Origin of the sequence: Hyphomicrobium sp. ghe19, assembly GCF_902712875.1 — a bacterium.
In the GTDB taxonomy this organism is placed as follows: domain Bacteria; phylum Pseudomonadota; class Alphaproteobacteria; order Rhizobiales; family Hyphomicrobiaceae; genus Hyphomicrobium_B.
This window is the reverse complement of record NZ_LR743509.1, coordinates 631,237-746,579: the sequence shown is the minus strand read 5'-3', so window position 1 is coordinate 746,579 and position 115,343 is coordinate 631,237. Positions and strand designations below refer to the sequence as shown.

Annotated in this window: 100 protein-coding genes, 2 tRNA genes and 1 pseudogene (2 of these 103 only partly in view); 64 read left to right on the top strand and 39 right to left on the bottom strand. The window is 58.1% G+C overall.

Translation table 11 applies throughout. From position 1 onward, the window contains the following. Positions 1 to 1,322 carry the 3' portion of a methanol/ethanol family PQQ-dependent dehydrogenase gene (locus tag AACL53_RS03470; protein WP_339082522.1) on the top strand. Its footprint begins 505 nt before the window's first position, so 1,322 of the gene's 1,827 nt are visible here — the last part of the coding sequence; its start codon lies off the left edge, out of view; it ends in the stop codon at positions 1,320 to 1,322. A gap of 121 nt (positions 1,323 to 1,443) precedes the next feature. On the opposite strand, the gene AACL53_RS03465 is transcribed toward AACL53_RS03470, so the two are convergent. Continuing rightward, entirely contained in the window at positions 1,444 to 2,799 is a 1,356-nt protein-coding gene (locus tag AACL53_RS03465) for a HAMP domain-containing protein (RefSeq protein ID WP_339082520.1), read from the bottom strand. 112 nt (positions 2,800 to 2,911) lie between these two features. On the opposite strand from AACL53_RS03465, the gene AACL53_RS03460 reads away from it, so the two are divergent. Further along, a complete protein-coding gene (locus AACL53_RS03460) occupies positions 2,912 to 3,529 on the top strand; it encodes a response regulator transcription factor (RefSeq protein ID WP_339082518.1) in 618 nt (205 codons plus the stop codon). Positions 3,530 to 3,556: 27 nt separating this feature from the next. Here the strand turns inward: AACL53_RS03460 and AACL53_RS03455 are convergent, their stop codons facing one another. Both AACL53_RS03455 and AACL53_RS03450 read right to left on the bottom strand, forming a co-directional pair. After that, complete coding sequence (locus AACL53_RS03455; protein WP_339082516.1) at positions 3,557 to 4,501, bottom strand: formylglycine-generating enzyme family protein; 945 nt, start codon at positions 4,499 to 4,501, stop codon at positions 3,557 to 3,559. Between the two features lie 19 nt (positions 4,502 to 4,520). After that, positions 4,521 to 5,039 (bottom strand): DUF3617 family protein, encoded by a 519-nt coding sequence (locus tag AACL53_RS03450; RefSeq protein WP_339082514.1) that lies wholly within the window; start codon positions 5,037 to 5,039, stop codon positions 4,521 to 4,523. A 205-nt stretch (positions 5,040 to 5,244) separates the two neighbouring features. Between AACL53_RS03450 and AACL53_RS03445 the strand changes: the two genes are divergently transcribed. Both AACL53_RS03445 and AACL53_RS03440 read left to right on the top strand, forming a co-directional pair. After that, the gene (locus AACL53_RS03445) at positions 5,245 to 6,351 is read left to right on the top strand and encodes a WD40 repeat domain-containing protein (RefSeq protein ID WP_339082511.1); all 1,107 of its coding nucleotides are present in this window, start codon (positions 5,245 to 5,247) and stop codon (positions 6,349 to 6,351) included. Between the two features lie 155 nt (positions 6,352 to 6,506). Continuing rightward, positions 6,507 to 7,136: a vWA domain-containing protein gene (locus tag AACL53_RS03440; RefSeq protein WP_339082509.1), complete on the top strand. Its 630-nt coding sequence runs from the start codon at positions 6,507 to 6,509 to the stop codon at positions 7,134 to 7,136. Here the strand turns inward: AACL53_RS03440 and AACL53_RS03435 are convergent. Then, positions 7,102 to 7,929, bottom strand: coding sequence for a quinoprotein dehydrogenase-associated SoxYZ-like carrier (locus tag AACL53_RS03435; RefSeq protein ID WP_339082507.1), 828 nt, complete (start codon positions 7,927 to 7,929; stop codon positions 7,102 to 7,104). The two genes, AACL53_RS03440 and AACL53_RS03435, sit on opposite strands and share 35 nt — an antisense overlap. 178 nt (positions 7,930 to 8,107) lie before the next feature. Here AACL53_RS03435 and AACL53_RS03430 point away from each other — a divergent pair, with 178 nt between their 5' ends. From AACL53_RS03430 to AACL53_RS03375, 12 genes are all read left to right on the top strand, one after another. Next, the gene (locus AACL53_RS03430) at positions 8,108 to 9,241 is read left to right on the top strand and encodes a serine hydrolase (RefSeq protein WP_339082505.1); all 1,134 of its coding nucleotides are present in this window, start codon (positions 8,108 to 8,110) and stop codon (positions 9,239 to 9,241) included. 547 nt (positions 9,242 to 9,788) lie between these two features. Beyond that, positions 9,789 to 11,672 (top strand): PQQ-dependent dehydrogenase, methanol/ethanol family, encoded by a 1,884-nt coding sequence (locus AACL53_RS03425; protein ID WP_339082503.1) that lies wholly within the window; start codon positions 9,789 to 9,791, stop codon positions 11,670 to 11,672. 113 nt (positions 11,673 to 11,785) lie between these two features. After that, positions 11,786 to 13,627, top strand: coding sequence for a quinoprotein dehydrogenase-associated putative ABC transporter substrate-binding protein (locus AACL53_RS03420; protein WP_339082501.1), 1,842 nt, complete (start codon positions 11,786 to 11,788; stop codon positions 13,625 to 13,627). 135 nt (positions 13,628 to 13,762) lie between these two features. Next, positions 13,763 to 14,332, top strand: coding sequence for a cytochrome c (locus AACL53_RS03415; RefSeq protein WP_339082499.1), 570 nt, complete (start codon positions 13,763 to 13,765; stop codon positions 14,330 to 14,332). After that, positions 14,329 to 15,603: an ABC transporter substrate-binding protein gene (locus tag AACL53_RS03410; RefSeq protein WP_339082497.1), complete on the top strand. Its 1,275-nt coding sequence runs from the start codon at positions 14,329 to 14,331 to the stop codon at positions 15,601 to 15,603. Before AACL53_RS03415 ends, AACL53_RS03410 begins: the two co-directional genes overlap by 4 nt. A 13-nt stretch (positions 15,604 to 15,616) precedes the next feature. Continuing rightward, complete coding sequence (locus AACL53_RS03405) at positions 15,617 to 16,597, top strand: PQQ-dependent catabolism-associated beta-propeller protein (protein WP_339082495.1); 981 nt, start codon at positions 15,617 to 15,619, stop codon at positions 16,595 to 16,597. Between the two features lie 16 nt (positions 16,598 to 16,613). Then, complete coding sequence (locus AACL53_RS03400) at positions 16,614 to 17,987, top strand: histidine kinase (RefSeq protein ID WP_339082493.1); 1,374 nt, start codon at positions 16,614 to 16,616, stop codon at positions 17,985 to 17,987. Then, the gene (locus AACL53_RS03395) at positions 17,968 to 18,588 is read left to right on the top strand and encodes a response regulator transcription factor (protein WP_339082491.1); all 621 of its coding nucleotides are present in this window, start codon (positions 17,968 to 17,970) and stop codon (positions 18,586 to 18,588) included. Before AACL53_RS03400 ends, AACL53_RS03395 begins: the two co-directional genes overlap by 20 nt. A 347-nt stretch (positions 18,589 to 18,935) precedes the next feature. Continuing rightward, positions 18,936 to 20,831: a PQQ-dependent dehydrogenase, methanol/ethanol family gene (locus AACL53_RS03390; RefSeq protein ID WP_339082489.1), complete on the top strand. Its 1,896-nt coding sequence runs from the start codon at positions 18,936 to 18,938 to the stop codon at positions 20,829 to 20,831. Positions 20,832 to 20,947: 116 nt separating this feature from the next. Continuing rightward, complete coding sequence (locus tag AACL53_RS03385; RefSeq protein ID WP_339082487.1) at positions 20,948 to 22,756, top strand: quinoprotein dehydrogenase-associated putative ABC transporter substrate-binding protein; 1,809 nt, start codon at positions 20,948 to 20,950, stop codon at positions 22,754 to 22,756. A gap of 11 nt (positions 22,757 to 22,767) precedes the next feature. Next, the gene (locus AACL53_RS03380) at positions 22,768 to 23,967 is read left to right on the top strand and encodes an ABC transporter substrate-binding protein (protein ID WP_339082485.1); all 1,200 of its coding nucleotides are present in this window, start codon (positions 22,768 to 22,770) and stop codon (positions 23,965 to 23,967) included. A gap of 28 nt (positions 23,968 to 23,995) precedes the next feature. Continuing rightward, the gene (locus AACL53_RS03375) at positions 23,996 to 24,979 is read left to right on the top strand and encodes a PQQ-dependent catabolism-associated beta-propeller protein (RefSeq protein ID WP_339082483.1); all 984 of its coding nucleotides are present in this window, start codon (positions 23,996 to 23,998) and stop codon (positions 24,977 to 24,979) included. 168 nt (positions 24,980 to 25,147) lie between these two features. Here the strand turns inward: AACL53_RS03375 and AACL53_RS03370 are convergent, their stop codons facing one another. Next, on the bottom strand, positions 25,148 to 27,550 hold the full coding sequence (locus tag AACL53_RS03370) for a TonB-dependent receptor (protein ID WP_339082481.1): 2,403 nt from the start codon (positions 27,548 to 27,550) through the stop codon (positions 25,148 to 25,150). Positions 27,551 to 28,338: 788 nt separating this feature from the next. On the opposite strand from AACL53_RS03370, the gene AACL53_RS03365 reads away from it, so the two are divergent. After that, positions 28,339 to 28,746 (top strand): EF-hand domain-containing protein, encoded by a 408-nt coding sequence (locus AACL53_RS03365; protein ID WP_339082479.1) that lies wholly within the window; start codon positions 28,339 to 28,341, stop codon positions 28,744 to 28,746. Between the two features lie 92 nt (positions 28,747 to 28,838). On the opposite strand, the gene AACL53_RS03360 is transcribed toward AACL53_RS03365, so the two are convergent. The 6 genes from AACL53_RS03360 to AACL53_RS03335 form a co-directional block, all read right to left on the bottom strand. After that, the gene (locus tag AACL53_RS03360) at positions 28,839 to 29,534 is read right to left on the bottom strand and encodes a TonB family protein (protein ID WP_339082477.1); all 696 of its coding nucleotides are present in this window, start codon (positions 29,532 to 29,534) and stop codon (positions 28,839 to 28,841) included. A 446-nt stretch (positions 29,535 to 29,980) separates the two neighbouring features. Further along, positions 29,981 to 30,409, bottom strand: coding sequence for a DUF3617 family protein (locus tag AACL53_RS03355; protein ID WP_339082475.1), 429 nt, complete (start codon positions 30,407 to 30,409; stop codon positions 29,981 to 29,983). Further along, positions 30,409 to 31,113 (bottom strand): hypothetical protein, encoded by a 705-nt coding sequence (locus tag AACL53_RS03350; RefSeq protein WP_339082473.1) that lies wholly within the window; start codon positions 31,111 to 31,113, stop codon positions 30,409 to 30,411. The genes AACL53_RS03355 and AACL53_RS03350 overlap by 1 nt, the downstream gene beginning before the upstream one ends. A gap of 16 nt (positions 31,114 to 31,129) precedes the next feature. Next, entirely contained in the window at positions 31,130 to 31,819 is a 690-nt protein-coding gene (locus AACL53_RS03345) for a response regulator transcription factor (protein WP_339082471.1), read from the bottom strand. Then, positions 31,816 to 33,273, bottom strand: a complete 1,458-nt coding sequence (locus AACL53_RS03340) for a histidine kinase (protein ID WP_339082469.1) — start codon at positions 33,271 to 33,273, stop codon at positions 31,816 to 31,818. The genes AACL53_RS03345 and AACL53_RS03340 overlap by 4 nt, the downstream gene beginning before the upstream one ends. Before the next feature lie 31 nt (positions 33,274 to 33,304). Then, positions 33,305 to 33,808, bottom strand: coding sequence for a hypothetical protein (locus AACL53_RS03335; protein WP_339082467.1), 504 nt, complete (start codon positions 33,806 to 33,808; stop codon positions 33,305 to 33,307). Between the two features lie 396 nt (positions 33,809 to 34,204). Between AACL53_RS03335 and AACL53_RS03330 the strand changes: the two genes are divergently transcribed. The 14 genes from AACL53_RS03330 (at position 34,205) to AACL53_RS03265 (ending at position 46,764) form a co-directional block, all read left to right on the top strand. After that, a complete protein-coding gene (locus tag AACL53_RS03330; protein WP_339086868.1) occupies positions 34,205 to 36,064 on the top strand; it encodes a methanol/ethanol family PQQ-dependent dehydrogenase in 1,860 nt (619 codons plus the stop codon). A gap of 260 nt (positions 36,065 to 36,324) precedes the next feature. After that, positions 36,325 to 37,194, top strand: coding sequence for a methanol oxidation system protein MoxJ (moxJ, locus tag AACL53_RS03325; RefSeq protein WP_339082465.1), 870 nt, complete (start codon positions 36,325 to 36,327; stop codon positions 37,192 to 37,194). A gap of 56 nt (positions 37,195 to 37,250) precedes the next feature. Further along, on the top strand, positions 37,251 to 37,832 hold the full coding sequence (gene moxG / locus AACL53_RS03320; RefSeq protein ID WP_339082462.1) for a cytochrome c(L), periplasmic: 582 nt from the start codon (positions 37,251 to 37,253) through the stop codon (positions 37,830 to 37,832). Positions 37,833 to 37,936: 104 nt separating this feature from the next. Then, complete coding sequence (locus AACL53_RS03315; protein ID WP_339082460.1) at positions 37,937 to 38,242, top strand: methanol dehydrogenase; 306 nt, start codon at positions 37,937 to 37,939, stop codon at positions 38,240 to 38,242. Between the two features lie 164 nt (positions 38,243 to 38,406). Beyond that, positions 38,407 to 39,465, top strand: a complete 1,059-nt coding sequence (locus AACL53_RS03310) for a MoxR family ATPase (protein WP_339082458.1) — start codon at positions 38,407 to 38,409, stop codon at positions 39,463 to 39,465. Then, positions 39,462 to 40,319 (top strand): DUF58 domain-containing protein, encoded by an 858-nt coding sequence (locus AACL53_RS03305; protein ID WP_339082455.1) that lies wholly within the window; start codon positions 39,462 to 39,464, stop codon positions 40,317 to 40,319. Before AACL53_RS03310 ends, AACL53_RS03305 begins: the two co-directional genes overlap by 4 nt. Continuing rightward, positions 40,319 to 41,299, top strand: coding sequence for a nonribosomal peptide synthetase MxaA (locus tag AACL53_RS03300; protein ID WP_339082453.1), 981 nt, complete (start codon positions 40,319 to 40,321; stop codon positions 41,297 to 41,299). Before AACL53_RS03305 ends, AACL53_RS03300 begins: the two co-directional genes overlap by 1 nt. Then, entirely contained in the window at positions 41,296 to 42,300 is a 1,005-nt protein-coding gene (locus AACL53_RS03295) for a vWA domain-containing protein (RefSeq protein ID WP_339082451.1), read from the top strand. Before AACL53_RS03300 ends, AACL53_RS03295 begins: the two co-directional genes overlap by 4 nt. After that, positions 42,290 to 42,871 carry a hypothetical protein gene (locus AACL53_RS03290; protein WP_339082449.1) on the top strand — a complete coding sequence of 194 codons (582 nt, stop codon included), beginning with the start codon at positions 42,290 to 42,292 and terminating at the stop codon, positions 42,869 to 42,871. Before AACL53_RS03295 ends, AACL53_RS03290 begins: the two co-directional genes overlap by 11 nt. Beyond that, positions 42,868 to 43,893, top strand: a complete 1,026-nt coding sequence (locus AACL53_RS03285; RefSeq protein ID WP_339082447.1) for a vWA domain-containing protein — start codon at positions 42,868 to 42,870, stop codon at positions 43,891 to 43,893. Before AACL53_RS03290 ends, AACL53_RS03285 begins: the two co-directional genes overlap by 4 nt. Beyond that, positions 43,883 to 44,425: an SRPBCC family protein gene (locus tag AACL53_RS03280; RefSeq protein WP_339082445.1), complete on the top strand. Its 543-nt coding sequence runs from the start codon at positions 43,883 to 43,885 to the stop codon at positions 44,423 to 44,425. Before AACL53_RS03285 ends, AACL53_RS03280 begins: the two co-directional genes overlap by 11 nt. Then, entirely contained in the window at positions 44,422 to 45,390 is a 969-nt protein-coding gene (locus tag AACL53_RS03275; RefSeq protein WP_339082443.1) for a YncE family protein, read from the top strand. The genes AACL53_RS03280 and AACL53_RS03275 overlap by 4 nt, the downstream gene beginning before the upstream one ends. A 25-nt stretch (positions 45,391 to 45,415) precedes the next feature. Further along, positions 45,416 to 46,402: a TraB/GumN family protein gene (locus AACL53_RS03270; protein WP_339082441.1), complete on the top strand. Its 987-nt coding sequence runs from the start codon at positions 45,416 to 45,418 to the stop codon at positions 46,400 to 46,402. 26 nt (positions 46,403 to 46,428) lie between these two features. Next, positions 46,429 to 46,764, top strand: a complete 336-nt coding sequence (locus AACL53_RS03265) for a hypothetical protein (protein ID WP_339082438.1) — start codon at positions 46,429 to 46,431, stop codon at positions 46,762 to 46,764. A gap of 211 nt (positions 46,765 to 46,975) precedes the next feature. Here the strand turns inward: AACL53_RS03265 and AACL53_RS03260 are convergent, their stop codons facing one another. Together AACL53_RS03260 and AACL53_RS03255 are read right to left on the bottom strand one after the other, a co-directional pair. After that, entirely contained in the window at positions 46,976 to 47,281 is a 306-nt protein-coding gene (locus AACL53_RS03260) for a hypothetical protein (protein WP_339082436.1), read from the bottom strand. Between the two features lie 798 nt (positions 47,282 to 48,079). Continuing rightward, a tRNA-Ser gene (locus tag AACL53_RS03255) sits at positions 48,080 to 48,169 on the bottom strand. A gap of 129 nt (positions 48,170 to 48,298) precedes the next feature. On the opposite strand from AACL53_RS03255, the gene AACL53_RS03250 reads away from it, so the two are divergent. Both AACL53_RS03250 and msrA read left to right on the top strand, forming a co-directional pair. Then, positions 48,299 to 48,796, top strand: coding sequence for a hypothetical protein (locus AACL53_RS03250; protein ID WP_339082434.1), 498 nt, complete (start codon positions 48,299 to 48,301; stop codon positions 48,794 to 48,796). A 101-nt stretch (positions 48,797 to 48,897) separates the two neighbouring features. Next, positions 48,898 to 49,572, top strand: coding sequence for a peptide-methionine (S)-S-oxide reductase MsrA (gene msrA, locus AACL53_RS03245; RefSeq protein WP_339082431.1), 675 nt, complete (start codon positions 48,898 to 48,900; stop codon positions 49,570 to 49,572). 72 nt (positions 49,573 to 49,644) lie between these two features. On the opposite strand, the gene mepA is transcribed toward msrA, so the two are convergent. Then, positions 49,645 to 51,138, bottom strand: a complete 1,494-nt coding sequence (mepA, locus tag AACL53_RS03240; protein WP_339082429.1) for a penicillin-insensitive murein endopeptidase — start codon at positions 51,136 to 51,138, stop codon at positions 49,645 to 49,647. Positions 51,139 to 51,281: 143 nt separating this feature from the next. Here mepA and AACL53_RS03235 point away from each other — a divergent pair, with 143 nt between their 5' ends. Both AACL53_RS03235 and AACL53_RS03230 read left to right on the top strand, forming a co-directional pair. Beyond that, positions 51,282 to 51,992, top strand: a complete 711-nt coding sequence (locus tag AACL53_RS03235; RefSeq protein ID WP_339082427.1) for an alpha/beta family hydrolase — start codon at positions 51,282 to 51,284, stop codon at positions 51,990 to 51,992. A gap of 88 nt (positions 51,993 to 52,080) precedes the next feature. Beyond that, complete coding sequence (locus AACL53_RS03230; RefSeq protein ID WP_339082425.1) at positions 52,081 to 53,733, top strand: lysine--tRNA ligase; 1,653 nt, start codon at positions 52,081 to 52,083, stop codon at positions 53,731 to 53,733. A 27-nt stretch (positions 53,734 to 53,760) separates the two neighbouring features. On the opposite strand, the gene AACL53_RS03225 is transcribed toward AACL53_RS03230, so the two are convergent. Then, a complete protein-coding gene (locus AACL53_RS03225) occupies positions 53,761 to 55,527 on the bottom strand; it encodes a DUF262 domain-containing HNH endonuclease family protein (RefSeq protein ID WP_339082422.1) in 1,767 nt (588 codons plus the stop codon). 195 nt (positions 55,528 to 55,722) lie between these two features. On the opposite strand from AACL53_RS03225, the gene AACL53_RS03220 reads away from it, so the two are divergent. The 4 genes from AACL53_RS03220 to pdeM all read left to right on the top strand — a co-directional run bounded on the left by AACL53_RS03220 (position 55,723) and on the right by pdeM (position 60,628). Then, complete coding sequence (locus tag AACL53_RS03220; protein WP_339082420.1) at positions 55,723 to 56,076, top strand: DUF952 domain-containing protein; 354 nt, start codon at positions 55,723 to 55,725, stop codon at positions 56,074 to 56,076. Further along, on the top strand, positions 56,061 to 57,158 hold the full coding sequence (locus AACL53_RS03215) for a quinone-dependent dihydroorotate dehydrogenase (RefSeq protein WP_339082418.1): 1,098 nt from the start codon (positions 56,061 to 56,063) through the stop codon (positions 57,156 to 57,158). The genes AACL53_RS03220 and AACL53_RS03215 overlap by 16 nt, the downstream gene beginning before the upstream one ends. Before the next feature lie 198 nt (positions 57,159 to 57,356). Further along, entirely contained in the window at positions 57,357 to 59,909 is a 2,553-nt protein-coding gene (locus tag AACL53_RS03210) for a ligase-associated DNA damage response DEXH box helicase (protein WP_339082416.1), read from the top strand. After that, a complete protein-coding gene (gene pdeM / locus AACL53_RS03205) occupies positions 59,906 to 60,628 on the top strand; it encodes a ligase-associated DNA damage response endonuclease PdeM (protein WP_339082414.1) in 723 nt (240 codons plus the stop codon). The genes AACL53_RS03210 and pdeM overlap by 4 nt, the downstream gene beginning before the upstream one ends. 2 nt (positions 60,629 to 60,630) lie before the next feature. On the opposite strand, the gene AACL53_RS03200 is transcribed toward pdeM, so the two are convergent. From AACL53_RS03200 to AACL53_RS03190, 3 genes are all read right to left on the bottom strand, one after another. Beyond that, entirely contained in the window at positions 60,631 to 61,419 is a 789-nt protein-coding gene (locus AACL53_RS03200) for a TIGR02186 family protein (RefSeq protein ID WP_339082412.1), read from the bottom strand. Between the two features lie 11 nt (positions 61,420 to 61,430). Next, complete coding sequence (locus AACL53_RS03195) at positions 61,431 to 62,357, bottom strand: sulfite exporter TauE/SafE family protein (protein ID WP_339082410.1); 927 nt, start codon at positions 62,355 to 62,357, stop codon at positions 61,431 to 61,433. A gap of 196 nt (positions 62,358 to 62,553) precedes the next feature. After that, positions 62,554 to 65,445 (bottom strand): sel1 repeat family protein, encoded by a 2,892-nt coding sequence (locus AACL53_RS03190; RefSeq protein WP_339082408.1) that lies wholly within the window; start codon positions 65,443 to 65,445, stop codon positions 62,554 to 62,556. Positions 65,446 to 65,807: 362 nt separating this feature from the next. Here AACL53_RS03190 and AACL53_RS03185 point away from each other — a divergent pair, with 362 nt between their 5' ends. Continuing rightward, complete coding sequence (locus AACL53_RS03185) at positions 65,808 to 66,443, top strand: hypothetical protein (RefSeq protein WP_339082406.1); 636 nt, start codon at positions 65,808 to 65,810, stop codon at positions 66,441 to 66,443. A 48-nt stretch (positions 66,444 to 66,491) separates the two neighbouring features. On the opposite strand, the gene pip is transcribed toward AACL53_RS03185, so the two are convergent. From pip to AACL53_RS03170, 3 genes are all read right to left on the bottom strand, one after another. Next, positions 66,492 to 67,472: a prolyl aminopeptidase gene (gene pip / locus AACL53_RS03180; RefSeq protein WP_339082404.1), complete on the bottom strand. Its 981-nt coding sequence runs from the start codon at positions 67,470 to 67,472 to the stop codon at positions 66,492 to 66,494. Between the two features lie 69 nt (positions 67,473 to 67,541). Continuing rightward, positions 67,542 to 69,380 carry a cation acetate symporter gene (locus tag AACL53_RS03175; RefSeq protein WP_339082402.1) on the bottom strand — a complete coding sequence of 613 codons (1,839 nt, stop codon included), beginning with the start codon at positions 69,378 to 69,380 and terminating at the stop codon, positions 67,542 to 67,544. 8 nt (positions 69,381 to 69,388) lie between these two features. After that, complete coding sequence (locus tag AACL53_RS03170) at positions 69,389 to 69,649, bottom strand: DUF4212 domain-containing protein (RefSeq protein ID WP_290991841.1); 261 nt, start codon at positions 69,647 to 69,649, stop codon at positions 69,389 to 69,391. 294 nt (positions 69,650 to 69,943) lie between these two features. Here AACL53_RS03170 and mscL point away from each other — a divergent pair, with 294 nt between their 5' ends. Then, the gene (gene mscL, locus AACL53_RS03165; RefSeq protein WP_339086866.1) at positions 69,944 to 70,327 is read left to right on the top strand and encodes a large-conductance mechanosensitive channel protein MscL; all 384 of its coding nucleotides are present in this window, start codon (positions 69,944 to 69,946) and stop codon (positions 70,325 to 70,327) included. Between the two features lie 76 nt (positions 70,328 to 70,403). On the opposite strand, the gene AACL53_RS03160 is transcribed toward mscL, so the two are convergent. The 3 genes from AACL53_RS03160 to AACL53_RS03150 form a co-directional block, all read right to left on the bottom strand. After that, a complete protein-coding gene (locus AACL53_RS03160; RefSeq protein WP_339082397.1) occupies positions 70,404 to 70,721 on the bottom strand; it encodes a hypothetical protein in 318 nt (105 codons plus the stop codon). A gap of 561 nt (positions 70,722 to 71,282) precedes the next feature. Further along, entirely contained in the window at positions 71,283 to 72,059 is a 777-nt protein-coding gene (locus AACL53_RS03155) for an isochorismatase family protein (protein WP_339082395.1), read from the bottom strand. Between the two features lie 116 nt (positions 72,060 to 72,175). Then, positions 72,176 to 73,621 (bottom strand): LLM class flavin-dependent oxidoreductase, encoded by a 1,446-nt coding sequence (locus AACL53_RS03150; RefSeq protein ID WP_339082393.1) that lies wholly within the window; start codon positions 73,619 to 73,621, stop codon positions 72,176 to 72,178. Positions 73,622 to 73,939: 318 nt separating this feature from the next. Between AACL53_RS03150 and AACL53_RS03145 the strand changes: the two genes are divergently transcribed. The 10 genes from AACL53_RS03145 (at position 73,940) to AACL53_RS03100 (ending at position 83,702) form a co-directional block, all read left to right on the top strand. Continuing rightward, positions 73,940 to 74,515: a TetR/AcrR family transcriptional regulator gene (locus tag AACL53_RS03145; protein ID WP_339082391.1), complete on the top strand. Its 576-nt coding sequence runs from the start codon at positions 73,940 to 73,942 to the stop codon at positions 74,513 to 74,515. Positions 74,516 to 74,804: 289 nt separating this feature from the next. Then, on the top strand, positions 74,805 to 76,076 hold the full coding sequence (locus AACL53_RS03140; protein ID WP_339082389.1) for a porin: 1,272 nt from the start codon (positions 74,805 to 74,807) through the stop codon (positions 76,074 to 76,076). A 273-nt stretch (positions 76,077 to 76,349) separates the two neighbouring features. Further along, on the top strand, positions 76,350 to 76,907 hold the full coding sequence (locus AACL53_RS03135; protein ID WP_339082387.1) for an NAD(P)H-dependent oxidoreductase: 558 nt from the start codon (positions 76,350 to 76,352) through the stop codon (positions 76,905 to 76,907). A gap of 44 nt (positions 76,908 to 76,951) precedes the next feature. After that, positions 76,952 to 78,070, top strand: a complete 1,119-nt coding sequence (gene sfnG, locus AACL53_RS03130; RefSeq protein ID WP_339082385.1) for a dimethylsulfone monooxygenase SfnG — start codon at positions 76,952 to 76,954, stop codon at positions 78,068 to 78,070. Between the two features lie 109 nt (positions 78,071 to 78,179). Then, positions 78,180 to 79,301 (top strand): 3,4-dihydroxy-2-butanone-4-phosphate synthase, encoded by a 1,122-nt coding sequence (gene ribB / locus AACL53_RS03125; protein WP_339082383.1) that lies wholly within the window; start codon positions 78,180 to 78,182, stop codon positions 79,299 to 79,301. A gap of 72 nt (positions 79,302 to 79,373) precedes the next feature. Continuing rightward, complete coding sequence (locus tag AACL53_RS03120; protein ID WP_339082381.1) at positions 79,374 to 79,910, top strand: flavin reductase family protein; 537 nt, start codon at positions 79,374 to 79,376, stop codon at positions 79,908 to 79,910. Positions 79,911 to 79,963: 53 nt separating this feature from the next. Then, positions 79,964 to 81,001, top strand: a complete 1,038-nt coding sequence (locus AACL53_RS03115) for a bifunctional riboflavin kinase/FAD synthetase (RefSeq protein ID WP_339082379.1) — start codon at positions 79,964 to 79,966, stop codon at positions 80,999 to 81,001. 193 nt (positions 81,002 to 81,194) lie between these two features. Next, complete coding sequence (gene soxC / locus AACL53_RS03110) at positions 81,195 to 82,463, top strand: sulfite dehydrogenase (protein ID WP_339082377.1); 1,269 nt, start codon at positions 81,195 to 81,197, stop codon at positions 82,461 to 82,463. After that, complete coding sequence (locus tag AACL53_RS03105; RefSeq protein ID WP_339082375.1) at positions 82,450 to 83,028, top strand: c-type cytochrome; 579 nt, start codon at positions 82,450 to 82,452, stop codon at positions 83,026 to 83,028. The genes soxC and AACL53_RS03105 overlap by 14 nt, the downstream gene beginning before the upstream one ends. After that, a complete protein-coding gene (locus AACL53_RS03100) occupies positions 83,025 to 83,702 on the top strand; it encodes a GTP cyclohydrolase II (protein WP_339082373.1) in 678 nt (225 codons plus the stop codon). Before AACL53_RS03105 ends, AACL53_RS03100 begins: the two co-directional genes overlap by 4 nt. 28 nt (positions 83,703 to 83,730) lie before the next feature. Here AACL53_RS03100 and AACL53_RS03095 read toward each other — a convergent pair whose 3' ends face one another. Continuing rightward, positions 83,731 to 84,324, bottom strand: a complete 594-nt coding sequence (locus AACL53_RS03095; protein ID WP_339082371.1) for a TetR/AcrR family transcriptional regulator — start codon at positions 84,322 to 84,324, stop codon at positions 83,731 to 83,733. A 452-nt stretch (positions 84,325 to 84,776) separates the two neighbouring features. Between AACL53_RS03095 and AACL53_RS03090 the strand changes: the two genes are divergently transcribed. Both AACL53_RS03090 and AACL53_RS03085 read left to right on the top strand, forming a co-directional pair. Beyond that, positions 84,777 to 85,253, top strand: a complete 477-nt coding sequence (locus tag AACL53_RS03090; protein ID WP_339082369.1) for a MaoC family dehydratase — start codon at positions 84,777 to 84,779, stop codon at positions 85,251 to 85,253. A gap of 13 nt (positions 85,254 to 85,266) precedes the next feature. Beyond that, positions 85,267 to 86,505 carry a nitrate/nitrite transporter gene (locus AACL53_RS03085; protein ID WP_339082367.1) on the top strand — a complete coding sequence of 413 codons (1,239 nt, stop codon included), beginning with the start codon at positions 85,267 to 85,269 and terminating at the stop codon, positions 86,503 to 86,505. On the opposite strand, the gene AACL53_RS03080 is transcribed toward AACL53_RS03085, so the two are convergent. Next, the gene (locus AACL53_RS03080; protein WP_339082365.1) at positions 86,480 to 87,553 is read right to left on the bottom strand and encodes a DMT family transporter; all 1,074 of its coding nucleotides are present in this window, start codon (positions 87,551 to 87,553) and stop codon (positions 86,480 to 86,482) included. The genes AACL53_RS03085 and AACL53_RS03080 overlap by 26 nt on opposite strands. 330 nt (positions 87,554 to 87,883) lie before the next feature. Here AACL53_RS03080 and AACL53_RS03075 point away from each other — a divergent pair, with 330 nt between their 5' ends. The 5 genes and pseudogenes from AACL53_RS03075 (at position 87,884) to AACL53_RS03055 (ending at position 92,109) form a co-directional block, all read left to right on the top strand. After that, positions 87,884 to 88,951, top strand: coding sequence for a hypothetical protein (locus AACL53_RS03075; RefSeq protein WP_339082363.1), 1,068 nt, complete (start codon positions 87,884 to 87,886; stop codon positions 88,949 to 88,951). A 101-nt stretch (positions 88,952 to 89,052) separates the two neighbouring features. Further along, entirely contained in the window at positions 89,053 to 89,361 is a 309-nt protein-coding gene (locus tag AACL53_RS03070; RefSeq protein WP_339082361.1) for a putative quinol monooxygenase, read from the top strand. Positions 89,362 to 89,730: 369 nt separating this feature from the next. Continuing rightward, positions 89,731 to 90,015: pseudogene (locus tag AACL53_RS03065) on the top strand (formaldehyde-activating enzyme); the annotation flags it as partial. Positions 90,016 to 90,451: 436 nt separating this feature from the next. After that, positions 90,452 to 91,195 (top strand): MBL fold metallo-hydrolase, encoded by a 744-nt coding sequence (locus AACL53_RS03060; protein ID WP_339082359.1) that lies wholly within the window; start codon positions 90,452 to 90,454, stop codon positions 91,193 to 91,195. A gap of 35 nt (positions 91,196 to 91,230) precedes the next feature. Continuing rightward, complete coding sequence (locus AACL53_RS03055) at positions 91,231 to 92,109, top strand: DMT family transporter (protein ID WP_339082357.1); 879 nt, start codon at positions 91,231 to 91,233, stop codon at positions 92,107 to 92,109. 484 nt (positions 92,110 to 92,593) lie between these two features. On the opposite strand, the gene AACL53_RS03050 is transcribed toward AACL53_RS03055, so the two are convergent. Continuing rightward, on the bottom strand, positions 92,594 to 93,958 hold the full coding sequence (locus AACL53_RS03050; protein WP_339082355.1) for an NAD(P)-binding domain-containing protein: 1,365 nt from the start codon (positions 93,956 to 93,958) through the stop codon (positions 92,594 to 92,596). Positions 93,959 to 94,082: 124 nt separating this feature from the next. Further along, the gene (locus AACL53_RS03045; protein WP_339082353.1) at positions 94,083 to 94,937 is read right to left on the bottom strand and encodes a DMT family transporter; all 855 of its coding nucleotides are present in this window, start codon (positions 94,935 to 94,937) and stop codon (positions 94,083 to 94,085) included. Positions 94,938 to 95,303: 366 nt separating this feature from the next. On the opposite strand from AACL53_RS03045, the gene AACL53_RS03040 reads away from it, so the two are divergent. The 3 genes from AACL53_RS03040 (at position 95,304) to AACL53_RS03030 (ending at position 99,555) form a co-directional block, all read left to right on the top strand. Further along, complete coding sequence (locus AACL53_RS03040) at positions 95,304 to 96,278, top strand: ABC transporter substrate-binding protein (RefSeq protein ID WP_339082351.1); 975 nt, start codon at positions 95,304 to 95,306, stop codon at positions 96,276 to 96,278. 245 nt (positions 96,279 to 96,523) lie between these two features. Then, positions 96,524 to 97,462, top strand: a complete 939-nt coding sequence (locus AACL53_RS03035) for a betaine/proline/choline family ABC transporter ATP-binding protein (RefSeq protein ID WP_339086865.1) — start codon at positions 96,524 to 96,526, stop codon at positions 97,460 to 97,462. Continuing rightward, a complete protein-coding gene (locus tag AACL53_RS03030) occupies positions 97,459 to 99,555 on the top strand; it encodes a proline/glycine betaine ABC transporter permease (RefSeq protein WP_339082349.1) in 2,097 nt (698 codons plus the stop codon). Before AACL53_RS03035 ends, AACL53_RS03030 begins: the two co-directional genes overlap by 4 nt. A gap of 307 nt (positions 99,556 to 99,862) precedes the next feature. On the opposite strand, the gene AACL53_RS03025 is transcribed toward AACL53_RS03030, so the two are convergent. From AACL53_RS03025 to AACL53_RS02980, 10 genes are all read right to left on the bottom strand, one after another. Continuing rightward, the gene (locus tag AACL53_RS03025) at positions 99,863 to 100,876 is read right to left on the bottom strand and encodes a 2Fe-2S iron-sulfur cluster-binding protein (protein WP_339082347.1); all 1,014 of its coding nucleotides are present in this window, start codon (positions 100,874 to 100,876) and stop codon (positions 99,863 to 99,865) included. 73 nt (positions 100,877 to 100,949) lie between these two features. Next, positions 100,950 to 102,137, bottom strand: coding sequence for an aromatic ring-hydroxylating dioxygenase subunit alpha (locus AACL53_RS03020; RefSeq protein ID WP_339082345.1), 1,188 nt, complete (start codon positions 102,135 to 102,137; stop codon positions 100,950 to 100,952). Between the two features lie 228 nt (positions 102,138 to 102,365). After that, positions 102,366 to 103,421 carry a helix-turn-helix transcriptional regulator gene (locus AACL53_RS03015; RefSeq protein ID WP_339082343.1) on the bottom strand — a complete coding sequence of 352 codons (1,056 nt, stop codon included), beginning with the start codon at positions 103,419 to 103,421 and terminating at the stop codon, positions 102,366 to 102,368. A 268-nt stretch (positions 103,422 to 103,689) separates the two neighbouring features. Then, positions 103,690 to 104,229 (bottom strand): formaldehyde-activating enzyme, encoded by a 540-nt coding sequence (gene fae, locus AACL53_RS03010; RefSeq protein ID WP_339082340.1) that lies wholly within the window; start codon positions 104,227 to 104,229, stop codon positions 103,690 to 103,692. A gap of 597 nt (positions 104,230 to 104,826) precedes the next feature. Continuing rightward, the gene (locus AACL53_RS03005; RefSeq protein WP_339082338.1) at positions 104,827 to 105,786 is read right to left on the bottom strand and encodes an Lrp/AsnC family transcriptional regulator; all 960 of its coding nucleotides are present in this window, start codon (positions 105,784 to 105,786) and stop codon (positions 104,827 to 104,829) included. Between the two features lie 34 nt (positions 105,787 to 105,820). Next, positions 105,821 to 106,954 carry an NAD(P)/FAD-dependent oxidoreductase gene (locus AACL53_RS03000; RefSeq protein ID WP_339082336.1) on the bottom strand — a complete coding sequence of 378 codons (1,134 nt, stop codon included), beginning with the start codon at positions 106,952 to 106,954 and terminating at the stop codon, positions 105,821 to 105,823. Between the two features lie 114 nt (positions 106,955 to 107,068). Then, positions 107,069 to 108,097 (bottom strand): ABC transporter permease, encoded by a 1,029-nt coding sequence (locus AACL53_RS02995; protein ID WP_339082334.1) that lies wholly within the window; start codon positions 108,095 to 108,097, stop codon positions 107,069 to 107,071. Continuing rightward, complete coding sequence (locus AACL53_RS02990) at positions 108,097 to 109,638, bottom strand: sugar ABC transporter ATP-binding protein (RefSeq protein ID WP_339082332.1); 1,542 nt, start codon at positions 109,636 to 109,638, stop codon at positions 108,097 to 108,099. Before AACL53_RS02990 ends, AACL53_RS02995 begins: the two co-directional genes overlap by 1 nt. Further along, positions 109,638 to 110,705 (bottom strand): TMAO reductase system periplasmic protein TorT, encoded by a 1,068-nt coding sequence (gene torT, locus AACL53_RS02985; RefSeq protein ID WP_339082329.1) that lies wholly within the window; start codon positions 110,703 to 110,705, stop codon positions 109,638 to 109,640. Before torT ends, AACL53_RS02990 begins: the two co-directional genes overlap by 1 nt. 26 nt (positions 110,706 to 110,731) lie before the next feature. Then, positions 110,732 to 112,384 carry an amidohydrolase gene (locus AACL53_RS02980; protein WP_339082327.1) on the bottom strand — a complete coding sequence of 551 codons (1,653 nt, stop codon included), beginning with the start codon at positions 112,382 to 112,384 and terminating at the stop codon, positions 110,732 to 110,734. A 121-nt stretch (positions 112,385 to 112,505) separates the two neighbouring features. Between AACL53_RS02980 and AACL53_RS02975 the strand changes: the two genes are divergently transcribed. The 3 genes from AACL53_RS02975 to AACL53_RS02965 all read left to right on the top strand — a co-directional run bounded on the left by AACL53_RS02975 (position 112,506) and on the right by AACL53_RS02965 (position 114,441). Beyond that, positions 112,506 to 113,339, top strand: a complete 834-nt coding sequence (locus tag AACL53_RS02975; RefSeq protein WP_339082325.1) for an IclR family transcriptional regulator — start codon at positions 112,506 to 112,508, stop codon at positions 113,337 to 113,339. Positions 113,340 to 113,839: 500 nt separating this feature from the next. Further along, positions 113,840 to 114,088, top strand: a complete 249-nt coding sequence (locus tag AACL53_RS02970) for a tyrosine-type recombinase/integrase (RefSeq protein ID WP_339082323.1) — start codon at positions 113,840 to 113,842, stop codon at positions 114,086 to 114,088. A gap of 279 nt (positions 114,089 to 114,367) precedes the next feature. Continuing rightward, positions 114,368 to 114,441 (top strand) — tRNA-Gly (locus AACL53_RS02965). 155 nt (positions 114,442 to 114,596) lie between these two features. On the opposite strand, the gene AACL53_RS02960 is transcribed toward AACL53_RS02965, so the two are convergent. Beyond that, a protein-coding gene (locus AACL53_RS02960) for an NAD(P)/FAD-dependent oxidoreductase (protein ID WP_339082321.1) crosses the window boundary here: on the bottom strand, positions 114,597 to 115,343 show its 3' end. It continues 750 nt past the right edge of the window; only the last 747 of its 1,497 coding nucleotides appear in the window; its start codon lies off the right edge, out of view — the gene reads right to left on this strand; the stop codon is at positions 114,597 to 114,599.

Below are 115,343 nucleotides of genomic sequence, written 5' to 3'. Positions count from 1 at the left end.
AACATGGTGAGACCGGCACCGGCTCTCCGCTCATCACAAAAGATAAGGTGATCATCGGCATCTCGGGCGCCGAATTTGGCGTTCGCGGTTCAGTCACCGCCTACGATATCAACAGCGGCAAGAAGGTTTGGCGCGCTTACTCGATGGGCCCGGATGCGGAAATGCTGGTCGATCCAGAGAAGACCATGTCGCTCGGCAAGCCGATCGGCAAGGACTCCTCGCTCAAGACTTGGAACGGTGATCAGTGGAAGATCGGCGGCGGTTCGGTCTGGGGCTACATGGCCTTCGATCCTGAACTCAACCTGATCTACTACGGAACCGCCAACCCCTCCACCTGGAACCCCGTCCAGCGCGCGGGACCGAACGGCAAGCCGATCGATCAGAAGTGGTCGATGACCATGTTCGCTCGTGACGTCGACACCGGTATGGCCAAGTGGGCCTATCAGTTCACGCCGTTCGACGAGTGGGACTATGACGGCGTCAACGAGCCAATTTTGGCCGAACTCGACTTCGGTGGCACGAAGCACAAGACGGCGACGCAGTTCAACCGCAACGGTTTTGCCTATACGTTCGACCGGGGAACGGGCGATCTTCTCGTTGCCGAGAAGTTTGATCCGGCGGTCAACTGGGCTACCGGCATCGACATGGACAAGGCCAGCAAGGACTACGGTCGTCCGATCCGTGTTGAGAAGTACTCGACGTTCAAGAACGGCCAGGGCCAGGACGAGAATACGAAGGGCATTTGCCCAGCGGCGCTCGGTTCAAAAGATCAGCAGCCGGCTTCCTATTCAGAGCTGACTGGCCTGTTCTACGTTCCGACGAACCATGTGTGCATGGACTACGAGCCGTTTAAGGTTTCGTACACGGCTGGTCAGCCTTACGTTGGCGCCACGCTCTCCATGTTCCCGGGTCCTGATGAACCGAAGCGTATGGGTAACTTCATCGCCTGGGATGGCGCAAAGGGCAAGATCGTATGGTCGAAGCCCGAGCAGTTCTCGGTATGGTCGGGCGCTCTGACCACCGCTGGCGGCGTTGCCTTCTACGGCACGCTCGAGGGCTACTTCAAAGCCGTCGACCAGAAGGATGGCAAGGAACTCTTCAAGTTCAAGACGCCGTCGGGCATCATCGGCAACGCTATGACTTACACCCACGATGGTAAGCAGTACGTTGCAGTGTTCTCGGGCGTTGGTGGTTGGGCCGGCATCGGTCTTGCTGCTGGCTTGACGAACCCGACCGATGGTCTCGGTGCCGTCGGTGGTTACGCCGGCCTCTCGGAGTACACGAACCTTGGCGGGTCTATGACTGTCTTCTCGCTGCCGTAGCGCTTCCTCCAAGAAAGACAGCTAAGGGTCTGCGAGTAACTTGGCCGGCGCGCATCTGACGCGCCGGTCCTTTGAAGGCAAAATGTGTTCTCAGCGATTGACAAAATAAATGCCGGGCTCGTCATCCGGATCGGAACGCTCCAGGCAGCGAAACCCTCAGGTCGGTGCCCCCTCCAGACGGCAAAGAGATCGATAGCGAACCCGCGAGGGCGCTCACGCGTTCGCGCATGGCCTTGAGCCCGAATCCATCTGACGACGAATCTTTGCGACCTCGGCCGTTATCACGCACGCTAACGTTGACCATGTCTTGCATCGGCTTGCCGTTCACACCGGGCGCGGTGTCACGCTGCAAAGAAACGTTGACCGCGATCAACGACCCACCTGAATGACGAAAGGCGTTCGTTAAGCCTTCCTGGACGATTCGGTAGACCGTCAATTTCGTTGTCTCGTCGAGCGTATCGACTGAACCGTCGATAGAGAACTCGATGTTGACCGCGCTATTGTTTCTGCGCCACATCTCGACCATCGCGCGCAGAGCGCCACTCAAACCAAGCTCTGAGAGCCCCGGTGGAGTCAATCTTTCGAGAACTCTGCGGTTCGTCTGCTGCAACAAATCAACGTGGCTCAGGATCTGTCCATTAAGACCCCGGACTCGGCCAATATCAGGCCCGGATTTTTCGAGCTCGCGGGCGACGAGCGTACCGTCCGTCCGGATCGAAAACAGGTAAGGGCCGAGCTCATCGTGAAGCTCGCGCGCGATGTCGCGCCGCTCCTGATCCTGTATGAGGATCATATTGCCGGTGAGACGTTGGTTGTCCTGCCGCGCTTTCTGCAATGCAGCCGCCAGTGCATTGAGGCTACCGCATATACTCTTGATCTCGGGGGGGCCCCTCTCAGGAACGCGAAGATCAAACTCTCCTGCAGCCATGCGGCGCATCGCATCGCGGAGAGCGCGTACCGGACTGAGCGAGCGATTGATGATAAAATACGTCAATGCAAGCGTCACCGCGGAGATGATCACGCCCCATTGGAAGATCTGAAAAATTGCTTCGAGAAGCTCGCCGAATTCATCGCTGGGCTTGGGCGTGATGACAATGGTGTCAATCAGCTCGCCGCGGACTTCGACTGGCATTTTCAAAGGGACGAGACGCAAGTCCCTCCATCGAGATAGCCATGTCTGTTCGATATCATCATGATCGCTGTCATCCCCAGTACCCTTTTGCGAGGCCAGAGACACCGACGCGTGACGAAGGTTCTTTAGTTCTCCAACAAGCCGTAGCAACGCCGCTCGTGGGTCGTTCGAATCTTTGAGGGGGAGCAGAGACGAATGTATCAATGTTTCGGTCAGCAGCATCGTGCTCGCATTTTCGACGTCCATGCGAGGTTTTGCGTCGATGAGAATGAAAGCAATCATGCATGCGAGGCCGAGCCCCGACAAAAGGCCGATAGCGAGATTGAGGCGCAACTGAATGGACATGTGACGCTCGTTACTTGATCGGGAAAAAATCCCGGAAAGATCGGCATTGATAATCGCTCATCGCTCGCTAGAACGAAATAAAGAGAGCAAGTCAAGGTGAGCATGAACCGCTGTGAAGCTTCTCGTCGTTGAAGACCATCCTATTGTTATCTCCGGTTGTCGGGCATTATTCTCCCAAGACGATGGGGTGACGATGGTAGAAGCACGGACGGCTTCTGCAGCGCGCATCGCGATGAAGGAAGAATCTCCCGACGTCACCGTCATTGACATCAATCTTCCGGATGGCTCCGGCCTCGAATTGACCCGAGAGTTTGTGACTCAAGATCCTGAAGTCCGGATTGTTGTTTTCTCCATGAGCGACACGCCGATGCTGGCCATTCAAGCAATCGAATGTGGGGCTAAAAGCTATGTCAGTAAGAATGGTGATCCCTTCGATCTGAGGGATGCCGTTCTTGCGGTGGCGCGAGGCGACTCTTGGCTATCCGACGAACTCATTCAGGAGATGGCGCTGTTGCGTGCCACCGCGCGCGGAACGACAGCGCTCCTTAGCGAGCGGGAGCATCTGGTTCTCAGAATGTTGGCAAGAGGCCGTAGCATGGCCGAGATCGCCAACGACATTTCGGTTTCCTATAAGACGGTTGCTGCTGATTGCGCGACGCTGCGCACGAAACTCAGCGCCCGGACGTCCTCAGAAATGGTCCGCATCGCGGCCGAACTGAAACTCGTTTGAAGAGCCGTTCACGCTTTAGAAACGCTGCTATGGCGATAGATCCCTAGCGATCCGGAAGCCAAGCGTCTGATTTCGAAAAGCGGGCCAATTCCTTAGTCGCATCGCGGCTCGCATCTGCCGTGGTTCGTAGAAGCAGGATCCGCCACGGAAAACTCGTAGCCCTTCGATCGCATCCGGCTTGCCGCAGCTTTTTGATTGGCGGGCGGAGCCGTCTTTTGGGCTGGTTTCGTAGTCGTCGCAATAATAATCGGCGACCCACTCCCAGACGTTGCCGTGGACGTTGAAGATGCCGAAGGCATTCGGCTTGAAACTATCGACGGGAAAGGCGCCGACGCCATCGCGATCGCTTCCGCATCCGCGGCAACATGCCATCACCTCTCCATTGTTCTTGGGATCATTGCCCCACCAGTATGGGGTCTTTCCACCCGCGCGCGCGGCGTATTCCCACTCGGCTTCCGACGGCAGGCGGTAGTGATGGCCGGTTTTTTTTGAAAGCCAATCCGCATACGTATTAGCATCGTCCCAGCTGACGCCGACGATCGGCTGGTTGTCGCCTTTGATGTAATCGGCCATGCTTTTGTAGGTGACGCCGCGACCAGTCTCGATGTTGTGTTCGCTGCCTGGCTCCAACCATTCTGGCGGTCGACAGGCGTTGGCGGTGACGCACGCCATATATTCGGCCGTTCTCACCTCATATTTGCTCATCGCGAACGACCGGATCGAAACGGGATGTAGTTTCTCCGAAGGCAAGCGTTCGGGCTCGCCCTCTGGAGATCCGATCTCCAGTCCCGGAGGCGAGGCCGGGATGACCACCATGTCCGGGCAGTGCTCGGCTGGGCAATCGTTGATTGATTGTACCGAACCGGCTCCATCGAGCGCGAGTGACGGTTCGGGCGCAGCCAGGGCGCATGCCACTGCGAGAAAGGCGACCGCACGTGAGCGCGGCCAAGCAATGCCGACGAGACGACGCATGTTTTCGATATCTCTCGAATTACTGCACCAGTACGCGCGTTCCGTCCGGAGCCTCGGCTTCGCCGGGCTTAAGGCCGCCACAGGAATCACTGACGTACTTTCCAAGCTGCGTGATCGTCCGCTTGATGACGACACTCTGTGCCTTCTGCTCGGGCTCGGTCGTCGTGCTCTGAATCTTGATCTCGAACGCAGACTTGAAATCGCCAGACATATTCGTGGTGCTCATGACCTTGCGGCCATTATACAGGCAGTCGGAATCGACGATCGTGCTCCCGCCCGCAGACTTGACATCGTACGTCGTGCAGTTTGCCTTATGTTCGACAACGCTCGTGGAAACGGTGGTCTTTTCCATTTGCGCATCAATGCAGAGCTTCATGGTCTGGTCGCGTGGCCCGTTGCCCTCGTCCATTACGGTTTTGAGTTCCCAGAGGCCTGCTTTTCGTTCCGGCAGTGTCGGCGCCGTGTCGTCGCTCAGAGCAGGCAAAACTGAAAACACGATAATTGCAAAAGGCGCAAAAAGCAGAGCTGTCGAACGCATGGTGTCCCTCCCAAAGGCGATACGGCTTCTTATAGTTTGGCGTGAAAGTTTGTGATCTCGCATTCTGCGGAATCTCTAAGGCCGCAATGTCAGTGTGCGCAACACTTGGATGAAGAGGAAATAAAGTTCGGGAACTATTCCCATTGTCGTTGCCTATTGTTCGTTAGCATTCTCCGGCGCCGCAACATCGACGAGTGGGGCTGGAATGTCATTCGCAAGAAGGCTGACACTTGTCGTCATTGGTTTTTGCCTGGCGACACCAGCCAATTTGCGTGCCGACGGCGTCCTGCTGACGGAGCCGCGACTTGTCCTGAGAGGACACACAAGCGATCTTTGGATTGCCCAATTCAGCCCCGATGGACGGCGCATCCTAACGGCGTCGAGTGACAAGACCGCCAAGCTCTGGGACGCGAAGAGCGGCGCCGAGATCGCGACTTTGAAGGGGCATGCGGAAGGCGTCCGCAACGCGGCTTTCAGTTCCGACGGCAAAATCATCGTGACAGTTGCGCGTGATGGCGGCGGCCGTCTTTGGAACGGGCAAACCGGCGCGCCACTCGGCGAACTCGTCGGCCATACCGCGATGACGGAGACCGTCGCCTTCAGTCGCGACGGAACGAAAATAGCGACCGGATCACTCGATACAACGGCGCGCATCTGGGATGCCGCAAGTGGCAAGGAGCTTTTGAAGCTCGCGGGGCATGAGGGCAACATCGCCGATGTCGAATTCAACTTCGATGGCACTCGTGTTGTCACGGCATCCAACGATCGTACGGCAAAGATCTGGGATACGAAGACGGGCGCCCTGCTTTTCACCCTCGGAGATCACGGGGGCATGGTAACGAGCGCGACGTTCAGCCCGGACGGCAAGTGGGTCGCGACGTCATCGAGTGACAAGTTCGCGCGGATTTGGGACGCGGGCACAGGCACTCTCATTCGAAAGCTCGAAGGTCATCAGCGTGGCATCCTACGGGTCATCTTCGATCGTACGGGGACGAAGATCTACACGGCCTCAACCGACAAAACGGCGAAGTTGTGGGATGCCGAGTCAGGGACCGTAGTCGCGACATTCACCGGCCACGATCGCTATGTGATGCGGCTTGCCCTCAACGCCGACAATAGCCGGCTCGTTACTGCGTCCCACGATAAGACTGCACGTATCTGGGATGCCAAATCCGGCGCTCTGCTTGCAACATTGGCGGGCCATCTGATGGAAGTCGAAGATGCAGAGTTTTCGCCTGACGGGCGCGAGGTGGTTACCGCCTCCTACGACGGCAATGCCCGCGTATGGGACGTTTCCGGCTTGGCGAAATAGCCGGGCCCATGCTTCCAGTACGCCACAAGACGAAGAGCTGCGATGCTCGGAAATTTGCCGGAGCCTTACTATTAGGGTTCATCTTGCCGATGTGTGCCGGCTGGCATCTGCAGGCGCAGGAACGTGATCGGAGAGCCGAATGCACGAAAGACCTGATGTTTGTCTTCGACGCGTCGGGCTCGATGGGCACGACCGATTTGACGGCGAAAGAACCCAACATAGAGCGAGTGAAGAGGGCTCTCCATCGCGTTGTTCCGCAGATTCCAGCGTCACGCCGCATGGGACTGATCATCTACGGAGAGGGTGCCTATAACCGCTGCGACAGCATCGACCTGAAAGTTCGTCCGCACCCTGATGCCGGCCAGGCGATCATGGCCGAGGTCGACAAGGTTCAGCCTGCGGGCCGAACGCCACTTACGCAATCGGTCCGAAATGCCGCCGATATTCTAGACTACCGGCACAACCCTTCGGTCATCGTGCTCCTGACTGACGGAGAGGAGACGTGCGGCGGCGATCCGTGTGCTATGGCCAACGCCCTGAAGGCCGAAGCTGCGGATCTCACCATTCACGTCATCGGCTACCGTCATCGTGATGCCGCTGGGCTCGGCGCCGTCTTTGGCGCTCGATGCCTGGCCGAGCAAACCGGCGGTCTCTATCTTTCGGTCGAGACCGAAGATGAACTCGTCGACGCTCTCCTCAAAACCCTGACATGCCCGCTGACTGCGGAAGTCGCCCCAAACGGTGCGCCGTTCATGAAGGCGGAGATACCGAACCGGTCGCCTTGAACTTCGTTCCGGCCGTATCAGTCGCCGTGAACTCGAGGTCGGCGGGACTTTCCGTCGCGAATGTAAAGCGGATGTTCGGGTCTTCCGAAATCGAGATGCCGCCTTCCATCGACCACAGAACCGTATCGCCCTGTTTTATTCGTATAGAGTTGATGAAACGAGCGGGCGTGTAGTCGCCGGTCGTTTTGTTCATCTGCATGCCGGTGAAGTTCGGGTGTCTGATCATCACGCGAGCTTCACGCCAGGCGTTACCGCTTACTTCGTCGTGCGAGACAATGAGCTGCGTCTTTCCCATTTGAGCGATCGCTTCCTCCGGATCTTTTGAAGCTGGCGCCGAACATCCACCCGTTCCTATGACGAATTTCGACGCCATATGGAGTGTGCCATCAGTCGTTTCGAGGATGGCGCGAACCCGACTGAAAGCGTCGACCCTGACTCGGGTTGCAATCGTTCTTTCACCGACGTCCGGGCCTTTCCGGAAGCCATCGCCGAACGCGAATGTTGCGGCGACCGGGACCGGATTACGATCGATGATCAACGTCAACGATCTCACGGACGGCGCAACAGTCGACGGAATTTTTATGGAAACAGGGACGACCGCAGCATCGTCGGCTTGATTTGGCGCGAAGATCTGGACGCTTGCCGGATCCTCTTGCACTGGCCGATCGGCAAAGACAGCCTTTTGAATTTCAGGCCAAGGATCATCGCCCGCCCAGGTCGAAAACGCGCAAGCCAGGAAGCCAACGGAGGCCGACGCCAAAGCGAACGGCAATTTGCTCACGCTTATTTTCATGGTTTCCTCTCTTTTACCGATCAGTGGATGAGAAAACGGCAACAGACGAGCAACTGAGATCTAACGGCGCCCAGGATACGCCACGGGCAGCCATTGCATTTGAAGTTTCTCTAGGGAAATATTCCCGATCGTGCCGGGAGCATTCCGGCAGGTCACGCGGTGCGAGGTAGACAGAGGAATGGCCGTTCGCTCTTGGGTCAATGCGTTCGCCGTCATCATCTTGTCCGTCGGGCAAGCGTCGGCAGAGAGTTCTTCCGGCTCTTTGGCTTCCTCGGTTAAACGTCTGACCGATAAGTTCATGGCCACCGGCGCCGAAGGAACGCCTCCCGGAATTCCCGCGATCAGCGTCGCGATTGGCCGCGACGGCAAGCTCCTCTACGCGGACGGTTTCGGGCAGGCGAGTGAGAATCGACCAGCAACGGCAGGAACGATCTATATGGTCGGCTCCATAACAAAGCAGTTCGCCGCTGCGGCGATTCTGCGGCTCATAGAGAAAGGCGCAACCCTTCGACACGGTAGCACCCTACTGAAGACTACGACTCCAGTCTCCAGCCTACTCGATATCGCCAACGATTGGACGCTCGAAGGCGGCCCTCCGATTACGGTCGCGCACTTGCTTTCGATGACATCCAACCTCCCCAATTTTACGCGCCGTCCGCCCCACGAACTCGATCCCTGGGGCGCCGTACCAGCGAAGCAATTGCTCGGTGGAATGAAAGAGTACCGTCCGAGCGGCTATCCCGGATCGTTCGAATATTCCAACACGAGCTACTTTTTGCTGTCCGAGATTATGGAGAATGTGGAAGTCGGCGGATCGTCGCGCGACTATCATCGGATTCTGAGGGAGGAGCTATTCACGCCCCTTGGTCTCAGCGACACGGGATTCGGAGGTGATAGCTGGGAGGCAAACCGGTTGGCCAATCCCCATTACCGTCGCCGACCCCGCTTCTCGCAACCTGATTGGCTGAAGGGAAGTGGCGACGTCGCATCATCGGTCATCGATATTTTCAAATGGAACAAGGCTCTTATGGAAGGTCAAGCGCTATCACCACAAATGCGCGATCTGATGCTATCCGACTGCGCGCGGGTCGACGTGTGGACGTATTATGGAATGGGCTGGTTCATATCCCACAAGGACGGAACAGATCGCTTTTTTCATAGCGGAACGGTTTCTGGCTACACCTCTTATAATTTGATTGTGCGGCCTTCGCCCGCCCATTGGGTATCGGTGTCGTTGCTCGCCAACAGCGACGGCGTAGAGGGAGTAGACTCCCTCGCTGACGAACTCGCTGAGTTGGCCCTCAAGTCTTGACCTGGGCGCAGGCATACAATCGGTTGATCTTGAATTCGGCTCCCGGGATTTTCAGGACGCGAAATCGGGAGAAATACCCATGGCGCCACGTCAACGTTCGCGAACATATAGCAGCGTCACGTTGAAATTTGCGCTGAGCGGTCTCCCTCCCGTCTTCCGCTCGGCGCAATTTTTTTGCCTGCAGCCGTCGTGAATTCGCTGTCGCGTCTATTTCCGTCGCTAAAAACTCGATGAATGTACGTAATAACATCAAATCAGTGTGAAGAGGACATCTTCCGCTGCGCGCTAGGAACTCCTCCCATGTTTGCGGAAAAATTTGAACGCTAACGTATGCACGCTGAACATCAGCGAGTTGTCACGCGGCCTGCGCGGCAACTGAAGACCAAGACCGGACACACGCCGTTAGCACTGCACCTTCGTTCGTTGAAATCTCATGAGCACACGCTCGCGAGAAGCAGAGCGGCTTTGCCCAGCGATGAAACCGGCGAAGAAGCGACCCGCGAACCGCAAAGGCAGCGGGGGAAAAGACAGGCTAGGAGGAAACAACATGAAATTAAGTTCGCTCCGTTATCTGGCGGGCGGAATCCTCGCAGTTCTGGTCGGGTTCGCCCTGCCGGCATTCGCTGAAGATGAAGTCGAACAACGCGCTGCCAATCCGAATGAGTGGGGTGCCCCGGGTCGGGACAACGCTTTGACCCGTCACAGCCCACTGAAAGACATCACCACGGACAACGTCTCGAAACTTCAGATGGTCTGGTCGCAATCGACCGGCGCACTCCGTGGCCACGAAGGTCAGCCGCTCGTCATAGAAGACGTCGGCGGCAAGCCGATGATGTTCTTTGTTTCCGGTTGCCCGGAAATGTCGAAGTGCAACATCGTCCAGGGGCTTGATCTTTCGGATCCCGATCATCCCAAGCAGATTTGGAATTACGTAAAGCAATCGGATCGCGATGAAACGGCCGTACCGCGGGCCTGCTGCGATACCGTGAACCGCGGCCCAGCATATGCGGACGGAAAGGTTGTCTTCGGTACACTCGATGGCTTCGTCATAGCGCTCGATGCTCAGACGGGCAAGGAAGTCTGGGTCGTCAAGCACGCTTGGCCTGAAAAGGGTGAGACCATCACCAACGCGCCACTCATCGCGGATGGCCTTGTCATCATCGGCTTCGGCGGTGACGAGTTCGCGGCGCGGGGTCGCGTCAACGCGTATGACCTGAAGACCGGTAAGCAGGTCTGGAAATGTTATTCGACAGGCTCCGATAAGGACGTCTGCTTGACGGCCGACACCAACAAGGCCAACCCGCATTACGGGACGGCGGGCAAGGACCTCGGAATTCACACGCACGTCGGCGACGACTGGAAGATCGGTGGCGGTTCGGCTTGGGGATGGTTCAGCTACGATCCCGAGCTGAAGATGATTTACTACTCGACCGGCAACCCGGGCCTTTGGAGCCCCGCATATCGTTGCGCGAAGAAAACGCACGAGGAATGCAACACGGGCGAGTTCGACAATAAGTGGTCGATGACCATTTTCGGTCGCAAGGTCGATACGGGTGAAGCGGTCTTCGCCTACCAAATGACCCCATTCGATCAATGGGACTACGACGGCGTCAACGAGAACGTGCTCGTCAACATGAACGTCGACGGGAAAGATCGCAAGACGCTCGTCCACTTCGATAGGAACGGCTTCAGCTACGTTCTCGATCGCACCGATGGCACCCTGCTCCGTGCCAACAAGTTCGTGACGGTTAACTGGGCCGAGAAGATCGACCTCAAGACGGGCCGTCCAGTGAAGGTGCGCGAGCATTCGCCGCTTGAGCGTGGTCGCAACGTCAATGCATGTCCGTCGGCGATGGGCGGTAAAGACCAGCAGCCTTGCTCGGTCGATCCGGCAGAACCGAACAAGTTCTATTGCCCAACCAACAACTGGTGCATGGAACTTGAACCGCAGGAACGGAGCCACACGCAGCAGGGCACCGTCTATGTGTTCGCAAACGTGTTCATGTTCCCCGAGAAGCCGGGCGTCACGGGCAAGATCAAGAAGTTCGACGTTCTGACCGGCACAACCGATTGGGAAATTCCTGATCAGTACCCGAATTGGGGCGGCACGCTGAATACCGCGGGCGGCTTGCTGTTCTACGGTTCGCTCGGCGGTGATTTCCGCGCCGTTGATCGCAACTCCGGCAAAGTGCTTTGGGATCGTAAGCTCGCGTCGGGCATCATCGGCAATCCGATCACCTACAAGATCAAGGACAAACAGTACGTCTCGATCCTGTCGGGCATCGGTGGCTGGATCGGCGTCCCAGTTACGGCAGGCCTGGATCTCAACGACAAGTTCGGGGCGATCGGTGCAACTGCGATGACGAAGGCAGCCAACCTCGACAAGATTCCTCAGGCCGGAACGCTCTTTACGTTCCGCGTGATGGAATAGGACGATCTCAGAAGACAAGTCGATCGGCGCTCGGTGAATATTCACCGGGCGCCGTCGTCGGTGGGAACGCGGGCTTCACGACTCTCCAATTTCAAAACATGAGAAATTTCACAATGGCGGGTGGTCGAAGCAGAAAGCGTCCGAGGAGCCTTCTGGTATATGGGGCCGCACTGGCGCTCTCGGCGCTGAGCGTTGCCGGCCAATCCGCTCTCGCGGCCGATGCTCTGGTGGATAAAGACAAGCTTCGGTTGGAGACGGCGCTTGCGCATCTTGAAGCGCAGATGCCGCTGACGTCAGCCGATCACAACGCTTTAAAGAAGGCGGCGACCGAACGGCAGGTTCCCGGACTTCGAGTTTGCGGCGACCCCGGAAATCTGCCGCTCTCGGACATCAAGCGCGCCGGCTTTGAAAATAAAATCATAGAGCTTATTGCGGCCGAGATGGGGACGTACGTCACCTACTTCTGGCGGCCGTATCTCGAACGTGGCATCACCCGGCAAACTTTTGAATCCGGCGATTGTGATGTGCTGCTCGATCTGCCCGTCGGCTTTGAGCGCGTGCTGACGACGGAGCCGATCTACCGCACGACCTATGTACTCGCCTATCGCAGCGATCGCGGCCTCAAGATCAAGAATCTCGACGACCCACAGCTTAAGACACTCAAGATTGGAACATTCCAAACGTCCGGACTGCGGATGGCGCTTGCCGAGCGCGGCATCCGAAGCAACGTCGAACTGCACGTATTGAGCCACAACTCGGATCTTGATCCCAATGCCCAACCCTGGCGTCAAGTCCAGGAAGTTCTCGACGGCAAGCTCGACGTCGCGGCCGTCTGGGGGCCATTTGCCGGTTGGCTGAAAACGATGAAGGGCCAGCCGCTCGTTATCCAGCCCGTGAATCTTGACGAAGACGACGTTCCGCTCGAATTCGATCTGACCATCGGCCTCAGAAAGATCGATTGGATACTCAAATACAAATTCGACCTGGCACTCGACGCCAAGAAGGCCGAGATCGAGAAGATCCTACGCGATTACGGCGTGCCGCTCGTGCAGTGCAGCCGTTGCTTTGTCGCGGGCGATCTTCCTTCCCACGGCACCTATACGAAACCTGTCGAGGATTCCAAAGAGGCGCACGCAGCAATCGCACCTGATCAGAAAGTCACGCGCGAGCGCTTGGAGGCTTGGCTTAAGGACGGAGCCGACCTCAACCAAGAACTGTCCAATGCCGTTCTTGCAAACGACGGAGAGCGCATCGCCTTCCTCATCGACAAGGGCGCCGACGTCAACAAACTCAATTCCGAGGGATACGCGCCGCTCCACGTCGCAGCACGCAACGAGCGCCCGGAAATCATATTGGCGCTCGTCGCTCGCAAGGCCGACGTCAACATCAAGGATCGTGACGGATATACGCCATTGCAGCACGCGGTTCTGCGCAACTCCGGCCCGGTGATCGAAGCGCTCGGATCGCATGGAGGCGATCTTGAAGCGCTGACGCCAACGGGCGTAACGCCGCTCGCGCTGGCAATCCTGGAAAGCAAGTACAAGGCCGCAATCGCGCTAATCAACGTCGGTGCGAACGTCGAAACGGCGGATGGCGACGCCAAGCTGACGCCCTTGATGCTGATCTCCGGCTCGGAAGAGCGCGAGCTGACTCTCAGTGCGGGCGTATCTCGGATCGAGAAGGCCAATCCGACCGATCCAGGACCGATCGAGGTGGCTCGCGCGATGATCGCCAAGGGCGCTAAGGTCAATGATGTTTCGGGTACGGGCGTGACCGCACTCCTGCTCGCTGCCGCGCACAACAACGCGCCGATCGTCGGATTGCTGGCACAGGCCGGAGCCGATCAGAACTTCAAGTCGCCGCAAGGACAGACTGCCGCCGATCTCGCCCGCCAGAACGGAAACACGTCAGTCGTCGGCCTGCTGAATCTCCTCTCTCAGTCGGGAAGCAATTGAGCCGAGCATCGGCAAGAAATTTCGGGAAATTTCGGCAATAGCGAACGCGCTAAATGGAAAGCGTCGGTAGCCAACCGCAATCAATCACTTGGGAACTTGGGGTCAATAAAATTTTTGCTACGGAAGGATCGGCTCGTGAGAAATAGGAATTGGGGCTTTGTCATTGCCGCTGCCCTTATGCTGAGCGCTGCAGCTTTGTTCGTATCCACGCACGGCGTCCTGGCGGACGACGACGATGATCCGCAGGCCGCAGCCAAGGCGGCGGCAGCGAAGGCATATGAAGAATTCAAGGCCAAAAAGCCAACCGAGGTGACTCACAAACCGCCGCTCGAAGTCGACAAGGCCAATCCTATCGGCACAATGAAGAACCCTTACACGGATCAAGCCGACAAAATCGAAGAGGGCAAGAAGCTCTACTTTTCTTATAGCTGCAACGGCTGTCATGGTGGCGGCGGCGGTGGCGGCATGTGCCCGCCCCTCACGAACGAGACCTGGGTCTACGGCAGCGACGACGACATCCTATTTCGTCTGATCTCGCACGGCAGCCAGGATCTGCAGAAGACGTACGGCATCTCCCGCAAGGGCCAGGAAGGGGTTGTAGGTCCCATGCCACCCTTCGGCGAAATCATTCAGGACGACGACCAGTTGTGGAAGATCATCGCGTTTGTCCATTCGCTTTACAAAGGCTCCAAGAGGAACTGGTGACGCGGACCCAAAGCACCGCCGCGTACATCCATTGGAGCGCGTTCTGCGGTGCCAAGGGTTTTGTGCTCGTGTTAGCCGCTATGCTTACATCTCTGGCGCATCCGGTGCGAAGCGACGACGCTTCGCCCGGGGCAGATGTACAAAAACTTCTCAGTGTGAAGATCGGCTACCTTGGCAAAGCATATGTCGAAGCCGAGCCGCTCTCGCTTATCGACAAAGTCTATACCGACAAGGGCATCCAGGGCGCGCGCGTCGGGCTGACCGAAGACAATATGACAGGCCGGCTTATCGGCCAGAACTACACGTTGATCGAAGCCGTCATACCGGAATCCGAAGATATCAAGCCAAAAGCACTTGAGCTTCTGAAATCGGGCGTCTCACTGATCGTCGCAGACCTCGAGCCGACAGATCTTCTTGCTGTGGCCGATCTCCCCGAAGCAGCCAACGCCATCATATTCAGCATTCGATCCTACGATGTCCGGCTGAGAAATGAGGATTGCCGGCGCAACGTCTTTCACATCCCTCCCGATTGGGCCATGCGCGCTGACGCTCTCGCGCAATTCCTTATCTGGAAGCAATGGAAGAAGTGGGCGTTGATCTCAGGAGAAATGCCCAAGGACAAAGAATACGCGGCGGCTGTTCGCAGAGCGGCCTCGCGCTTTGGCGGAAAAATCGTCGGCGAGAAGACCTACGCTTACGTAGCAGGTTCTCGGCGGACCGACACCGGCCATCAACAGATCCAGACGCAGATGCCGCTGCTGACGCAGGGCTTGGGCTCCTATGATGTCATCGTCGTCGCTGACGTCGAAGAGAGCTTCGGCGATTATCTCCTGTTTAACACGTACGAACCGCGGCCTGTTGCCGGCACGCACGGCCTCACCGCGGTCTCGTGGCATCGCTCTTACGAAGAAGCCGCTGCTACGCAGATGCAGAACCGCTTCGAGAAGAAGATCGGCCGCATCATGACGGAACGCGACTATTCAGCATGGCTCGCTGTCCGCGCCTTTGGCGAGGCTGTCACCCGTACCGGCTCCGCCGATCCAGAAGCGCTTCGCGATTATCTTCTCTCGGACCAATTCGAAGTCGCCGGTTTCAAATCGCAGGGCATGAACTTTCGCCACTGGGACCGGCAACTACGGCAGCCGATCCTATTGGTCGGCCCCCGCGCCCTCGTTTCGGTCTCCCCACAGGAGGGATTCCTGCATCCGAGATACCTGACGGACACGCTCGGCTACGACGCCCCGGAATCGAAATGCCAACAGAGAAACTGACGAGCGAACGATCATGAAACAAAAAAAAATCGGCGCCATACTGATTTCGACGGCCACGCTGCTGGTGTGGGCTGTGCCGACGCTTGCCGGCACCGCATTCATCAGCAACGAGAAGGACAACACGATCACCATTCTCGATACGGACACGCTGAAAGTCATCAAGTCCGTCCCCGTCGGGAAGCGCCCCCGCGGCATGGTCCTCTCTCCGGATTACAAGACGCTCTTCATCTGCGCCGGCGACGACAATCGGCTTGACGTGATGGACACCTCGACATTCGAAATCACCAGCACGCACGAAACGTCCGGGCCCGACCCAGAGCTTCTCGATATCGATCACGCGGGAAAGTTCATCTACATCGCCAACGAGGACGACGGCATGGTGACCGTCATAAATGCCGCTGATGGTTCCGTGCGCGGAGAAATCCAGATTGGCGTCGAACCAGAAGGCATGGCGGTATCGCCGGACGATTCAATCGTCGTGGCGACATCCGAGTCGACCAGTATGGCGCATTTCATCGATGTCAAATCGATGAAGGTCGTCGCAAACGTCTTGGTCGACACGCGTCCACGCGTCGCTCGCTACAGCCCGGACGGAAGCGAAGTCTGGGTTACAGCCGAAGTCGGCGGCACGGTGTCGGTGATCGATGCGGAGAAGCGCAACATCAGGAAGAGACTGACGTTCAATATACCCGGCGTTCGCCCCGAACTCATCCAGCCCATGGGTGTCAAGTTCTCGGCGGACGGCAAGCGTGCCTTCGTTGCGCTAGGCCGCGCAAACCGGATCGCCGTTATCGACACCTCTACCTATGAGACGTTGAGCTTCATTCTCGTCGGACAGCGGCCCTGGCACTTGGACTTCAACGCCGACCGGACGAAGCTCTTCACCGCCAACGGCCTCTCCAACGACGTAACCGTAATCGACGTCGCGACCTTGAAGCCGGAGAAATCAATTCCCGTCGGCAGACTTCCATGGGGACTCGTAATCAAACCGTGATGTTTGCGGAACGACCATGTCACTCCGACAAAGACTTCTGCTGAACGTGGCGCTCGTGCTGGCGCTAAGTCTCCTCGTCGGCGTGAGCATGTCTTACTGGAGAGCGGCGGGAAAAATTAGAACCGAGCTGCATTCCGCTTTTGTGGTCGGCGAGCAGGTACTCGAGGATGGTGCGAAAGGTTTGGAGGGATCACCCAATCCTTACCAGAAATTGAGCGGCATCATCGAGCAGTTCAACAGCGGCCGGCATCTGAGAGTTTCCCTTCTCGACATGAACGGCGAGCGTGTTGTCCAATCGCATCTCGAAGCGCCGGACGAACCAGCGCCGGACTGGTTTTATAAGATCCTCGGCGGCCCGCCCGAAGGAGCGCGGGTCTCGGTGCCGCCCAATATTCAAGGCTATTCCGCGTTCCTGATCGAAGCCGATCCCCGCAACGAAGTCCAGGAAGTATGGGAAGATCTCGGCAACAGCCTGCTTCTTGCCTCGATACTTGCCGGCTTGGTGTCGGCATTGATCTACTGGACCGTCGAGCGTGAACTGAAGCCGCTCGATCAATTGAGACACGCGCTGTCGAGAGTAGCCGAGCAGGATTTTAGTATGCGGCTTGTCGAAGAGGGTCCCCGCGATCTACGCGCTGTTACGAGCGGCTTCAATCACATGGTCGGCCAGCTCGACGAGGCCGAGGCCTCCAAAACCCTTCTCGAAGAGCAGCTTTCGACTGTGCAGGATGAAGAGCGCGCAGAATTGGCGCGCGATCTCCACGACGAGATTGGGCCGCTGCTATTCTCGGTCGGGCTCGACGCGGCGGCTGTGCAGAAGTCCCTTGGCGATCGAGCAAGTCACGATGCGCTTGAACGACTGGAGTCGATCCGCGAGGCTGTCAGCCTCAGCCAGAAGCGCGTCCTGCAAATTCTGGGACGATTGAGAACCGGAACGGTCGAAGACCTGGGTCTTCAGGCAGCGGTAGAGCGGTTGATCGAATTTTGGACGTCAAGACACCCCGGCCTGAAGGTTCGCGCCAACCTGCCGGAAGGCGGCGTCGGCCCCGAACTTGATCCCGTCGTCTATCGGATCATTCAGGAAAGCATGAGCAATGCCGTACGCCACGGCCATACGTCAGAAATCGAAATTACCGTTGGCGTCGAGGGCGACGTCGTGCGCGTACACGTGCTTGATGACGGCGGCGGCCTGAAATCGAACCGATCCGGCCATGGGCTGACTGGCATGCGCGAGCGCGTAGCCTCGAAGCGAGGCGTCTTCAGCATCGGGAATCGCCCGGATGGCAAGGGCACGCTTGTCGAAGCCGAATTTCCGGCATCCGCAATCCAAGAGAATGCATCCAACCCATTGAGACAGGCGCAGGACAATCATGAAGATCTTATTGGTTGATGACCACGTTCTTGTACGCCAAGGGGTTCGGCGCCTCCTTTCTGCGATACCGAGCGCGGACATTTATGAAGCTGCAACGAGCTACGAATCCCTCACGGTATTTCGACAGCAGAGCCCCGATGTCGTTGTACTTGATATTAGTCTCGCGGGTTCCAGCGGTCTCGAGTTGCTCAAGCGATTTCTTATCGAGAACCCTAATGCGAAGGTGCTGATGCTCAGCATGCATGCCGAGGCGATCTACGCCGCGCGCGCTGTGCAGGCAGGCGCACGAGGCTATATCTCGAAAGGTGCGTCGGCCGAGGAGTTGGTCACCGCCGTACTGCGCGTCGCGGAAGGCAAACGCTACGTCGAGCGGGAAATCGCAACGGATCTTGCCATGAAGCAATTCTCCGGAGACGGCGATCTTCTTGAGCGCCTGACGATGCGCGAGATAGAAATCTTGCGTCTTCTTGGCGAAGGCAAAAGCCTCTCCGCAATCGCGTCGACACTCGGCGTCGCCTATAAAACGGTGGCTAACGCGTGCAGTTTGATGAAAAGCAAACTCGCTGTGGAACGCACCGCTGACCTCATCCGAATGGCGCTCGAAATGCGAAAGAATTAGAAGCGGATCGCGCCGCTCGCATCCCGTTTGCAATGGGAAGACAGCCAAAAAACATCGGGAAGTCCTCCCGTGGTGAGGTGATTTCCTGCCACCTAGTGTCGCGATGCCACGCTTGCGGTGGGGTGGTGTGAAAGCCCGGTCCTCCAGGTTCTCTCGCCATCCTCCGCACTTTTGTCGGGCGATGTCACGCTGCGAGTCCAACTCGCTGGTTGCGCCGTCGGCCGACGCCAAAAGTTGCAACGTAAATTGCTCGCGCTTGTGTGGCCGCAAATCGAAGCGAACCGGCGTCGAAAGACGACGGTGGGGCAGGGCACGCGTATGCATCGAACGGATGGAGAGGAAAACCCATGAGCTTCAGGAAATCATTCCTGTTGGCGGGCGGGCTTGCGGTGGCGCTCCTATGCGGCGCGGCAGTGCCAAGCTTTGCCAACGAGCAGATCGAACAAGAGGCGAAAAACCCGGACCTATGGCCTGCGCCGGGTCGCGATAATCAGCTGACCCGCCACTCGCCACTTGCCGATATCAACACCGGCAACATCGACAAACTGCAGCTCGCGTGGTCGCAATCGACCGGTGCACTGCGGGGCCACGAAGGTCAGCCGATTGTCGTCATCCATAACGGCAAGCCGATGATGTATTTCTCGTCCGGCTGCCCGAACATGGCACAGTGCAATATTCTGCAGGCTCTCGACCTGACCGATCCCGACAACCCCGTCCAGGTCTGGAACTACGTCAAGAAGACCGACCGCGACGAAACCGCCGTGCCGCGCGCCTGCTGCGATACGGTTCATCGCGGCGTCAACTATGCGGATGGCAAAGTCATCTATCATACACTCGACGGATTCGTGATCGCGCTCGATGCGACGACGGGCAAGGAAGTCTGGGTCGTCAAACACGCTTATCCCGAAAAAGGCGAAACGATCACCGGCCCGACATTGATCGCTGAGAACCTCGTTATCGCGGGCTTCGGCGGCGACGAGTTCGCAGCTCGCGGACGATTGACGGCATACGACATCAAGACCGGCAAGGTTGTGTGGAAGTGCCACTCGAACGGTCCCGACAAAGACGTCTGCATGACGCCCGAAACGAACAAGGCGCATCCGGAATACGGCACAGCCGGCTCCGATATCGGCGTCTCGAGCTATCCTTCGACGAACGGCGGCGAATGGAAGATCGGCGGCGGCTCATACTGGGCGTGGGGCAGCTACGATCCCAAACGCAAGCTCGTCTACTGGTCGACAGGCAACCCCGGTCATTGGAGCCCGTCCTATCGCTGCGGCGCCAAGACTCACGAAGAGTGCAACAACGGCAAGTGGGACAACAAGTGGTCGATGACCATCTTCGCCCGCCACGTTGAAGACGGCTCCGTCGCCTGGGCCTACCAGATGACACCGTTCGATCAGTGGGACTACGACGGCGTCAACGAGAACATCCTTGTCGACAACCTCGATATCGATGGCAAGAAGCAGGACGTCCTCGTTCACTTCGACCGCAACGGCTTCAACTACGTTCTCAATCGCGACGACGGCACGCTGCTGCGCGCCAACAAGTTCGTGACCGTGAACTGGGCCGAGAAAGTCGACCTCAAGACCGGCCGTCCGATTAAGGTCTACGAGCACTCACCGTTCGAGCGTCATCGCAACGTCCAGGCTTGCCCGTCAGCGATGGGCGGCAAGGATCAGCAGCCGTGCTCGGTCGATCCGAAAGAGCCGAACAAGTTCTATTGCCCGACCAACAACTGGTGCATGGAAGACGAACCGCAGGATCGCACGCATACCCAACAGGGCACCGTGTACGTCTTCGCCAACGTCTACATGTATCCGGAGAAGCCCGGCATTACCGGCAAGATCAAGAAGTTCGACATCGTGACGGGTACGGCGGACTGGGAGATTCCTGATCCCTATCCGAATTGGTCCGGCACGCTCAACACCGATGGCGGACTGATGTTCTACGGTTCGAACAGCGGCCACTTCCGTGCCGTCGATCGCAACACCGGTAAGGTTGTCTGGGAACGCAAGCTTGCTTCCGGCATCATCGGGAATCCGATCGCTTACAAAGTGGACGGCAAGGAATACATCTCCGTCTTCCAGGGTCTCGGTGGCTGGATCGGCATCCCGGTCACTGCAGGCCTAGACATGGACGACAAGTTCGGCGCGATCGGTGCGACGGCCATGGCGAAAGCCGCGGGTCTCGACAAGATCCCGCAGGGCGGCGTGCTGTCGACGTTCCGCGTCTATCCGTGAGGACATGACGTAACCGCCAGGAACTAGGCGTCCGGACCTCATGCGAGGCCGGGCGCCATTCCGTTTGCTCGATAGCCGGACCGCTGGGATCAACCACAGTCGAAGGTCAAAAAATAATGCGTGGCCTCAAGCTCTTTCTCTCCTGTACCTTAGTCGCGATTGCGGCAACTCCCGCGTGGTCGCGCGACCTGACATATCTAAAATCGAAGCCGTTCGATCAGCTGACTTCCGCAGAGCTATCGGCAGCGAAGGAAGAAGCGAAGAAATTGCAATTGACCAGGCTCGTCGCATGCGCCGACCCCGGAAACATGCCGCTCTCCGACAACAAGCGCGAGGGCTTCGAGAATAAGATCGCGGCAGCCGTCGGACATAAACTTGGCGTCGACATCACGTTCTTCTGGCGGCCCTACATCGAGCGCGGCCTCACGCGTGAGACGTTCGACAATAACGAATGCCAAATCCTCCTCGGCATGCCGACCGATTATCCAAATCTTCTGACGACGATGCCCGTGTATCGCTCGACCTATGTTCTTGCATATCGTTCGGACAGCGGCATCGATATCAAAAGCATGGAAGATCCGATGCTCCATCAGCTCAAGGTCGGTGTCTTCCAGCATTCCGCAATGCGCGACGTTCTCGCCGAGCATGGGATCAAGGAAAACGTCGATCTGCAGATCGTCAGCGTCGATGCCGATCTCGAACCTGAGCAGCAGCCGTGGCGGCAAGTCCAGCGCGTCGTCGACAAGAAGATCGACATCGCCGCCGTATGGGGCCCGTTTGCGGGGTGGCTGAAGAAAAAGGGCGAGCCGCTCACCATCCAGCCCGTCAACATGATGGTCGATACGACGCCTGTCGAGTTCTCCTTGGGTTGGGGCGTACAAAACACGGACGTAGTTCTGAAACTCAAGATCGACATGGCCATGGAAGACGCCAAGGACGAGATCGCTCAAATCCTCGCCGATTACGGCGTGCCGCTTGTCAAATGCTCGAACTGCATCGTCGAGGGAACTCTTCCATCCCGCGGCATCATTCAAGAGCAGCAAGGCCAATCCTACGAGCAACGCTACCTCACCGTTCAAAAAACGAGAGAGCGCAGCGCCGACGCATCGCCCGATCAGGTCGTCACGCGACAGCGATTGGAGGCATGGCTCAAGGACGGCGTCGACGTCAACACAGAACTCATGAACGCGGTTGTCGGCGCCGACGCCGAACGTGTGAAGTTCCTCATCGAAAAGGGTGCTGACGCCAACAAGCGCGATAAGCTTGGGGCGTTACCTCTGGGCGCCGCGGCGAGTATCCGAAGAACGGACATCATGCAGGTCTTGCTGGATGCTGGTGCCAAGCCGGACGCGACGGATAGCGATGATATGACGGCTCTCGAGCATGCCATCAACGTCAATCACGTGCCATCGATTGAGCTCTTGGCAAAACACGGCGCCGATATCGAGAAGGGCACGGAGAAGGGCTACACAGCTCTGGAGGTCGCTCTCTCTAATGGAAATTTCTTCGCCGCGAAGGCGCTGATGGATGCCGGTGCCAAGGTCAACGTAGCTGGCGGTCCGGAGAAGGTCACGCCGCTGATGGTTTGCGCAACGCAATTGCAGCCGCAGCAGCGGCTGAACCAGCTTGCGCGCGGTCCGACGCCGCTCGCTCTCGCGGAGGAACTCATTAAAAAAGGCGCTGATGTTAATGCCGCTTCCGCTGATGGCGTTACGGCCTTGATGATCGCAGCGGCACAGAACAATGCGCCGATGATCGGCCTATTGTTACGTTCGGGCGCAGATCCGAAAAAGAAATCCTCAGCGGGAAAAACTGCCATCGACATTGCTTCTGACGCGAGCAATCAAGCCGCAATGGGTGCGTTGAAATTCTTGACCGGATCGGGGTCCGGAATGTCAGGCAGCGAAGCAAAAACGACTCAGTGAAACCTGTGAAGATGCGTATCCGATGTTTGCCTTGGCTGCTGCCGTTCATTTTGACGTCTGTGGCCGGAGCTAACCCTTCGCCGCCGGCCACACTTCAGGTAGAAATTGGCTATCTTGGCCGGAATTATCCCGAGCCTCTGCCCATCTCCCTCGTCGAGCCGGTCATCACCGATCAGGGCATTCAAGGTGCCCGGCTCGGAGTCGGGGACAACCTCGCAACCGGGCGCTTTCTCGGACAATCCTATCATTTCGATGAAAAGATCACACCCAACGAGGGCGACATCGTCGCCGCTGCCAAAGAGCTTCTGCAAAAGACGCACCTGATCGTAGCCGATCTCGAGCCGGACGATCTCCTCCGCGTTGCCGATCTCCCTGAAGCGCGCGACGCAATCATTATCAACGCGCGCGCGAGCGAGGATGAGCTTCGCGGCAAGGACTGCCGGCACAACGTCTTTCATGTTGCCCCGAGCTGGGCCATGCGCGCCGATGCGTTGGCGCAATACATGACATGGAAGCGTTGGAAGCTGTGGTTCCTCCTACGAGGCGCGGCCAAGGAAGACGTTCAATACGCCGACGCGATGAAACGCGCCGCCAAGAAATTCGGCAACGCGATCGTTGAAGAGCGGACCATCACTTTCGATCCGGGCAACCGCCGCTCCGAGACGGGCCATCAGCAAATTCAAACTCAGATCCCTATGCTGACCCAGTCTCCGCCACCGCACGACATCGTCTTCGTCGCCGATAATGACGAAACGTTTGGGGACTATCTGATGTGGCGGACGTCGGTCCCGAAGCCGGTCGCCGGAACGCATGGACTCGTCGCGGTGGCCTGGCATCGAGCCTATGAGCAATACGGCGGAATCCAACTGCAGAACCGCTTCAAGGCAATGACGAAGCGGCAAATGACCGAGCGTGACTACATGGCGTGGCTGGCAGTTCGCATTTTCGGAGAGGCTGTGACGCGATCGCAGAAAACCGATGCCACAGGCTGGCGCGCCTATCTGCTGTCGAAAGATTTTCAGGTGGCTGGCTTCAAAGGTCAAGCCATGTCGTTCCGAACGTGGGATCGGCAATTGCGCCAGCCGATCATCCTAAGCGGTCCGCGTTCGCTTGTGTCGATGTCGCCACAGGACGGGTTTCTTCACCAGAAGTATCTGACTGACACACTTGGCGTCGATGAGCCCGAAACGGCGTGCAAGCAGCAAGGCTGAGCCTAAAGACATCAGAGGAACGATGGACATGAATACACTTCAGACGCGGCTTCTGGTCGCTTCACTGATGTTCGGCATCGCGCCCTCGGCCTTTGCGGACAAGATTTTTGTCTCCAACGAGAAGGACAACACGGTAACAGTCATCGACAGTGATACGCTGAAAATCATCAAGAGCATCCCGACGGGGAAGCGACCGCGCGGCATCGTCATCACGCCGGATTATAAAGAACTCATCGTTTGCGTTGGCGACGACAACAGGCTCGACGTCATCGACACGGAAAAGTTGGAGGTCGTGAAGTCCTACGCTGCTTCTGGCCCGGATCCGGAGCTCCTGGACGTCAATCACAAGGGCGATCGCATCTATGTCGCGAATGAGGACGACGGCTTGGTCACCGTCATGGATCGCGCCACGGGCCTGGCGATTGCAGAAGTGCCCGTTGGCGTGGAGCCCGAAGGGATGGCCGTTTCTCCGGACGACGCGTTGATCGTCAACACGTCCGAGCAGACGAGCATGGCACACTTCATCGATGCCAAGACCAATCAAGTGCTCGCAAACATTCTCGTCGATACGCGACCGAGAGAAGCGACGTTCACAAAAGACGGAGGCGAAGTCTGGGTTTCAGCGGAAGTTGGCGGCACCGTCGCGATCATCGATACCAAGACGTTCGAGATCAAAAAGAAGTTGGCGTTCGACGTTCCCGGCATTCGGCCCGAACTCATGCAGCCGATCGGAATCAGATTTACGTTTGACGGCAAGACGGCATTCGTCGCGCTCGGGCCGTCCAACAGAGTGGCCGTCGTTGACGCGGCAACGCACGAGGTCAAGAGCTATATTCTTGTCGGTCAACGGCCATGGCATCTCGCTTTGAAACCCGATGGAACCAAGCTCTACGTTGCCAATGGCATGACGAACGACGTGACCGTCATCGACGTCGCAACACTGAAGGCTGAAAAGTCCATCCCCGTTGGACGCTTGCCTTGGGGCGTTACAGTGAAGCCTGAAATCAAATGACCGTCTGGCGCGCTCTCCGATTGGAAAACGTCGCCTAATAAAAAAATGAGAGCGACGGCTCTGTGCGAGCCGCCGCTCTCACCACACAATCGAGCGACGGGATCGTTCTCGACTGACAGGAAGTGATGACCAAGGTGCTCTCCGAAGCAAGTACTTCGGCGCCCAAAACTAGAACTTCACTTTCAAGCCGCCATATGCCGCGAAGGGAATTGCTGGTGTGATCGTCCGCGCATTGTTGGGATCGTAGACAAGGCCCTTCAGAGATGGATCTGGTCCGCCGGTTCCGCTTTCTCCAGGACCCGCAGTCTGTGCCAGCCCGGTATTGAAGTACGTGCCGTAAATTCCGTACTGCTGGTCGAACAGGTTCTCAACCAAGCCGTAGACTTGGATGTGATTGGTGATGTCGTAGGATGAGTGCAGATTAACTTTGGCGTAGCCGCCAAGCGGCTTATCCAGATTGCCTTCGTCGCCGTAGAAAATCTGGTCGCTGGCTGCAATCAAGTCGGCGCCGAAAATCCATTTCGGTGTGAGCTTGTAATCAAAGCCCGCCTTGAACCGGTGCCGCGGGATGCCCGGCATACGGTTGCCAGGGCTGATCTTGAGGCAGAGTTGGTCGTCATCGTCGGGATGAATACCGAAATCCTCGCATTCCGTTTCGACCTTGGGATTGTTCTCGGACGGGATGATGTTCGTCGATTGGAACGTAGCATCGACGTAGCTGTAGCTTGCGTAGGCAAAAAGGCGGTCGTTGCGGTATGAAATGGCCGCATCTATGCCCTGCCGTTGCGTTACGCCGGCATTCGCGAAGTAACCGCGGCCCTGTTGTGAATCGGCGATCTGAATGATGTCGTCGTCGTTCAAGGCACGGAACCAGCCGATGCTCCAATCCCATCTCTCATGACCGGTCCAAGAAATGTCCTGACCGCGGAGGCCGAGCTCCCATGTTCTCGTGACAACTTGCTTCAACGGCGGATCGGATGCGAGGGCGCTTTCGATGATGCACGGATTTTCGGGATCCGAGCAGGCGATCTCTGAAGCGGTCGCTGCGCGGTTGGCCTCGGAATATCCGCCGTAGAACGACATCGTCGGCGTGATCGTATAAGTGAACCCGGCGGACGGGTTGAACCGGTTATATTCGTTGACACCGTTCAACACGTCGAGGGAAGGGTCTCCGGTGTTGATGATTTGAACGCGCGCATAGTTGAACCGGCCGCCGACCGTGACCGTCAACTGGTCCGTAACGTCGAAGGCATCGAGCGCATAGATGCCGAAGTAGTCATTGAGTGTGGTCAGCGACCGCGGCGTAACTTCGGAGCCGTCGAGATCCGGATCAGCTGCATTCGGATCCCCCGTAAGCGTCGGACCGGTTCCGGCAACGACGTACTTCGGCAGGAATGTACCGAGTTGGCTCGATGCTTGATAGGCGACATGGCCGCGATCATAACTCGAACCGATGATGAACTGGTTTCTGTGCCCGAGCAGCCGGGACTTCTCTGTCGCTTGCAGAGAGACGCCAAAGCTGTCTGCATTCTGACCAGTCTTATCGATCGACCCTAGAACGCCATACTGCGAGGGGTCGATGGGCACCCCGATCGCGCCGACCGCGTATAGCGGAGCGCCGTCCTCCGTGCACAGACCGGCGTCGCAGGGTTCGAATTCTGAAATATTGCCGTCGATGTGGCTCTGCTTGAAATGCCGGTAGTAGGTCACGCCGGAGAACGATAGCGTCGGGGTCGCCTGAACAACGCCGTTGAAGGAGTACATCTCCATCTCGTTGTCGGTGATCTGCGGCGACGTGAAGGTCCGCGAACGTCCGCCAAAATCCAATAGCTCTTCCGGCACCGCTGCCGTCACGCCGACTTCTCCTGTCGCGCCGGTGAAATTGAAGTGAAACTCGGCGCCATCTCCCTTGACGCCAAGGTCCGCATATCCGCGCCGCTCTTCAGCGCCGGAGAAATCGCGGAACCCATCATCGTTGATCGCTTCGAATGCGCCATAGGCGGCCCAGTTGCCGCTCTGCATGCCGGCCTCGGCGCTCACCTGTTTACGTCCGAACGATCCGAAGCGGGTATCGATGTCGGCGCCATGGAAATTGAAGCCGTCCTTCATCGTGAGATTGATCGCGCCGCCGATCGCATTGAGGCCGAAGATCGGATTGCTGCTCATCACGGTAAGATCAGCGATCGCGTTAGCTGGAATGAAATCCCAGTTTACGGTATCGCCGAACGCTTCGTTGATGCGAACACCGTTTTGATAGACGGCAAGCCCCTGCGGCAGTCCATTGACGGGCGACGCTTCGAAACCGCGATACTGGACGCCGGTCTGGAAGGCGTTCCCTTGCAAGTCGTCTATGACCACGCCTGGAACACGGCTGTTCAGCGTATCCTGCACATTGACGGAATGATCGCGATCGAAGGCGGCGGACGTAAGGGGCGTTACGCTGTAAGGAATTTTTCCGATCGGCACTTCGCTGCCTGACAGCGGAGATACTTTTACATCTGACGGAGGCGCGGGGTAGGCAAAGACAGCCTGCGGAGCGGCGCCTGCCTCGGACGCTGTCGGCTCTGCCATTTGAGGCGCCGTCGGCCCAGCTTGCTGCACCGGTTGATTCTTTGGTTTCTGTGCGGACTTCTTCGGTTTTGCCGTTGCCTTCTGTTGCTGCTGGATCACTTGAACTTCGGGGAGCTTCTGTCCCGTCTGAGCCTCGCCCGCGCTTGGTGCTGATTGACCAGCTGGTTGTTGCGAGGCTGCGCCGCCAGCGTCTTGCGCCTTAGCTTCAGATACCGAAAGGACCGCCAGCGTTGCCGTGGCGACACATAAACTTAACGCCTTCATCTGCTAACCCCCCACGATTATCCCCCCAGTGACCACTTTCTTGCCCATTGCTCGTCGAAGTGCTTTTGCTGGGCATTTGCGAAAGTGGCGCGAGATCAGATATTTGGCGCGATGGTTGCGTCTTTTTCCGATGTCGCCGGGATAGGGTCGGCAATTCAGCTCACGGGAGTGAATTCCAAAGAATGCCGAAAATTAGGGATTTGCTCCCGGGATGCCGAACGAGCTCTGTTGAGCTGCTCGCGTCATACGCTGAGAGACGCAAGAATCCTGGCTTGTGAAGATCGAGCCTAGCTCGTCACGGATTATTTCTCGGTGATCGCCGCGCGCGGCATCCACTTCATTCGACGCGAATGTAAATGGGACTTTTTCCCGTTTTTATTTCCTAAATATCACCTTAAGCAGGGAATTTATCCTCTGCTACGGTGCAACCAGTAACGTGTAACGGGAATTTATTCCTCACAGATGCACGCACGCACTCGATCGCGTGAGCGTCGGTCGCAATCCACGAATAGGAGATTATCCGAATGAAAGTGAAGTTGCTGAGCGCAGCCGCGCTGATGGCCGTTGCTGGGGTTATGTGCCTTAACCACGCGAGCCCGGTTTTGGCGGCTTCGGCGTCACTCACCGCAATCGATCCAGACAACGACGGCACGGTTGATGTTCCTGAGGCAAAAGCCGCAGCGGCGAAGATTTTCACATCGCTCGACCCGGACAAAGACGGCACTTTGGATGCCAAGGAATTGACTGGCCGCGCCGATGCGGCCAGCCTCAAAGCAGCTGACCCCGACAACGACGGAACTCTCGATCAAAAGGAATACGAAACACTTGTCATAACGCGGTTCAAGGCGGCTGATCCCGACAACGACGGCACTCTTGACGACAAAGAGCTCGCAACCGACGCCGGGAAATCATTCCTGCTCTTGGTGGAATAGTCTCCTTGGCCGCCTGGCATGCAGGCAAGTCGTATTCAGGCGGCCCCTTTCTTCCGAAAAGCAGGCTTTTGGAGAGGCGTCTACTCTCTGCGTCAGTGAGGCGATCTTCCTCTCATCAACTTCGCCTCAAATGTAAATTGTTGCTCAAGGGAGATGGGCTTTAGGCTGACTTTTGGCGGAATCGGAGGAAATGGTGCCGCCCGGTCGAGCGCGGCTGCAGCTGCATCGTCGAGTATTTTGAAGCCCGAGCCCGATACGACCTCTCGCGATAAGACCTTGCCGTCGAGACCGATAGTAAAGCGCATGACGACAGTTCCAGACCGCCGCGACGGTGCGCTCACTTTCGCGCGCTCGAGGTGTTTGTAGATCTGGCCAAGGTAAAGACCGACCGCTTTCGGATCTGCGCCCGTCTTCGCTGGCCCGGAACTCTCCTCAGTGAAGACTGCAGCTTGTGGCGGAACCTGCTCCTTGATCTGCACCACATCTGATTGGGACGGCGCCGGCGGTTCTTGCGTGTTGCCCACGCTTGCCTCCACACTGCTCGCATCCGAAGCAATGACGTCGGGCAGCTCGTCCGGCTTTACCTCCTCCGACTGCGGCGGTGGGCGAAGCGGCAAGATTTTGACCGTCTCAGTTGCATCGCCGAGCTTTATTACGCCCTCGGTCGCGATGCCTGGCTCGACAAGCAAGATATCGTTCCCTTGACCAAGGTCGAGCGCATCCGTGCTGAATTTCTGCAACGAAGGTAGCATTAATCTGCCGATCGAGGCGTGGATCAGCACAGACATCAATATTGCGATTAATCGCAGCCGGCTCATTCTGGTGTGAAATGTTCTTAAGCGTGCACGCGTTCGGGTAGATATTCGCACCTTGCGGCTTCTTTTGGACCCTCACCGTGGGCGTGCGAGAAAAGGGCAAAGCCCCAATATTCCATTAGCAGAAATTGCTTCGGCGAAGAACTCACTTCGGGCTCGATTCGAAGAAGGGCCAGGACCAGAATGTGCCATCCGTCCTACGTCCACTCGGCATCACGCTTTTTATCGAAAGGTAATGATCCCAGAGCACGGGGCGTCGTCCAGCGTGACTTGGGTTGCTCTTACACAAAGCAATCTAGCGTCCGAGCCTCCTGCCGGACGCCTGGCGAGGCTCTTCTGAAGAAGGCTCAACACGAATCTAGTTCAGAGGCCGAAGCGCACGTTCGGCGGGCATGTGAGAAACTGAACCGCAATGATAGTCACTGCCCGTCGGTTGCAGATGCGGAACGGCACTCTGGTCCCAGGTACTTCCCGTCGACGGTTACGCCCATATGAGGAACGCCATCCTGCGGAGGATCGAAGGTGATCTTCGACATCGCGCGATACCACGTCGTGAAATCCCCGGTGTACACCGTGCTTAGCTTTTCGGTGCCGCCATCTGATGTGCAAACGACATCGACATAAGTTTCGTCGGCGAGCCGCTTGATGCTGGCGACGTGGCACTGTTTGCCACCCACGACGCTATCGGCTTCTGTAATGCAAGTCTCGAACGTCTTCATTCCGATGCTTTCGGAGACGGAGGTCAATTGCCAGCGTCCTGCTTTGCGCACGGGAGGTTCCTCGGCGCAGGCGTCCGTCGCCGCCAATGCGCTGAGACCTAGCCCCACGGCAACCAGAAACTTCAGCATCAGTTGGCCGAAACCTTCGGAGGATCGATCGTTATGTCGTGGACCACCGTAAAGGTGCCGTCAAACAGGCGCTTATCGGGCGACGTCACCGCCGTCACGATGTTGCGCGCAGGAAGTCCCGTCGCCTTGTCGATGTAGACGCTTTGCTGGTTGGGAACAGCGACCGCCGAGACGCGCGGACCTTTCTCTTTTGCCTCCGCTGAAAGCGGCGTAGCAAGCACACCCTGATAAAGCGTGTAGCTCTTGCCTTCGAATTCTCTGTCTCCGATGCACTTGTAATCCGTCGCCACTTTCGGCGCTTCGCTCACGGTCTCTTTGACCTGATTGGCGACTGTGTTCGCAAATGCTTCCGGAAGTTCTGCCCAACCCGATCCCTGATTGGACCACGCCTTCTTACCGACGACGATCATCTCCATCGCCGCGCCATCGCCACCGAGCGTCACCTTCTGATGCATGCGGTCCGGCAAGACGTAGTCCGCACTCATCTTCAGCGTTCCATCCGAATTGCTGATCGTCGTCTCGAGGCGAAACGACTTGGCGTCCCGTAGCTTTGCAAACGCGGCGTCGACCTGCTCCTTGCAGCTCTGGTCGGCGAAAGCGGGAGCCGATGTAAGTGTAAGAATGGCGATCAGAAAGGGGCGCATGGCATATCCGGTTGACTGATTGAGCAGGATGACATCGGATCGCCCAAAAACGAATGCCAAGTCATGGCAATTTCTTCTACCAATACTTCCCGGTCTTGGAAGACGGCACCGGCCTGTCGTTCAGCCGTTGTCCAGACATCTCCGGAAGATGATCGATCGCTATGCGCATGAGTTCAGGAAGCGATTTGACGCCGAGCTTCGTCTTGATCTGCGAGCACGTATTGGCGATCGTTTTGTAGCTGACGTGAAGTTCATCGGCGATCGCCGCGTACTGCTTGCCCTGGGCGATCAACTCTAGCGTCTGAAGCTCCCGTAGCGTCATCCCACTCAGAGGGTTCGTTCGACCCTTCGTCTCCATCACGGCGATCGCCGAAGCGATTGCGTGGCTGAGAAAAGGCTTGCCCTGCCGCACGGCCTGCAGCGCCTTGATGATGTCGACGGACGAGGTGTCTTTCAGAATATAACCGTTGGCGCCGAGCCGAAGGGATTGGCCGGCAATCATCGGATCTTCATGCATCGTGAGCACCAGGATAGGCGTGTGCTTGTCGTGAACTCGCAACCGCCTGATGAAAGTCAGCCCAACAAGAATGCCCTTCTTGATCGCGAGATCGATGATGATCACGTCAGGCTTGTTGCTTCGATAAGCCCGAAAGCCTTCTATCAGATTGGAGGCAAGCGTAATATCGACGATGCCTGCATCCTCCAGAACGCGTCGGCAGCCCTGGAGCACGATGGGATGATCGTCGATGACAAGAATTTTGGTCATGGAGATGCCCGATTGACCTCGTCGACAGCGCGGCTTTTGTGATCGCCTGCGCGCACGGGTATCTTGATCGACACCATCGTTCCGTGCGGCTGATGCCCTTCAACGACAAGACTTCCGCCAGCAGAAAGCACGCGCTCGCGCATCGCGGACAATCCAAATCCCGCCTGCATATCCGGCTTAAGGCCTGTGCCATCGTCGCTCACACAAAGGTTGATGATGCTCGGTCCTTTCTTTGCAATTGAGTTGGTGTCGTCCCACTCTTCCTTGAGCTCGACGACAATATGCGACGCCTGACCGTGCCGAATGGCATTCGTCAGTGCTTCCTGCGTCGAGCGATAGACAGTCAGATCGATTTTCTCACCAAAGGCGCCGACGTGCGGAGGCACAGACGAATCGATCCGCACGTTCGGATGACGGCGTTCGAAATCGTAAATCAGATCCTGTATCAAGGCCGGCAAAGGCACCTTGCCGATTGAAACTGGATGCAGACGTTTGAGCAGCGCCCGGTTCATCGCTTTCAAGCGGCCGGTGATAGAAAGAATCTCGTCGACCCGCTTGCCGATCTTCGACGCCTCTTCCTCGCTCAGTCTCTGCGCAAGTGTTGCTATCGACTCGGCGTTCGCCGTAATCCCAAATAGACACGGACCCGCCTCATCGTGCAACTCTCGCGCGATCTCACGCCGCTCCTCTTCTTGAACGGACTGGATTTGGCGATAAAGCTCGCCGTTTTCTGCGCGCGCTTGGTCGAGGGACGAGGCAAGCGAATTGAACTTCACCGCGATATCGGCGATTTCCCCGACGCGCGGAATATCGAGACGTTGCGATCTCTCGCCCGCTTCGAGAGCCACGAGCCCTCGCGCCAGTGCAACAAGAGGATCGAGAATCCATCCGAGAACGAAATAGAAGGCAGCAACGAGCAGCGCTATCGAAACGATCGCAACGACAGCCAAGGAGGAAAGCTCCCGCCATTTCTCCGCGATCTCGTCGTCAGGATCGCCTTTTAGGATGAGAGATCTTTCCCCCTTCGGAATCAGGATGAGCCGAGAGTGTTCGTTGCCTCCCTGGGGCATCATCAAATTTTCGAACCAGTCCGGCGTCTCATCGAGCGGAGCGACCTCGTCTTCCAAGGTCCGTTCAGGCCTGAGTAATTTAGGAGCGGCGCCTGGATCCTGAACATAGACCCGCGCGTGCCTAAGATGCTGGACTTCGCGAGATACCAGAAATTCGACATCAGCCAGCCTGTTCTCGGCGGCGATTCCCCGAACCAGCTCACGAAGGTAGCCTTCGGCAAAGTCCATCGACGCTTCGATTTCTACGTCGACCGCTTTGCGCCCGTTGAAAACGGCGACACTGCCGGCAACGATCGACGCCAGCACAAGCACGATGGCAATTGCGAGTAAGACTTGATCTCGGATGGATCGCCCAAGCCAAGCGAAATCCGACGTGCGACTCACTGGTCCAATACCTGTCTCAATCTGCATTGCTCTAGCCACGCGATCCGTAGCGTTTCGAAAGTTCGTCCAGCGCCTGCTGTCCGCTGAAGCCCGCCTTGCGCATATTGAAGTACTGTTGTCCTGCAGCGCCGAAGCTTTCGATACGGCCAGGCGCTACCACCCCCGTCAATCGACCAATGAGTGAGACTGCGGTTTCGTCGCCGCCTTCCGCTTTGAGCATGGCTTCGAGTTGAACGGCACGATTGGCGACCATGCGCGGGGAATCCGTGAACGTGTTCGAGGCGTTTGCAAGCAATTGATGCAGATTGCCTACTTCATCGCGTGTCAACGTCGCACCGGAGTTCGCCTCACGCTCGATGAGCCATGTCTCAGGTGAGATATCGTCCTGTGCCGTGAGCCACTCGATCTTATGCGGTTTCGTGAGGCCCGAACGCTTTTCGGTACTCTGCTGGCGCGGCGGCTCGTCGCCGCAACCAAACAAGAGCAATGCCAGGATCAACCCTGGCAACGATCGGATCGTTAGCGTCGATATCACGATGAATGACGGCCTTCAAAATTGAATGTTGCCTGATGCGGCCACCTCTATGCCAGTCGCTCTCGCCGACTTCCAGGTCAACATCTGCAGCATTCTTTGCCAAATGTTCCCGGCTCGTTTTGCCGATCAAACTGAAGACCCCGTTGGATCACATCGTTACGGTCCGGCCTCGTGCTGATTGCGAAAGTATCGGACTACCAGCGATCCGGGCGCACGGTACGCATCGAAGGGCGGAGATGGGGCGCGCGAACGCCTGTGATCTGCTCGGGCCTCATCGGTCGCAGCGGGGCGCGAGCCTTCCTCAAAGGCAATCCGCTGTTGTCCAAAAAAGAAAAGCTGGGTTTGGAAACGCGAGGTTATATGGGCATGAAAAAAGTCGTTGGCACAACAATGCTGATGTCGGCGTCCCTCATGGCGATCGGTGTCGCCATGCAGTTGGGCGTTACATCCAGCGCCTACGCAAATGACAAACTTCTTGAGCTCTCCAAGAGCAAAGACAACTGGGTAATGCCTGGTCGCAACTACGACTCGAACAACTACAGCGAAGACGATCAGATCAACACCACCAACGTCAAGCAGCTGAAGCGCGCTTGGTCGTTCTCGACCGGTCAGCTCCACGGCCACGAGGGTACGCCTCTTGTTGTCGACGGCATCATGTACGTTCACACTTCTTTCCCGAACAAAACATTTGCTCTCGACCTCAACGATCCGGGCCACATCCTTTGGCAGCACAGCCCGAAGCAAGATCCGGCCGCTCGCTCAGTTGCGTGCTGCGATCTCGTGAACCGCGGTCTCGCCTATTGGCCGGGCGACGGAACGATCCCGGCATTGATCATCAAGACGCAGCTCGACGGACATTTGGTGGCCCTCAACGCGAAAACGGGTGAGGAATACTGGAAGGTCGAAAACGCGGATATCAAGGTCGGCCAGACCGAAACGCAAGCGCCGTACGTCGTGAAGGACATCGCGATCGTCGGCTCATCGGGCGCAGAACTCGGTGTTCGCGGCTATACGACGGCCTACAACATCAAAACCGGCGCCATGCTCTGGCGTAAGTATGCCACCGGGCCCGACAACGAGATCGGCATCGGCGACGACTTCAACAAGGCCAACCCGCACTACGGCCAAAAAGGCCTCGGCACGGCGACCTGGGAAGGCGACGCCTGGAAGATCGGCGGCGGCACGAACTGGGGCTGGTACGCTTACGATTCCGGCACGAACCTGATCTACTACGGGTCGGGCAACCCGGCGCCGTGGAACGAAACGATGCGCCCTGGCGACAACAAGTGGACCATGACGATCATGGCACGCGACGTCGACACCGGCGAACTCAAGTTCGGCTACCAGAAGACGCCTCACGACGAATGGGATTTCGCTGGCGTCAACGTCATGATGCTCTCGAAGCAGAAGGACAAGGATGGCAAGGAGCGCAAGCTTCTGACGCATCCGGATCGTAACGGCATCGTCTACACCCTCGATCGTGAGAACGGCGACCTGATCTCGGCCAACAAGCTCGACGAGACGGTCAACGTCTTCAAGACGATCGACCTCAAGTCGGGTCTCCCGGTTCGCGATCCGGAATACAGCACCCGCATGGACCACAAGGCGACGGAAGTCTGCCCGTCGGCCATGGGCTACCATAACCAGGGTCACGACTCCTACGATCCCACGAAGCAGTTGTTCTTCATGGGTATCAACCACATCTGCATGGACTGGGAGCCCTTCATGCTTCCCTACCGTGCCGGCCAGTTCTTCGTCGGCGCGACTCTGTGGATGTACCCAGGCCCGAAGGGCGATCGTCAGAACTACCTCGGTCTTGGTCAGATCAAGGCCTACAATGCGATCTCCGGCGAATACAAGTGGCAGCACATGGAGCGCTTCTCGGTCTGGGGCGGCACGCTCGCGACAGCAGGCAATCTGGTGTTCTACGGAACGCTCGACGGCTTCATCAAGGCGCGCAATTCCGACACGGGCGAGCTGCTTTGGAAGCACAAGGTGCCGTCTGGCGTAATCGGCCATCCGATGACGTATGAGCACAATGGCGTCCAGTACATCGCGATCATGTCGGGTGTAGGTGGTTGGCCGGGCGTCGGTCTGGTGTTCGACCTTCAGGATCCGACCGCCGGTCTCGGTGCGGTTGGCGCCTTCAAGAACCTTCAGAACTACACGCAGATGGGCGGCAGCGTCGAGGTGTTCTCGCTTGATGGCAAGAATCCTTATGACGACGTGAACGTCGGCGAGTTCGAAAAGGGCTGATCTAGGGTCGAAGGTGCGGCATCGGAAAAACACATCCGATGCCGCACCTGCCTCCCCTCGACCTAGCTTCTCAGAACAGTCTTGCGCCACACGAAAGTAGCGCATCTCGCTTCACAGCCGCGGTGCCCGCCCTCGCAAAGGAAGAGCTCGCAATCTGGCGGCTTTACTAGCCCGAACGCTGTGCCGCCATGCGGCACCCGAACTTGAAAGGTGATTCCAGTATGACCCGCGGGCTGAAAGAAAAGCGTTCCACCAACTCAATGTCATCAAGCATCCAGTTCGCCGCCGCGATCACCATCACGGCGTTTGCAATTTTCTCGTCCGCGCCTTCGCATTCGGACGAAGCCACGGCAACGCCGGCGAACGACGCATCCGTGCTTCGGATTTGCGCAGCTGCCAAGGAGCTGCCCTACTCCGCAACCGATAAATCTGGCTTCGAGAACAAGATCGCGGAAATTCTCGCAGCCGAGATGGGGCGAAAAGCCGAATTCGTCTGGTCGGATAAGCCCGCGATTTACGCCGTCCGCGATCAACTCGACAAGAAGCTTTGCGACGTCGTCATCGGCGCCGATACCGGCGACGAGCGTGTGCAGACTTCGCGACCGTACTACCGGGCACCTTATGTCTTCATCGTCCGCAAGGACTCTCCCCTGAAGATCGAAAGCTGGGATAGCCCCGATCTCGCGAAGGCGCACCTCATTGGCTTTGTCCAAGGCACGCCTGCCGAAGTCATGATGACCAAACTCGATCTTTACAACGACAGCATCAACTACGTTTCGTCTCTGACGAACTTCAAGGACAAGCGGAACTCGTACACGCGCATCCCGCCGGACCGGATGGTCGGTGAAGTCGCCGACAAGACGGCAGCTCTCGCAGTCGCGTTTGCGCCGGAAGTCGCTCGCTACGTGGTCGCCAATGATGCCCTGAAGATGGTCGTTATCCCCGACAACAACGTTCGCTCAGACGGCGAGCGAGTACCGTTTCACTTCGATCAATCGTTTGCGGTGCGCAAGGACGACAAAGTTCTGCTGACCGCGATCGATGCGGCCTTGCCGAAGGCACAGCCGAAGATCGAGCAAGTCTTGAAGGAAGAGGGCGTGCCCTACGTGCCGCCGGCGCCGCGAACGTAAGTCGTAACGGCGGCGGTTGCCGGTAGTTGAAAAGAAGAGTGGAAGAGAAATTGAATATGAAATTCGCAGTTATGGCAGCGGGGCTTGCTGTCTTTGCATTGGTGACGAGCGGACAACCGACCTCTGCACAGGAAACCTTCAGAAACACCGTCACAGGTGAAGTGATTGATGTCGACGGTCTCGCGCCGAAAGAAGGCAGGGATACGCCGGCCGTCAAGAAGTTCATGGAGACCGGTGTCGATCCCTACACGGAGGTCGTCGGTTGCCTGCCCAAGGGCGAGGAGATCTATCTCGAATCCTGCTCCGGATGTCACGGTCATGTCGCCGAAGGCAAAGTCGGTCCGGGCCTAAATGATTCCTATTGGACGTATCCCAAGAACACGACGGACAAAGGTCTTTTTGAAACGATCTTCGGCGGCGCGAACGGCATGATGGGCCCGCACGGTCAAGACCTCGAACTCGATGATCATCTGAAGCTCATCGCGTGGATTCGCCATGTCCAGAAGGATGACGTCAAGGATGCCGACTGGCTGACGCCCGAGCAGAAGAAGGCATTCAAACCATTCAAAATCGAGGAATGGGAAAAGACGGGCCGAGCGGCCGCTCTAAAGCAACAATGCAAAATTTCCGGAAACTAGCGCAACAACCCGACGCGGCAGTGTCGCGCAAGTTGGCTGGTACGGGAACAACAAGGGTGGAGTGAACCCACCTGATCTTGAGTAGAAAAAATGGAGGAAAGCCTATGAAGACGATTTCACTCCCGTTGATAGCCGGCGCTATCGTTGCCATCGCAGGCCTCGCCGGAGCGACCGCTCCTGCAGCCCTGGCGTATGACGGCCAGCACTGCAAGGCATCGGGAAACTGCTGGGAGCCGAAGCCGGGATTCCCGGATAAGGTTGCAGGCACGAAGTACGATCCCAAGCACGATCCCAAAGAGTTGGCGAAGCAGAGCACTGCATTGAAAGCGCAAGAGGAGCGCAACAAGCTTCGCGCCGACAACTTCAAGAAAACCGGCAAGTGGGTCTACGACGTCTCAAAAATTCAGTAGACGCACCTGAACTCGAGCCTCGGATCTTGCTACGCTTGCAGGATCACAACTTCCTCTCCGAGGTACCTGGGGTGCTGTCTCGGCAGCACCCCCTTTTTAGGTTGTGAAGTGACGTTCTCCCGTTCGGCCCGCCGGAGCACGTCATTGTCGGGAAGCAAAAATAAATGAATAGCCCTACACTCGACCGGTCAGATATAGCAGAGACTATCGAACCGCTGGATCTCCAAGGCTGGCGCGGCCGCGCTTTGGACTTCGAGCGTGAAATCGCAAAAGCCGTCGTTGGCCAGGAACGCGCAATCAGGCTTTTGACGATTGCCGTCTTCGCGCGTGGCCACGTTCTCCTCGAAGGCGACGTCGGTGTCGGCAAGACGACACTCCTCAGGGCCGTCGCCCGCGCACTCGGCGGCGCCTATGAGCGCATCGAGGGCACCATCGATTTGATGCCTTCCGACATGATCTACTACACGTTCCTCAATGAGGACGGTAAGCCGCGCGTCGAGCCAGGGCCGGTGCTGCGTCATGGCAGAGATCTCTCCGTTTTCTTTTTCAACGAGATCAATCGCGCGCGCCCGCAGGTCCATTCGCTGTTGCTGAGATTGATGGCCGAACGGAGCATCACGGCTTTCAACCAGGAGCACGTATTCCCGCATCTGCTCGTCTTCGCGGATCGCAACCGCATCGAGCGCGAAGAAACGTTCGAGCTGCCGGCCGCCGCGCGCGATCGCTTCCTGATGGAAGTGGCTATCTCGACTCCATCGGACGAAAAATCGCGCCGCGAGCTGCTTTTCGCCACGAGGTTCCATGACGTAGACACGCTCATCGGATCTCTGAAGGATGGCGTCCTCGACTATCGCCGGCTCAACGGTCTCGCAAACGTCATTCAGGACACGATCGTCGTGAGCCCCGCGCTCGAGCGCTACGTTCTGAATCTTTGGAAAGCCATCCGCGAACCCGGATCGGCAGGAATTCAAATTCCGAACGTCGACATCAGCCGCCTCATCGCGGGCGGAGCGAGCCCGCGCGGCATGAGCTATCTCATACGCGCCGCACGCGTCGAAGCTTGGCTATCCGGTCGCGACATGGTCGTACCCGAAGACATTCGCGATATCTTCCACGAATGCATGGCCCATCGCATCTTTCTGACGCCCGTCTATGAATTGCGGCGCGAGGAAATCGTGCGGTCCCTCATCGCCGACGTCTTTGCCAAGGTCCCGGCGCCATGAACGAAGAGGCGAGAGATCTGGCGTACAGCATCCCCTGGCGGACGAGCAGCATCCGCGTGGGCTCGCACAAAAGCTATCTCTCGGGCAGCGGCGGTCTCTTTCGCGATATCGTCCCCTTGACGGCGTTCCCCGATCCGCGCCGCATCGCTATTCGGGCATCCCTCAGCGACCCTTTTGAACGATTGCTCGTGCGCCGCGCAGAACAGCCGAGCTCAATCGACGTCGCCGTGCTGGTCGATGTTTCCGCATCGATGGCATTCGAAGGGCGTTGCGATAAGATCGCGCTCGCGGCGGACATCGCCCAGGCGCTTGCGATCTGCACCGAACGCGCCGGCGATACGTTTGCCCTTTATCCGTTCGACAAAGTCCTTCGGCAGGATCTTGTTTTGCGCAAGACCTTGTCGCGCGCAGCCCACGCCGATGCAATCGAGCGCCTCCGTCGTTTCGCCCCCGATCAGCCGGGCGTCGACGGAATAGCCGAAGCTGGGGCGGCCATATCGGGATCGAAGAAGCTTGTCTTCCTGATCTCAGATTTCTTGTGGCCGGAGGAAGCGGCGAGGAAGGCTACAGAGGCGCTGGCTTTCCACGATATCGTTCCGATTGAGATCCGTGATAGCCTCGAACTCGAGGGTCTTCCCGAGTGGGGCCTGCTAAATCTGCGAGATCTTGAGACCGGAAGGCATCGGCTCGTCGCCATGCGGCCGAAGCTCAAGGCCCAATGGCGGGCCCACCGAAACAAGCACCGCGAGCAGATTTCCCGGACACTCAATGCGTCAGCGCGCGAGACGTTCACCGTCCGCGATAGCATCGATTGGATGCAGCTCACATCGTTCCTGCTCCATGGAGCGACCTGATGCGCGCCTGGCTCACTATCGCAATACTTCTACTGAGCGCAGGAGGAAGTTCAGCAGCCATCGACGCCGTCAACGTCTATGAGCCGCGAAATTTCGGACACTTTATTGGCGACACGCTAGAGCGCCGCGTCGAAGTCATAACGAGCGGCGACACGCAGCTCTTCACCGCAGCTCTCCCTCGTCCGGGCGCGTTGACATATTGGCTGGATCTCATCGCAGTCGATTACAGCGAGCGCGAAGAGAACGGTCGCAAGATCCATGACATCACGTTGAAGTATCAGATTTTCTATTCCGCACTCGAGGCAAAGAAACTCGACATTCCAGCATTTCCGCTGAAGTTCAAAAACCCGAACGGCGCGGACCCTGATGCCAAGCCGCCGAGCGAAGGCGCTGCCGAACCTGAGCAAGCTAATTACACCGCATCCATTCCGGCATTGCGGCTTGTGATTTCCCCTCTCCGCGACATCGTCCTCGATGATTTGATGCCGGAGAAGACCGGAGAAATTTCCGACATCATGCGGCCCGACGCCGTTCCGCATGAAATTAACCTCGCACCCAAGAAAAGGCTGCTCGCGGCCTCTGCGGCAGCGCTCGCCGTTTCAAGCCTACTGCTGCTTTGGCATTACGCGATATGGCCGTTCGCACCTCGTCCAAAGCGGCCGTTCACTCGAGCCGAGCGACAGATCAGGAGCATCCAGTCTGCGGGCACGGACGAAGCGCCGTATCGCAACTCCCTGCTTATTCTTCATCGCGCCTTCGATCAGTCCGCAGGCCGTCGGATATTCGCTGCCGATGTTCCCGCGTTCATCGCGACGCATGAGCGCTTCGCAGATCTTCTGCCGACGCTCAGATCGTTCTTCGAAAACTCCCAACTCTATTTTTTCTCGGACGATCGGCAAACCGCCGAAGACCGCTTTCCGATCAGCGAAGTGGCGCGGCTTGCCGCTGATCTCGCGCGCGAGGAAAGAGCCTCCGCATGATCTTCGCGAATCCGATTGCACTCTATCTTCTTCCGCTCGCGCTTCTTCCGCTCTTTCTCGGCATTCAACGCCAGGAAGCCTACCCATCTCTCGCCGGATTTGAACCGGACCGGCTTTCCGTTGCGATAGCATGGGCGCTCCGCATTGCCGGCGCCGCCGCAATCATCGGCCTGATTCTCGGCATGGCGGGAATCGCATTGCGCGAGCGAACGATCGAACGGTTCGGCCAAGGCGCTCATATCGTCCTGCTCATTGATCGGTCGGCGAGCATGAATGATACCTTCGCCGGCAGGCAGCCGAACGGCGCGGAAGAATCCAAATCGTCTGCCGCTAAGAGGCTGATCAAGGAATTCGTCGTCGAGCGCGAGCACGACAGGTTCGGTGTCGCCGCCTTCTCGACAGCGCCGATGCACGTCGTTCCGATCACCGATCACAAGGACATCGTGCTCGATGCGATTGACGCCATCGATCGACCGGGCCTCGCCTTCACGGATGTCGGGCGCGGCCTCGGAATGGCGCTCAGCATGATCGAAGAAGACGTGTTGCAGGGATCGCGCGCGATCGTCCTTGTATCCGACGGCGTCGCAGTGATCGGTCGAAGAGTGCAGGAAGCGCTCAGAACCGAGTTCGCGCGAAGACCGGTCCATCTTTATTTTCTCTATCTTCGGACCGAAGGCGCCAACAGCATGTTCGCGGACCCGGGCGCCGGCGTCGAAGACACGCCTCAGTCGCTACCGGAACGGCACCTGAATAAATTCTTTCAAAGTCTGAAGATCCCCTATCACGCATATGAAGCCGAGAGCGCCGAAGCGATCAAAAGTGCCATCACCGACATCGGCAAGCTCGAGCAGACCCCGCTCGTTTATAACGAACGCATCCCCCAGTACGATTTGTCGAGGTGGGCGTATGTCCTGGCGGCCCTCGCGCTCGGTCTCCTGCTCGCGGCAAAACTTTGCGAGCGCACGCTGAAGGTCCGAGGGGTAACCACCCATGCAGCTTAGATCCCTCCGGCAAATTCTTGGATGGCGGCGCGGCCCGGTGATTTGGATCTTGGCTGCCGCGAGTGTGATCTGGTTCGGCCACGCGGTAAGCGAACTCACCGGAGCCCAGCGATCGAATGACGATATTCGCCAGCTGATCGCCCGTCGCGACGTTCCGATCGACGTCAAGCGCGCACATCCGCAGGAAATCCTGGCGCGGATCAATGAATCGGTCCGCCGCGATCATATCGAAGACGCGCAATCGATTCTGAGTATCTCCGGCCCCACACTTCCGCCGGCCGTAAAGGCGGCCGCGCTCTACAACATCGCCAACGCCCGAACCCGTCTGGCGGCTGAGTCTGTCCGAAAAGGCGATATCGACAGCGCCGTCGCCGTGATCAATCTCGCGAAATCTGAATACCGGCTCGCATTGAAGCTCGATTCTGGCAATTGGGACGCCCGGCATAATCTTGATGTCGCCATGCGCGTTGTCCGCGATCTTCCTCAGGGCGACAATCCGGATCTTTCTTCGCCTGACGCGCCGAAGAAGCTGTGGACCGATCTGCCCGGCATCCCGAAGGGGTTGCCATGACGTACACCCGCATCAACTTCGATCGGCGCATGATCTTGCTGCTCGCGGCGCTGGCCGCGACGATCGCGGCGATCATCGGTATCCACGTCATCCGCAATCAACGCATCGCCACCGTGCTTGCCATCGTTGACATCACGGGCAGCATGAACACGCGCGACATGGGGAAGCCGCGCGGATCCCTCAACCGCTTGGAAGCCGCGCGCGACGCTCTGGTCGATTTGATGCAGGACATACCTTGCCAATCGCGGCTGGGCCTCGGCGTCTTTACGGAACGCATTTCGTTCCTGCTGTTCAATCCCGTTGAGGTCTGCGGCAACTACGATGCCCTCGAGCGCGCCATCTCGGGCCTCGACTGGCGCATGGCTTGGCAGGGCGACAGCTACATCGCCAAAGGCCTCTATTCCGGAATTGATATCGCATCGAGCCTGAAATCCGATCTTATCTTTCTCACCGATGGACATGAGGCACCGCCGCTTCCCTTCACCGGCGTCCCGGAATTCGAAGGTAAGCCCGGCGCGGTGAAGGGATTGATCGTCGGCGTCGGTGGCAGCGAGAAAGTGCCGATACCGAAGTACGACGACGAAGGCCGTCAGATCGGCGTCTACAATCAAAGCGACGTTCCACAGGACAACCGCATCGGAGCGGCCCCGAAAGATGCGGAATTGCGCGAGGGTTACAATCCGAGAAACGCGCCGTTCGGTGCATTGCCTGCGTCCGGTGATGAACAACTCTCGTCCGTGAAGGCCGCTCATCTTCAGGATCTCGCTGCGCGCACGGGTCTCTCCTATGTCGGGCTTCAAAACGTCGGCTCGGTATCACCGCAGCTTTTTTCCGCGACCGAACCACGCATCCTAGAGATCGATACGAACATGGCTTACGTGCCCGCGATGTTCGCGCTGCTGCTGATGATGGCAATCTACGGGATGTCGCTATTCGAGAGTCTTCCGCGACCGCGTGGACGAACTGCTTCCTATTCTCTTTCAAATCGGAACCTCAAAGGAGTGCTCGTGCGTGGCAAATAAGTTTCGTTTTCTTCTGGCGTTGGGGGTCTTTGCAGCGAACGCGGGAGCGGCTCTGGCCCATGGCCCCACCCCCCAAAAAGTCGATGAGAAGATCGCGATCGCGGCACCACCGGCCGCCGTTTGGACCATCATCAAGGATTTTGGAAGCATCGGAACCTGGCATCCATCCGTCGCAACGGCAAAAAGCGAAGGCGGCAATGGGAACGCAGCGACGCGCACGCTGACACTCAAGAGCGGCGGTGGCGAACTCGTCGAAAGCCTCGACGACTATCAGGAAAAGGACATGTCCTACGGCTATCGGCTCGCGACCGAGAACTTCGAAGCTTTCCCGGCGAGCTTCTATTCCGACACGATCCAGGTTTTACCGGCATCCGGCGGCAGCGAGGTACAATGGGTATCGCGCTTCTATCGCGCCGACACCACGAACGAGCCGCCCGAAAACAGGAGCGACGCCGCAGCCGTCCAGGCGACGGAAGATTTCATTAAAGCTGGTCTCGCGGGCATCAAGGCGAAAGCCGAAGGCAAGAAATGAAAGCACTTGTAGGCCTCCTTGCCGTGCTCACGCTCAATGCTGTTGCGCCAGCGGGCGCGACGGCGGCGAAAGACGCGGCTCAGAAGGTCTACGTCCTCAGTCAAGACGATGGCACCCTCTCCATCATTGATACCGCTGTTGACGAAATCATCGGGCAAATCGAAATTCCCGGCAAGCCAGCGGCATTCACGATCAGTCCCGCTTTGGACGAAGCGTTCGCAACGCTTCCCGATAGCGGACAAATCGCCGTTATCGACCTCCGCCGTCAAAAACTTGACCGCCTTTTGAAAATCGGCGGGCAGCCCTTTGGCATCGCGATAACGGCCCCCGGCCAGCTCTTCGTCGGCGATTGGAGCGCCAACGTCGTCTCGGCTGTCGATCCCCAATCGGGCGAAATCGTCAGAAAGATTCCCGTCGGCCGCTCGCCGGCCCATCTGGTCGCGACACGCGAAGGATCACGTCTGTACGTCGCTGACCGCGAGGCTGACAGCATAGCCATCATCGACACAAGACGTTTCGGAGTGTTGCAGGAAATTCCGGTTGGGCGCGCCCCGTTCGCGCTCGCTTTAAGTCTCGATGAAAAGCAGCTCGTCGTTGCCAACGCTCAAGCCGCCACGCTGTCGATCGTGGATACGTCCTCGCTGCAAGTGGTTTCGACGCTGGCGACACGCGCCATGCCTTACGGCGTTGCCATGACAGGCAATGACGCCAAGATCCTCATTTCCAACCAGCAAGGGGGGAGCATATCGGTCTTCGACGCGCAGACACGTGCGCCCCGCGCTGAAATAAAAGTCGGACGCTATCCCGAAGGTTTGGTTGCACTCAAAAGCGGGAGCAAAGCCTATGTCGCGAATTGGTTTTCGGCCAGCGTTTCGGTCCTGGATCTCAAGACCAACACCGAGATCAAACGCATCAAGTGTCCCGAAGGCCCGCGAATGGTTCTTGCCGTGTCGACGGAGCCTTAGCCGCCTGTCCATTCGGACCGCAGCGGTGCTAGCGCTTGCCGTGGCCGCGCAGGCTAATCCTTCGGCTGCCTCGACGAGCGGCTTGGATATCTGTTCGCCGACCAGCGTCCTTTATGAAATCGATCACAACAATCGGCCGCGACTCCAAAAAATTCTCGCCGATGCAAGCCGTGTCGCCAACGGCGAGGCCGTTCTCTGGCGGGTCGAGAAAGATGGCACCGCGCCCTCTCATCTTTTCGGCACGCTCCATGTCATCAACGACAGCATGCAGGAATTATCGCCGGCGACGCGAGCCGCGCTCGACCAATCGAAACTGGTCGCTGTCGAGTCCGCGGAAACGTCGCGAAGTGCCTACTCTCACGCGATGGCGCAAGCAGCCCCGCTCATGGTCTCGACCGATCGCGAGCTTCAAGGAATTTTGGCCGAAGACGAAATCACCGTCGTCGAGAAAGCCATCTCGAATGCGGGATACGCGCCGCAGCTCGCTCTCGCCCTGAAGCCCTGGGTGGCCATCATGTTCCTCGCGGATTCCGAGTGTCAGAAAAAACTGCAGGAGCGCGGCGCGAAATCGATGGATGCGCTCGTGGTCGATCGAGCGACCGAAAAAGGCCTGCCCGTCATCGGCCTTGAGTCGATGTTTGAACAATACCGGTCGCTGGCGACAATCTCGCGCAAGGTGCAAGTCGCATGGCTGAAAGCCAGCATCGAACTCTATCCACGCGTCGACGACATATCGCTGACGATGGCCGAGCTTTATCGCTTCCGGCGTCTTGAAGCCGTTTGGGCGTTGACGCAGGAAATGGCGCCCGGCGCCGGCCTTGACGATGCGACCCTGCTGTCTTTGCGCACCGAACTCGTCGGCAAACGCAATCTGCGAATGTTGGAAAGCGCGATGCCTCTGCTCCGCAACGGCGGCGCCTTCATCGCGGTCGGCGCGATGCATCAAAGCGGGCCGGATGGCCTGGTCGCCCTGCTACGCCAAAGAGGTTTCACCGTCACCGCAGTCGAATGAGATCGATTCCACCGGAGAGGCGAGCAATGAAGCTGATTCAAAAGTCATGTATTTTCGCCGTCGCTTGTACGTTTGCCGTTCCAGTTACCGCCGCAGGTTCCGGAAAGTTCTGCAGAGATGTCGTGAAGAGCGGCGAGGCCTCGGGAAAAACCGAGGAGGAGGCCAAGGCCGCCGCGACGTCTTGGTGGTCGTCTCGCGCCGGCTCGCTCGGCAAGGGATACGAACTCTGGGACCACGCCAAAGACAAATCATTGAATTGTCATCCGGGCCCCTTCGGCGCAGACTTCAAATGCACAGCATCCGCGAAACCGTGCCTTCCCGAAGGACTTTTACCCGACAATCCTCACAAGCTGGATCTTTAGACTTAGGAGGATCCTCATTTGCCGCCTGAAGCGCCGCACACTGCCCTTCGCGGCACGGTCACGGCGGCCACAACATGAGCGATGGCTTCGCGACGAAAACGATCGCCTCCAAATAAGGAAGGCGATGCGTACGGACGGCGCCGCTGCATCGCCCCAAAACCCGGAAGTTGCCCGCCGGGTTTCAAGTAGTCAGAATATCCGAAAGACAGACTTAGTACTGCTTCGGGCACCAGGAAGACGTGGCAGACTTACATGCGACGGGGAAGGCTTTTGCCATTTTTTCCGCCGCAACCCATTCATCCGTATCGACGCTGTTGTTCACGTCGGCGTCCATCGCCGTAAAGGTCGGAGCCGGATCGAGCTTCAGCTTCGCCACGTTTGCCTCCCACTCCGTGCGGCTGATCGAACCGTTGCCATCAGTGTCGATCATTTTGAATTTGTCGCTCCATTCGTTGGCGAGGGCAGCCGTTCCCGAAAGCAGAAAAAGCGAAACGAAAGCGACCCATTTCTTGGTCATTGCGTCTTCTCCCTAACATCGTTTGTTTATCGTCATGACACCGCCAATCGTTGCTGCCAGCAAGCGCTGCGCCCGTTATCGGCGGCTCCACAACGGACGCCTTCACTCGAAGCTTTATCAATGGCAGACCTTCCAAATACACCCGGGACATACTGGTAGGCGGGCCAGGGACGACGGAGATCTGCAGAGGCGAGTTCGCTCTAGTCGCTACGTGCTCTGACGGATTGTAGGACGCGTTGGTCGTTTGGGTCCGAGCCGCGCATATCCGCTGGTCCGCGCGGTGGCGGCCCTCGATCTGTGAATTCGTTACGGTTTGGGGTGCTGTTGCGGACGTGCAATGCACTTACCTGACAACCCAGCAACGTCCGCTTAGCGATGATCAGCTGACGCGCTACTAACCGACATCGGCGATCAATCGGTGGATGTCGGCTTTCTCTGCAAAGCTGACGTGACCAGCGACCGGCGAACCCACGCAGGCTTCCACTGTCAAACGTCGCATTGGCTCGCTGCACCACGCGCGCGGCCGACCGCGCTCCACTCGTCGTCCGTTGATTGACTGCCGAAGCACCCAGCGCTTGCTTCCGACCTGACCGGTTTCAAACCCGCACAGTCTTCTTGACGCCCAGCAGCTTTGAGTTTGGCGACCTTCAGCGCCGCAAACCTATGCGCTGTTCGCACCATCGAGCGAAGCTCGCGGCTTGAGCGAAGCAACCAGCCAGAAAATAAGAGAAAAATGTCTTCTGGGTCACCGCTTAGCCTCGCTTGGCAATTCGGCAGACCCGATGAGCGAGTGCGTCTTGGCGGAGGGGGTGGGATTCGAACCCACGAGACCCTTACGAGCCTACACGCGTTCCAGGCGAGCGCCTTCAACCACTCGGCCACCCCTCCATCGCAATCGCGAAGCAGCGCACTTAACCCATCCGCGCGCCGAGCGCAACGCCGCTCGACAAGTCTTGAGGCTTGACCGCCGCCCGTCGCGGTCACACAAAGGCACCCGGTCAACGAGCAAGTGCGAATATGACCAGCTCAGTGCTACTCAAAATCTTTGCCGGATTGGCCGCATTAGGCGTAATCGCCTATTGTTGCCTATGGTACGCGGCCGGTGAGCCGAGCAATTCCTGGCTTCTGCGCCTGGCGCTGGCCGCCTTCCTGATCACGCTCGTGATGAGCGTCGTGAACCCGGAAACCCGACCCAGACTGATGCTGCGGTTTCTCGCCGCGCTCTTTGCTTTGTTTACGCTGATCGCCTTCGCGGCGGATGTTTCGCGCCCGCCCGTGGACGGCGTCCCAGGGGGGGCCATCTCATTGATGCAGCACCTGCAAACGTGGTCGCCCGCGTTCGTAGCGTCGCTTCAGCGGTCCGCCACGGCAACAGTCGATCCCTTCTTCTGGGACCCGGTGCTGACGTCAGTACTGAACCTGCCGGGAACCGTGATCTTCCTCCTGCTCACGATCGCCTGCGGCTACCTCGGACGGCCGCGCCGCCGTATCCGCATTTTCGCCAACGACTACTGACCGGCCAAATGAACGGCGAGGCCGTGCCGGCCCTGAAACGAAATGGGATGAGCCATCGTATACTGGGCATCATCCGCACAATAATAAGAAGGAGCGAATCCATGTTCGCAAGGAAGCAGGTCGCGATGCCGACCGCCGAGTCTGCGCCGAAGGGTCGCCCGGCCCCGATTCTTAGCCCCGACGCCGAGCACTATCTCTTTTCGCAGCCATTGAACCCGCCCTATCCCGCCGGGCACGAGGTCGCAATATTTGGCCTCGGTTGCTTCTGGGGCGCCGAGCGGCTCTTTTGGCAACTGGGTGAAGGCATCTGGATCACCGCGGCAGGCTACGCAGGCGGCTATACGCCCAATCCGACGTATGAGGAGGTCTGCTCCGGCCGCACCGGCCACACGGAAATCGTGGTCGTCGTCTTCGATCCGAAAGCCATCTCCTACGACACGCTCCTGAAGACGTTCTGGGAAGCCCACGATCCGACCCAAGGCTTCCGTCAGGGGAACGACATCGGCACGCAGTACCGGTCGGCGATCTATACGACGACGCCGGAGCAGCAAGCTGCCGCCGGCGCATCGCGTAAAGCCTACGAAGAAGCGATCGCCGGCAAGGGCTATGGCCCGATCACGACGGAGATCAGGCCGGCCGGTCCGATCTACTTGGCCGAAGGCTACCATCAGCAGTACCTCGCCAAGGTACCGCATGGATACTGCGGTCTAGCCGGAACGGGCGTCGCTTGCCCTAAGCCCGCGAACACCTCGGCGCCTGCGGCAGCGAAGAGCTAAATCGCTAAAGACCTGATCGAAGACTATCAAGGCCGTCAGCCATGCCCAAAGGGGCTGGCAGGCGGCCTTTTTCTATTTCGGATCGACGGTCGCGGCCTTCTTGAAATGCGGACGAAGCGCCGGGCTATTGGCCAAATGCGCCGGAAGCCCCTTCGCGCCCGGCACAGCCGCAGCATTGGCGATCGTCGCGTGAACTGCGGCAGCCTTGGCCAATGTCTTCTTGACCTGCATAGGCGTCATCAGCGCTTCGGGCGGTACAGTGATGGGCTCAGGTCCGGACTCGAGCACGGCTTGGCATTCTTTCGGCAGCTCGGCCAGCATGAGCGGCGGCTTCGGCGGCTTCACTCCCGAAACCGGAGGCGGCACGGGCTCAAGCGGCACCTTCGACGGAACCACTTTCGCCAGCCACTGATCCACTTCCTTCCCGCAACCATCGTCCCCCGTCGGCGGCGGTTGCGGCGCGCAGCCCGCAAAACCCTCCGGGCATTTGATGCGCATGTGGAAGTGGTAGTAATGCCCGAACCACGGCCTCACCTTGCCGAGCCACTTACGGTCCGTATCTTTGGTCTGGCAAAGCGCCTTCTTGATCGCAGGATGAACGAAGATGCGCTCGACCTCGGGATAAGACGCCGCCCGCTTGATGAGCGCGGTCTGCTTTTCGGTGAAAATCTGCGGATCGACGGCAACGCTCGTGGCATCCAGCATCGACGTTGCCTGCATCTCCTCGCGTTCTTTCGGAGTGAGACGGCGATCCGGCATCGGCGTCAGCCAGATATCGGCATCGAGTCCGATCTGGTGGCTGGCGTGCCCGGTGATCATCGGGCCACCGCGCGGCTGTGCGATGTCGCCAACCAGCAGTCCCGGCCAGCCGTCGAGCTTTTGCGCATCCTTTGCGAAACGCTCGACGAGCGCGATCAGCTTCGGATGGCCCCAGTTGCGATTGCGCGACAGCCGCATCTCCTGCCAGGCAGGACCGTCGATCGGCAACGGCACGGCGCCCGCCAGGCAACCGCGAGCATACGTTCCGATGGCACGCGCTTCGAGCGGGGCCGGAACCTTGGCCGCGCCGAAAAGATTTTTTGCCCCGATGAATTTCGGCCAGACGGGCGTTTTGGACGGCTCAGCCTGTTCGGTCCCCGGAATAGGCTCGACCTTGATCGAGATCGGACGAGCCTTCGAGGAACTGGGCGCCGCGCCCGACGGATGTTTCGTCGTCACCGATCCCGTGGTCGTATCGCTCGACGGGGCAGCCGGCGTCGCGGTTGTTGCCTGCGACTCCTCGCCTTCCGGCCCACTCTCATTCGAATTCGTCAGCACTCCGCCTCTTGGCACGAAAGCCGGTAGCTGCACGTGATGACCTGTATCGGCGGGATTGCCCGCATCGGGACGAACCGGATCGGGCGCAACCGGAACGCCGCTCGCGTCATCGACCCGCAGCGGGTCGGCACGGAGCAGTCCGATGAAATCCAGCACTGAAAGCGGCATGCCTGGCGATTGGAGCAGCGGAGCCCAAACCATGGCCATCGCACAGAAGACCGCGAGCACCAGTAACCTTGCGGCCCTCATGCTTTGTCCCCGTTTTTTGACATCGCTCATCCTAGACCATTCTCGGGCGAAATTCTGGCCCAAAAGCGATTTCAGTTGCAGTGTTGCCCAGCGCCACATTAACGAACCATGGATAGCGGCATTAGCTCCATTGCGAACACATTATGAAACGCCTTCAGAAGGTTACCGAAGCCGTCAGCGCCGAGACGACAACGAAGGCAACGCCCGCGTTTCGTATCGAGAGCGGCCCATCCACTGCCGAAACTCGTCTGATTTTAGCGCATGGAGCCGGGGCGGGGATTACATCTTCGTTCATGGAATCGTTTGCCGCGCTTCTCGGTGAACGGGGGATCACCCTCACGCTCTTCGAATTTGCATACATGGCGAGCCGCCGCGAAGGCGCCCCGAAGCGGCCGCCGCCCAAAGCCGAGAAACTGATCGGCGAGTACCGGGACTTGGTCAGCGCCGTCGCCAGCGAAAATCCGCACCAAAAGCTCTTTATCGGCGGCAAGTCCATGGGTGGGCGCGTCGCGAGCATGCTGGCTGATGAGCTTTACGAAGAGAAGACGATCAGCGGTCTCGTCTGCCTCGGCTACCCGTTTCACGCGCCCGGCACGCCCGACAAGCTGCGCACCGAGCATTTGAAACAGCTTCGCTGCCCAGCTTTGATCGTCCAAGGCGAGCGCGATCCGTTCGGAACCAAAAGTGAAATCGAAGCAATCCGGCTGTCCAAGAAAATCACTTTCGCCTGGATGAGCGACGGCGATCACGATTTCGGTCCGCGCGGGAATTCCGGGTTCACCCGCAAGGGCAACCTTGCGGCCGCCGCAGACGCCGTTGCGGCATTTATCGCGGCGCATTCGGCCGCGCGTTGACGCTGACCTCCGGGACACCTACGGTGCGCGCCTTCGCCGCAAAGCAAGCCTTTGTAATATCAACCACACCCGACCGCAGCAGCATCAGATGACCGCACTCGTCTTCACCCCCGAGCAGGCCGCAGCCAGCAAAGACTCCAAGGCTTGGCCGTTCGAAGAAGCACGCCGGCTCATCAAACGCCTCGAGCTCCTGCCCGACGGCGACACAAAAACCGTCCTCTTCGAAACGGGATACGGTCCGTCCGGACTCCCTCACATCGGCACCTTCGGCGAGGTGGCGCGCACGACAATGGTGCGCCATGCGTTCGAGACGCTGACCGAAGGCAAGCGCAAGACGCGCCTCCTCTGCTTCTCCGACGATATGGACGGCATGCGGAAAATTCCGGAGAACGTCCCGGACCGGAAAGCGCTAGAGCCTTACCTGCAGATGCCGTTGACGTCGGTGCCCAATCCATGGGGCGGCGACTCCGCAAGCTTCGGCGATCACAACAACGCCATGCTGCGCCGGTTTCTCGACACCTTCGGCTTCGATTACGAATTCGCGAGCGCCACCGAGTATTACAAGTCCGGCCGCTTCGATGAAGTTCTCCTGCGCGCCGTCGAACGCTACGACGACATCATGAAGGTCATGCTGCCGACACTCGGCGCAGAACGGCAGGCAACATACAGCCCCTTCCTTCCCATTTCGCCGAAGAGCGGCCGTGTCCTGTACGTCCCGATGAAGAAGGTGGACCCAAAGACCGGAACCATCACGTTCGAGGACGAAGACGGCAAGGATATCACGCTGCCGGTCACCGGCGGCCAGGTAAAACTCCAGTGGAAGCCGGATTTCGGCATGCGGTGGGTCGCCCTCGGCGTCGACTTCGAGATGTTCGGCAAGGACCACCAGACGAACGCGCCGATCTACGACAAGATCTGCGAAATCCTCGGTGGCGTTCCGCCCGAACACTATGTGTACGAGCTGTTCCTCGACGACAAAGGCGAGAAGATTTCGAAGTCGCGTGGCAACGGCCTGACGATCGACGAATGGCTGACGTACGCGTCGCCCGAAAGCTTGGCGCTCTTCATGTATCAGAAGCCGCGAAGCGCCAAGCGGCTGTATTTTGACGTCATCCCGCGCGCAGTCGACGAATACCTGCAATTCCTGTCCGGCTATCAGAAGCAAGAAGCGAAGCAGCAGATCGACAACGCCGTCTGGCACATCCACAACGGCGCGCCGCCGAAGCCTGAAATTCCCGTCACGTTTGGCTTGCTGCTCAACCTCGTTTCGGTTTCGCACGCTCACAACAAGGACGTGCTGTGGGGCTTCCTCGGCCGCTACGCGTCCGGAGCGAAGCCGGAAGACAATCCGATCATCGATAAGCTCGCCGGCTACGCGATCCGCTACTATGAAGACTTCGTGAAGCCGACGAAGAAGTTCCGCACGCCCGACGATGTCGAGATCGCGGCGCTCGAAAGCCTCGACAAGGCGCTCGCGGCGCTCCCCCCCAACAGCGACGGCGACACGATCCAGAACGCCTTGCTCGACGTCGGCCGCGCCATCCCGCGCTATCAGGATCCGACGAAGACCAGCCCGACGGGCGGACCCGGCGTCAAGCTCGATTGGTTCCAGGCGATCTACGAAATCCTGCTCGGGCAGGAGCGCGGGCCGCGCCTCGGCACGTTCGTCGCGCTCTATGGAATTCCCGAGACCCGCGCCCTGATTGCCAAGGCACTCAGCGGCGCGCTCGCCAGCGCGTAGCCGCAACCAGGATCGCGGTTTCGGGGCTTAAACGAGCGGCGTCGCAGCCTCGGATTCTTCCGCCGCTTTTGCCGCGCGCGTTCCGGACTTCTGTCCAAGAATGTCGACGCGCCAGATCCGGTCGATCAATCCGACGAGCCGCTGCTCGCGCGTTTCGATCTGCCCGCGCCGCCATTCGCGCTCACCGAGCACATCGCGCGTAATCGCGAGCATCGAGGCTTGGCTCGACCCTTTCGAATAAATCTCTTTCTTGTCGTCCCACGACGCGTTGCGAGCGCGGTCATTGTCCTGCTGGGTGATCAGCACGAGATTGCCGAGGCTTTCGACGAGCTGCGCGCGCTCCTCTGCACTGGGGAACAATTGCCGCCACGAGCTCGAGGCAGCGGGCCGCTGCGGCAGCACGTGCTCGATCGTATATTGATCGGGGTCGACGGCATCCATCCCGCCCGACAATTCGTCTCCGAGCCGCAGCAGAAGCAGCTTGCAAACCTTCGGATTGCGCTTGTGAAAATCTTTGAGATGAAACGCGATGCCGCGCACTTCGTCCCGCGTCAATTGCAGAACGGGATGCGATTTGTCGATCGGCTCGCCTGAGCGAATGACCTTGACGAGCTCCGAGAACCGGCGAACGCGTTTCCCTGACCCCGCGCACAAAAGGCGGGTCAGCATGGCGAGCCGCTCGATCTCGCCGAGCAGAAATGCGGCTCGTGCTGGATCGCGCTTCCAATCCTTGAGCGCGAAAATCGCGGCCGGCGCCCAATCGGCCTCCGGCAGGCGGTTGAGGTATGCAAGCGTCGACTGCATCTCTCGCGGCAACACGCCGGCGCCTCCGCTGCGAACGATCGCATACGACTTGGCGAGCGGCAGAAAAACATCCTTGAAGAACGCCTCCGAGCCGCCGGAATCGCGAATGACCTGGCGCACCCCCGAAACGATCTGCAACCGCCCGTGACCGTAGATGGTCCTGAGATGGGCGAAAAACGCCTCGAACCCTTCCCCGAGTTCCACGCTCATTTCATCCCACATCGCGACGGCCCACTTGGCGTCGTTGGCCGACATGCGCGCGAGGATGTCGGACTTCAGAATGTCGTTGCGCTGCAGCTTTCTGCCTCGCTCGTTCAAAACGACGAACATCTGGTGGGAGCGGTCGATATCATTGCCGACGATGACAACCACGAAGCATCGGTCCGCGATGAAATCGGCAAGCGCCGCGCGGTCGGTGTTGGTCAGTTCCGCAAGCACGGTCTTGAAGCGGTCGCGCACGTCGAGAAGCGTCGCTTCGGGAAGCGAGGGCGATTGAATGTCGGCCGGCAGCACCGAGCTGCCCGGCAACAAGACGTTGTCTTCGAAAACGGCGCGTTCACGCGTCGAAAGGTGCAGCCGGAAACGCTCCGTGCGGAAGAACCGCGTGCCCAGCTGGGCGACAAGCATTCCCTGAACGCGTTTCGCTACTGTCTTTCGTGCGTCGGTTTCGAGGTCCCGCAGCACGGCGAGCAGCGTCATCAATGTGACGAGGCGCTGCTGCCCATCGATCACTCCGAATTCGCGCGGGGTCATCTTGGGCGACAGCTTCGCCGTTTCAGCCCCTGGCGCATCCATCAACACCACGGCGCCGAGGAAGTAAGCAGGTTCCGGCTGGTCGTCGGAGGAGATACCGGCGGCTTCCAGAAGATCGTCGAGGAGTTGTTCGGCCTGCTCTCGTCCCCAGGAATAGGGCCTCTGGAAAAGCGGGATATTCAGTAGGTAAGGACCGGACAACAATTCTGAAATGCTTAGCGATGCCGTAGGATACACGAATACCACAACCCTCTTGACTGCCGTTTGCGGGCCCGAGTATTTCGCCTGCGGCTATTAACACGCACCCCGCCAAACTGTTGCGTGCCTAGCCATCCGTGATAGCAACGATCATGCACCAGCGCCACACCCCGGCCGTTGCTTCCGACAATTGGATGATATCTTTTCACACGCATCCGCAAAGTCCAAAATAGAATGAAAAAAATCGTCTACAAAATTGCCACGGCCGCCGAATGGTCGGGCGCAATTGCAAAAGGGAATTATGAAGGATCGCTCGACGACAAGCGAGACGGATTCATTCATCTGTCACAACAGGACCAGTTGTCCGGCACATTAGAAAAACATTTCAAAGGCAAAGGGGATCTCGTTCTCATTGCATTCGAGGCGGCCGCACTAGGCGCTGATCTCAAATGGGAACAATCTCGCGGAGGCGAGCTTTTCCCTCACCTCTACTCCGCTCTTCCCGTTTCTGTGGCTTTATGGGAGCGGCCATTGCAAAAAAATAGCGACGGCGTTCACTGCCTTGACGAGGAATGGTTCGCGTGCTGACAGGCATTTACCGGCTGACGCGCCCGGCGCTATTTGCGCTTGCTCCCGAGGAAGCACACGAACTCACCGTGCGCGCGCTCGAATGCGGACTTTATCCGCGCGCCTTCGGCGCCGACGATCGCGTGCTCTCGCAAACGGTGTTTGGATTGGAATTCAAAAATCCGGTCGGCATCGCCGCCGGTTACGACAAGGACGCCCGCGTACCCGATGCCATGCTCGGCATGGGCTGCGGTTTCGCTGAGATCGGCACCGTCACCCCGCACCCGCAAAGCGGCAATCCGAAGCCGCGTGTCTTCAGGCTCGTTGAGGACAACGCCCTCATCAACCGGCTCGGCTTCAACAATGGCGGCCACGCCGCAGCTCTCGCGCGTCTCGAAGCGCGAATGAACCGCGGTGGCATCGTCGGCGTCAATATCGGAGCCAATAAAGACAGCGTCGACCGCGGCGAAGACTACGTGTTGGGCCTGTTGCGGTTCAACTCGGTCGCCAGCTACTTCACCGTCAACATCTCCTCACCGAACACACCCGGGCTTCGCGATCTCCAGGCGCCCGCCGCGCTTGAGGCGCTGCTCGCGCGCATCATGGCCGCGCGGACAAGGTTGACCGACGACGGCGCGCAGCGGCGTCCGATCGTCGTCAAAATTTCCCCCGACATCGCCGCCGATGACATCGCTCCGATCGTAGAAAAGCTCGTCGCCTACGACGTGGACGCGATCGCCGTGTCGAACACGACCTTGTCGCGCGACGGCTTGAAGTCGCGTGATGCGCGCGAAGCCGGTGGCCTTTCCGGCCGCCCCGCCTTTCAGCGCTCGACAGCCATGCTCGCCCGTATTTTCAAGCAGACCGAAGGCCGGATCCCGCTCATCGGCATCGGCGGCATCGACAGTGGCGAGCGGGCGCTCGAAAAAATCGAAGCCGGCGCCACATTATTGCAGCTTTACACGGGCCTTGTGTACGAAGGCCCGAGCCTCATCGGGGAGATCAAATCTTACCTCGCGAAGACGCTGCACGCAGGCGCACACGCGAACCTCGCCGCAATCCGAGGCCGCCGCGCTCACGACTGGGCGAAACGGCCGCTTTAATTCCCGCGTTTTTTTCGACGTCTTTCGAAGCTTCAGCAGGTATAACGGCTGGGTTGCCCATAAAAGCGATTTAGAGTGACCTGAGCCAATTTGCCGAAGCCAAAATTGAGCGTGCCGCGCAAATCCACCAGGAAGCCGGAAACGGCCGAACGGCCTTCCGCAAAAGACGGCGCGCGTAAGCCCCGGAGCGCCCCGCTGATGGCATCGACGGCGGAGAAAAAGACCCGCCGCACGCACTCACCTCGCGCGACAGAACCTCTGCCCGCCGAGATCGCCGCGTGGTTCGCAAAGCGCGGTTGGAAACCACGTCCTCACCAGCTCGCCCTTCTCGATGCCGCACGCGAGCGCCGCTCGACGTTGCTGATCGCGCCGACCGGCGCCGGTAAAACGCTCGCAGGCTTTCTTCCGAGCCTCATCTCGATCCACAACGGCGAAAAGAAGAAGATCGGCGCAGGATTATTCACGCTCTACATTTCGCCGCTCAAAGCGCTGGCGGCCGACGTCGAACGGAACCTGACGCACCCGATCGAAGAAATGGGCCTCAAGGTCCGCACCGAAACGCGCACGGGCGACACGTCCCTTGCACGCCGGCAGCGCCAGCGCGTGAAGCCGCCGCAGATCATGTTGACGACGCCGGAGCAAGTCGCCCTGCTCCTCAGTCACCCCGACGCGCCCTACATGTTCGCCGATCTCGATACGATCATCCTCGATGAGCTGCACGCGCTTGCAGCCTCGAAACGCGGCGATCTCCTCGCGCTCGATCTGGCGCGCCTGCGCAGAATCGCGCCGAACGTCATGACGATCGGATTGTCGGCGACGGTCGCGCGCCCTAGCGAACTTCGCGGCTACCTCGTCGCGCAAACGGAGCCCGAGGAGGTGACGCGCCTGTCCGACATCGTCACCGTCAAAGGCGGCGCGAAGCCGGTCATCCAAATTCTCGAAGCCGAAAACGAAATTCCCTGGACCGGCCACACGGCACGTTACGCGATGCGCGAAGTCTATGAAGCCATCGTCCGGCACAAGCTGTCGCTCGTTTTCGTCAATACGCGCATGCAGGCCGAATTCGCATTCCAGGAACTCTGGCGCATCAACGACGACAACCTGCCGATCGGCTTGCACCACGGATCGCTCGAAGCCGCCCAGCGCAAGAAGGTCGAAGCCGCGATGGCCGAAGGCCGTCTGCGCGCCGTCGTCGCCACATCGACGCTCGATCTCGGTATCGACTGGGGCGATGTCGATCTCGTCATCCATCTCGGCGCGCCGAAAGGTGCGAGCCGGCTGCTGCAGCGGATCGGCCGCTCCAACCATCGGCTCGACGAGCCGTCCCAGGCGATTTTGGTCCCGGGTAATCGCTTCGAGGTTCTCGAATGCCGGGCAGCCCAACAGGCGGCGGAAGCCGGAGATCAGGATGCCACGCTATCGCGCGTCGGCGCGCTCGACGTCTTAGCGCAGCACGTTCTCGGCATGGCGTGCCAGGCGCCGTTCAATCCGGATACGCTATTCGACGAAGTGCGCTCGGCGCTTCCCTATGCGGGCCTGACGCGAAATCAATTCGACCGCACGGTCGACTTCGTCTCGACAGGCGGCTACGCGCTGAAGTCCTACGAACGCTTTGCCAAACTGAGACCGGCGGAAGACGGCAAGCTCCGCGTCGCCAATCCACGCATCGTCCAACAATACCGCTTGAATATCGGCACCATCGTCGACGCCCCTCATCTCAAGGTGCGCCTCGTCTCAGGCCGCGGTGGCAAGAAAAATGTTGCCCGCATCGGTGGGCGCGTCCTTGGCGAAGTCGAAGAATATTTCGCCGAGCAGCTGACACCCGGCGACACGTTCGTCTTTGCCGGTCAAGTCCTTCGCTTCGAAGGCATCAGGGACACCGAAGTTTTCGTCTCCCGTGCCGCCGCTGAAGATCCGATGGTGCCGAGCTACGACGGCGGAAAATTTCCGCTGTCGACCCATCTGGCGAAACGCGTGCGCGACATGCTCTCCGACCCGAGCGTCTGGTCGGGCCTGCCAAACCCCGTCGCGAATTGGCTGGAATTGCAGACCGAACGCTCCGTCATCCCGGCGTCTGACGAAGTTCTCATCGAAACATTCCCGCGCGGCAATCGACACTTCCTTGTCGCCTATCCGTTCGAGGGCCGTCTCGCGCATCAGACGCTCGGCATGCTGCTCACGCGACGCCTCGACCGCATCGGGGCAAGGCCCGTCGGCTTCGTCGCCAACGATTACGCGCTGGCCGTTTGGGCGCACGACGACATTTCGAGCCTCATCTCCAACGGCCGCCTTTCGCTCGAAGAACTCTTCGACGAAGACATGCTCGGCGACGATCTCGACGCCTGGCTCGCCGAAAGCGCGCTCATGAAGCGCACGTTCCGCTTATCCGCCGTCATCGCCGGATTGATCGAGCGCAGGCATCCGGGCAAAGTTAAATCCGGCCGGCAGGTGACGATCTCGACCGATCTCATCTATGACGTGCTTCGGCGGCACGATCCCGGACACTTGCTGCTGGAGTCCGCCTGGGCCGACGCTGCCACGGGGCTCCTCGATATCAAGCGGCTCGGCGCTTTTCTGGCTCGCATCAAGCACCGAATCAGACATCAGATTCTCGATCATGTATCTCCGCTCGCCGTACCGGTGCTGCTGGAGATCGGAGTTGAGCTGGTTTATGGCCAAGACCGTGACGCAATTTTGCGCGATGCCGCTGACGAGTTGATCCGCGAAGCAACGGGGGATGTGCGGACATGAACATGCTGAAGCCGGAGCGCATCGGGCTCGACGATTTCGCCGATCAACCTGTGCTCGTTTGCGGCAAAACTTTCGTCGCGCACAAATCAGGCGCACTGTACTGGCCGGCCGAGAAGGCGTTGATCGTTTCCGATCTCCATCTCGAAAAGGGCTCGTCCTATGCCGTGCGCGGCCAAATGCTGCCGCCCTACGACACACGCGAAACGCTCCACAAGCTCGCGATCCTGATCGACAGGTACGACCCTGAAACGGTCATCTGCCTCGGCGACAGCCTCCACGATCAGGCCGGCGCCGCACGCATGGACACAGCCGACGTCGAAAGCCTCCGCATACTTCAGGACAATCGCGACTGGATCTGGATCACCGGCAATCACGATCCGCGGATCGATCGCATGCTCGCAGGATATGTGTTGCCCGAGATCGTCGTCGGCGGCATCGCGTTGCGCCACGAGCCGCACGCCGGAGCTTCCACGCACGAGATCGCGGGACACTTCCATCCCGCAGCCCGCCTCGTATTCCACGGAACGTCGTTGCGCCGTCCCTGCTTCGTCGGCAACCGCCTCCGCCTCGTCATGCCCGCATTCGGCGCATTCACCGGAGGCCTGAACATTCTCGATGTTGCATTCGAACCGCTGTTCGGTGCGGATGGCCTCGACGTCTGGATGCTCGGCCACGAGGGCCTCTATCCCGTCGCTCCGCGCCTGCTGCGCGAAGATTGAACCTACGCGGGCTTGCGGAAAGCGAAGGCGGCCGTCAGTCCAGCTGCTGCCGCGAGCAGAACCGTCACAAGGCCATAGGCGAGCGGTTGCGAGATCGCGAAATTATGGATGAACCGCTCGATACCTTCACGCTGCAGCATCACGCGGCTCTGGTACTGGCCGAGCAGCTTTCCCTCCTTGAACAGGTAGACGCGCGCGGTCAGCGGGCCGACGGGCACGTTCGGCGGCAGCGAAATCGTTGCACGAAACAGGCTGCGGCCGATGAACGTGACGCCGAAGTCCCGTCTGACGTAAACGCCTTGCGCCTCCTTCAGGCGGATCAGAGCATCCTTGAACGACCGCACGGTGGCGGCATCCACGTCGGCATCCCGCGCATGAGCCATGTGCACGTGGTCGAAGCCGATCTGGTTCGCATCTAAAATGGCCTTGTCAGTGATCTCATCGATCGGCCGCGTCGAAGCGATCGCATAGTAGCTCGGGACCGATGCGAACATCAGAGATGAGGTGTTGATCCAGATACCGGCAACACGCGATTTCTCTCGCACCACCACCGGCGCAGGCATGCCCTCGACCACGATGATGATGTCGTAGGTTCCAGCCTCGGGACTTGGCTGCACGCTGTTTTCGACCGTGCCGAAAACCAGAATTTCCGTGCCCGTGAAACTCGAAGTGATCGCGACCTGCCGCGTTGATGCGTCAGCCTCCACACCCTCCTTCGGCCTGTCGGCAGCAGCAGCTCCGCCGGCAATCGCGAACATCAAGACCATCACTGCGCAAAGGCGCTGAAGCATCCGGGTGCACATCATGGCGCCCCCGGCACGAGCGCGAGCGAATATAAGTCGCTGGGCCGCACAGCGAGATCGAAAGCCATGCGAGCAGCAACAAGCAGGATCAGCGCACCGAGCAGAACACGCAAATGCTCGCCACGAAGCTTCTCGCCCGCCATCGTGCCGAATTGCGCGCCCAGAACGCCGCCCGCGATGAGGATCGCGGCAAGGACGATATCGACCGACTTGTTTTCAACAGAGTGCAGCACCGTCGCCGTAGCGGAAACAAACACGATTTGAAAAAGCGATGTCCCGATGACGAGACCTGTCGGCACGCGCAAGAGGTAAATCAACGCCGGGATCATGACGAAGCCGCCGCCGATGCCCATCATCGCCGAGATGAAGCCGACGAACATGCCGATGACGACAGGCGGTACAGCGCTCGTATAGAGCTTCGACCGCGGAAACCGCATCTTGAACGGCAAACGCTCGATCCAGCTGTGCTGACCCGGTTTACGCAACGAAGAGCCGCCCGGCGCGCGCGGCTTTCGCGAGGCGTTTATGCCCTCGATCAGAATAATCGTTCCGACCGTGCCGAGAAAAATCACGTACGTCAGCGAAACAGTTAGCTCGAACAGGCCCCTCGCCGTCAGTATCCTCACGAAATTGACGCCGAGATAAGTTCCGACGAGGCCGCCCGCCAGCATGACGAGCCCGAGCTTCACATCGACATTGCCGCGCCGATGTTGCGTCATAGCGCCGGAAACGGATGACGCGACGACGTGAGACGTGCTGGTCGCGATCGCAACGCCCGGCGGTATGCCGAGAAACGTCAAGAGCGGCGCCAGCAGAAATCCGCCGCCGACACCGAACAGCCCCGAGAGAAAACCTACAGTCGCGCCGAGTGCCAGAAAGGTGATGACGGAAACCGACATCTCGGCAATCGGCAGATAAAGGGTCATCCGGCGGTCCTGGGCGGCGAGCGGCGCAGAAAGGGAGGGCGTCTCGGAAAGATTGCGCTAAGGGACACCAATCGGCGAGGCACGGCAAGCACCGGCGCCATTATGGCGTGTCACAACCCGTCACAATATGATCGTCGAACTCTTCCATCGATTGCAGCTCTGCCGGGCGCCCTCTTCCCCCGCAGACCGAAGGCCGCTAGCCGTTCATGCCGTTTTTCGGGTTGTTCTTCCAGATTTCGCCGGCCGTACGGGCATCGTTGATGTCACGGCTCGACGGAGAAGGCTTCCAAGCCGCGATCATCTTGTCAGCGACCTTCACCTCTTCGGCAGTCAATTTGCCGCGAAGGATATCGCGCCGCCGTACCGCATCGGCGTCGCCGCCGCGAGCCGCGATCGAAAGCCACATGAACGCCCGTTTCATGTCCCGCGTCACACCGAGACCGTTTTCGTAGAGCACCGCAAGGTTGAACTGACTGTCCGCCAGACCACGCTGTGCGGCTGCCTCGAACCACTGCGCGGCCGTCGTATAGTCGGGAGACTGGTCGCTCTGATTGGCGCTGAGCACCGCAAGATTGTGCATCGCCTTGATGTTGCCCTGCGCCGCCGCGCGCTGATACCAGACTGCCGCCTGCGCCGCGTCGGGCTTCAGCCCGAGACCACGCTCATAGAGCGTGCCGAGCCGGTACTGCGACTGCGCGAAGCCCTGATCGGCCGACCGCTGATACCATTTCGCGGCATCCTGGAAGCTCTGCGTCGTGCCCTTGCCTTCCGCGAGACGAGCGCCGACTTCGAATTGCGCCGAAGGATCGCCGTTGGCCGCCGCGAGACGCAGTGACAGCGGACCGACGGTCGCGGGCGGCATGTCGAGCGGCGATGATTTCGACCCACTCGTCTGCGACGCGCTGGACTTCGACGTAACTTCCGTAACCGACCCGGTAGTGAGGTCGGCTTTCGCGCCTTCGGTCTCAGCTGCGCTCGGCACCATCGAAGCCGGAACGGCAGCCCCGTCACCCGACCGGGCAGCCGCGTCGCCGAGCTGACCGGACATCTCAGCCATCGCTTGATGACGCCTCGCCTGTTCGAGCCCCGCCGCCGTTACAGGCTGATCGAGATCGACGGCCACGCCAAGCATCGGCAAAGCCGTGGTGCGCCGGGGCGCAGCATCGGATGCAGTATTTTCGCGCCGGCCGTCGCCCGGCATGAGATCGCCGCGCGGTCCGTTCGCGCCAAGCGATGGGTCGGCCGCCTTGTCCTCATGGCCTGCGGGAGACGAAGATGCGGGCACCGATTTGGCTGCATCCGTCGACCCGCTGGTGTCGGCGCCGTTTGCCTGCGGAGACGTTCCGGGCTCGACCTGCTGCACGCTGGAAGGCTCGCTCACGTGGCCTTTGCCGAAACCGAACGTGTACCAAAGGCTCCCCAGCGCAACGAGAGCAACTGCCGCAATCAACATGAGCCGTGGCGATGGCGCCGATGGACCCGACGCTTTTTTCGACGGCACGGCAGCCGGGCGAATGGGCCGGCTTCCGGCAGGCGGCGCCGCCATGGGTCCCTCGGAGGCCGACGACGAGATCGAGACGGACGCCACTGGCTCGCCCGCAATTTCGGCTTGCTCGGCCGCAAGGCGCATCTTGGCGCGCCGGGCATCGGCAACGAAATCCTGACGGCTCTTCTCACCCCTGCGAGCAGCCTCTTCAGATGCTCCGGAAGCCTCGCGCGGCCCTGCCAAAGCGGAAGCGACCGAAGGTCTCGCAGAAATTTCCGCGAAGACCGCGCCCAGCGCTTCGTCGATGTCGTCATCGTCGACCTCGACCAGCTCCGGACGGCGCCCAGCTTCGCCGCCAAACGTTCCGCTGCGATACTGGCGGCTGTCGGGCGCCGGCGAAGTTGCGGCCTGCTGACCGAATTCGATTGAATCAACACGATCCAAAAGACGGATCATGGCTTGCTGCATTGTATCGAGAAGCGCTGCGGTCTGCTCTTCTCCCTGACGATTTTGCGACATCATCCGCTCGATCAGCGGACGCAGCTCGTCGGCCGCCGAATGCCGGTCGTCACCACGAAGATCGGCGAAACGTTGAGCCGTCTGCTCGGCCGCCGCCCGTGCGATCGCATCGAGATCGGGAGCACGCTGCACCGGCACCGCGCCGGTGACCGCGTCGATCGGCACACCCTGGACATCGGCGAGCGTATGCGAAATGCTCGCAAGCTGCGCCTCGATGATGTTGAGCCGTTCCAGCTGATCCTGCGTCTGCACGAGATGATTGACCACCTCGGCGACATGCGACTCGATCAAGTGAACGGCCGCGAGATCGTCGTGCGTCGCGACGCCCGCGAACAGCTTCGCGAACTGCCGCTCGAACTGATCGAACCGTTGACTGATCTCTGAAATGCCGTTGTCGGGCCGCATCGCTGCGAGCGACTGCTCGATGCCCTGAGCGATCTCGGCGAACTTGCCCTCGAGCCACGCCTCGTCGATGCCCTGCTGGCTCCCTGCGCGCGCAACGGAACCGCTGGAGTAATGCACTTTCGGCGCGAAATTCACGTCACCAGTCTCGTAGAGACCGGCCAAGGCGTCGGCTGCCGCGCGATCCCAGGGATCGGTCGCATCGCCGGGCACGGAGTCGATGACGTCGAAGGTATCGACGCCCGGCGCGCGCTTCGAAATGTCGTCATCGCGATCTCGCGCATCGCTATGCGCCGAGCGCAGCGCCATCGGCATCGGCATCGCCGATCCGTAGGGGTCATTGAACCGCGACGAACCGGAGAACGGCCGCTTGTCATTTGCGGTCGTCTTTCCCTCGGCCGGATCCGACAACCGCTGTGCGAGTTCCGCCATCGCCGATTCGATGCGTACGAACGCAGGCGCAAATTCTTCCGGAACCCGAGGACGGAGCGCGTCCGCTTCACGACCCATTCCGTCGATGCGCTCTTGCATTTCGGCGAGTGCTGCCGTGTGGCGCCTGTCCGCGTCTACGAGCTGAGCGGCAATCACATCGAGCATTGCCTTGAGTTCGGCGCGATTGTCGTCGCCGCTGCTCGCGTCCTGGTCTTGCGAGTAGCCGGCACTCAATTCCGAATTCGACATTTTCCCCTCGAGGCAACGCGATGCTGACGGTCCGGGAGAACGCAATGTCAGCGAGATAGGGACATCGCAGGCGTCCTTACCGCGCGGGGCAAATTGCGAACGTGAGGACGCGGCACAAATCAGGCTCGAAGCAACAATCGAAGCACGCCAGTAAACGCGGGGTTAAGGGCCGTGCTAAAATGATAAAAATATTCAATTACAATATCTTATTTGGCCTGCCCGCGATCGTGCAAATGACTCCAGTCGAACAAATTTCGCCGCGACCGGGCAATGATTCGGCAACTGCGAGCACAACCATTGCCTTGTGATGCCGATACACCGCACCATTTGCGGGTCTTAGTGCATATGCGGAGGATCCGAAAATGACCCTAAGGACAACGCGAGCGGCAACCCTCGCGCTACTGATTTTGCCGGCGCTGGCAAGCTTTGCAGCCGCTGGACCGGTAATGGACGAAGACGCGGACGCGAGTTCTAAACCCAGCGAAGGACGCTATTCGATGTCGCCCGTCGATGGAGGTGTCATGCGCCTCGACAAGCAAACCGGTATCGTCGCGATATGCGCTCGGATCGGCAATGAAATAGCATGTAGGGGCATCGAAGATAAAACCGATGTCCCGAAGGCCGACGAGCTCTCGGCGCTCAAAGAGGAGAACAGGCAGTTGAAGCGCCGCATCAAAGCGATGATGGCGGCAATCGATACCAACGAAAAAATGATGATGTCGCCGGACGGCTACGGCATGCATCCAGGCATGCATGAATTTGGCCCGCAAGCCGGCCCGCCCGTCAGCAGATTCGAAATGCCGAGTGAAGAGGATGTTGATCACGCCCTCGACTACATGACGCGCATCTACAAAAAGATCCGTGATCGCGCCAACGATCTCGATAAATCTTCGCCTCCAGCCAAAACAGCAAACGCCCCGTCAGCGGCGCCGCCGATCGGCCCAGGGTCGCCGCCGCCTTCGCCCGCACCCGCGCCTACCCCGAAGGCTACGCCCTGAGTTAATCGTTGAGTTGATCGCTCGGCTGAGCGCGACAGTTGCAATGTTTTACAAAGACGACGCCGGGCTAGCGGACGCGAACTTCCGCGTTGCGCGGACGAGTTCATGGACAATGCCGGGCTCCGTCATCGCGTGGCCGGCATCGGCAACGACACGCAAATCGGAAGCAGGCCAGGCCTTGTTGAGAAGCACCGCATTCTTCACGGGCGTCACGACATCGTAGCGCCCGTGCACGATGACACCGGGAATATGCTTCAGGCGTCCGGCTTCGAGCAGCAATTCGCCGTCGCGCGCGAAGAATCCCCCGTTGACGAAATAATGGCTCTCGATGCGGGCGAACGCGAGGGCGTAATGATCCGCGCCGAAACGCGCGACACGCTCTGGCTCCGGAATAAGCGAAAGCGTCGTCCCTTCCCAGATGCTCCAGGCGCGGGCCGCCGCGTACCGCAAGCTGAGATCGTCGGACGTCAAACGGCGATGATAGGCTGCGATCATATCGCTGCGCTCGTCGGGCGGTATGAGCCGCTGAAATTCCGCAAATGCCTCGGGATAGATCCAGCTGCAGCCGTCCTGGTAGAACCAGCGCAGCTCGGCCTGCGTGAGCAGGAAAATGCCGCGCAGAATCATCGAGCTCACGCGTTCTGGATGAGCCTCCGCATAAGCGAGCGCCAGCGTCGATCCCCACGACCCGCCGAAAAGCTGCCAGCGCCCGATACCGAGCTCTGTTCGAATATGTTCGATATCCGCGACAAGATCCGGCGTCGTGTTGTTATCGAGCGAAGCGTTCGGCGTGGAACGCCCGCAGCCGCGCTGATCGAAGAGCACGATCCGGTATCGCTCGGGATCGTGAAAGCGGCGCATGGTCGGGTTGCAGCCGCCGCCGGGGCCGCCATGCAGGATCACGACGGGCTGCCCGTGGGGATTGCCGCATTCCTCGACGTAAAGCGTGTGGCCCGCGCCGACGGGAAGCCGATACTCGCGATAGGGCGCGAGAGGCGGATAGAGGTCCAATCGGTCACGAACAGTCATGAAGGCCCTTCAGCTTGGGAAAAGCTCAAACCATCCTACCCGATGGCGCCCGCCGATGTGCATTGGGAATTATGTGCGGGCATGCTTCCTGAGCTGCAACCGCTGCATCTCGCGATCGTAGATGATCTCCCCGCCCGGAACGCGCATATCCCGGACAATCGACAGCGCGTGGCGGCTGGCCTCGGGCCGCATCAAGCTCGTCATCAGCGCAAGACCGAGCGAAACGGGAAGACCGAGGATGCCGGCGATCGGGCTTGGCGTCGACAGCGTCCCCATCTCGCTCATCAGAATGGCCAATGACGCCGCGACGAAGCCCGATATGACGCCGGCGATCGCTCCCCCGACCGTCAGCCGCTTCCACCAGATCGACAAGAGCATCGCCGGAAAGAGGCTCGCCCCCGTGATGGAGAGCGCCCACAGCACGAGCCGCAACGGATCGGTCGGGGCGGCAATAGAGAGCGCAGCGCCACAGACGGCGACGACGGCAATGAAGGCACGCACGACCCAGACTCGGTTTTGCGCCGACGGTGGCTCCCAGGACATGCCTTGCACAACGTCTTCGCCAAGCACCGCGGCGAGAGAAACCGTCGTGGCGCTAGCCGTGACGAGCGCAGCAGCGAGCGCGCCGGCAAGCAGAAAGTAAACGAAAGTTGAAGGTAGTCCGACCGCAACCGGAAGCGAGAAGAGCACGCTGTCGCGATCGAACTTCAAGCCCTCGAAGCCGAGATGTGTGGCCGCCTGATCGAAGGCGACGAAATGGTTGGCAGCCGCTTGAAACAGCCACTGCGGCAAGGGCCCGAGCCTTTCGGTCCGAACCGCGTCGAGTGTGAAATCGCGCATGAAGACGGCGACCGACGAAATCGTCAGAAGTGCCAGTCCCGAAAAGACCGTCGCCCAGCCGAGAGACTTCCGCGCTTCATAAACTCCCGGAGCCGCGGCTACGCGCGGCAACAGCCAGGGCGCCGTGCTGATGCCGGTCGCGATGGCGAACGTTCCGATGATGAAGGCCAGGGGACCGATCGCGCCGAAGGGTTGCGTGTAAGGCTTCGTCAGCGACGAGAAGCCGTCGGGCGGCAATTGAAAGGCCAACGGCCAGACATTCACCAGCTGCAAGCCCTCATTCACCTCGTTTCGCACCAATCCGCGCACCATTGGCCCGTTCGCGAGCTGGGGTATCGGCAGGCTCGTCACGATGACGCTGACCGTCGTCGCGACTGCAAGCAGCGCCAGAAAAAGCGCAATCGATTGCGCGACTCCGGACCAGGTGGACGACCGGGTGCCGCCGGCCATGGTCGAGATTGCAATGGTCAGCGCGAGAAGGCAGATGAGCCCGTTCTCGCTGCCGCCGACCAGCCGTTGAGCGACGCTGCCGCCCATTTGAAGTTCGGCAGAAAGAACCAGAAGCATGGGAACCGCCGCGACGGCAGCCGTCACGACCCTGAGCACCCGGCTTTCGAACCGTCGCCCGAGATAGCTCGGAACGGTGAACGCGCCGAACTTCCGGTAGAAGGGCGCGAGCGCGATCGCCATGATGACGAAGCCGGTGAGCGTGCCGATCAGCAGCACGAGAGCATCGAACCCGGTAAAGAAGAACATTCCGGTACCGGCGACGATCAAAGTCCCGCCCAGCGCCGAAGCGCCGAGCAGCAGCCCCGTATAGGCTGCCGGGACCCGCCGCCCCGCCGCGAAAAAGCAGAGCGTCTCGTTCGTCGAGACGGAGAGACCCATCGCACCGTAGATGAGAACGGGTCCGGCGAGGACCGCCAATCTTAGAAGATGATCATCGAGACGAAGCTGCTCGAAAATCAAAACGAGCAGGAACAGCGCCGTATAGAGCGCCGCGAAAATGCTGAAATACGTGCCGAGCCGAGGATTGACCATCCTCGCACGGGGAGCGCCGAACGCCATATTCCGCCTCACATGTCTTCATGGGCGCCATGCCAGTGATCGATGGCATTTTGGCGATTGACGTAACTCGCGACCGTGATGAGGGCGACGACGAAGAACCCGTGAGCCGCAAGGAAGTACCCCAACGGAAACCCGAGGAACCTGCTCGCGTTCAACTGCTCGGCATAAAGTGGCAAAATGATAACGAGGGCGATAAACGGGATGATGCTCGCCAGAACCTGCCATTTGGTGTGCCGCCAATAGGGCTTGCGTTCCTTGCGTTCGATCATTCTGCCGGATCTCCCCCTACCGCTCGGCGGACCCCCAAAACCTGTCCTGAGCTTTGTCCATTATGCCCGGCCGGCACTGTCTTTGTCCAACGATCCGATAGGCAAATCGCCCCGGCCCGTCGTTGTCGTACCGGGCGCAATCCCTTAAGTTCAGTGCGAGTCGTTGCAGCTCCGCACCACCTTCGGCTGCCGCCTTCCATGTATTCGCCTCGTCATGACGACAACCGGGATCGTGGATTAGTATCGCGGAAAATCCGTCACGAAATATCAGCTGAGAAGGACATCGCAATGGGCATAGTGAATGAGTTCAAAGAATTTGCGATGCGAGGCAACGTCATCGACCTCGCCGTCGGCGTCATCATCGGCGCCGCGTTCGCGCCGATTGTTTCAACGCTCGTCGACAATATCATCATGCCGCCGATCGGCTATCTGATGGCAGGCATAGACTTCTCGAACCTGGCCATTGCGATCCCGACGCCGACTGACCCCGTCCTGATCAAGTACGGCATCTTCCTAAACGCGCTGGTCAAATTCCTCATCACGGCATTCGCGATCTTCCTGCTCATCAAGCTCATCAACATGATCCAGAAGCCGAAGCCGGCAGCACCTCCGGGCCCCACGCCGACCGAGATCTATCTCAAGGAAATTCGCGATCTTCTCGAAAAGAGAGCGGGCTAGCCCGTGCACGCGTCCGGGTTCAGCGAGCGCTATGCAAATGCGCGCTCGCTGTTCTCTCGCCCGCCGCGTCGACCAGCTACTGCTTGATGTTGTATTGCACTTGTTGGCTGACCCACCCGCTCACGCTTAGGCTGACCGCTGGAGTCTTGCCCTGATCTCCGGCCGCGCGCGTCGCTTCCAAGTCTTTGATCCGCGAATCGAGATCACCAGAAGCCGGATCGACGGCGGTGCTTCCGGCCGCAGCCCGTTTGATATCGTGATCGATATTCACCGCTAGCCCCGGGTCTTTTGACGGCATTGCCGATCTCAGATCTTCGGCGGATGCGACGGCGCTCAGCGAGCACGCGGCGACAGCAGCAGCGATGCAGAAAGTTGTGGTGACCGGCTTCATCATGTCCCCCGATGAAAGTCCTCAAAGATTATCACGCTTCTCAAACGCGGGCGCTAATAAATTCCGCCGGACCGATCGGCAAGGGAGCCTAGGCCCGACTTAGGCTCAAACGCGGTTCAATTATCTTCTCGCCCGCGGGCCTCTCACGTGTTGATCATGTCCAGCCGGGCGACCACCCCGTCCTTTCTGTTGATGGCAGCGGGTGGGATCTCGCTTCAGAACCTTACGCAGCGCGACGGCATCACGCTTGGCGGCGGCGCGCTTTCGGGTGCAGGCACCGGCGGGGGGCTGGCGACGACAGGAGACAAAGACGCTGTCGCGATCGGCAAGGGGGCCAACGCCAGTAACGCCAACGATACGGCGCTAGGCGCTGCGGCCAACGCTAGCGGAGGCGGCGCCACCGCGATCGGCGCGGGCTCAGATGCCTCGGAAAGCAAGTCGGTTGCAGTCGGCGGCTCGACCGCGTCCCTCGCGGTCCGCGAGGGCGGTCCGGCGTGGGCGCCGCAGAAGATTAGGCCGGAAAGCACCCGGTACGAAACCCTCACGCCTAGTCTCACCTTCGCTTCAACTCCAGCATTCGGCAAACCCAGGGTCGGCGCTATACTCGCCTTTAAGCTCGAGGCTACTGCGCGGAGCGCCTGCGCTGAAAGCATCGAGCGCATCTTTCTTGTGAATTACGTCCCCGTAATTCCTGTCTATGTCGCGCAGGCTGGCATCGTGGGGAGCATGACCGCAATCCCCTACACAGTCCCTCACGACCATGACACGGAAGCCGTACTGAAAACCGTCAACCGCAGTGGCTCGAATGCTTCCGCTGGTCGATGCCCCCGCGAGAACGATGGTATCGACCCCGCGCGCACGAAGCGCCAAAGCGAGGTTGGTCCCAAAGAACGCGCTTGCAACCTGTTTGACGATGACTGTTTCTCTGCTGATCGGCGCGACTTCCGGACAAAATCTGCTAAGCGGATTGTCGGCCTGCAAGAGTTCCAATGCCGCCATCTTTTTCACCCAGATCGCAGCGTCGGAAACGTCTGACGGCCGAAACCGGGTCGCTACATGAAAGATGGGGATCTGTGCCGCCCTTGCGGCGCTGAGAAGGACCACCGATTCTCGCGCCGCCAACGCGGCGCCATTTGCATGGAAGGGCGAGGAGCGATTCGTATAAGCCTCAATGCAGTCAACGAGCACCAAGGCGGATTTCAAACCGAAGCCGATCCGGTTGTCATGCACCTTCGTGTTATCTAGTTGCAGCCAGAACAACGGACCATCTCCCTTTTTGCGTGCGCTGTGCTGACTGCGGCGCCAAGCACCCTCCCAAAACAGAAAGGCGCGTCGCGGCATCCAAATGGCGGAGCCGAAGCATCGCAACCGGGCCCTCGTGAAAAACCGGATTGCGAAAGACTTCGGCCCCGCCTGAACATCAGGCGTATTGGGCCCGACCTGACGTCATCGTGTGCTTATTGCGCCGGCTCAAGGATTGTAGGCACCTCTGCGAACTTCGGCTGGATGGTCTTGCTCGCAACGCTCTCTTTGCCCGCGTAAGCGTCCCGGTACTGAGCGGCCGGATGGCTGCTCTCGACCTTGCCGCCTTTGGTTCCGAGAAACTTCTCGCGGAGGGTGCCTTCCTTGTAGGAGGTCTGCACACGACCGCGCTTGCGGAGTTCCGGAACGACGAAATCGATAAAGTCAGTCGTCGTACCAGGCGTGACCGCATAGGCCAGATTGAATCCGTCCACGCCGCCTTCGTCGGCCCAGCGCTCGAGTTCGTCAGCAACCTTCTTGGGACCACCGACGAGCACCGGACCGAGACCACCAATGCAACGGTTGCGGATGACCTCCCGCACAGTCCACTGCTTGTCGCTTCCCTGCGTGAGGGATTCGAGGGTCGTCCGCAGACTGTCATTCTCCATCGCCTTGAGAGGCTCATCCAGATCGAGCTGCGAGAAGTCCATACCGGTCCAACCGCCGAACAGCGCCAACATACCTTCGGGGCTCGCGTAGGAGAGGTATTCTTCATACTTCCGCTGCGCCGCCTCGTCCGTCGGACCGGTGATGACAGTGAGCAGCATGAAGATTTTGACCGAGTCCCGGGTACGTCCCTGGGCGACGGCTTGATTACGGATGTCATCCGTCATCTTGCGCGCTTGCTCGACGTTCGTCGTCAAGATGAACATGCCTTCCGCATGGCGGGATGCGAACGCGCGCCCACGGCCGGACGCACCAGCCTGGAAAATCAACGGCGTGCGCTGCGGAGAGGGCTCGCAAAGGTGGAAACCAGGCACCTTGAAGTATTTGCCTTCATGGCGGATGGGATGAACCTTGCTTGCATCCGTGAAGACGCCCGTCTCCTTGTTACGCTGGACCGCGCCATCTTCCCACGATCCTTCCCAAAGCTTGTACATGACCTCCATGTATTCTTCGGCGATATCGTAGCGTTCGTCGTGCCCGAGCTGCTTATCCATACCGATATTGAGGGCGGCACTATTGAGATAAGACGACACCACGTTCCAGGCGACACGGCCTTTTGTGAGGTGGTCAAGCGTGGACATACGGCGAGCAAGCAGATAGGGCGGCTCGAACGTCACGGCAGCGGTGACACCAAAGCCGACATGGCTTGTAACGGCAGCCATCGCCGAGATGGCCCCGAATGGATCATTGACCGGAACCTGAGCGGCGTCGCGAAGGGCGGCTTCCGCAGAATTGCGATAGACGTCATACACACCGACGACGTCCGCGATGAAAAGCGTATCGAAGCATCCCCGCTCCAATTCGCGCGCCATATTCGTCCAGTATTCGATATCGTTGTATTTCGATGCCTGACTGGATGGATGCCGCCAAGTGCCGGCAGCCTGATGGCTCACACAAGTCATATCGAAGGCGTTGAGGATGATCCTCGGTTTCATCACGTTTCCTCGTTTTTTCTCTTGCACGTTATCGAGACGTCCCATCGGCCAAGCTGTACGGACGTCATTTCCGTTTTTTCCTGAAAGTCCGACCTAACCGCCCGCTCTCGCGGTCCGTCTCAACCGGTTTGCGGAGCCCGTTCAAAGCGGGCGCCGACCGCGTCTCTGTTGGGATTTCGACGGCTCGGATCATCAGCATTCCCCGACTCCCGGGTACCCCAGGAGTCGTTTGCATCAATAAGTCCACTTGCGTGTACCGACCGGTCCACCTAATCGCAAACCCGCGGCAAACGCAAGTCGCATTTCTAAATCGCGTGCATGAACGGGGACGGTGAGGTGCGGCAGACAAGATCCAGAACTCGAATGGACGTTCGAGGATATCTGCTGGCAGAAGCCGAGCGCATGATTCGTGCGAACGGGTTCGAAGCCTTTACGCTCGGCCGCCTTTCTGACCGCATAGGCATGAGGATTTCCAGTATCCAGGCACACTTCCGGACGCGGGAGGAACTCAGCAGCGCCGTAGTGGACGCTCACCTTTCGAAACTCACTGCCGCGCTGGACGCCATAGAAAGGAGATGCATACCGGCCACGGCCAAGTTATCGGCCTATAGCCGAATCTTTCGTGATCTCGCCGACAGGCAAATGCCCATTCACAATGCGTTAGAGCACGAAAAATCGCGCAAGGGCGGACCTCTCGCAGCACGCCAAGCAGATCTCCTCTCAGTCCAACTTGCGTGGCTGGAACGGACGATCGACCAGGGGAAAGCTGCCGGCGATTTCGACGGGGATATCGATACTCAACAAGAGGCGCTCCGCGTACTCAGCTCCCAGCGAGAAGCAAGCATGGGCACCCGATGCATCGACGATAAGAACATGGTCGGGCCGATTTTTTAGAGCATCAGGCGGCCTCCCGAAAGCCAAAGAACCTCCCAGCCTCAACTCATCGGCCAACCGCACCCGAGATTATTCAACGGTGTTACCATAACGCCGTCGCGCGAAAACGATCTCGACTAATCCCCTGAGGCGCCACAACGAATTCCCGCCGCAAACCCCTCGGAGCCCAGTCCCTTGGAATTCCCGAGGTTCTGTACTGATGGGTCGCTATTTGAATCTGATTGTACCGGTCGGTCAGTTGGATGTAGTGGACGCGCAGGGAGATATCGATTCGAGGGGAATAATGAGAATGAAAAATAAGGCGTACATAGCCGTTGCGAGTTGCGTTGCACTTCTGGGATTTGCGGGCTCGACTTCGACGCAAGCTGCCGATCTCGGTGGAAATTGTTGCGCGGATCTCGAGGAGCGGATAGCCGAACTCGAAGCAACTGCGGCCCGCAAAGGCAATCGCAAGGTATCGTTGACCATATCCGGTTGGGTTGCCGAACAAGTCGTTCACTGGGACGATGGAGTCGAGTCCAACACATACATCACCGGTCTCGGGACCGCCTTCGCGAGCAACTTCCACATCGTCGGCGAGGCGAAGATCAGCAATGACGTCAAGGCCGGATACGTGCTTCACATCGAGGCAATCGACAGCGATGTCTATTCCACCAACGCAAATCGCGCGGATGGCCCGGGCCTGACAGGAAGCCCAAATTCAACACAAGTTCTCTATTCGTATTGGTATCTCAAGAGCGACTCTCTAGGACAGGTCAGCGTCGGTAAAATGTCCCAAGCCGACGACAACGTCGTCGTCTCTCTCGACAGCTCCGGAACTTTGGCGGCCGCCTATTGGGTCGGTTACGACGTCTTTGGATTTAACGTGAGAGGCAACTTTGCCCCGGGCGTATCACTGAGTTGGGGAAATGCTTCGTCCTGCCGTGGATGGGGCGGTGGTCCTGGCGACTGTGATGGATTGCCCAGAAACGTCGTGCGCTATGATACCCCAGCTATTGCAGGCTTCTCTGCAGCTGCCTCATGGGGCGAAGACGACGAATGGGCTGTGCTTGGCCGCTACAACAACACGATCGGCAATGTGAAAATTGCCGCTGCCGTATCTTACGGCGAAACGAACGACCAAAACATCGCGCAGACTGAGGGCGGCACGCTCAAGTATACCCAAGCGGGCCTTTATCTGCAGCACATGCCGTCAGGCATCTTCGGTATAGGCGGCTACGGTCACTTGGATCAGACCGTCAACCCGATGAACAACCCTGCCACCGATACCTGGTATTTCAAGGGCGGCGTCCGTTTGAACCTCACGCCCATTGGCGCCACAATTCCTTACGGCGAATATCTTGGTGCGAACAACAGCGCGATGATCACCGACAGCATCACGGAAACGTCCCAGGTGCTCAAAGGCTCGAGCACCTCATGGTGGGGCGTCGGCGTCGTCCAGGAAATCGATGCAGCGGCGATGTCCGTATGGCTGCGATACCGCGATCACTCTGTAGATGTCCCCGGCGTCGAGACCAAAGACATGACCACAGTTGTCGGCGGCGCAATGATCAATTTCTGAGTATAACCTAAACGGAGAAACGACCGCTCTCTAGACTGAAACCGAGGCCGAGAGGTCTCGGTTTTTTCTTTTGGATTTGGGGGTTCCGTCAGCTCGCATCGATGGCAGCAACCTAACGCGTGCTGCAATACAGCAATGATAACCAAGCGTGAAAGAATCGTTCTTCACGCGGATATCTCTTGCGTCTCTTCGAATTTCACATCATGTTGGACCGATCGATACAAACAAGAAGCCGATCGATCGGCTCGATTGATGTCCCGGGAGCGACGCCTTATGCCGACTATGGTCAAGATCAACGGAAGTCCGACTCAGCCCTCAAAAACAGGGATCTTGGTCAACGCAATCGGCGACGCTGTTGCGCGGAAGATGCCAATAAAAAGCGAGACCATCGCGTTAAGCGAGGTTGCGCCGGAAATTATGTGCGGCCTTACCCGACCGGACGTGACCGAGGCTGGCGAACAGCTCCTTCAATTGGTCGAACGCGCTGACCTTTTGGTTATCGGAACGCCCGTCTATCGGGCCGCGTATACCGGCGTTCTGAAGCATTTCTTCGATCTTGTCGACCGCGACGCAATGCGCAACCGCAAATCCATCCTTTGCGCTACCGGCGGCAGCTCGATGCATGCATTGGTCATCGAACATCAATTGCGGCCGCTTATGGGTTTCTTTGCGGTCCAAACGGTAACAACGGGACTTTACGGGTTGAGCGAGGATTTTGCTGACGGCGTCGTGGCAAGTCCTTCTCTCAAGGATCGGATTGAGCGTGCCGCTAGCGAGGCAGTCGACATCCTCGCAAGTTCATTTGTGCGACGTCCGCAATTGGTGCAATAGCTGCCCACGCGAAAATCTTTGCTCCGGTTACCGAAGGGCCGCAGATGGCAACGAAATCACAAAATCGCATGAAATTCGCGCATTGGGTTCCCAATGTGAGTGGGGGTCTCGTCGTCAGTAAAATCCCCCAGCACACCGATTGGGGGCTTCAATACAATGTGAAGCTCGCGAAGATCGCGGAAGAGGTCGGCTTTGAGTATGCGCTGACGCAGATCCGCTTCATGGGCAGTTACGGCGCAGAATATCAGCATGACTCGCTGATCTTCTCGACTGCCCTCTTGGCCAACACTGAATCCATCAACGTCGTTACCGGCATCCTTCCCGGAATGTTCCACCCCGGCGTGATCGCGAAGCACGGCGCCACCGCCGACCAGATCTTCAACGGTCGATGGGCAATCAACGTAGTAAGCGGATGGTATCGCCGCGAATACGACGCCCTCGGAGTGCAATGGCTTGAGCACGACGAACGCTACGTCCGCTCGCGGGAATTCATCGAAATCCTACGCGGAGCGTGGAGTGACGACGATTTCTCCTATCGTGGCAAGTACTGGCAGATTGATGGCTACACTTTGAAGCCGAAGCCGCTGGCAATTCCAGGCAGGCCGATGCCCGAGATATTCCAGGGCGGAAACTCGCTCGCCGCGCAACGCATGGCGGCCTCCGTTTCTGACTGGTACTTCATGAACGGCAACTCTGTGGAAGGCTTCAAGGAGCAGATCAACAGCGTTTCCAAGATGGCTGCCGCACAAGGCCGGAAAGTGAAGTTTCTCGCGAATGCATTCGTCATCGCGCGCGACACGGAAACGGAAGCGAAAGCAGAACTTGAGCGCATCGTCCGGAGCGCGGACACCGAAGCCGTCGAAAAATTCCGCGTCGCCGTGAAGGAAGCTGGCCAATCGACCAAAGAGGGCAAGGGCATGTGGGCAAAATCCACGAGCCGCGACCTGGTCCAGTACAACGACGGCTTCAAGACCAATCTGATTGGCACCCCAGAACAGATCGCAAATCAAATCCACGAACTCGGAAGAATTGGTGTCGACGCGATCCTATGCGGTTTCCTGCATTTCCATGAGGAAACGCGCTTCTTCGGCGAGCGGGTCATCCCGCTCGTTCGAGAGATGGAGGACGCCTCTTCCAATGCGAAGAGGTCAGCCAATGGATAAGGCGTAGGGAGCACTTTGCGGCCGTTCGGGCCGCGCCTTTCCAAATAAGCATAAAATAAGCCCTGCAGTCGGCACGCCGGCTTCCGGGATTGGGGAAGGAACGGAAGCAATGAACGTCATGTTCACCAACCACGATTCAGAAAGCCCCTCTTGGGGGATCAGCTCGGCAGAAGAAATTATCGAAGAGGCCAGAGCTGGCCGGTGCTTCATTCTCGTCGACGATGAGGGTCGCGAGAACGAGGGCGACATCGTCATCCCTGCGCAGTTCGCGACCGCCGACGCCATCAATTTTATGGCACGTCACGCGCGCGGACTCATATGTCTCGCACTAACTGCCCAGCGCGTGTCACATCTCAAATTGAGCGCCATGGCTCAATCAAGCACCACGGGCTTGCAGACTGCGTTCACGCTATCGATTGAAGCAAAGACCGGAGTGACGACGGGCATCTCGGCAGCGGACAGAGCCCGGACCGTGGCCGTCGCCATCAATCCAGAGAGTTCGTCCAAAGATATCGTAACACCTGGGCACATTTTTCCCCTGATTGCTCGCGATGGCGGCACGCTGGTTAGAGCCGGGCACACGGAAGCCGCTGTCGATGTCTCACGTATTGCGGGGCTCAATCCCTCGGGCGTCATTTGCGAAGTGATGAACGACGACGGCACGATGGCGCGCTTGCCGGATCTCGTGCGGTTCGCGCTACAGCATGAAATAAAGCTCGGCACGATTGCCGATTTGATCGCGTATCGACTTCGCCATGAACGCTTGATTACAGCGGTCGCCACCTCGGCGATTCATCATCCGAGCTTCGGAGAATGGGAGCTCGTGATCTACCGTGATACTGTCGATGGATCGGAACACGCCGTTCTCGTCAAAGGCAATGTGACGAAGCCGGGTCCCATCCCCGTTTGTCTCCATAGATCTGATCTCGTAAGCGATGTCATCCTCTCTCGCGATGGCGAGGGCTTGAGCAGCGCCATGTACAAAATCATGCGCAGAGGAAGAGGCGTCATCGTTCTCCTGAACGATGGGCGCCAAGGCGCCCTCTCGGAGCGAATTCGGAAAAGCAGCCCGCACTCGAGACCCGGACCGCAACTCCGAGAATACGGAATTGGTGCACAGATACTGGTCGATCTCGGCGTGAGGGAAATGATCATGCTCTCGAGCCGAGAGCAAACACTTGTCGGCATCGAGGGATACGGCCTCACAGTCGTGAGACAAGAGCCCCTGTGAACCATTCGTGCCCAAGCGGCATGCCTTCTTCAACAAAAACAAACGGAAATAGGAGCGCCTTGAACTATGCAGATGGGGGGACCGATTCATTCGGCGATTAACAGTATTCGGGAAGCGCTCCAAGCCAAACCGTCGGCGGTCGACGCCAATGCGTTTCGCTCGGTCATGCGCCAACTGGCTGGATGCGTGACGGTCATATCGACGGAAGATGCTGGATCACTCTACGGCTTCACCGCGACAGCGGTGTGCAGCGTTTGCGCGGAGCCTCCGACCATACTCATCGCCGTCAACCGCACCGCGCGCACGCATCCTCATATCGACCGCAAAGGTGCGTACGCGGTCAATATTCTTGCTGACGGGCAAAAGCATATCGCTGAGCACTTCGCAGGGAAACAGGACAATCAGTTCGATACCGTTGAGCACACCATCGGCGCAATGGGCGTTCCCTTGATTACGGGAGCGGCAGCGCACCTCGAATGCAATGTGGAACAGAAGATATCGATTGGAACACACACGCTGTTTGTTGGGCAGGTCATTGGTTCGGGAGTGGATGCTCTCAAGCCTCTGATTTATCATGACGCCAAATACGGCTTGGTCTCTCACATTTGAGCAAGCACTTGGCGGAGTTCCGATAGGCAACCATCGCGAGCAATGTCGGCAAAATGCAAATCGGAATATTGAGTTCGACCTTGATTGGGCCAGGGTCGAGCAAGCCCGCACTGGAGTTGCAGGATCTGGTTGACCTGCCGGAGCGAGTTCGCGGTGGTTACGTCGTCATCGGCAATTTCGACGGCGTCCATCTCGGACACCGGCATATCGTCCAGCGTGCATCGAACCTCGCGAAAATGGATTCGGCGAAGCTCATCGCGATAACGTTCGATCCGCACCCGCGCAGTTTCCTAGAGCCGCATCAAACGCTGCTTCCGCTAACCGATCAGGACGAGAAAGCTTATCTGCTCAGAAAGGCAGGGGTAGACGAAGTTATCGTACTGAACTTCGACTCGAGCCTCTCTTCGCAGCCTGCCAAAGACTTTGTCGAAGGGGTGCTCGTCAAGCAGTTTGAGGCAAGAGGCATCGTCGCCAGCCGCAATTTCCGGTTCGGCCTAAACCGTGCCGGAGACGCGGCACAGCTCGCGTCCATAGGACCCGGATTGGGCCTGGTGGTCGAACTCATTCCGCCTCAAGTCGACTACGACACCGATGAACCGATCAGCTCCACGGCAGTGCGTGCGAAACTCGCGCTTGGCGAGGTAAAGTCGGCGAACCGGATGCTCGGTCGCCGATGGACCTTCGAAGGAGAGATTGTTCACGGCGACAAGCGCGGACGAGAACTCGGCTTTCCCACGGCCAATATCGCCACGGGCTTTGGTTCGAGCCTTTGTTTCGGTATCTACGCGGTTCGCGTGCTTGTAGATGATATAGTAGCGGACGGCGTTGCCTGTTACGGGACCCGTCCCCAATTCGATGACGGCGCCCCTCGACTTGAAGTGCACATACTGAATTTCAGCGGCGACCTTTACGGCAAGCAGATGATCGTTGAGTTCGTGGCGTTCCTCCGGCCCGAACGAACGTTCGTCAGCGTGGATGCATTGAAAGACCAGATTGGTCGCGATTGCGCGCTCGCAAAAAGCTACATCGGTTCAGATGTCGAGGCTTCAACGTTTGACACGGACTTCGCGCACATTCTCACACCGCGCTGACGCTTTTTGGGAACTCTCGGAGTTGTGAAATCACCGCTCCAAGCAGCCGTGTTCATGTGGACTTTTCTTGTACCGACTGATACATACACGACCAGCAGTTTTCGTAAATTCAGAGAAGACGAGCGTGACGCAACAAAGAGAAGACGCCTCAACCGCGAAGCCATCGGAAGACGAATGCCCTTGTCGCGAAGGAATGAAACCGCGCAACGATTTTAATCGCCGTGGATTTCTTCTCTCAGCCATGGCGGCATCGACGGCGGGAGCCATGACCCCGAGAGCGGCGGAAGCCGAGAAGGCGAAGGCTCCGCCGGGTGCAACCTTGTATGACGTGCCTGAAGATCCCACCAAAGAAATGGCACGCGGCGTTCATGAGGATGGCGGGTACGGAACGCGTTCGCAATTCGAAACCGAAACGCGCATCAAGGCCGAGCGTCCCCTTGACGGCACGTCCTGGACGTACACGCCATTGGCATCGATCATAGGCAACCTCACTCCCTCAGGCCTTCACTTCGAGCGCCACCACGGTGGCATTCCAACGATCGACCCATCGCGCCACTCGCTTTATGTCCATGGGCTGGTCGATCAGCCAAAGAAATTTTCCGTGGCAGACATCAAGAGCCTGCCATCGATCACCCGCCGCTTCTTCATTGAGTGCTCGGGAAACACCCTGGACGAATGGGCAAAACCGACGGGAAAGAACGTCCAGGTCACGCACGGACTGCTAAGCACATCCGAGTGGACGGGCGTACCTTTTGCGACGCTGGCCCGCCAGGTCGGATTGAAAGAGAACGCGGCATGGGTGCTCGCAGAAGGGGCTGATGCTGCGGTCATGACGCGCAGCATCCCGATCGACAAGCTGATGACCGACGCGCTCATTGCTTATGGCCAGAACGGTGAATCGCTTCGGCCTGAGCAGGGTTATCCGCTTCGTCTTATTCTCCCAGGCTTTGAAGGAAACACGCAGATCAAATGGCTGCGCCGGCTTCAGGTCAGCGATCGTCCTTTCATGACTCATGAAGAGACTGCCGCCTACACGGATTTGCTGAAGGATGGGCGAGCAAAGCAATTCACGCTGGCTATGGATCCCAAATCGGTGATCACATTCCCGTCGGGCGAGATGATGCTTCCGACACCGGGTTATTATCTCATCAGGGGTTTCGCCTGGACGGGGCGAGGACGAGTCAATGCCGTCGACCTTTCCCTCGACGGAGGGAAGTCATGGGCGCCCGCGCGCCTCGACAATGATCCAGAGCCCATGTCCACGGTACGTTTTAGCTACCCGTGGTTCTGGGACGGAAAGCCCGCAATTTTGCAGAGCCGATGCATTGACGACGCCGGCAACGTCCAACCCTCGCGCAAAGAGCTGATCGCCGCGCGCGGTCTCAACTCCGTCTACCATTATAACGCAATTCAGAGCTGGGCCGTCGCGTCCGACGGTAGTGTTTCGAATGTCCACGTTTAGGCACGTCTTCGCCACTGTTCTCGTCGTCTTCCTGTCCGCAACGGGAGCCCAATCGGATGCACTTGGTATAGACGTTGGCAAGCCGGTCAGCGCCGATGAACTCGCGAAGTTCTTCGCGATCCCTCCGGACGGCACGGGCCTTCCCCTTGGAAAAGGCACGGCAGCCGAAGGAAAGGAATTATATGCCCAGCGCTGCGCCCATTGTCATGGGGAGCATTTGGAGGGTCTCAAAGAAGTCGGCGGTCCGAAGCTCATCGGCGGCCGTGGCACGCTCACAAGCAACACGCCGGTGAAGACCGTCGAGAGCTATTGGCCCTACGCCACCACGTTGTTCGACTACATCTGGCGCACGATGCCATTCGACCAGCCAGGTTCTCTCACGCCTGACGAGGTCTATTCGCTCTCCGCCTATATCTTAGCTGCTGGCCACGTCATCGACGAAAAAGAAGTCTTGGACGCGCAATCGCTTCGAAAAGTCGAGATGCCGAACGCCCATGGCTTCTTCAGCGCATTGGGACCCGAACTCGACTTGTATCGTCTCGCGCCAGGAGACCGAAAAAAATGACCGCATACTCGCGAGAGTGCGTCCGCGAGAAAATCCCGACCGAGGTTCGTTTGAAGCCAACCGCAAACGAGCCAATGGAACGGGTCGCCTCCACCATGTTGCCTATTGAGCTACTCGGACACGAGTGCGCTCTGGAGGCTCACGCATTTCAATCAAGAGATGGGACCGAACAACTGATCGTTCTCATCAATCGGACCGAGACGGCGCACCCAGCCGCCATCCCGTTGGTTAGAATTCATTCTGGATGCGTCACAGGCGACATATTCCACTCGTTGCGGTGCGACTGTCACCAGCAGCTCCAAAGCGCACTACAGATGATTACGGACGCTCCGTTTGGCGCGCTGGTCTATATCCCTTACCAGGAGGGTCGCGGCATCGGCCTTTTCAAGAAGATCCAGGCCTACGCGCATCAGGACCAGGGATTGGATACGGTCGATGCAAATCTCGCAGTGGGCTCGCCGGTTGACGCGCGAGATTATTCACTTGCTTGCGAGGCGCTGCGAGATCTGGAGATCACCGCAATCAGGTTGTTGTCCAACAACCCCGATAAACTGAGGGAGCTAAAGCTCCATGGCATCGACGTCGTTGAACGCATTGCGATGAAGCCTGAACCCAACCCTCACAATGCGCACTATCTCGCGACGAAACGGCAGCGCTTGGCGCACGACTGGTGAAACCATTAGGTGCCCAGCCAAAGCCCTCTTACGGGGCCTGGCGGTTCTTCGATTCGGCCATTGCCAGCGCCATGTCGGCAAAGACGTCGGCAATTTCGCGAGACGAGCTCTTCCCCGACGGCGTGAGCCAGAGGAAGCTATAGAAGTACATCCCAAGAATTCCCTTGATCGCTACGTTCGGCAAGGGCCGGAACATGCCTTTCTTTTCGCCTTCGCGGAACGTATTGGTCCAGATGTCCTGGTATGCCTGGTGCAGGTTTGACACGATGCGATGCCGTTGGCCGGTGAGGCAGTCCGCCTCCCTGAAGCACACCGTCATCTCGGGCAGGTTGGCAAAAATCGTCGCCATGAGCTTGCGGCTCAGAAGATAGATGCGTTTGCTCGGATCCGGCTCCGACTCCAAAGTGTCCCTGCCCGCGACTACCAAGTCTTCGATGTACCTGACCACGATGCTGAACAGCAGGTCTTCCTTGCTGCTGATGTGATAGTACAGAGCGCCACGGCCAAGGCCTACCGCTTCACCGATCTCCGCGACACCAACCGCCCTGTAGCCACGCGTGGCAAACAAGTCTGCGGCAATCTTCTGAATCCGTTCGAACTGAGGACCCCCTGGCGCGGGCATTTTCGCATTCCGTGCAAATCGATCGCTGGTACCAGACCATTCTGTGTGTGGACTAGTCGGTACACTACTGCTATGTGTCAAAGACGCCCGCTTACGTCCAGCCTGCGAGGGTGACTTCAAATCTGAACGTGACAATAAAGCCTCCAAGAAATGACCCGGACACAAGCGCCGATTTGCTGACCGGAAAATCTAATAACAGCATACAATCGAGAACTTTGCGACGACCGAAATGACGCTTTTACGCGACAATCGAAACAGCCGAGAAAGTGATCGGGCTGCGATTGCCCCACCTCTTATCTTCGTCATCGCTTTAAGCCGATTCTTTTCCACACCATTTCGAGAATTTCTGAAATGCAGCGCACGTTGATTTCTCGCGCCGCAGCATATGGCGGATTCGATCCCCCCTCGATCCGTCCCTCAACAGATAAGAAAATCAAAGGAGAGCAAGCGCCGTGACGACAACTGTGAAATCGATCTGGGAAGATACCATCAAGGGCAAGCCCGAAGTCGGCTCTAGCGCTCGCAGATCCCGCAAGACGACCGCGCAGGATATCGTACGCTTTTCCGAGATGACAGGCGACTACAATCCCCTCCACTACGATGCCGCTTTGGCTGAAGCCTCGGTTTTCGGACGCATCATCGTTCAAGGCGGCGTAACTTCAGGTCTTTTGAACGCGATCGTAGCCGAAGATCTTCCCGGTCCGGGAACGGTCTTTCTGGGCGTGAACTGGCGGTTCAGCCGCGCCGTGGGCATCGACGAAACGATCACCGCCGAGGTTCAGGTGACCTCGGTGCGGGATGACAAGCCGATCTGCGAGCTCTCCACCAACATCTACGATGCCGAGGGCAACGCCTGCCTCTCGGGCACTGCGACGGTTTATGTCACACCGCTACGCAGCCTAATGTCCAAATCAAATAAGCAGTCGTGATCGAGGAATAGAGATGCTGGCACCCGCACAGGCCGATGCGCATGCAAAAGAGAATTCTCGATGGGCGATGCTTGGAATTTTGAGCTTGGCGATCGTCCTCTCGATGACCACGTGGTTTTCGGCAACCGCAATCATCTCCGAACTTCGCGCTGTTTGGTCCCTCGATGACGCATCGATTGCGTGGCTGACGAATGCCGTGCAAATCGGCTTCGTCGTCGGTGCTCTTGGTGCCGGCCTCTTCAACCTTCCCGACATCATTGCGCCGCGAACGCTGATGTCGGTGTCGGCTGTCCTCGCTGCAACGGCGAACCTGAGTCTCCTCATCGCGCCCAACGCCGAGACCGCGATGCTTTTGCGTTTCGTCACCGGCCTCGCGCTTGCCGGCGTCTATCCGCCGGCTCTGAAGCTCATTTCCACGTGGTTCGTTCAAGGACGCGGTTTAGCCCTGGGCTGCGTGATTGCGGCTTTGACGTTGGGTTCGGCATTTCCACATTTATTGCGCGCGCTGACATCAAATCTCAATTGGCAGCTTGTCGTTTGCTCAACATCTGCAATGACGGTCATCGGCGCAGTGTTGATGGCGCGCTTTGCAGTCGAAGGACCGTATCCCTTCTCTCGGGCGACTTTCGATCCCCGGAAAATTGGCCAGGTCTTCCGCGATAAACCGGTCATGCTGGCGAACATCGGATACTTCGGCCATATGTGGGAACTCTACGCGATGTGGGGATGGTTCCTCGCCTTCACGCAAGCGAGTTTGCACGCACGTGGACTAGACTTGGCGAGCGCATCACTGATTACGTTTGCCGTCATCGCTTCCGGGACTATCGGTTGCATCCTCGGTGGAGTGATGGCCGACACGATTGGCCGAACCGCAACGACATCGATCATGATGACCCTTTCCGGACTGTGCTGCATTCTGATCGGCTTCACTTTCGAAGCTCCGCTTTGGGTTTTCCTTCTCGTTTCGATCATTTGGGGCATCACCGTCATCGGTGATTCCGCGCAATTCGCAGCCGCCGTCACCGAAGTCGGGAATTCGGCCTTCATCGGAACCGCGTTGGCACTTCAGCTCGGATTGGGATTCGCGCTGACCGTTGTCGCCATTCGCGTGATGCCGGTCCTCGCAGACTATCTTGGCGGCTGGCAATGGGCCTTCGTTGCGCTTGTTCCCGGGCCCTTCATCGGAACCATCGCTATGCTGGCGCTTCGACGCCTGCCGGAGTCCGTCAAAATCGGCCAGGGGCGCCGATAGGTTTCTGCGGGAGGGGCATATCGGATTGATATCGCCCCTTGCGCTCCTCAACCGATTTGAGCGAGGGCGTATCATGGCTCGCTCTGGCCGCAACTCGATATCTAAGCATGATCGTTGCCCCAACGGAGCCCAACAGGAAAACAATACCAATTCCGATCGGCATCGAACTTTGTGAAAATCGTCCGTAGTGCCATCCGAGCCCGAATACCATCGGAAGCAAGAGCACCACGCTTTGTCCGCTAAGCGCCGGGGGAAGATACGTCTGCGCGGTGTTCCACGCATAAAGGGAAAGCAGAGAAGCGCCTAGAGCCAAGAAAAATCCCCAGCCCGTCAATGCGAGCGTCGGAGCGCCCACGGGTTGCGTGAACAAACCGAACTCATTTGCAACCGGAGAAAACGGCAGCATTAGAATGAGAAGCGGCAGCGCTGCCGCCCCGGCAATCAATGTCAGTAGGGTCCAGTCCTCGGTCGGCATCAGGGGGCGTTTGAGCAACGCCCGCTTGTTCAACACCTGATAGCTGCTCCACATCGCGAGCGCGATAGTCGCCGACGCGAGCCCAAGACAACCCCGCATATCCCGCAGCGAAAACTGACCCGATTGAATTTGCGCTCCCACGATGAGCGCAACACCAACGATCGCGAGAAAGACCGGCAATACGATCGAGCGCCACGGAAACTCTTTGTAGATGAGATTGTTCGCTACCATCGTCACGATCGCGATCATCCCGATGATTGAAACGGTGATGACTTCCGATGTGTATTTGATCGCGGTCGCGAGGAAGAAGAAATACCCGGTGAAACCAAGAAATCCGAGCAAGCCGGCGCTAAGCCAATCTTGATAGGGCCGATTGACGAGAAGCCGCCTTGCGTTGCCGCTCAGAACCGCCACCGACAGGGCGAGCGCTGTTGAAAACAAGAAACGCACAATCGCCAAATCTGCCGTGCCGTAAGGCGCGATGAAGTCCGTGTGGATGTAGAGCGTCGACCAGAGCGCGCATGCGGCGAGCGCGAACAACAATCCCTTAAATACTTTGCGAGTGTTCGGCATTCTTACCCTTTTTGGATCTTGGCTGCGGGGCTGCGAATAACAGGACTCTGAATTGCCAATTCCGCTTGCTTCCTGGGAGCGCTCGTATACGGTATGGACCGGTCGATACAAAGAATCCTCACTAAAACGACGACCAGGAAACGCAAATGAACGCACAGTCGCCACGCGCTGTCCCCCATTAACGGGGCAAAGCTTTCAAGTTGATCTGGGACGTGTTGACCGCGCGACATTGCGTCGAGCGGAGGACTTCGCACGCCTCGCTTCCGCTTGGCCAAGTCGGCCGGCTTTGAATGGCGCTAGGCACAGAAAATAATAACAAGGAGGATGTGCATGACTGCAACGATATCCGAATCCGTTGCGCCCTTACGAGTCAGTGAAGCCGTGCGAGGCTTCCTGTGGATCTACGGCCTATCTATCGTTTCTTGCTTTCTCGTCAATCACTGGGTGATCGCCAATCCAATTGGACCGTGGACCGGGGAGGAAATCGAGAAGTCATTCTGGCTCGACAATGTGAGCTGGCAGATCTTCTCCGCGTGGTGGGCCTGCTTCTTTGTGGTTTGTAGTTTCTGGCCTTTTAATTTCATCGAAAACAAGAACACCCGGGGAATCGCCGTCGTATTCGCTTCTTGGGTTCTGGGTTGGTGGAGCGCCAAACTCATTTTCCTGATCGGTCCAGGGGCAGACGGCATTTTCCCTCTAGTGGGAACGACGTGGTTCCTTCTTGCCTTCTTCTGCTTCGCAGGCGGCAACTTCCTTGTCTCGAAGTTTCCCCCACATCGGCAAGTCTACATCTATCTCCTCCTGTTCACGGGCCTCACCTTCCTGATCACGCATTCGGCAGTAAAGTGGGTTCCCGCGTGGTGGTTTCCGTTTTTGCTCGTGGGGCTTTCGACGGGGACACTCACGTTTCTCACCAGGGGCCTGGGCCAGCCTGCACGAGCGATCGTAATCATGTCGATCCTCTTCGCGGCGGCATGCTTGTGCTTCCAGATTTCAGGTCTCGCTGGCTTCTGGGACTTCAGCAAGTCACCGATATCGTCATTCTGGACCATGGGTCATTTCACCGACGATAGCTTCTGGCTTCTCTGCTTCATGACCGCGACATCGATAAACTATGCGATGCCGATCATCACTCACAACTGGCCGTTCACGATGATCTCCATGCCTTGGGGAGGATTGCTGGCCTGTTTGACGTACCTCGTCCTCGACGTGATCGTCGCAAGTTTGCTCGTCAAACTGATCGGTCCCGTGTTCTCGAGCATGCAGGAGCTGCTGACCTACGCCTACATGGGCGTGAACTGGTCGCTAGTCGTTCCGTTGGTGTTCGGGATTGGCCTTCAACAGCCATACCTCTGGAAGGGACAAAAGACACCCGGCGACTGGGATGATGTTGCTTGAGTTGCTCCTCCATCTCAAGCCGTTGAAGGTGCCCGACGGTGCATCGCCGTCGGGCACCTCTTTTTGATGCGCCACTGGCGCCTAAAACTAGGAAAAATCTAATGAGCAAATATGCGTTGTACGTTCCCTTGGAAGCGCAGCCAGGAAAGGAAAAGCAACTTGCAGAGTTTCTTCGGTCCGCGCTTCCCATCGTCAATGATGAAGTCGGCACGATCTCCTGGTTCGCTGTCCAAGAAGGTCCCTCTCGTTTCGCGATCTTCGACACATTCGATGATGAAGATGGCCGGCGCGCGCATCTTGAAGGCAAGGTAGCCGCCGCGTTGATGGAAAAAGTGAAAGCGGGCGATCTGCTTGCAAACGTACCCGAAATCATCAAGCTGGACGTTCTCGCCCATAAGCTGCCTGGTTAGTTGCACCGCTTGCTTTTGAGTGCACGCCGCCGACACCTTTGACGTGACGCGACTGCCTGCTGGCAGCGCGTCACTCGATCAATCGATTCTTGCCCCGCCCTCGGAAGCTAACGGGGTTTCTGCGAGCTATTAGCCCTATGTCGCTGTTTTAGTGCCGTGGACCTCGACACTTCCGAACTTGATTAGTCGGCCCGGGGAAAATTTTGATTCAGCTGTAATCGCTTCACAGTTCCTCATTCCTGAAGATATCGAAGCGAGCGTGAATCTCCTGAACGGTCACATCTTCAAGGGCGAGCTCGCTTCCGATCAATTGTTTTTCCAGCGTCCGATACCGCACTATGCCGATTATCGAACGCTTATCGATGGGCTGTTCATCAGGCAGCGACTGGGGACGCAATCGTCGACTGCCTCAAAGAAGATATATTGCCGAAGGACAAGCCCAACGAACTTCGCATGATTCTAACCATCTGGCTCGATCCTCGGTGTGCAGACCATGCCGAGCTCGACAAAAGCGATCCATATCACTGCAATTACGAGGCGACAACGCTTGCCATCGCACGCGCCATGCGTTGCGAGCCGTCGGTGGAGGAATTGATCTCTAACCGAGACAGTATCCAACACTGTGCTTTGACCGATGTATTCCCGCCGAAATGACTTCATTATGAGTTGCACGGTTGAGCCGGAGAGGACAGGAGGATTTTCGCTCCGGCTCCCCTGCGCGCGTAAACAGGCTCAAGTGCGCTTGAGGATACACGCACTAATTTTCCGCACAATGGTGCCGGTGGACACCGTGATGGTCACCGGGCATTGATTTGATCCGCAACAACCCAGCAACGAGACCTCGTCGGAAACAGCTTTCCCCGCTGACCAGACGTCATCACACTCTGTCTTTCAAATGGCAAAATGGGTGCCCATAGGCACCATGGCAAAGGAAGGATGTTGCAATAAACTCGCTGCTTCGCCCGTGCGCGCCTGAAGGCATCTACGGACCGAATAGGTCCCCACTCGAACCGAAGGCACGAAACGACGCGGTTCAAAATAGTATCGGACCACTTCGCAAAATAGTTTGCTTGGTTAGAAAAAGACCATCATGCAAAAACCCATCGCCGAGTTCTGGTATGGCGTAGAGGCTTGCGATCATAAGATCGTGCGTTTGCGCGAGATCTGGGCTGACCCTTATCTCGCTGGGAATATTTGGCTTGTACGAGGCTCAAAGCGGGATCTCATTATCGACAGGAGAACGGGCATCGTGTCACCTCGCCCGGTGATCGATGCGATTGTCGATAAGCCGATCATCGCAGTAGCGTGCGCCTGCTACTACGATCACGCTGGCGGGCTTCATTTCTTCAGTGAAAGAGGATGTCATCGATTGGACGCCGATAAAATCGCCAATCCGACCCTCGAATCATCCGTCGTATCAACCTACGTCGAGGAAAGCATGCTCAATGCATTGCCCTATGACGGATTCGAGATCAAATCCTATCAGATGCGGGGCGCTCCTCCGACCATATGCTTTGACGATGGTGACATCATCGATTTAGGCGATCGGCACCTAGAAGGTCTTCATGTCCCCGGAGTAACACCGGGCAGTATGGTGCTATGGGAAGCGGCGACAGGCAGTTTGTTTACATGCGATACCCTGTACGACGATCCTGTACGAGGTCGAGAATTCGCTTCAGATGATTCCATCACATTGTTAGAGAGCCTGAAGCGGATTCGAAAGTTGCCAATGAAGACCGTGTTCCCAGGACATTATCAGTGTTATCAGTGTTTTGGACGCGATCAAATGGATGAGATCATCGATCGCATTCTTCATTCCATGGCGACTGTTTAGATCCGAAACAAATGCGAAATTGAGAAGGACATTAAATGGCTTCAGCGGGGGACGTCAGATCACGGCAGTTGGGCGTCGCTTTAGTCGCCGCGTCGGCAATTTGCTGGAGCACTGCTGGGCTTTTTGTCCGTGTTGCCAACCTTGATTCAGCGACGTTAATTTTCTGGTCGTCCGTCTCGGCGTGTCTAGCCCTCTTAATAATCTGCGCCGCTCAGGTTCGAGGCGAACTAATCCGTCAAATATCGATTATAGGGACCCCCGAAATTCTTTATATTTTTATTTCGACCCTGAATACCACAAGCTATGTCATTGCCTTGAACTCCACAAGCGTCGCGAACGTTATGACAATTTACGCTTCTTTGCCTTTTGCGGCGACCATCGCCGCATTTTTTTTGCTAAAGGAGCGAGTTAGCAAACGCTTCTTACTCTCGGGGGGGACAGCTATGCTGGGCGTCGCAATCACTGCGGGCGCCGTTGGTACGGCAAATGACATTTTCGGACTGATTGCAGCATTTATGATGACGTCATGTTTTGCGGTGCAGCTGGTTCTCGCCAAACGCTACCCAAAGATGGACATTCTGCTCATCACTGCTCTTTCCGCCGGTGTTTCGGCCGTGTTGTTTCTGCCATTCGCAGACTTAGTTTCGTCAACACGTACTCAGCTTCTCGGCGGCGTTTTATACGGAATTATACCACTTGCCGTTGGACTTCCGCTCGTTCTGGCCGGTGGTCGCCGGGTAAAGTCCGGAGAAGCGGCGTTCATTACGATGTTGGACGTGGTGCTCGGCCCCATTTGGGTGTGGCTATTCTTTGGAGAGAGACCGACAGATTATGCATTAGTTGGTGGCGCTATCGTCTTGGGCTCGGTGGGGTGGTACCTCTCAAAAGAGACTGAGCCCTCCACCGTGTCGTAATGACGTAACGAGGTTGGCCCGCAACTTGGCTGGTGCCCGTTGGCCCCAAAAAATCCGAGTGAACTGCATTCTTCGTCCTTCGGTAGATAGGTGTCCAACGGCACTCTTAGCTTTCCGAGAATTCCGCACCTCTAATGGACCGGTTTGATCATCGGTCTATAGAACTACCGTTGCTCCGAACGATCCGCGACGCCTCGACCAGGGAATCCGCCGCACCCGCTTCGAGCGCGCTCTTCTCAAGCTCGCGAAAGAGATGGGCCTCAAGGTGAACAGCAGCTTTTCCAGATGGGTTATCAGGATGTAGCGCTGCGTCCGCATCCTTTGCCGACGCCCAGCCGTTTTACCTTCACAACGGAAGGTGGACGGTTCGAGCAAGGAATGGTCTGCCACGAACAAATCAACGCCTCCCGGAGCTCAGTACTGAGCAGGTCAGCGAACCGATCTCTCAGCGAGACCGATTCGCCATTCTTGCAAATGGCCGCCGCTATTCGGCAGCTGCCTTCGTGTCCGGCTTATTGAGGAACGCCTCCAACGAATCGTCGAGGGCTTGCATCCACGGGGTGTGATGGGCGGGCGCCGTCGTGCCCGTTTGCAGCGACGTGTGCGACTGATCGCGGTAAGTGAGAATGTTATCCATCTTATGGTGTTCCCACCGCTTGAACGTCTTCGCCACGCCATCGACATCGAGACGCGGATAGTCCGTCGGTGTAATCAGATCACGGACGTACTCTGTCTGAAAATCGATTGCCTCGGTAGCATCGACGATCGCCTCTTCTTTTTCTGTCCACCTTTGGATATCGGCTTCCTGTTCGACTCGTGACGGCAGTTTGATGCGTCCGAGAACGACGTCGCGTGCGTACCAAGCCTGAGCATCGAACATGTTGAACGTGTAGAACTGGTCTTGCATGCCGATGTACATCAGCTTCGGGTTGTCGAGCCAAAAGATGCCCTTGTAGAGGGACAGCGGGTAAAGCCTGTTGCGCGACTTCAGGCGCAACGAGTCCTCCATGAATGGATGATGGTGGAGGTAGCCCGTGCAAAGGATGATCGCGTCCACATCCTTCTTCCTCCCGTCCTTAAAATAAGCAGTCCTGCCGACGACCTTTTCGAGGAGCGGCACCTCTTCCATACCTTTCGGCCACTTGAAGCCCATGGGCTTCGTACGCCAAGAGAACGTGACGGATTTGGCGCCATACTTGTAGCACTGAATACCGATGTCTTCCGATGAGTAGCTGGCGCCTACACACAGCACATTCTTGCCCGAGAACTCGTCTGCGGAACGGAAGTCGTGAGAGTGCAGCGTGCGTCCGAGAAATTTATCGAGCCCAGGAAATTCCGGTACGTTTGGCGTCGAAAAGTGTCCACTGCAGCAGAAGACATAATCAAACTCGGATGATGAGATCCTGTCGTTGGCCAGATCTTTGACAGCGACCGTGAATTTCTGCGTATCTTTATTGAAGGATACGCTCCGCACCGTGTGTCTAAGTTTGATGTAAGGGAGGATGCCGCTGCGCACGATGCGACCCTTGATGTAGTCATGAAGCACCGCACGCGGAGGGAAAGAGGGAATTGGGCGGCCGAAATGCTCTTCGAACGAGTAGTCCGCGAACTCAAGGCATTCCTTCGGTCCGTTTGACCACAGATAGCGATACATGCTGGCGTGGACCGGCTCTCCGTGCTCGTCGGTTCCAGTGCGCCATGTATAATTCCAGATTCCACCGCAATCGTTTTGACGCTCGTAACAGACCAACTCGGGAATTTGCGCGCCCTTGCGCCGTGCGCTTTCGAATGCGCGCAAAACTGCCATGCCGCTCGGGCCAGCGCCAATTATCGCTATTCGCTCTGTCATATCGTGTCCTTTCGACGTTATTCGCGTTGAGTTGGCGGGTTGAAATTCTGCGATCAGTCTTCTCACTGGCGCGCGAGATTGTTAGTGGCGAATGCGGGATGTGGCTTTCGCGTGCCTTTGGGCTTCAGCTGGGCGCTGGCTCCGGCAAGGGTTGCCTTTCGACCGATAGGTACCAGGTGACCGCGCCCAGCGCGGTGGCGGCACCTACGACGGCTTCAATCGTCGGTTCCTCGCCGAAGAACAGCCAGACCCATATCGGCCCAAGAACGATCTCGAGCATGGTGAGGAGCCCGGCTTCCCCGGACTTGATCATGCGTCCACCGACCAGCGCGAGGTTGATGCCGAGTCCGTAGGCAAGGAGCCCGTAGAGGACGCATCCGGTGAGTTGAATGAGTGAAGGCACTCCGTAATTCATAAAGGGGGCGCAAACGGCGGCCGCTAACCCTGCAGCAATCGCGCTGGCCAGAAGAACATCAAGGTTGGCATAACGCTTTGAGACGACGAGCATGACTGCGAACGTGACAGTCATCAAAAAACTTACGATCAGTCCGATGGCATCATTGATCGTCGCGGCGGCGCCTGCGGTGATAGCGATGCCGGCTATTGAAATGAGGCCCACCACAATAAACTGGCGACTGACGCGCTCTTCCAACCAGAGGAAAGCGACAGCCGTCGCGACAAGAGGCAGTGACGCGTAGATCGTCATCACATTCGCGACGCTTGTGTACTGCAACGCGAGGACGTAGCTCGTCGCGCACAATGCGGCGATGATCACGTACACCAAGCCCGGCCAACCGATTTCTAGGATTGCCCGCCACAGACCACCACGGAGGCGAAGGGCGCAAACGAGGCCAAGCCCAATACACGCCGACATCGAGTACCAGACGACAAGCGTCGCGACGTCGAGGTTAGCCAAGCGTACAAATAAACCTGCCGTGCTCCAGCAAACAGCCGAGGCTGTCACAAGCGCAACGCCCATCCGTCGCGTCCCCCAAAACTCAGCCCGCTCCATAGTCATTCAAGCTCGACCTCGCGATGTGTGTCTTTCACATCCCGATTACCGTCCTCGAGCTTGGGGCCACAATGGTGCCGCTTGGTACTATTCGGTGGTGTCCGCGTTGGGTTTTCACCCCTCGCTATCGTCACGTTTGACGATTTTCTGAGGACCGGATCAGTCCTCCGGACTGGGAGAGCGCGCCTTCAATGAGTGCGAGACTGAACCATTTTTATCTCTTCGCCTCGAACTGCTGCACAGCCACATGACCTATGGTGCCACCTGGCACCATTGGCTTTGACGTGCCGCAGGCTTTTGCTGGTGACCTCAGCTCCCAACCGGAGAATTCTCATGTCCCGCCAGCTCGTCACCTCTCTCCTTGTCTCGCTCGGACTTCTTGCGTTTACGTGCGATGTAAACGCTGCTTCTGTTCCTGAATCGAAAGAGCCCATTAAAATCGCGCTTAACGAATGGACCGGTCAAAACGTGACGGCCAAAGTTCTGGGCGGCATCTATGAATCCATGGGGTACAAGGTCGAATACGTCACCGCTGGGGCCATGCCGCAGTTTACTGCAATGCAAGAAGGCAAGCTGACGACCCAGCCTGAAGTTTGGACAAATCTTGTCGGTGAAGCCTATCCCAAGGCCCTCGAGACCAAGACTATCGTTGAGCTGGGACTGCTTGGGCTGAACAATTATGAGGGCTGGGCCTATCCCAAATACATGGAGCAGATGTGCCCAGGGCTGCCGAAGCTCGAAGGGCTGATTGCTTGCAAAGATAAGCTCGCAACTCCCGAAACGTTTCCAAAGGGGCGCATCCTTGCCTATCCCTCAGATTGGGGAACAGCATCCGCTAAGCTCGTCGCGGGAATGAAGCTTCCGTTCGTTGCAGTGCCCGCCGGCAGCGAAGGAGCCGAGATCGCAGAAATCAAAGCGGCGTTCCTCAAGAAGGCGCCGCTGGTTCTGATGTTTTGGAAGCCGCACTGGGTCCATGCGGTTTACGATATGGACTGGGTGCAGATTGACCCGCCCTACAGCGACGCGTGCGCAACCGATCCCAAAGTCGGCCCCAATACGGATACGATTGACGACTGCGGCTTTCCGCAGGCGCGCGTCGTCAAATCGGCCTGGGTTGGGATGGAGAAACAGTGGCCGGCTGCCTTCAACGTTCTCAAGAATTTCCAGTTTGATGGCACCGAGCAGGGCAAGGTGGTTTATGAGATCGACCAGAAAGGTCGCAAGCTCGACGGCGTTGTTGCCGAGTGGTTGAAATCCCACGAAGGGACTTGGAAGCCGTGGGTGACCACCGCGACCGCCAGCAACTAATCCCGACAGAAGAATAGGCGCGCTCGATCCTGGGCGCGTCTGCCAATTGCTGCAAAGAGCGACGCCCCTACGGGCGGGAGGGATCAAAAGTGAACTTTCAATTGAGAGATGCGTACACTCCACATCCAGTGTCATCCAATGCCAAGCTCGCCTGCGCAAATCTCTGGAAAGTCTATGGTCCGAAGGTGGGCTATTACTTCGATACCAAGGGCTACATCATCGATCCGCAGCTGCTCGCAAGGCGCATGCGAGATGAGAAGCACATACCAGCCGTTGCCAACGTTTCTCTCGACATTCCCGAGGGGGAAATCTTCGTCATTATGGGATTGTCCGGGTCTGGCAAGTCCACGGTGCTACGCTGCCTCGCGCGTCTGCTTGACCTCTCTCACGGTCAGGTCGTGCTCGATGGCCAAGATATCTCCAAACTGACCGAGCGCGACCTCATTAATGTCCGACGTCACAAGATGGGGATGGTCTTCCAACATTTCGGGTTGATGCCGCATTTAACGGTCATCGATAACGTCGCCTTCCCTCTCAAAATCCAAGGAAAGCCAAAGCAAGAACGGCTGGCCCGCGCGCACGAAATGATTGAACTCGTCGGGCTTCACGGCCGCGAGGATGCATATCCGCGCCAACTATCCGGCGGTCAACAGCAGCGCGTCGGTATTGCTAGATCGTTGGCGGTTGGCCCCGAGGTTTGGTTTCTCGACGAGCCGTTCAGCGCGCTTGACCCCCTCATCCGTCGTCAAATGCAGGACGAGTTTCTTCGCCTGCAAAAGCAGCTCAAGAAAACGATCGTCTTCGTCACGCACGACTTCATAGAAGCCATGCGTCTCGCGGATCGTATTTGCGTGATGAAGGATGGCTTTGTCGTACAGGTCGGCACGCCGGAGGAGTTGGTCTCGCGCCCTGCCAACGACTACGTTCGCTCGTTCGTCGGCGATGCACCGCTGGCGAAAGTGTTGCGTGTCGGCGCGATCATGAACCGACACATCGCAGATGAGCGTCGCGCCACAGCCACCGCGACGATCTCTGCTTCGGCCAAGCTCGAAGAAGCGATGACGTTGTTCCGCAATGAGAGCAGTGTCCTCAATGTCTGCGACGAGGACGGGCAGGAGATCGGTAGCCTTTCGGCGTTGCAAGTCATTCAAGCGCTCGCAGCTAAGTCGAGGATCACGCTGTGAGTGGAGAACGCCAAACAGGATCTAAACTCGCCGCCGCGCTCGACATGTCGTGGAAAGAGATGTCGTGGCTCCTAATGGGCCTCCTCACCGCGATCGCATTGCATGCCGCCCCGAATGTAACTTGGTTGGGAACGTTTCCCGAGCATTGGAACCTTCCCATTGCCGCGTGGACGAACGCCGTACTGGCTCCCGTCGTCGTAGGCCTGCAGGGTGCGACACGCATCCTGAGCCAAATTATTGGTGCGCCGATGTCCGCCGGCCGCGCGTTGCTCTACTGGACACCGTGGAGCACGGTGACATTGGCATTTTTCCTTCTCGCGTATTGGACAGCGGGCCTTCGCACAGCGTGTTTCACACTGGCATCGTTCCTGTACATCGTCTCCGTTGGCTTCTGGACGCCGACGATGAACACGATTGCTCAGATCGGCCTAGCCATCCCCATTGCCATTCTGTTGGGCTTTGCCATCGGAACTCTCGCGGCTCGCTACCCCCGCTTGAACACAGCTACGCAAGCCGGCCTCGATTTTATGCAGACGATTCCGACGTTCGCATATCTTATTCCGATTTTGCTGTTGTTCGGCTTTGGTCCAGTTGTAGGTCTGATCACCAGCATCATTTATGCCATGCCTCCAATGATCCGGAACACAATCCTCGGCCTTCAACGAGTGCCGCCGGAATTACGTGAATCTGGGCGCATGAGCGGCTGCACGCCCTTACAGGAGTTCTGGTGGGTGCGTGTACCCGCCGCGACGCCGCAGCTGCTGGTGGGGCTCAATCAGACCACCATGGCCGCGTTCTCGATGATCATCATCGCTTCCGTCATCGGCGGCTCACAAGACATAGGCTGGGAAGTCCTCAGCACGATGCGCAAAGCGCAATTTGGAGAAAGCCTCGCCGCAGGCGTCGTCATCGCGGTCTTGGCTATGATCCTCGATCGTATCAGCTGCGGCTTCACGAACCGCTACGTCCACGGCGATCAAATTCACACAAATCGCCACTTCTGGGCGGCTTCGATGGTAGCGTTAATTGCGTCGGTAGTGATCGCGAGCCTCGTGCCTTCTCTCTGGGTCTGGCCCGACGCTTGGGTGATCCGGCCGGCGGCGCCACTGGATACCGCCGTGGAGTGGATTACCGTGAACTACGGCGCGACACTCACTTCTCTGAAAACGATTGCCTTTTACTACTTTTTGCTGCCGCTCAAGATCGGTCTCGCTCAGGCTGTCACGCCGATGACCTGGGGCTTTTCGTTCGATGGGCCTGTGCAGATCGGCTATTGGGCGGTCGCTGCCCTCGCCGTCGGCGCTGCGGCAGTCTACTCCGGCCGGACGGCGGCGTCGATTATCGCAGCGATGGCGATCCTCTTGTTCTATGGCACCACCGGCATCCCCTGGCCCGTATTCATCGCGATTATCACCCTCGGGGCTTATCAGGCGGGCGGGTTTCCCACGGCTGCCTTCGCACTCTTGGCGCAGCTCTTCATTCTAGTCTCCGGATTTTGGCCGGCAGCAATGCTCTCGGTCTATTTGTGCGTAGCAGCCGTCGCGATCTGCATCGTGATCGGAGTTTCGTTGGGAGCTGCCGCAGCAAACAACGATCATCTTTCTGCTCTGCTACGGCCCATCAACGACAGTCTGCAGACCATTCCCCAATTTGTTCTGCTCATCCCCGCTTTGATGTTTTTCCAGGCCGGCGATTTTACTGCGCTGATCGCCATCATTCTGTACGCCATCGTCCCGGCGATCAAATATACCGAAGCCGGCTTGCGTAACGTTTCGCCCAGCTCCGTCGAAGCTGGGTTGGCGTTAGGCTGCACGAAACGGCAAATGTTCTGGCAGGTCCGATTACCGCAGGCCGTTCCTGAAATTCTGCTCGGGGTTAATCAGACGATCATGTATGCGCTCGCGATGCTCGTCATCGCAGCCCTGGTCGGTACGACCGACCTCGGTCAGGAAGTCTACATCGCGCTCGGCAAAGCCGATGCCGGAAGCGGGCTCGTCGCCGGCATCTCTATGGCGCTGATCGCCATGATCGCCGATCGTGTCCTCCAAAATGCGGCGTCGAGCCGGAAAGCGGCACTCGGGCTCCCAGTGTGATTATTGTGCAGGATCGCCTCTACGCGATCCTGTCAAAATTTGGCGGCTGGCCCCTTGTTTTTGCTCGGGCCAGCCGCAGCATGACGAAGCCAAGAATCTACTGAGTTTTTTGGCAGCTCAAGTGAGGGTTCACTGCGAATACTGTCGAACGTGAATCTGCAAGCAGGCCTTTGACACCGACGTCGGCGCGTCATCCGTTCCAAGCGCGTCGATGCGCCGAAGTCGAATCCGAGGGAGCGGAAGGCCTCCGCACCCCCCGCTAAACGGCAAGCCCGAGCTCTGCCTCAGCCCCAGACGGCGAACGGATCTATTCCGCTACCATCGCGGATGCCGAGACGAAGGGATCGGCATGACAGTCGGATGGGCTGACCCCCATCTCGATTGCAAACTTCTGGCAATTGGCAACAAGTCCAGGCGAACCGCAGGTATAGAGTTTGTGTCCGTGAAGCGTCTCGAAGTGACGCCTGAGCTCAATAAAAACGTCGGTCGTCCTGGCAGCATCCACACCGTTGCCCCTGGTAATGACCGGGAAATAACCGAACCTCGGGTACTTTTCGGCGAGCTTCAGCATTTCCTCGTTTTGATAAAGTCCATTCGCCTCGCGCGCGGAATGATAGATGCGTATCTCGCGGCCGGGCATTGATGCCAAGGCGTCGAGCAATATCGATTTCGCCGGCGCAAGCCCCGTGCCGCCGACGACCATCGTAATTGGTCCTGGATGCTCCTTGCGGAGGTAGGCACTTCCAAACGGAGCGTTCAAGACAAACCGATCCGATGGTTCGCCCCTCTCGTATACGTGCTTACTGACCTTCCCGTGTTTGTAATACTCAATGTGAAATTCCAATTCCGCCGCGCCCGGCCGATTGGCGAACGAATATTCTCTGGCGGGAAGATTGGCGAAGGTGAGCGTGGCGAACTGCCCTGCGCAGAACATGGGTGAAGCGCTGGAGTATGGCTTGGCCTTGAGGATGGCGATCTCTGATGACACGCGGTCTATTGACGTCACGACGCACTCGTACTTGGCCGGCGTGAATGTGTCCGCGTCCTCTATGAACTCCACCTCGCAGTCGCTGGTGGGCATTGCGCGACAGGCGAGGATGACGTTTTGGTTCTTTTCCTCATCCGTGAGCGCAGTCGGATCGTATGATTTGTGCGTGACCGTGCCCTTGCGCAATATGGACTTGCATGAGGAGCAATTGCCCTGACGGCAGGCATAAGGATAGTCGAGCCCTGCCTTCAACGCCTCGTCCAGTATCGAGAATCCTCTCCGCACCTCCAACGTCGTCTCGAATTGAGGAATCGATACCTTAAAGTTGGCCATCACTCGTCCTTCGATCTTAAAACAAACGCTGCGCACGGCCCTCCGCGCGCAGCGCCCGGTGCCTCGCAATATGTCAGCGCCTGTCGGCGCTCATGGCGTTGTAGTAGATCGATTGAAAATGGTGGATGCCGTGCTCGCTGGAAGAGGATGCTTTGTGATCGCCTAGCCCATCGCTCGACCTGCCTTCACCGACGAGCTTTTGGTTGATAACAAGCCTGCCCTGAGAGTAGGCGACAGAATGGAGACCACGCTGCACACTTTCCACTAGGCCGATATCTTCCGGCTGAAGGACGTCCTTGATGTATTCCATTGCAGCCTTCTCTTCCTCGTTTGGCGTCGCTTCATCGAGGAAGAAATCCCAGTGCTCATAGGTGGTCTCTGGACCTGTCGGCATGATATGCATGAACGACAAGTTTCGGCGGCCGGGGAAAACATTGAAAGTGACGTTGGGCCATAGATACCAAGCCGCGTACATCAGCTGGGCGCCCTGCTGATTTTTATCGACCTTGTATGCCGAGTTTTCCTCTCGCGCGGGGGCTATGTGGCTCGAGCAAATCGCGTAGTTCTTGGTCTGATAGATGCCGTGGTCGAAGAGTTCGACGAGGGCCGGATGCGCCGGCGGGCAGTGGTAGCACTCCTGGAAATTCTCGACGACGTTCTTCCAGTTCGCCTTGATCTCAAACGTCTGGCGGCCCGCGTAGACCAGCGTTTCAGGAGTGTCGACATATTTGCGGACGTCCGCCTCGAAATGACCCGACGTTTCGGCGAGCGACTTGGCGCTGAGGTCGATGTTGATCCAAACAAAGCCGAGGAAGACTTCGAGCTTCACAGGCTTCAAGCAAAACTCTTCCGTCTTGAAGCCGGCGACATTCTCCAGCACGGAGTTTGAGCGAAGTTGGCCGTCAAGCTCGTACTGCCAAGCGTGATACGGGCAAGTGATAGCACGCGTCTTTCCTTCACCCTGGAGCAACTGGTGGGCCCGGTGAGAGCAGACGTTGTGAAAGGCGCGAAGGTTGCCATCGCGACCGCGTACGATCGCGATACTTTGATCGCCTATTTTGACGGTGCGATAGGCGCCGGGGGCCGCGAGTTGGCTCGCGTGACAGACGAAGTTCCAGGATTTGTAGAAGATCTTTTCTTTCTCGAGTTCGTAAACCTCGCGATCAAAATACAGATTTGCAGGAAGGGTATACGAATGCGCGGGGTCGTTCGGCCGAAAGCGGTCGAGCCCGAAGATTTCCTCATCGTTTTTCTGGAGCATTGAAGTCACCTTTTTTCTGCGAAATGCCAGGGCCGACATCCGTCTGGAGACGGCAGCCGAAGCCAAACTCTGGCGCTATTTCGGAGAATTAACCGGCAGACAGCAATGGTGTCGGTTGGCACCAGTGGCTTGCTCGCAGTCGATATTTATTGGAAAGGCTACTCTATTTCGCGGCATCAGGGTGGCCCGCGAGGCATCGGCCAAAAGCTTTGCGAGAACCAAAGCTCGCTAGTCTTCGTCCTCGGAGACGTTGCACGGAAGGGTGCGCACTCTCCGGCTCGCCAGCTGGCATTTCAGCTGATTGGCGAATGGCATGAGGGTGGTGACTAGCTCCCTCTCGGAGGAGACCTCCAACTTTCGATAGATCCGCAAACGGCGGTTCTTAACAGAGCCTTTAGAGATCTTCAGTCGCTGCGCAATAGCGCCAGTACTAAAGCCATCGAGCGTTAGCGCGACGATGTCACGTTCGCGCGGCGTCAACTGATCAACGATCGACGACGATGCTCGTTCTCCTGCTTCCCTGTCCATAAGGCCGTCGCCGACATGATGAAGGAGAAGGCCGCCGGGGGCGATCGAGTTCATGCAGTCGAGTTCAATTCCTTTGAACGGCAGCGTCCCGCCGCCAAGTTGCTGGCGGATTTCGTCGTACGATAACGACCACTCGATATTTCTTACCGTGACTTCAGTTTCAGCGAGCTGCCGCCACTTCGGCGTCGAATACACAAGCTTGCCGTGACGATCGAAAATGGCTGCTGGTCTGTCTTGGAAGGACGTGGGCGCATGCGCTGCACTGTACATCGCCGTCATTAGCGTCCGCGTGTGCGCCTGATGCAAGCCGTGCACGATTGGAAAGAACCGTTCGATGCGTTCGATGTCCGCCTTGGTGAAACGATCGGCTTTTCTCTCGAAGAACAGCGAAAGGCATGACATGCCGACTGACGGAAGGAAAATGGCCAGCTCGTCGGTGAACTCCATCTTCTTCATGAAATCGAGGGAGTAGAAATTTTTGTCCGCAGCCGACGGAAGTGCCGTTTCCATGGTCTCAACGCGGGCAACCCTGTTTGAGCGCCAGGAGCAGAAATAAGGGTCAGTCGAGCGCGGTTCGGCTCCCAAGTAGTACTGGACGATGTTTGAACTGATTTGTTTCGTGTGCAGTACGTCTGGATCGGAACCAGGCGAATAGCGGACGATCCATCCGGTCTCATGCGGGATGAGCGACCCCATCAATTCCAAAAGCCTCAAATGGAAGCCCTGCTCGCCGATTTCACAGGAAGCGGCGCTCAACGATTCTGCAACCTCCGCCCATTCGCGCGGCTCAAACGAGACCAAACACTTCTCCATCGCTCGGTCATATGACACGCTCTTAAATGCGGTCTGTTTATTCAGCGCGTCAATAGGTCGGTCAAACTATTGGCGCCCAGGGCAAAATTTAAGCAAAAAGGTAAGGGCGCTAGTGCGGTAACAAGACCCGGTTCTTGCGGCGCAAAAGAACGCGCCCCGACCTTGGCTAGGTCGAGGGCACGAGTTTTCCATCTTTGAAAGGTGACCAATCTCAACCAGGGAAGACGTCTGCCAGCGCGTAGTGTTTGATCTTATCGCGGTTAGCAATCAGCTCGTCGACCGTAGGCTCACCCTTCATCGCTCTAGAGATCGCGAGCTTGGTCGCCTCGTACTGACAACGATAGAGATCCTTCTTGTCGAGTTCCTCATGATCAGCAACGCGGGGATCCAGCCAAACCGTTATGATCATGCAGATCTCATTCGCTTTGTCCTTGGGTAGAATGCCGTCCTTCAGGCAATCGACGATCGCGTCTCCGATCGCCCCCTGCACTACGCCGCCAAAAAGCTCGATATAGGCGCTGTTCGGAATCGTGACTTTCGATGTCATCAGCGCAGCGGGCCGCACTTGCTGGTTGAGATCGCGAATGACGAAGAAGCGGGTATGCCCCATGGATTGCCCCATCATTCCGGCGAAGGCATGCCCAACGGGCCCGTCGACGGTGCCGATGACGACTTCAGGCATCGCATCAGTGTACTGGCCCTCGGAGGCGAGAACCGTCGCTTCACCAGTAAGGAACACCAAGTTTTTCATAGCTTTCTCTCAGATTGTTGGACTAGCCCAAGGAACTCGTTTGTTCGAGTCTGTCTTGAGCAGCGGTAGATCTATAGACTCCCGATGATCAAGTCAGCTCTTTGGGAGTCTAAAAATCTGGGGGCGCCAAGGGTGCCACTGGGCACTATCTCCCAAAAGACGAAGATATGGGTCGCCCGGATTTTACGGTGCCAACAGGCACCATTGAGCAAGAAGGCCCTCTCGCTGACTATCGATCCGTTCTGAGGAAATTCCACGAGACGAAAAAGCTGAGCGGTGTCCCTCCCCTGCTCCGGCTTGACTCATCATCCCAACACGCATCGATGTCGCTTTACTCGGTCTGATAGATCAGCGTCCTGAATAGGTCCGGATGCGATCAGCAAGCGGATTACTAGCGAAAATTTCCATTATCGCTACTTTTCCGAACTCTTATCTGCTGCCGCGCAAAAAAGTATGCATGGATGTGCCAGACGACCGCGGTGAGTGAGGAGGTTGCCTTTAGTGACAAGGAACGCCACCTCGGTCGAATAGCTTGTCGCTAATTACCTACTTCGCGGCAACGGCTCGGAGCATGGAACCCGGTCGGTTGGCCAAAGCTCACTTCAGATATTCATCGCCATAGCTGATCTTGCGAAACAGGAAATCATAGCAGAGCAAAATCTCACCGCTGATCCCACCACTGAACTCATTTTCCACAAAGCTCAGAAGTTCGGATTTGTTCTTGCAAACGATCTCAGCGAATAGCTGAAAGCGTCCCGCCGTCAGTGCAAGATAGGTCACATGGGGCAAAGTCGCCAATCGATCAGCGACTTTCCCGATCCGCTCGCTGCCATTCGCGCGTAAGCACAGCCAACCCACCGCTTTGTAGCCGAACAACGAAGGATTTGTGAGCGCTTGCACCTTGATGAGGCCGTTACCCAGGAGCTTTGCAAAGCGCGATCTGATGTGACTCTCTGAGACATTTAGCTGCCGCGCTAGTTCTAGAAAACTTGTGCGGCCATCGACACTGAGTGTTCGAATGATTGCCCAATCGACGGGCTCCAAGACATGATCCGTCTCATCGCGGACGGACATTCGCTCGATTTGCGCAGCATCCCACGACAGTTGCTGATGACGAAGCTCCAGCAACGGGAACAATTCGATGCTCCTGACGCCCTCGTGTCGTTTGATATCTAAGTTCGCGGTGTCGAAAAGTTCCTGATCGGATTGCGCAACGACTTCGGCAACAACGTCAAAACGCCCGCCCACGGCAACCGCGTAGTCCACACCGGGAATGTCAAAAAAGCTTTCGGCAATCTCACGGGGATCGATTTTGGGGTCTGTCCGCACGCCTACGAGTGCCATACTCGGATAACCGAGACGACGCGGATCGGCGACAATGGTAATTTCCATTGCCCCATGTTTGCGCAGAGCGTCAATACGAGCCTTGATCAGGCGTTCGGATATGCCTGTCCTTTCGGCGAGTTCTCTGAAGCTGGTGCGGCCATCGACCTGAAGCTGACGTATTAGGTCGAGGTCTTGCCCTGAGACCTCGACCTCGACGCTTTGGCGAAGCAAGCGGCCATATCCTTTCGCCAAGTTAGCTCACCATTTAGATCGGAACTGCTGTTAGTCCCTGGGTCACATCGGTGTGAGCAGCTACATTGATTCTTCTCTGTAGCGAGCTTGATTTTCCAATACCCCAAACGACCAATGACCGCACGTCAAGAAGTGCGCGCGGCCAGCGCGTTCCCATCCGTCCGTAAAGCCTGGAAAATTTCTGCGTCGCGTCGCAAACCGGCTTTTGGCGAGCTTCCCATTCGCGAAGTGCCGTCGGAACGTCTTTATGTCGGGCCAGAACCTCAGCCAAAACGTAGCCGGACTGCATTGATACGCCCGCTCCTTGCCCAAGGTTCGGCGACATGGCGTGCGCCGCGTCGCCGATGATGCAGGCGTTACCCTTGCTCCAACCCTTGCAGGTCACGTCGTAGAATCCGGCCCATCGGCCGTTGTCGACGATGCGTTCAAGGTACGGCCGAAGTGCCGGAAACGACGAAATCCATGTGTTCTTGTCCGCGGGCGAGATGCGACCGGCTTGGTCGGACGCCGGGCGACACACATAGAGGTAGACCTTATCCGAGCTTACCGGAACCACTCCCACGCGGCGTCCGCCCTGCCAGTATTCCAGCGAGCGTCCCGCGACATCGTCCTTGCGCCGATCGATGAGATAGCGGCCGCACCCGTCTTCGAGATCGACGACGCGCTCAGTAAGACCGATCGAATTTCGCACGGCGGAATTCACGCCATCCGCACCAATAATGAGGTCAGCCTTCACGCGCTCGCCTGACGCGAGGCGAAGTTCGCCATTGGAGGTAACTCCGCTGATCGGCGAGTTCGTAACGATTTCTGCGCCCGCTCTACGGGCCGCATTGGCAAGAGACCGGTGTAGCTGGCTTCGCAGGATGGTGTACAGCCGGCTTCCCTGCATCATCCATCCAGATTGAAGCAAGCGTTCGCGCTCATCGCGGACTTCCCAGTATTCGTCCCGTTCGCCGTCGAAGATCGCCTCATCGTAGGCGTCGATCGCCTCCAGGACCCGCAGTGCATTCTCCCACATGAAGATGCCTGCGCCGATTTCGCGGAGTTCCTCTCCCCGCTCATGGACACGGACGTCCCAGCCCTTTCTTGCAAGGGCGGCAGCCACTGTCAGTCCCGCAATGCCCCCACCCGCGATTTCAGCGCGCATCAACAATCTCCGCATAAAAGCCTGTCTGCGGGCTACATTATTCGTTTATTTATGAGTTTTCAAATACGAAATTCGCTTTAGGTGACGACTTTACGAGCTTTAATCGGATAATTTCTAAGCGTGAAGCTCTTTGACCAGCCGCAGCCTTATCCGATCTGCGATCACCGCGACGATGAGGATCACGCCCATCACGACCATCTGCAGGTAAGAATTGATGTGCGCCAAGTTCATGCCGTTTTGCACCAACGCAATGAACACAGCGCCGAGCACTACCCCGCCGACACGGCCTATACCTCCGCTCAGGCTCACTCCCCCGATCACACAAGCCGCAATTGATTCCAAAGGCAGCGCCGCTCCGATGTTGGCTTCGCCAGTCGCCAGCCGCGCGGTGAGCATAAGCCCCGAAAGAGCTGTGAGCGCGCTACAAAGGACGTAAGCAGCCAGCAGCGAAAAGTGCGGATTGATGCCCGAGAGGCGCGCAGCATTGAGGTTGCCGCCTATGGCGTAAAAATATCGTCCAAGCACTGTCCGGTTCATCAATAGCGACATTCCGCAAACGATAGCCGCCGTGACGTAGATTGGAGTCGGAATTCCATAGAAAGAACCGAAGCCGAAGATCGCACCGAATTCCTCGGGCATCCCGTGCACCGGGATTCCTGCGGTCAGATAAAGAGCAGTTCCAAACCCAATCGACGTCAAACCAAGCGTCATCATGAATGGAGACACGCCGAGGAATGCGATGCCGACGCCATTGATCAATCCCATGAGAGATGCACCCAAAAAGCCGGCGAGCGCACCAAGGGTGATGATCAGTACGATGCTTTCGGGAAAGACCGTCGACAGGGCTGACATGGTGAGAGCACAGATCACCGAGCTCAAGGCGACCGTTACGCCGACGGAAAGATCAATCCCTCCACTAATGAGGGCGATCATTTGGCCAAGAGACACGACGATAAGATAGGTGGACTGACGCGCGACGTTGGTGATATTTCGCACGGACAGAAAATGCTCGGACATCAGCGAAAAAATTACGATCGCCACCACGAGCAGGATGGGCAGGACCCCGAGCCTCGCAAACAGCAGCTTGGCGCTGTGAAGAAAGCCTTTCGCGCGGGCTTCATGCGTGGACGCAAGATCGTTCATCAAATTTCCCTCTCGAAGAAATTCCGCAGAATGTTCTCCTGCGTGATTTCATCTCCCTTGAGTTCCGCCTGCAGCTGTCCGCGATACATGACGTAGGTCCTGTGCGTCAGGTGTAAAATCTCGGGCATGTCCGACGAGATGAGCAGAACGGCAGCTCCGTTTTCACAAAGCTCTCGAATGAAGCCGTAGATCGCGACACGCGTCCCGACGTCCACGCCGACAGTCGGCTCATCGAAGATGACGACTCCCGCATTTCGGGCCAGCACCTTCGCAATCATGATCTTTTGCTGGTTGCCGCCGGAGAACTGCTCGACGGGGCGCTCGACATCTAACGGTCTGAGTTCGACGCGCCGCGCCAAATCCGAGCCGAGGCGTTTTTCTTCAGCCAGCCGAATGAAGTTGGCACGACTCAACAAAGGCGTCGCAAGCTCGGCAAGCGCGATATTCTTGCGCGCACCAAGGGAGAGTATAAGCCCTTCGCGCCTCCGGTCGGATGGCAAGTAATACAAACCCGCATCGAGAATTTTGCGGGTCGGCAAGCCGGTGATCGAGCGGCCATCGACCTGGATATCGCCCGAAACGGTGCGATCGATCCCGAGGCATGCGCGACCGATGTCCCCTTTTCCCGAGCCAACCAAGCCCGCGATGCCGACGACTTCGCCCCCGCGTACGTCGATGCTCACATCGCGGATCGTTTGCCGCGCATTGGTGAGATGGGAAATAGATAACCGGAGAGCTTTCGGATTGTTCGCGATGTGCGGAAACAGTTGCGTGATGACACGGCCGGTCATCAACGAGATGAGCTTTTCATCGTCCGCTTCCGATGCGGATACCGTCGCCACGTTGCGGCCATCACGGAATACCGTGATCCTGTCACCGAGACGGCGGATCTCGCCCATGCGGTGAGTAATGTAGAGTACCGCGACGCCCTGCTGCTTGGCCGCCAAGATAAGCGCGAACAATCGCTCGGCCTCGCGCTCGGTGAGCGAAGCCGTTGGTTCGTCCAAAATGAGGATCGAGGGAGATGAGCGGAACGCTTTCGCGATCTCCACCATCTGCTGCTCGGCGCGGGAAAGGAACGAAACCTTGGTATTCGGATTAAGTGGAAACGCGAGCCGGTCCAAAATCGCCCGCGCTTCGTTTCGAATGTAGTCAAGGTCGACAAAGCCGAAACGGGCTTTCTCGAAACCGAGGAAGATGTTTTCAGCGACCGTCAGATCTGGAACGAGTGAGAATTCCTGATAGACCGCGTTGATGCCAAGCAACCTCGCGGCATGGACTGATGTGAAAACAGTCTCCTTGCCCCGGAAGAGGATTTGGCCGGCCGAAGGCCTTTCGGCTCCCGAGATGAGGCGGACAAGTGTCGATTTGCCCGCGCCATTCTCGCCGAAAAGGATATGAACCTCGCCGGACCTCAGGTCGAAATCGATATCGGCGAGCGCGGCGACGCCTGGATAACGCTTCGATATTTTTTTGAGCGCAAGGACCGGCGCCCCCGCATCGAGAGCTTTGGCGCCGGCCGTGATTGGTTCGTGGTCCATCAATTCACGTTAAAGACGGGCTTGAAGCCGTCAGGAGCAACGGAGGATGCCGGATCGAACGCCGACACCGAGGTTTGGTCGACGACGTAGAGCTTAGGCCCGACGTGCTTGAGGTAATCTTTCTTTTCGAGGATGCGAACAGCCTGATCCACGGCGATCCGCGCTTGGATGACGCCAGAGTCGGTCGGGGCCGCGACGACGCCCTTCGACTTGATGGCCTCCACCATGCTCGGCGTCATGTAATACGAGAGGATCTTGATCTTATCCTGAAGGCCGCGCTCCTTGAGGACCTGCATCGCAGCTTCGGCTGTCGGAGCCGTCCCGACGATATACGAAAGATCGGGATGAGCTTCCAACGTGCTTTCGACGAGCTTCAGCTGAACCTCTTTGCCGGTGTCTCCGTACTTGGTCTCGACGATCTGAATGTCACCGGATTTGACGGCATTGACAAAGCCGAGATTGCCCGACTCCACCCATCCGGCTCCGGCGGGGCCTGGAAACCACCCAACCTTGGCTACGCCTGAACCTTTGGGATGCGCTTTGGTGAGATAGAGACCTGCGGCAGAGCCCATTTCGCCGAAGGACACGAGCGATTTGGCCTGAATGTCTTTCGACGTCACGCCGTTCATGAAATCGATGACCGGGATGCCCTGACCCTTGAGCTCCTTGATCATGTTGTTGAGGCCGTCTTCAGAAATCGCGCCGAGGATCACGGCTTGCGCGCCTGCCGCAACGCAGTCCTCAATCTGCGAAATCTGCTTGCTGAGATTGTCATAGCCGCCGGCATCGACGACGGTCAGCTTGATCCCTTGCCGCTTGGCTTCCTCAGTCACGCCATAATCGACCGCAACCCAATAGGCGTCCTTGAGGTGAGGCACCGAAACGCAGACATTCCATTTCTGCGAGGCTTTCTCGAGAGGGGTGTATTCCGTTGCCTTGCGCGGGCTTGCCATGTCAAACGGCGGTTCCCACTCTTCGACGGCGATCGGATACCACTTAGACGGTGCACCATAAGCGACGCCTGCAAGGGCGGCTGCGGCACCTGCAGCCAAGATCAATCTGCGCATATGCATACTCCTGGAATGCTGAAGGCTCAGTGTTTCGATGAGATTTCGGTAGGCAAGATCACGTCCTTCCCGCGCGACGCCACATATTCGACCTTGAGTTTGCAAAGATCGTCGACGTCTACGTCACGAGGGTCCTTATCGAGAGCGATAAGATCAGCGATTTTTCCCGGCGCTATGCTTCCGCGCTGGTCCTCTTCTCCGAGGACCGCAGCAGCATCGATTGTGTGCATGCGGAGAGCTTGATCGAGCGTGATCGCTTCGTCCGGGTCGATGAAGCCGCCCGAGTAGGTCTGGCGCTTGAGGCAACACCAAATACTGAAGAAGGGATTTGTTGCCTCTCGTTCGGAGCCCACCCAGACATCCGAGCTCCCCGAGAGATGCCAGCCTCGAGCCAAGAGGGATTTGAACGGGAAGCGTCCGCGACTCCCGTGTTCACCGAGATAATCGGGAAAATATTCGCCGAACGTGTAAAGAAATACGGGTTGCGGCACCGGTACGATTCCGGCTTTAGCCCATAGGTCGCTGGTTCGCTGCAAGGGAAGGAGGTTGCCTGCATGCTCGATGCGCGCCCTCTCTCTACCCTGGCCGGCGCCCCCGAGCGCAAGCAACATTTCGCAAACCCACTCCTGCGCCCGGTCGCCATTGGCGTGAACGGCCAGTTGCAAACCATTCCTACGCGCTAGATCGTACGCACGCGCGAAAAAGTGCCGATCGAGAGCGACATCGCCTCGAAACTCTTGCTCGCCGTGATAGCAGCAATTGACAGCGGCACTCTTGGCGGAAAATCCGCCGTCGGCGAATAACTTGAGGCCTTGAACGCGCAACGCCTCGTCCGGAGCTGTGATGCGGAGATGCTCACGCCAATGACGGATCTTGTCGAGGGTCATGGTGCCCGGAGACCAAAGGTAGACGCGCATGCTCGCAGGCAACGCGTCATCCTCCGCCAGCTCGTTCATGCACTCGAGACCATCGATGGTCTCGGAAATCTCGCCGATCGTCGTGACGCCGTGCGATGTGAAGTACGTGCGAATGCCAGCGGCGATCGCATCGCGCAACTCATCGATACTGGGAGCCGGCAATGGCAGGAGAGCATCCATCTCCTTGACCACGCCCGTCGGCATGCCACCAGCGTCACGCACAACGGCAGGCTTGCCAGTGATGCTGTGCTGTGGCGGCCGGTAGTCGCGCGTGATGCCAATGGCCTCTAAGGCCTTTGTATTCAGGACAGTGATGTGCCCACCCGCGCGCAACGCGACGGGCCGGCTTTTGGAAACGCGATCGAGCTCTTCGCGCGTCGGCAGACGCCCTTCTTTCAATTTGCGATCGAAGAATAGGTTTGCCTGCCCGACGATCCAGTCGTTCTCATCGATTTTCGGGACGAGGGACAGCAACGAGTCGCAAACGTCGGAAATCGTCGAGCATTCCGGCGCGCGGCAATCGGCAGTGCGGAAACGGGCGCGGCTGGCGACCTCAGCGTGAGCGTGCACGTCGACGAAGCCCGGCATCATTGTCCGGTCACCGAGATCGAGCACCGGAAGATGCTTGAGTTCCGTTCGCGCCTCTGAACGCGTGACTGGCCGGACTATCCGATCTTTGCGAAGCAGCACACCTTCCCAATGCGGGGCGCTATCGGGCTCCATTGTGAGCAAGCGGCCTGCAAGCACTAAACGATCAGTCAATTGCGTTGTCCCGATTTTCGAGATAAATCTCAATTATCGAAAACGTTAGCATCTCGCGTGCAGTTGTCAATCAACGATCATTGGAAGAAGATGCGGCCGTCGAAAAATGGAGAGAGAATTTTTGAAACGCCCGTCCGACGAGCAGAGGCAGGTGCCCCTTGAACGATATTTCAGCATCCTCGAAATTTTATGCGGGTCCGCCGACGGCTTGAGTCTCGGTGAGGTGGCAGTCCTGCTCGGCCTGCCCAAGCAATCCGCTCACCGCCTGCTCGCGAATTTGCTAGCCGCCAACCTGGTAGAGACCAAGGGTGGCCGAAAGCAGTCATATGGCATCTCTCCTCGAATTCAGAGGCTTGCGGTCCTCTCGACGAGCGACGAGCTTGTTGAAACCCTGACACGCAACATCTTGAAACGCTGCTGCGAGGAAGTTTCCGAAACGACTTATTTGGCGAGGCTCAGAGGAACGACGATTCAATCGGTGGCAATGGAATCGCCCGATACGCCATGGCGAGGCTTCGTCCTCCCGGGAAAGGAGCTTCAGCCCCACGCTACGGCATCCGGAAAGGCGATCATGGCGTTTCAGCCCGAAGAAATCGTCGAACGCGTTCTCGCCGGCCGATTGCCCAAATTGACGGCGAAGACGTTGACGACCAAAGCTGCTTTAAAGGCCGACTATCGGCTGGTCCGCCAACGGGGATTTGCAACATGCATCAGCGAAGTCGACGAGAATCTTGCGGCGGTCGCGGTCCCCATCCACATCCCTTCGGTGGGAGTGAATTTCAGCCTGGGACTTGTTGGTCCTCTCCAAAGCATAAGCCGCCTAATCAAAAGCGACGTACATGTGCGCATGGCGGCGCACGCTAATTCGATCGCTCTGGCGCTTTCTATGAATCAAAGCCGCGCTGCACGAACAGAAGCCACGGGCGCATCCGCTTTGGGTCAGCAGACGACTTGAGCGCATTCACTTCCCGATTGACCGAGTCTTGAGCTTGAGGCGATTGGACACGCGATGTCATGATGCGCATGTCCTAACGGGCTTCACCGTGGACTTGTGAGCGAATGGCTATTCGAACGTCTTCAGCTCGAAGTCTTCGAGGTTGGACAGGAGCACTGCGGGTGCGGATCCCGGCATCCCAAGTTGCCGCCGTCACCGTGAAAACGATGCCTACAACTTCGACTTATCCGACGTACACTCAAGGTGGCACTTTGGGCAACTGACTTTCTCTACTTCCCAGAAGTCGCTCTTCACCCCGCCCAGGTCCATTTCTTCCAGTTTCTTCGCTGCGATTCAGACACTAACCGGTTCGTCGCTGAAATGCAGCTATCGGCTCTCCCCTCGGCCTCCTGGAAGCGCGTCTTACACGCTCACGAGCCAATTCACAGAAGGTTGTGAAATCCCCAATGGTGTGCCCAATATTTGCAAAAATGGTGCCCTGCCCTGCCAATCAAGCCCGATTGCAAAGGGACCCGGCCGCCTGCGCAAAGGCCGGGATCGAGGACTTCCACCCACACGACTTCCGCCACACGTTCGGCTCTCGGCTGGCGCGGGCGACGAAGAACATCAAGCTCGTCCAGAAGGCGATCGATCACTCAAACATCAAGTCGACGCTGCGCTACGTCTCCGTCCAACAGGAAGAGATCGTCGAAGCCCGTGGCCGCGTCCAGACGGCCAGAGCCCCCTTGCGGCTCGTCGCCGCCGAGTGATGCGCTCAAAGCGGTCGGAAGGATCAGGGACTCGGAGCAATCTGGGGCCTTTTTGTTGGTCGGGCGCAGGTTTGCACCGCGAACGTGCACCCTAATTGCACCGAACGGGCTCCGGGTGCCCCTACTCGTCCGCCCGACCACCTTGTTCTTGGCCGGCTCCCTCGCATTCTGCGTAGCACGCTTTTGCGCGCACCTTGTTTTTTATTGGCTTTTATGTTCTTTTCGGAGTACGGGAAAACCCTGTGATTTCAGGCCGAAAGCAAAGTGAAATCAGGCTTTGCGGGCGTAGTTCAATGGTAGAACGGCAGCTTCCCAAGCTGCATACGAGGGTTCGATTCCCTTCGCCCGCTCCAAGGATTTATATGGCTTAGCTCGATCGTTGCTGCCATTCAGACTTTTGAGCGGTTTTGTTCGCCGCGACTTATCCCCGACGTTGGCGTGCTGCGCTTAATCTCTGCTCGGTGTGCTTCACGTATAGACGCGCAATGTTGGAGCAGAATGCCTTGGTTCAAGAAAAATGAAACACTTCGTCTGAGAAGCTGATCTGGGGGAACCGGATGCACTCGGCGAAATAATCCTGGGTATGCTGCCATTCCGGTTTGTTGAGCCGCTTCGGCATCAAGTGCATGTCGCGCATAAGGTAGCCGGGGTTGAAGTTCTGATCATCGATCCATGGCAAAGCCGGCTCACCCAGATCTTCATCCCGCAGCTCGACGGTCACCATTTCTCGCCCGATGAGCCGCATGTGCTTCAGAAGCCGGCACACAAAGTCGGCGATCAACTCCACTCTCAGCGTCCAACTCGAACGGAAATAGCCAAACACCCAAACCAGGTTGGGAACGCCGGTGAACATCATGCCATGATACGTGACCGTATCGGAGAGCCTCAAAGGCGTGCCGTCCTTTGAGAACGCAATGTCCCCCAAAACGCAAAGGCTAAAGCCCGTTGCCGTGACGATGATGTCGGCTTCGAGCGTTTTGCCGGATTGCAATCGCACACCCTCCGGCGTGAACCGATCGATGATGTCGGTGACGATCGACGCCTTCCCCGCGCGGAAAGGCTGGAAAAAATCGCCCTCGGGTATGAAAGCGACCCGTTGCTGCCAGGGACGATAAGTCGGCGTGAAGTGTGTCGCCACGTCCGCATCGGGCCCAAGGTTGGCTTCGACCGCTGCGATCATTTCTTTCGCAACGACATCAGGTTCGTTTTGAGCGCGCAGAAGTCTCCCCTCCTGCTCCTTCAGCAGCTTTTTCCG

Bases quoted from the DNA above. Each gene is read 5' to 3' on its own strand.
- AACL53_RS03465 (WP_339082520.1), bottom strand. From the start codon at position 2,799: ATGTCCATTCAGTTGCGCCTCAATCTCGCTATCGGCCTTTTGTCGGGG.
- AACL53_RS03455 (WP_339082516.1), bottom strand. From the start codon at position 4,501: ATGCGTCGTCTCGTCGGCATTGCTTGGCCGCGCTCACGTGCGGTCGCC.
- AACL53_RS03450 (WP_339082514.1), bottom strand. From the start codon at position 5,039: ATGCGTTCGACAGCTCTGCTTTTTGCGCCTTTTGCAATTATCGTGTTT.
- AACL53_RS03445 (WP_339082511.1), top strand. From the start codon at position 5,245: ATGTCATTCGCAAGAAGGCTGACACTTGTCGTCATTGGTTTTTGCCTG.
- AACL53_RS03440 (WP_339082509.1), top strand. From the start codon at position 6,507: ATGTTTGTCTTCGACGCGTCGGGCTCGATGGGCACGACCGATTTGACG.
- AACL53_RS03435 (WP_339082507.1), bottom strand. From the start codon at position 7,929: ATGAAAATAAGCGTGAGCAAATTGCCGTTCGCTTTGGCGTCGGCCTCC.
- AACL53_RS03430 (WP_339082505.1), top strand. From the start codon at position 8,108: ATGGCCGTTCGCTCTTGGGTCAATGCGTTCGCCGTCATCATCTTGTCC.
- AACL53_RS03425 (WP_339082503.1), top strand. From the start codon at position 9,789: ATGAAATTAAGTTCGCTCCGTTATCTGGCGGGCGGAATCCTCGCAGTT.
- AACL53_RS03420 (WP_339082501.1), top strand. From the start codon at position 11,786: ATGGCGGGTGGTCGAAGCAGAAAGCGTCCGAGGAGCCTTCTGGTATAT.
- AACL53_RS03405 (WP_339082495.1), top strand. From the start codon at position 15,617: ATGAAACAAAAAAAAATCGGCGCCATACTGATTTCGACGGCCACGCTG.
- AACL53_RS03400 (WP_339082493.1), top strand. From the start codon at position 16,614: ATGTCACTCCGACAAAGACTTCTGCTGAACGTGGCGCTCGTGCTGGCG.
- AACL53_RS03395 (WP_339082491.1), top strand. From the start codon at position 17,968: ATGAAGATCTTATTGGTTGATGACCACGTTCTTGTACGCCAAGGGGTT.
- AACL53_RS03390 (WP_339082489.1), top strand. From the start codon at position 18,936: ATGAGCTTCAGGAAATCATTCCTGTTGGCGGGCGGGCTTGCGGTGGCG.
- AACL53_RS03385 (WP_339082487.1), top strand. From the start codon at position 20,948: ATGCGTGGCCTCAAGCTCTTTCTCTCCTGTACCTTAGTCGCGATTGCG.
- AACL53_RS03380 (WP_339082485.1), top strand. From the start codon at position 22,768: ATGCGTATCCGATGTTTGCCTTGGCTGCTGCCGTTCATTTTGACGTCT.
- AACL53_RS03375 (WP_339082483.1), top strand. From the start codon at position 23,996: ATGAATACACTTCAGACGCGGCTTCTGGTCGCTTCACTGATGTTCGGC.
- AACL53_RS03370 (WP_339082481.1), bottom strand. From the start codon at position 27,550: ATGGCAGAGCCGACAGCGTCCGAGGCAGGCGCCGCTCCGCAGGCTGTC.
- AACL53_RS03365 (WP_339082479.1), top strand. From the start codon at position 28,339: ATGAAAGTGAAGTTGCTGAGCGCAGCCGCGCTGATGGCCGTTGCTGGG.
- AACL53_RS03360 (WP_339082477.1), bottom strand. From the start codon at position 29,534: ATGTCTGTGCTGATCCACGCCTCGATCGGCAGATTAATGCTACCTTCG.
- AACL53_RS03355 (WP_339082475.1), bottom strand. From the start codon at position 30,409: ATGCTGAAGTTTCTGGTTGCCGTGGGGCTAGGTCTCAGCGCATTGGCG.
- AACL53_RS03345 (WP_339082471.1), bottom strand. From the start codon at position 31,819: ATGACCAAAATTCTTGTCATCGACGATCATCCCATCGTGCTCCAGGGC.
- AACL53_RS03330 (WP_339086868.1), top strand. From the start codon at position 34,205: ATGTCGGCGTCCCTCATGGCGATCGGTGTCGCCATGCAGTTGGGCGTT.
- moxJ (WP_339082465.1), top strand. From the start codon at position 36,325: ATGTCATCAAGCATCCAGTTCGCCGCCGCGATCACCATCACGGCGTTT.
- moxG (WP_339082462.1), top strand. From the start codon at position 37,251: ATGAAATTCGCAGTTATGGCAGCGGGGCTTGCTGTCTTTGCATTGGTG.
- AACL53_RS03315 (WP_339082460.1), top strand. From the start codon at position 37,937: ATGAAGACGATTTCACTCCCGTTGATAGCCGGCGCTATCGTTGCCATC.
- AACL53_RS03310 (WP_339082458.1), top strand. From the start codon at position 38,407: ATGAATAGCCCTACACTCGACCGGTCAGATATAGCAGAGACTATCGAA.
- AACL53_RS03305 (WP_339082455.1), top strand. From the start codon at position 39,462: ATGAACGAAGAGGCGAGAGATCTGGCGTACAGCATCCCCTGGCGGACG.
- AACL53_RS03300 (WP_339082453.1), top strand. From the start codon at position 40,319: ATGCGCGCCTGGCTCACTATCGCAATACTTCTACTGAGCGCAGGAGGA.
- AACL53_RS03295 (WP_339082451.1), top strand. From the start codon at position 41,296: ATGATCTTCGCGAATCCGATTGCACTCTATCTTCTTCCGCTCGCGCTT.
- AACL53_RS03290 (WP_339082449.1), top strand. From the start codon at position 42,290: ATGCAGCTTAGATCCCTCCGGCAAATTCTTGGATGGCGGCGCGGCCCG.
- AACL53_RS03285 (WP_339082447.1), top strand. From the start codon at position 42,868: ATGACGTACACCCGCATCAACTTCGATCGGCGCATGATCTTGCTGCTC.
- AACL53_RS03275 (WP_339082443.1), top strand. From the start codon at position 44,422: ATGAAAGCACTTGTAGGCCTCCTTGCCGTGCTCACGCTCAATGCTGTT.
- AACL53_RS03265 (WP_339082438.1), top strand. From the start codon at position 46,429: ATGAAGCTGATTCAAAAGTCATGTATTTTCGCCGTCGCTTGTACGTTT.
- AACL53_RS03260 (WP_339082436.1), bottom strand. From the start codon at position 47,281: ATGACCAAGAAATGGGTCGCTTTCGTTTCGCTTTTTCTGCTTTCGGGA.
- AACL53_RS03250 (WP_339082434.1), top strand. From the start codon at position 48,299: ATGACCAGCTCAGTGCTACTCAAAATCTTTGCCGGATTGGCCGCATTA.
- msrA (WP_339082431.1), top strand. From the start codon at position 48,898: ATGTTCGCAAGGAAGCAGGTCGCGATGCCGACCGCCGAGTCTGCGCCG.
- mepA (WP_339082429.1), bottom strand. From the start codon at position 51,138: ATGAGGGCCGCAAGGTTACTGGTGCTCGCGGTCTTCTGTGCGATGGCC.
- AACL53_RS03235 (WP_339082427.1), top strand. From the start codon at position 51,282: ATGAAACGCCTTCAGAAGGTTACCGAAGCCGTCAGCGCCGAGACGACA.
- AACL53_RS03230 (WP_339082425.1), top strand. From the start codon at position 52,081: ATGACCGCACTCGTCTTCACCCCCGAGCAGGCCGCAGCCAGCAAAGAC.
- AACL53_RS03220 (WP_339082420.1), top strand. From the start codon at position 55,723: ATGAAAAAAATCGTCTACAAAATTGCCACGGCCGCCGAATGGTCGGGC.
- AACL53_RS03215 (WP_339082418.1), top strand. From the start codon at position 56,061: ATGGTTCGCGTGCTGACAGGCATTTACCGGCTGACGCGCCCGGCGCTA.
- AACL53_RS03210 (WP_339082416.1), top strand. From the start codon at position 57,357: ATGGCATCGACGGCGGAGAAAAAGACCCGCCGCACGCACTCACCTCGC.
- pdeM (WP_339082414.1), top strand. From the start codon at position 59,906: ATGAACATGCTGAAGCCGGAGCGCATCGGGCTCGACGATTTCGCCGAT.
- AACL53_RS03200 (WP_339082412.1), bottom strand. From the start codon at position 61,419: ATGCTTCAGCGCCTTTGCGCAGTGATGGTCTTGATGTTCGCGATTGCC.
- AACL53_RS03195 (WP_339082410.1), bottom strand. From the start codon at position 62,357: ATGACCCTTTATCTGCCGATTGCCGAGATGTCGGTTTCCGTCATCACC.
- AACL53_RS03190 (WP_339082408.1), bottom strand. From the start codon at position 65,445: ATGTCGAATTCGGAATTGAGTGCCGGCTACTCGCAAGACCAGGACGCG.
- AACL53_RS03185 (WP_339082406.1), top strand. From the start codon at position 65,808: ATGACCCTAAGGACAACGCGAGCGGCAACCCTCGCGCTACTGATTTTG.
- pip (WP_339082404.1), bottom strand. From the start codon at position 67,472: ATGACTGTTCGTGACCGATTGGACCTCTATCCGCCTCTCGCGCCCTAT.
- AACL53_RS03175 (WP_339082402.1), bottom strand. From the start codon at position 69,380: ATGGCGTTCGGCGCTCCCCGTGCGAGGATGGTCAATCCTCGGCTCGGC.
- AACL53_RS03170 (WP_290991841.1), bottom strand. From the start codon at position 69,649: ATGATCGAACGCAAGGAACGCAAGCCCTATTGGCGGCACACCAAATGG.
- AACL53_RS03160 (WP_339082397.1), bottom strand. From the start codon at position 70,721: ATGATGAAGCCGGTCACCACAACTTTCTGCATCGCTGCTGCTGTCGCC.
- AACL53_RS03155 (WP_339082395.1), bottom strand. From the start codon at position 72,059: ATGCCGCGACGCGCCTTTCTGTTTTGGGAGGGTGCTTGGCGCCGCAGT.
- AACL53_RS03150 (WP_339082393.1), bottom strand. From the start codon at position 73,621: ATGAAACCGAGGATCATCCTCAACGCCTTCGATATGACTTGTGTGAGC.
- AACL53_RS03145 (WP_339082391.1), top strand. From the start codon at position 73,940: ATGAACGGGGACGGTGAGGTGCGGCAGACAAGATCCAGAACTCGAATG.
- AACL53_RS03140 (WP_339082389.1), top strand. From the start codon at position 74,805: ATGAAAAATAAGGCGTACATAGCCGTTGCGAGTTGCGTTGCACTTCTG.
- AACL53_RS03135 (WP_339082387.1), top strand. From the start codon at position 76,350: ATGCCGACTATGGTCAAGATCAACGGAAGTCCGACTCAGCCCTCAAAA.
- sfnG (WP_339082385.1), top strand. From the start codon at position 76,952: ATGGCAACGAAATCACAAAATCGCATGAAATTCGCGCATTGGGTTCCC.
- ribB (WP_339082383.1), top strand. From the start codon at position 78,180: ATGAACGTCATGTTCACCAACCACGATTCAGAAAGCCCCTCTTGGGGG.
- AACL53_RS03120 (WP_339082381.1), top strand. From the start codon at position 79,374: ATGGGGGGACCGATTCATTCGGCGATTAACAGTATTCGGGAAGCGCTC.
- AACL53_RS03115 (WP_339082379.1), top strand. From the start codon at position 79,964: ATGCAAATCGGAATATTGAGTTCGACCTTGATTGGGCCAGGGTCGAGC.
- soxC (WP_339082377.1), top strand. From the start codon at position 81,195: ATGAAACCGCGCAACGATTTTAATCGCCGTGGATTTCTTCTCTCAGCC.
- AACL53_RS03105 (WP_339082375.1), top strand. From the start codon at position 82,450: ATGTCCACGTTTAGGCACGTCTTCGCCACTGTTCTCGTCGTCTTCCTG.
- AACL53_RS03100 (WP_339082373.1), top strand. From the start codon at position 83,025: ATGACCGCATACTCGCGAGAGTGCGTCCGCGAGAAAATCCCGACCGAG.
- AACL53_RS03095 (WP_339082371.1), bottom strand. From the start codon at position 84,324: ATGCCCGCGCCAGGGGGTCCTCAGTTCGAACGGATTCAGAAGATTGCC.
- AACL53_RS03085 (WP_339082367.1), top strand. From the start codon at position 85,267: ATGCTGGCACCCGCACAGGCCGATGCGCATGCAAAAGAGAATTCTCGA.
- AACL53_RS03080 (WP_339082365.1), bottom strand. From the start codon at position 87,553: ATGCCGAACACTCGCAAAGTATTTAAGGGATTGTTGTTCGCGCTCGCC.
- AACL53_RS03075 (WP_339082363.1), top strand. From the start codon at position 87,884: ATGACTGCAACGATATCCGAATCCGTTGCGCCCTTACGAGTCAGTGAA.
- AACL53_RS03070 (WP_339082361.1), top strand. From the start codon at position 89,053: ATGAGCAAATATGCGTTGTACGTTCCCTTGGAAGCGCAGCCAGGAAAG.
- AACL53_RS03060 (WP_339082359.1), top strand. From the start codon at position 90,452: ATGCAAAAACCCATCGCCGAGTTCTGGTATGGCGTAGAGGCTTGCGAT.
- AACL53_RS03055 (WP_339082357.1), top strand. From the start codon at position 91,231: ATGGCTTCAGCGGGGGACGTCAGATCACGGCAGTTGGGCGTCGCTTTA.
- AACL53_RS03050 (WP_339082355.1), bottom strand. From the start codon at position 93,958: ATGACAGAGCGAATAGCGATAATTGGCGCTGGCCCGAGCGGCATGGCA.
- AACL53_RS03045 (WP_339082353.1), bottom strand. From the start codon at position 94,937: ATGGGCGTTGCGCTTGTGACAGCCTCGGCTGTTTGCTGGAGCACGGCA.
- AACL53_RS03040 (WP_339082351.1), top strand. From the start codon at position 95,304: ATGTCCCGCCAGCTCGTCACCTCTCTCCTTGTCTCGCTCGGACTTCTT.
- AACL53_RS03035 (WP_339086865.1), top strand. From the start codon at position 96,524: ATGCGAGATGAGAAGCACATACCAGCCGTTGCCAACGTTTCTCTCGAC.
- AACL53_RS03025 (WP_339082347.1), bottom strand. From the start codon at position 100,876: ATGGCCAACTTTAAGGTATCGATTCCTCAATTCGAGACGACGTTGGAG.
- AACL53_RS03020 (WP_339082345.1), bottom strand. From the start codon at position 102,137: ATGCTCCAGAAAAACGATGAGGAAATCTTCGGGCTCGACCGCTTTCGG.
- fae (WP_339082340.1), bottom strand. From the start codon at position 104,229: ATGAAAAACTTGGTGTTCCTTACTGGTGAAGCGACGGTTCTCGCCTCC.
- AACL53_RS03000 (WP_339082336.1), bottom strand. From the start codon at position 106,954: ATGCGCGCTGAAATCGCGGGTGGGGGCATTGCGGGACTGACAGTGGCT.
- AACL53_RS02995 (WP_339082334.1), bottom strand. From the start codon at position 108,097: ATGAACGATCTTGCGTCCACGCATGAAGCCCGCGCGAAAGGCTTTCTT.
- AACL53_RS02990 (WP_339082332.1), bottom strand. From the start codon at position 109,638: ATGGACCACGAACCAATCACGGCCGGCGCCAAAGCTCTCGATGCGGGG.
- torT (WP_339082329.1), bottom strand. From the start codon at position 110,705: ATGCGCAGATTGATCTTGGCTGCAGGTGCCGCAGCCGCCCTTGCAGGC.